The organism is Rufibacter sp. XAAS-G3-1 (assembly GCF_013623775.1).
Taxonomy (GTDB): domain Bacteria; phylum Bacteroidota; class Bacteroidia; order Cytophagales; family Hymenobacteraceae; genus Nibribacter.
In genome coordinates, this window is record NZ_JABFAM010000017.1 from 1 (window position 1) to 115343 (window position 115343).

At 51.2% G+C, this 115343-nt stretch carries 89 protein-coding genes and 1 tRNA gene (1 of these 90 running past the window's edge); 38 read left to right on the plus strand and 52 right to left on the minus strand.

Annotated elements, in window-relative coordinates; all coding sequences use genetic code 11:
* Positions 1-306: 306 nt before the first annotated feature.
* The 5 genes from HHO50_RS17075 to rpmH all read right to left on the minus strand — a co-directional run bounded on the left by HHO50_RS17075 (position 307) and on the right by rpmH (position 3925).
* The gene (locus HHO50_RS17075; RefSeq protein ID WP_181307748.1) at positions 307-831 is read right to left on the minus strand and encodes a DUF2480 family protein; all 525 of its coding nucleotides are present in this window, start codon (positions 829-831) and stop codon (positions 307-309) included.
* Positions 832-833: 2 nt separating this feature from the next.
* The gene (gene tsaB / locus HHO50_RS17080; protein WP_181307750.1) at positions 834-1523 is read right to left on the minus strand and encodes a tRNA (adenosine(37)-N6)-threonylcarbamoyltransferase complex dimerization subunit type 1 TsaB; all 690 of its coding nucleotides are present in this window, start codon (positions 1521-1523) and stop codon (positions 834-836) included.
* A 102-nt stretch (positions 1524-1625) separates the two neighbouring features.
* Positions 1626-3287, minus strand: coding sequence for a S41 family peptidase (locus tag HHO50_RS17085; RefSeq protein WP_181307752.1), 1662 nt, complete (start codon positions 3285-3287; stop codon positions 1626-1628).
* 33 nt (positions 3288-3320) lie between these two features.
* Entirely contained in the window at positions 3321-3731 is a 411-nt protein-coding gene (gene rnpA / locus HHO50_RS17090; RefSeq protein WP_181307754.1) for a ribonuclease P protein component, read from the minus strand.
* 35 nt (positions 3732-3766) lie between these two features.
* Positions 3767-3925, minus strand: coding sequence for a 50S ribosomal protein L34 (gene rpmH / locus HHO50_RS17095; RefSeq protein ID WP_071885432.1), 159 nt, complete (start codon positions 3923-3925; stop codon positions 3767-3769).
* A 397-nt stretch (positions 3926-4322) separates the two neighbouring features.
* Between rpmH and HHO50_RS17100 the strand changes: the two genes are divergently transcribed.
* Together HHO50_RS17100 and HHO50_RS17105 are read left to right on the plus strand one after the other, a co-directional pair.
* Positions 4323-6074, plus strand: coding sequence for a M61 family metallopeptidase (locus tag HHO50_RS17100; RefSeq protein WP_181307756.1), 1752 nt, complete (start codon positions 4323-4325; stop codon positions 6072-6074).
* Between the two features lie 99 nt (positions 6075-6173).
* Entirely contained in the window at positions 6174-7073 is a 900-nt protein-coding gene (locus HHO50_RS17105) for a serine hydrolase (protein ID WP_181307758.1), read from the plus strand.
* A gap of 119 nt (positions 7074-7192) precedes the next feature.
* Here the strand turns inward: HHO50_RS17105 and HHO50_RS17110 are convergent, their stop codons facing one another.
* Together HHO50_RS17110 and HHO50_RS17115 are read right to left on the minus strand one after the other, a co-directional pair.
* The gene (locus HHO50_RS17110) at positions 7193-7474 is read right to left on the minus strand and encodes a hypothetical protein (RefSeq protein WP_181307760.1); all 282 of its coding nucleotides are present in this window, start codon (positions 7472-7474) and stop codon (positions 7193-7195) included.
* 69 nt (positions 7475-7543) lie between these two features.
* Positions 7544-7858 (minus strand): hypothetical protein, encoded by a 315-nt coding sequence (locus HHO50_RS17115; RefSeq protein ID WP_181307762.1) that lies wholly within the window; start codon positions 7856-7858, stop codon positions 7544-7546.
* A 161-nt stretch (positions 7859-8019) separates the two neighbouring features.
* Here HHO50_RS17115 and HHO50_RS17120 point away from each other — a divergent pair, with 161 nt between their 5' ends.
* A complete protein-coding gene (locus tag HHO50_RS17120) occupies positions 8020-8406 on the plus strand; it encodes a hypothetical protein (RefSeq protein ID WP_181307764.1) in 387 nt (128 codons plus the stop codon).
* A 224-nt stretch (positions 8407-8630) separates the two neighbouring features.
* Here the strand turns inward: HHO50_RS17120 and HHO50_RS17125 are convergent, their stop codons facing one another.
* From HHO50_RS17125 to HHO50_RS17140, 4 genes are all read right to left on the minus strand, one after another.
* Entirely contained in the window at positions 8631-9554 is a 924-nt protein-coding gene (locus tag HHO50_RS17125) for a PfkB family carbohydrate kinase (RefSeq protein WP_181307766.1), read from the minus strand.
* Between the two features lie 210 nt (positions 9555-9764).
* Positions 9765-9838 (minus strand) — tRNA-His (locus HHO50_RS17130).
* Positions 9839-9918: 80 nt separating this feature from the next.
* Positions 9919-11256: a dihydroorotase gene (locus HHO50_RS17135; protein WP_181307768.1), complete on the minus strand. Its 1338-nt coding sequence runs from the start codon at positions 11254-11256 to the stop codon at positions 9919-9921.
* Positions 11257-11303: 47 nt separating this feature from the next.
* Positions 11304-12440: a hypothetical protein gene (locus HHO50_RS17140; RefSeq protein WP_181307770.1), complete on the minus strand. Its 1137-nt coding sequence runs from the start codon at positions 12438-12440 to the stop codon at positions 11304-11306.
* 218 nt (positions 12441-12658) lie between these two features.
* Here HHO50_RS17140 and HHO50_RS17145 point away from each other — a divergent pair, with 218 nt between their 5' ends.
* Complete coding sequence (locus tag HHO50_RS17145; protein ID WP_181307772.1) at positions 12659-14098, plus strand: DEAD/DEAH box helicase; 1440 nt, start codon at positions 12659-12661, stop codon at positions 14096-14098.
* Positions 14099-14231: 133 nt separating this feature from the next.
* Here HHO50_RS17145 and HHO50_RS17150 read toward each other — a convergent pair whose 3' ends face one another.
* The 3 genes from HHO50_RS17150 to HHO50_RS17160 form a co-directional block, all read right to left on the minus strand.
* Positions 14232-14690, minus strand: coding sequence for a hypothetical protein (locus tag HHO50_RS17150; protein WP_219921572.1), 459 nt, complete (start codon positions 14688-14690; stop codon positions 14232-14234).
* A 148-nt stretch (positions 14691-14838) separates the two neighbouring features.
* On the minus strand, positions 14839-15504 hold the full coding sequence (gene upp, locus HHO50_RS17155; protein ID WP_181307774.1) for a uracil phosphoribosyltransferase: 666 nt from the start codon (positions 15502-15504) through the stop codon (positions 14839-14841).
* On the minus strand, positions 15459-16421 hold the full coding sequence (locus HHO50_RS17160) for a GNAT family N-acetyltransferase (protein WP_181307776.1): 963 nt from the start codon (positions 16419-16421) through the stop codon (positions 15459-15461). The genes upp and HHO50_RS17160 overlap by 46 nt, the downstream gene beginning before the upstream one ends.
* Positions 16422-16987: 566 nt before the next feature.
* Between HHO50_RS17160 and HHO50_RS17165 the strand changes: the two genes are divergently transcribed.
* The 10 genes from HHO50_RS17165 (at position 16988) to HHO50_RS17210 (ending at position 29133) form a co-directional block, all read left to right on the plus strand.
* Positions 16988-18682 (plus strand): hypothetical protein, encoded by a 1695-nt coding sequence (locus tag HHO50_RS17165; protein ID WP_181307777.1) that lies wholly within the window; start codon positions 16988-16990, stop codon positions 18680-18682.
* 290 nt (positions 18683-18972) lie between these two features.
* Complete coding sequence (locus HHO50_RS17170) at positions 18973-20805, plus strand: ABC transporter ATP-binding protein (RefSeq protein WP_181307780.1); 1833 nt, start codon at positions 18973-18975, stop codon at positions 20803-20805.
* Between the two features lie 398 nt (positions 20806-21203).
* Positions 21204-21713 carry a hypothetical protein gene (locus tag HHO50_RS17175; protein WP_181307782.1) on the plus strand — a complete coding sequence of 170 codons (510 nt, stop codon included), beginning with the start codon at positions 21204-21206 and terminating at the stop codon, positions 21711-21713.
* Positions 21714-21716: 3 nt separating this feature from the next.
* Positions 21717-22301 carry a D-sedoheptulose 7-phosphate isomerase gene (lpcA, locus tag HHO50_RS17180; RefSeq protein ID WP_181307784.1) on the plus strand — a complete coding sequence of 195 codons (585 nt, stop codon included), beginning with the start codon at positions 21717-21719 and terminating at the stop codon, positions 22299-22301.
* A gap of 276 nt (positions 22302-22577) precedes the next feature.
* On the plus strand, positions 22578-24116 hold the full coding sequence (locus HHO50_RS17185) for a YifB family Mg chelatase-like AAA ATPase (protein ID WP_181307786.1): 1539 nt from the start codon (positions 22578-22580) through the stop codon (positions 24114-24116).
* 319 nt (positions 24117-24435) lie between these two features.
* Positions 24436-25050 carry a porin family protein gene (locus HHO50_RS17190; RefSeq protein ID WP_181307788.1) on the plus strand — a complete coding sequence of 205 codons (615 nt, stop codon included), beginning with the start codon at positions 24436-24438 and terminating at the stop codon, positions 25048-25050.
* A gap of 416 nt (positions 25051-25466) precedes the next feature.
* Positions 25467-26168 (plus strand): porin family protein, encoded by a 702-nt coding sequence (locus HHO50_RS17195; RefSeq protein WP_181307790.1) that lies wholly within the window; start codon positions 25467-25469, stop codon positions 26166-26168.
* Between the two features lie 294 nt (positions 26169-26462).
* On the plus strand, positions 26463-27050 hold the full coding sequence (locus HHO50_RS17200; RefSeq protein WP_181307792.1) for a porin family protein: 588 nt from the start codon (positions 26463-26465) through the stop codon (positions 27048-27050).
* A 570-nt stretch (positions 27051-27620) separates the two neighbouring features.
* Positions 27621-28283: a porin family protein gene (locus HHO50_RS17205; RefSeq protein WP_181307794.1), complete on the plus strand. Its 663-nt coding sequence runs from the start codon at positions 27621-27623 to the stop codon at positions 28281-28283.
* Between the two features lie 196 nt (positions 28284-28479).
* Positions 28480-29133 (plus strand): porin family protein, encoded by a 654-nt coding sequence (locus HHO50_RS17210; RefSeq protein ID WP_181307796.1) that lies wholly within the window; start codon positions 28480-28482, stop codon positions 29131-29133.
* Positions 29134-29364: 231 nt separating this feature from the next.
* Here the strand turns inward: HHO50_RS17210 and HHO50_RS17215 are convergent, their stop codons facing one another.
* The 8 genes from HHO50_RS17215 to uvrA form a co-directional block, all read right to left on the minus strand.
* The gene (locus tag HHO50_RS17215; RefSeq protein WP_181307798.1) at positions 29365-30735 is read right to left on the minus strand and encodes a dipeptidase; all 1371 of its coding nucleotides are present in this window, start codon (positions 30733-30735) and stop codon (positions 29365-29367) included.
* 685 nt (positions 30736-31420) lie between these two features.
* Positions 31421-32065: a glycerol-3-phosphate 1-O-acyltransferase PlsY gene (plsY, locus tag HHO50_RS17220; protein WP_181307800.1), complete on the minus strand. Its 645-nt coding sequence runs from the start codon at positions 32063-32065 to the stop codon at positions 31421-31423.
* A 215-nt stretch (positions 32066-32280) separates the two neighbouring features.
* Positions 32281-37359: a hypothetical protein gene (locus HHO50_RS17225; RefSeq protein ID WP_181307802.1), complete on the minus strand. Its 5079-nt coding sequence runs from the start codon at positions 37357-37359 to the stop codon at positions 32281-32283.
* A gap of 19 nt (positions 37360-37378) precedes the next feature.
* The gene (prmA, locus tag HHO50_RS17230; RefSeq protein ID WP_181307804.1) at positions 37379-38215 is read right to left on the minus strand and encodes a 50S ribosomal protein L11 methyltransferase; all 837 of its coding nucleotides are present in this window, start codon (positions 38213-38215) and stop codon (positions 37379-37381) included.
* A 266-nt stretch (positions 38216-38481) separates the two neighbouring features.
* On the minus strand, positions 38482-39246 hold the full coding sequence (gene tpiA, locus HHO50_RS17235; RefSeq protein ID WP_181307806.1) for a triose-phosphate isomerase: 765 nt from the start codon (positions 39244-39246) through the stop codon (positions 38482-38484).
* 186 nt (positions 39247-39432) lie between these two features.
* Positions 39433-40584 carry a lycopene cyclase family protein gene (locus HHO50_RS17240; RefSeq protein ID WP_181307808.1) on the minus strand — a complete coding sequence of 384 codons (1152 nt, stop codon included), beginning with the start codon at positions 40582-40584 and terminating at the stop codon, positions 39433-39435.
* The gene (locus tag HHO50_RS17245; protein WP_181307809.1) at positions 40574-41239 is read right to left on the minus strand and encodes a carotenoid biosynthesis protein; all 666 of its coding nucleotides are present in this window, start codon (positions 41237-41239) and stop codon (positions 40574-40576) included. The genes HHO50_RS17240 and HHO50_RS17245 overlap by 11 nt, the downstream gene beginning before the upstream one ends.
* 323 nt (positions 41240-41562) lie before the next feature.
* Complete coding sequence (uvrA, locus tag HHO50_RS17250; RefSeq protein ID WP_181307810.1) at positions 41563-44379, minus strand: excinuclease ABC subunit UvrA; 2817 nt, start codon at positions 44377-44379, stop codon at positions 41563-41565.
* A 276-nt stretch (positions 44380-44655) separates the two neighbouring features.
* Here uvrA and HHO50_RS17255 point away from each other — a divergent pair, with 276 nt between their 5' ends.
* From HHO50_RS17255 to HHO50_RS17270, 4 genes are all read left to right on the plus strand, one after another.
* On the plus strand, positions 44656-44778 hold the full coding sequence (locus HHO50_RS17255) for a 30S ribosomal protein THX (protein WP_181307812.1): 123 nt from the start codon (positions 44656-44658) through the stop codon (positions 44776-44778).
* Positions 44779-45192: 414 nt separating this feature from the next.
* On the plus strand, positions 45193-45573 hold the full coding sequence (locus HHO50_RS17260; RefSeq protein WP_181307814.1) for a hypothetical protein: 381 nt from the start codon (positions 45193-45195) through the stop codon (positions 45571-45573).
* A 366-nt stretch (positions 45574-45939) separates the two neighbouring features.
* The gene (locus tag HHO50_RS17265) at positions 45940-50316 is read left to right on the plus strand and encodes a CusA/CzcA family heavy metal efflux RND transporter (RefSeq protein WP_181307816.1); all 4377 of its coding nucleotides are present in this window, start codon (positions 45940-45942) and stop codon (positions 50314-50316) included.
* A gap of 2 nt (positions 50317-50318) precedes the next feature.
* The gene (locus HHO50_RS17270) at positions 50319-51479 is read left to right on the plus strand and encodes an efflux RND transporter periplasmic adaptor subunit (RefSeq protein ID WP_181307818.1); all 1161 of its coding nucleotides are present in this window, start codon (positions 50319-50321) and stop codon (positions 51477-51479) included.
* A gap of 481 nt (positions 51480-51960) precedes the next feature.
* Here HHO50_RS17270 and HHO50_RS17275 read toward each other — a convergent pair whose 3' ends face one another.
* A complete protein-coding gene (locus HHO50_RS17275; protein WP_181307820.1) occupies positions 51961-53220 on the minus strand; it encodes an MFS transporter in 1260 nt (419 codons plus the stop codon).
* Between the two features lie 186 nt (positions 53221-53406).
* Between HHO50_RS17275 and HHO50_RS17280 the strand changes: the two genes are divergently transcribed.
* Entirely contained in the window at positions 53407-53835 is a 429-nt protein-coding gene (locus HHO50_RS17280; protein ID WP_181307822.1) for a hypothetical protein, read from the plus strand.
* A 320-nt stretch (positions 53836-54155) separates the two neighbouring features.
* Here HHO50_RS17280 and HHO50_RS17285 read toward each other — a convergent pair whose 3' ends face one another.
* The 14 genes from HHO50_RS17285 to HHO50_RS17350 all read right to left on the minus strand — a co-directional run bounded on the left by HHO50_RS17285 (position 54156) and on the right by HHO50_RS17350 (position 79857).
* On the minus strand, positions 54156-55553 hold the full coding sequence (locus HHO50_RS17285; RefSeq protein WP_181307824.1) for a Gfo/Idh/MocA family protein: 1398 nt from the start codon (positions 55551-55553) through the stop codon (positions 54156-54158).
* A 198-nt stretch (positions 55554-55751) separates the two neighbouring features.
* A complete protein-coding gene (locus HHO50_RS17290; RefSeq protein ID WP_255478793.1) occupies positions 55752-58043 on the minus strand; it encodes an alpha-N-acetylglucosaminidase in 2292 nt (763 codons plus the stop codon).
* A 54-nt stretch (positions 58044-58097) separates the two neighbouring features.
* Positions 58098-60296 (minus strand): alpha-N-acetylglucosaminidase, encoded by a 2199-nt coding sequence (locus HHO50_RS17295; protein ID WP_181307826.1) that lies wholly within the window; start codon positions 60294-60296, stop codon positions 58098-58100.
* Between the two features lie 203 nt (positions 60297-60499).
* The gene (locus tag HHO50_RS17300) at positions 60500-61756 is read right to left on the minus strand and encodes an ROK family protein (RefSeq protein ID WP_181307828.1); all 1257 of its coding nucleotides are present in this window, start codon (positions 61754-61756) and stop codon (positions 60500-60502) included.
* 310 nt (positions 61757-62066) lie between these two features.
* Positions 62067-63425, minus strand: a complete 1359-nt coding sequence (locus HHO50_RS17305; RefSeq protein ID WP_219921573.1) for a GntP family permease — start codon at positions 63423-63425, stop codon at positions 62067-62069.
* 9 nt (positions 63426-63434) lie between these two features.
* Complete coding sequence (locus HHO50_RS17310; protein WP_181307830.1) at positions 63435-64565, minus strand: glycerate kinase; 1131 nt, start codon at positions 64563-64565, stop codon at positions 63435-63437.
* 287 nt (positions 64566-64852) lie between these two features.
* The gene (locus HHO50_RS17315; protein ID WP_181307832.1) at positions 64853-66721 is read right to left on the minus strand and encodes a PQQ-binding-like beta-propeller repeat protein; all 1869 of its coding nucleotides are present in this window, start codon (positions 66719-66721) and stop codon (positions 64853-64855) included.
* Between the two features lie 3 nt (positions 66722-66724).
* Entirely contained in the window at positions 66725-67555 is an 831-nt protein-coding gene (locus HHO50_RS17320; RefSeq protein WP_181307834.1) for an endonuclease/exonuclease/phosphatase family protein, read from the minus strand.
* Between the two features lie 899 nt (positions 67556-68454).
* Entirely contained in the window at positions 68455-69270 is an 816-nt protein-coding gene (locus HHO50_RS17325) for an endonuclease/exonuclease/phosphatase family protein (RefSeq protein ID WP_255478794.1), read from the minus strand.
* Positions 69271-69375: 105 nt separating this feature from the next.
* Positions 69376-70875 (minus strand): PQQ-binding-like beta-propeller repeat protein, encoded by a 1500-nt coding sequence (locus HHO50_RS17330; RefSeq protein ID WP_181307837.1) that lies wholly within the window; start codon positions 70873-70875, stop codon positions 69376-69378.
* A gap of 38 nt (positions 70876-70913) precedes the next feature.
* Positions 70914-71771, minus strand: a complete 858-nt coding sequence (locus tag HHO50_RS17335; RefSeq protein WP_255478795.1) for an endonuclease/exonuclease/phosphatase family protein — start codon at positions 71769-71771, stop codon at positions 70914-70916.
* Positions 71772-71850: 79 nt separating this feature from the next.
* A complete protein-coding gene (locus HHO50_RS17340) occupies positions 71851-73524 on the minus strand; it encodes a RagB/SusD family nutrient uptake outer membrane protein (protein ID WP_181307839.1) in 1674 nt (557 codons plus the stop codon).
* A 4-nt stretch (positions 73525-73528) separates the two neighbouring features.
* Positions 73529-76699: a TonB-dependent receptor gene (locus HHO50_RS17345; protein WP_181307841.1), complete on the minus strand. Its 3171-nt coding sequence runs from the start codon at positions 76697-76699 to the stop codon at positions 73529-73531.
* A gap of 1172 nt (positions 76700-77871) precedes the next feature.
* Positions 77872-79857, minus strand: coding sequence for a glycoside hydrolase family 97 protein (locus HHO50_RS17350; protein ID WP_219921574.1), 1986 nt, complete (start codon positions 79855-79857; stop codon positions 77872-77874).
* Positions 79858-80187: 330 nt separating this feature from the next.
* On the opposite strand from HHO50_RS17350, the gene HHO50_RS17355 reads away from it, so the two are divergent.
* Complete coding sequence (locus HHO50_RS17355; protein WP_181307845.1) at positions 80188-80580, plus strand: group III truncated hemoglobin; 393 nt, start codon at positions 80188-80190, stop codon at positions 80578-80580.
* Positions 80581-80890: 310 nt separating this feature from the next.
* On the opposite strand, the gene HHO50_RS17360 is transcribed toward HHO50_RS17355, so the two are convergent.
* Positions 80891-81283, minus strand: a complete 393-nt coding sequence (locus HHO50_RS17360; RefSeq protein WP_181307847.1) for a YidH family protein — start codon at positions 81281-81283, stop codon at positions 80891-80893.
* 174 nt (positions 81284-81457) lie between these two features.
* Here HHO50_RS17360 and HHO50_RS17365 point away from each other — a divergent pair, with 174 nt between their 5' ends.
* The 7 genes from HHO50_RS17365 to HHO50_RS17395 all read left to right on the plus strand — a co-directional run bounded on the left by HHO50_RS17365 (position 81458) and on the right by HHO50_RS17395 (position 86157).
* A complete protein-coding gene (locus tag HHO50_RS17365; protein WP_181307849.1) occupies positions 81458-82090 on the plus strand; it encodes a DUF6799 domain-containing protein in 633 nt (210 codons plus the stop codon).
* Positions 82091-82774: 684 nt separating this feature from the next.
* Entirely contained in the window at positions 82775-83374 is a 600-nt protein-coding gene (locus tag HHO50_RS17370) for an RNA polymerase sigma factor (protein ID WP_181307851.1), read from the plus strand.
* Positions 83349-83579 carry a hypothetical protein gene (locus HHO50_RS17375; RefSeq protein ID WP_181307853.1) on the plus strand — a complete coding sequence of 77 codons (231 nt, stop codon included), beginning with the start codon at positions 83349-83351 and terminating at the stop codon, positions 83577-83579. The genes HHO50_RS17370 and HHO50_RS17375 overlap by 26 nt, the downstream gene beginning before the upstream one ends.
* 338 nt (positions 83580-83917) lie before the next feature.
* A complete protein-coding gene (nth, locus tag HHO50_RS17380; RefSeq protein WP_181307855.1) occupies positions 83918-84595 on the plus strand; it encodes an endonuclease III in 678 nt (225 codons plus the stop codon).
* A gap of 222 nt (positions 84596-84817) precedes the next feature.
* Positions 84818-85054, plus strand: a complete 237-nt coding sequence (gene vap15 / locus HHO50_RS17385; protein WP_181307857.1) for a type II toxin-antitoxin system VapB15 family antitoxin — start codon at positions 84818-84820, stop codon at positions 85052-85054.
* A 121-nt stretch (positions 85055-85175) separates the two neighbouring features.
* Positions 85176-85451, plus strand: coding sequence for a putative toxin-antitoxin system toxin component, PIN family (locus HHO50_RS17390; RefSeq protein WP_181307921.1), 276 nt, complete (start codon positions 85176-85178; stop codon positions 85449-85451).
* A gap of 88 nt (positions 85452-85539) precedes the next feature.
* Positions 85540-86157 (plus strand): hypothetical protein, encoded by a 618-nt coding sequence (locus HHO50_RS17395; protein WP_181307859.1) that lies wholly within the window; start codon positions 85540-85542, stop codon positions 86155-86157.
* 385 nt (positions 86158-86542) lie between these two features.
* Here the strand turns inward: HHO50_RS17395 and HHO50_RS17400 are convergent, their stop codons facing one another.
* Both HHO50_RS17400 and HHO50_RS17405 read right to left on the minus strand, forming a co-directional pair.
* Positions 86543-87745 (minus strand): glycosyltransferase family 4 protein, encoded by a 1203-nt coding sequence (locus HHO50_RS17400; RefSeq protein WP_181307861.1) that lies wholly within the window; start codon positions 87743-87745, stop codon positions 86543-86545.
* A gap of 445 nt (positions 87746-88190) precedes the next feature.
* Positions 88191-89186, minus strand: coding sequence for a gliding motility lipoprotein GldB (locus tag HHO50_RS17405; RefSeq protein ID WP_255478796.1), 996 nt, complete (start codon positions 89184-89186; stop codon positions 88191-88193).
* Positions 89187-89249: 63 nt separating this feature from the next.
* Between HHO50_RS17405 and HHO50_RS17410 the strand changes: the two genes are divergently transcribed.
* Positions 89250-89936: a porin family protein gene (locus HHO50_RS17410; protein ID WP_181307863.1), complete on the plus strand. Its 687-nt coding sequence runs from the start codon at positions 89250-89252 to the stop codon at positions 89934-89936.
* 475 nt (positions 89937-90411) lie between these two features.
* Here HHO50_RS17410 and HHO50_RS17415 read toward each other — a convergent pair whose 3' ends face one another.
* The 3 genes from HHO50_RS17415 to HHO50_RS17425 form a co-directional block, all read right to left on the minus strand.
* Positions 90412-92016 carry an Rne/Rng family ribonuclease gene (locus HHO50_RS17415; RefSeq protein ID WP_181307864.1) on the minus strand — a complete coding sequence of 535 codons (1605 nt, stop codon included), beginning with the start codon at positions 92014-92016 and terminating at the stop codon, positions 90412-90414.
* Positions 92017-92232: 216 nt separating this feature from the next.
* Positions 92233-93114, minus strand: coding sequence for a M48 family metallopeptidase (locus HHO50_RS17420; RefSeq protein ID WP_255478797.1), 882 nt, complete (start codon positions 93112-93114; stop codon positions 92233-92235).
* Between the two features lie 60 nt (positions 93115-93174).
* Positions 93175-93480, minus strand: a complete 306-nt coding sequence (locus HHO50_RS17425; RefSeq protein ID WP_062543741.1) for an HU family DNA-binding protein — start codon at positions 93478-93480, stop codon at positions 93175-93177.
* A 191-nt stretch (positions 93481-93671) separates the two neighbouring features.
* On the opposite strand from HHO50_RS17425, the gene mutY reads away from it, so the two are divergent.
* The 5 genes from mutY (at position 93672) to recG (ending at position 99709) form a co-directional block, all read left to right on the plus strand.
* A complete protein-coding gene (gene mutY, locus HHO50_RS17430) occupies positions 93672-94748 on the plus strand; it encodes an A/G-specific adenine glycosylase (protein WP_181307866.1) in 1077 nt (358 codons plus the stop codon).
* 45 nt (positions 94749-94793) lie between these two features.
* Positions 94794-95279, plus strand: a complete 486-nt coding sequence (locus HHO50_RS17435; RefSeq protein ID WP_181307868.1) for a single-stranded DNA-binding protein — start codon at positions 94794-94796, stop codon at positions 95277-95279.
* A gap of 26 nt (positions 95280-95305) precedes the next feature.
* A complete protein-coding gene (locus tag HHO50_RS17440) occupies positions 95306-96658 on the plus strand; it encodes a transporter associated domain-containing protein (RefSeq protein ID WP_181307875.1) in 1353 nt (450 codons plus the stop codon).
* Positions 96645-97244, plus strand: coding sequence for a gliding motility lipoprotein GldD (gene gldD / locus HHO50_RS17445; protein ID WP_181307877.1), 600 nt, complete (start codon positions 96645-96647; stop codon positions 97242-97244). Before HHO50_RS17440 ends, gldD begins: the two co-directional genes overlap by 14 nt.
* A 368-nt stretch (positions 97245-97612) precedes the next feature.
* Entirely contained in the window at positions 97613-99709 is a 2097-nt protein-coding gene (gene recG / locus HHO50_RS17450) for an ATP-dependent DNA helicase RecG (protein ID WP_181307879.1), read from the plus strand.
* Positions 99710-99751: 42 nt separating this feature from the next.
* Here the strand turns inward: recG and HHO50_RS17455 are convergent, their stop codons facing one another.
* The gene (locus tag HHO50_RS17455) at positions 99752-99982 is read right to left on the minus strand and encodes a hypothetical protein (protein ID WP_181307881.1); all 231 of its coding nucleotides are present in this window, start codon (positions 99980-99982) and stop codon (positions 99752-99754) included.
* Positions 99983-100420: 438 nt separating this feature from the next.
* Between HHO50_RS17455 and HHO50_RS17460 the strand changes: the two genes are divergently transcribed.
* Positions 100421-101869 (plus strand): hypothetical protein, encoded by a 1449-nt coding sequence (locus tag HHO50_RS17460; RefSeq protein ID WP_181307883.1) that lies wholly within the window; start codon positions 100421-100423, stop codon positions 101867-101869.
* A 191-nt stretch (positions 101870-102060) separates the two neighbouring features.
* On the opposite strand, the gene HHO50_RS17465 is transcribed toward HHO50_RS17460, so the two are convergent.
* The 8 genes from HHO50_RS17465 to HHO50_RS17500 all read right to left on the minus strand — a co-directional run bounded on the left by HHO50_RS17465 (position 102061) and on the right by HHO50_RS17500 (position 112417).
* Entirely contained in the window at positions 102061-103857 is a 1797-nt protein-coding gene (locus HHO50_RS17465) for an acyl-CoA dehydrogenase family protein (protein ID WP_181307885.1), read from the minus strand.
* 60 nt (positions 103858-103917) lie between these two features.
* On the minus strand, positions 103918-104274 hold the full coding sequence (locus HHO50_RS17470) for a four helix bundle protein (RefSeq protein ID WP_181307887.1): 357 nt from the start codon (positions 104272-104274) through the stop codon (positions 103918-103920).
* A 50-nt stretch (positions 104275-104324) separates the two neighbouring features.
* Positions 104325-105503 carry an acetyl-CoA C-acyltransferase gene (locus tag HHO50_RS17475; RefSeq protein ID WP_181307890.1) on the minus strand — a complete coding sequence of 393 codons (1179 nt, stop codon included), beginning with the start codon at positions 105501-105503 and terminating at the stop codon, positions 104325-104327.
* Between the two features lie 327 nt (positions 105504-105830).
* On the minus strand, positions 105831-106157 hold the full coding sequence (locus HHO50_RS21590) for a GIY-YIG nuclease family protein (RefSeq protein WP_370457627.1): 327 nt from the start codon (positions 106155-106157) through the stop codon (positions 105831-105833).
* 35 nt (positions 106158-106192) lie between these two features.
* The gene (locus HHO50_RS17485) at positions 106193-108595 is read right to left on the minus strand and encodes a 3-hydroxyacyl-CoA dehydrogenase/enoyl-CoA hydratase family protein (protein ID WP_181307891.1); all 2403 of its coding nucleotides are present in this window, start codon (positions 108593-108595) and stop codon (positions 106193-106195) included.
* A 298-nt stretch (positions 108596-108893) separates the two neighbouring features.
* A complete protein-coding gene (locus tag HHO50_RS17490; RefSeq protein WP_181307893.1) occupies positions 108894-109352 on the minus strand; it encodes a MarR family winged helix-turn-helix transcriptional regulator in 459 nt (152 codons plus the stop codon).
* A gap of 331 nt (positions 109353-109683) precedes the next feature.
* Entirely contained in the window at positions 109684-110508 is an 825-nt protein-coding gene (locus HHO50_RS17495; protein WP_181307895.1) for a hypothetical protein, read from the minus strand.
* Between the two features lie 142 nt (positions 110509-110650).
* A complete protein-coding gene (locus HHO50_RS17500; protein WP_181307897.1) occupies positions 110651-112417 on the minus strand; it encodes a long-chain fatty acid--CoA ligase in 1767 nt (588 codons plus the stop codon).
* Positions 112418-112572: 155 nt separating this feature from the next.
* Here HHO50_RS17500 and HHO50_RS17505 point away from each other — a divergent pair, with 155 nt between their 5' ends.
* From HHO50_RS17505 to murQ, 4 genes are all read left to right on the plus strand, one after another.
* A complete protein-coding gene (locus HHO50_RS17505; RefSeq protein WP_181307899.1) occupies positions 112573-113721 on the plus strand; it encodes a formimidoylglutamase in 1149 nt (382 codons plus the stop codon).
* Between the two features lie 434 nt (positions 113722-114155).
* Positions 114156-114386, plus strand: a complete 231-nt coding sequence (locus HHO50_RS17510) for a cytochrome b5 domain-containing protein (RefSeq protein WP_181307901.1) — start codon at positions 114156-114158, stop codon at positions 114384-114386.
* A 54-nt stretch (positions 114387-114440) separates the two neighbouring features.
* On the plus strand, positions 114441-115292 hold the full coding sequence (locus HHO50_RS17515; RefSeq protein ID WP_181307903.1) for a BadF/BadG/BcrA/BcrD ATPase family protein: 852 nt from the start codon (positions 114441-114443) through the stop codon (positions 115290-115292).
* Positions 115289-115343, plus strand: the 5' portion of a protein-coding gene (gene murQ, locus HHO50_RS17520) for an N-acetylmuramic acid 6-phosphate etherase (protein ID WP_181307905.1). 752 nt of this gene lie beyond the right edge of the window; the window shows 55 of its 807 coding nt (coding positions 1-55); its start codon is at positions 115289-115291; its stop codon lies beyond the right edge, outside the window. Before HHO50_RS17515 ends, murQ begins: the two co-directional genes overlap by 4 nt.

Sequence of the window (115343 nt, forward strand, 5' to 3'; positions counted from 1 at the left end):
ACCTCGTCTTTGGTAGCCCCCGACCGGAGCCTCAGACGTAACCAATCTCAGGCACTCGGAAGTTCCTTCTTGCGGAGATTTTTCTCTTTGCTTCGTTTTAGCGCCATTTTCTGGAAACAAAGCTGAAATCATCCTTAGATTGAGTAAACCATACTAAAAGAGACAAGATGATGCCACCTTGTCTCTTTTATCTTCATCATTACACGTATGCTGCCTTGGGCCTGCTTTTCTAAAAACAGTTCATTTTCCGCAATCGCATCTTGGCTGTAATTTAAGAATGCAGCCAGTTAAGCTAAAGCCATAGGGTTAGACTGTGGCAACTTTGTCTTTCGGCTTTTTATAGATAGGAACCGTGGAGCATGGCTCGCCATACATGATACTGCTTACTACTGGTAGCAACTTCTGCATGATCTCTACATAGGCGTAGGTTGGCACGGGTATTTGCCCACAACCTTTAATCACCACTTTGGCATCTTGGTATTCCTCGGCATTGATTTCAGCTATGGCATCTTGCAACAAGGCCTGCTCCAATGCATCCAAATCACCAAACACGTAGCGATTCACGAATGGCTGTAGCTTGCTTGCTAGCAACATATAGGCCCAGGTAGGCACAATGGCATCTGTTGAGCAAATAATGGCTACGTTCTTTCCGGTGTATTGTGACCAGTCATGGTCTTTGACAAAGGCTCGGAAATCTTTCTCGCGTAGCATCAGCCCGTGGAACAGATTATCTTTTATATCATAGACTACCCGTTCACCGGAGTGCAAGTACTCTTCTAAGTTCAGTGTAATGAGGCCGCTGTTGGCTACCCGGTTTACAAACTCTTCCATCTTTACTTCCCTGAGGGTTTGGTGATATATACTTCTTTTAAATAGAAGGGCTCATAATAAGCCACATCTTCAAATTCTCCTGCTTGCAGCTTTGGCCATGCTAATACGCCAATGGCTTTGGCTGTAGGATTAACATTGTTTAGGTAAAAAGCGTTCGGGTGAGGAACCAGAAGTTCCTGGGCTTTGGTGGCACCGCTCCCGAAGAAGATTATGGGCTGTTTTTCCAATTCCAGGGCAAAACTGGAAGCTTCCAAAATCATCGGCTCCACGGGTCTTTGTTCCCCCAGGTCATGCGTCAGGAGGCACGTGTACACTTCTGAGCGGCGGGCATCTAACATGGGGCAGAACAAGTAACGTTCTGGAGCAGGCGTAACAGCAATAACTTGTTGTGCCATGGAGGCAAGCGTACTTACCGAAATCAAAGGTTTGTCCAGAGAGAAACACAAACCTTTGGCTGTTCCCGAACCAATGCGAAGACCTGTATAGGATCCGGGACCTCCTGAAACCGCCACGGCATCTAACTGCTCCAACTTCACGCCCGCATATTCCAGCACTTGCCGTACCATCACGGTGATGTGGGAGGAATGGGATTTCTCCATCTGCAGTTCTGCATAAGAAAGCAGCTGTTGGTCTTGGTGCAAGGCCACTGAACAGACCGAGGAGGAAGTTTCTAAAGATAAAATATACGCCATGAACAAAACTAAGCGGTAATGCTGCTGCAAATCTACGCTATTCTAAAAGATAAGGGCAACCGTGTTCCGGTTGCCCTTATTATACTATAGACTAAGTAACCTTTACTTCTTGGTACTGGTGGTAAGTAAGCTTTGGTAGCGCGATGGGTTATTCAATACCTCTACCGCCGCCACAATATTCTTGTCATCATTGAAAGTGGCTTCTACCAAGCCTTTTTGCAGATAATAACGGGAAACGATTTCCTGCTCCAGCAGTTCCGTGATTTCGGCTTTGAACCTTAACAAATCGTTTCCTTTGTTAGCGGCCACTTTCTTCTTAATCTGCTCTATGTCGGCTTTTACCTCGTCATAATGCTTGTCTTCCTTCGCTTTCTTAATCATGGTATCCAAGGCTTTCTCCACGTCGGTGGAGTAGGAAACGTCTTTTCCGTTCAGGAACGTCATGAATTTCTGGTACTCTGCGTCAGACAACCGGAAATCTTTGGCCGATGCGATGGTGGGGTTGGCTGCCCTAAACCGGGTGGCGTAATCAAAGATGTAGTTCTTCACCATCAGTTTGCGGATGATGTCTGGCACGGGCTGGTCTTTCACTTCCACGTCTGGGCTAATGCCACCGCCGTCATACACCACACGGCCATTGGCTGTTTTGAACGCCACGCGCAAAGAATCTGGCGTTTTGTGCAACGTACCGTCTGCGTCTCTATGGGCGTAATCAATGGCCTGAATGCACCGGCCGCTCGGGATATAGTATTTGGCAGTAGTTACTTTCAACTGGGAATTATAGGAAAGCGGACGCGTCATTTGCACCAGGCCTTTCCCGAAGGTTCTTTCACCCACCAGCACGGCCCGGTCATAGTCCTGTAAAGCACCGGCTACAATCTCGGCCGCTGAGGCGCTGTTATTGCTGGTCAGGACTACCAAAGGCATCTGCACATCCAACGGCTCGTCTAAGGCCTTGTACATTTTATTCCAGTCAGAGACTTTGCTTTTGGTGCTCACAATGTCTTTCCCGCGGGCCAGAAACAGGTTAGAGATGTTCACCGACTCATTCAGCAAACCACCGGGATTGTCCCGCAAGTCCAGAATCACTTTCTTAGCCCCTTGCTCTTTCAACTTGGTTACGGCATTGCGCACCTCGCGGCCCGCGTCAACGGTAAACCCAGAGAGTTGCAGATAGCCAATCTCAGGCGTGACCATGCCATAATAAGGAACATTGTTGATTTGGATGTTGGCGCGGGCAACGTCCACCACCATGGGCTTCTCGGCCCCAAACCGCTTGATTTCCAGTTTTACAATGGTACCAGCCTGCCCTTTGAGTAGTTTGCTGACCTCGTTGTCTGATTTCTTGGCAAGGTCTACCCCGTCAATCTTCAGGATTTCATCGCCAATGATTAAGCCAGCCTTCTGAGCCGGAGAGCCTTCATGCGGCAAAGAGATAATGGTACGGCCTTCGCGTTTCCCCACCAAAGCGCCAATCCCCCCGTACTGACCAGTGGTCATGGTACGGAAGTCTTCAATGTCGTCTTCGGGAATGTAGTTGGTGTAGGGGTCTAGTGACTTGAGCATGGCGTCAATGCCGGTGCGCACTAGTTTGGAGGGAGCCACATCGTCTACGTAGTAGGTGTTTACCTCTTTGAAGAGCGTGGCAAAGATGTCCAGGTTTTTGGCGATATCGAAATAGCGCTCAGAGCCATCGTTCGTGAACGAGAAAAGGCCCCACGCGGTGCCCGCCACCAATAGGCCGGCAAAAGTTTTCTTCAACATATCAGCAGCGGTGAAAAACGGGAAAAGGGAAGACTATTTAGTTAGCAAACGCTCTAGCCCTGAATTTAGTTTTTTGCTGATATAATTGAAAGGACTTTTTTCTTTCCCAATGTAAAGAATACCAACGTACCACGTGCCGCCGTCTGGATTGGGTTGGAAAAACGTGGGTTTGTGCAACCGGTACGCTTCGCGCATCTGCCGTTTGATACGGTTGCGGTCTACCGCTTTTTTGAAGTTCCGCTTAGAAACTGATACCATCACCTGAACGGGGAGTTCAGACGGGCCGGGCACGTGCAGCGCCACAAACCGGAGTGGATAGGAATTAAAAGAAGAACCTTCACGGAAAAGCTGTTCAATCAGCTTTTTGCTCCGTAAACGTTCTTCTTTCGGAAATCTATAAGAAATCGAATGCTCTTCTGCAGAATGTTCAGTGAAGGAACCCATTCGCGAGGCGCCTTGCAGCGAGCTACTCAGAAAAATTAGGCTTTGTGTCTTCTTTCGTCAGAAACGGTCAGTTTATGACGGCCTTTAGCTCTTCTGCTAGCTAATACTCTTCTACCATTGGCAGTTTCCATTCTTGAGCGGAAACCATGCTTATTTCTTCTTTTGCGTTGCGAAGGTTGGAATGTTCTTTTCATCTTACACTAAACATTATATTAAGGGCTGCAAAATTAGGAAATCAATTCTGATAAATCAACCCCCAGCCCACATTTTAATTTGATTAGTTGCACGTTACCGCACTCGGCTGAAAGCCTTGCTGCACCATAAGGCCCAAAAGTAAGCGTTTTAAGGCTCTTTTTTGAAAATCAGCCACAATACACCACAGGTACTTAAGACATCCTGAACCAGAGAAATTCACGGTCTTAGTAGCTCAGCTATTTTACCCCGCCAAACTACCGGCCTCGCGTAAAAATTCCATTCACCGTTAAACAGCCAACTGCGTTACACCAATTTTGGCCTGCTTTCCTGAAAAGAGCCTCAAAACGCTTTACCTTCGCTTTTCTGAATTTATCCTCATCCCAACTAAGACATACCGTGCCCCACTACCATCTATCCTTCCAGAATCCGCTCACTGGTTTTCTGCAAGTCCGGACTTCAATCGAAAACATCACTACGCCAGAACTGTACCTGCAACTGCCCGCCTGGCGGCCGGGGCGGTATGAGTTGCAGAACTTCGCGCAGAAGGTGCAGGGTTTTGAGGTAGTGGCCGCAGACGGTTCTCCCCTGCCCTGCCGGAAAGAAACCAAAGACCGTTGGCGCGTGGCAACCCAGGGAAACCAAACTTTGGAGGTGCGCTACAACTTCTACGCCCGCCAAATGGACGCGGGCGGCTCCTGGCTGGCCGAGGATTTTCTGTACGTGAATCCCGTGAACTGCCTGCTAACCGCCCAAGGCTACGAACAGGAACCCTGCACGCTGGCATTGGATCTACCGGAAAACTGGCAAATTGCCTGCGGTCTCCCGGAACCGAAGCGGCACACGCTGCATGCCCGTAACTTTGACCACTTGGTAGACTCGCCGTTCATTGCCAGCGCCACGTTGCAGCACGAGGTGTATGAAGAGCAGGGCATTCCGTTCCACGTGTGGTTTCAGGGCGATGGCGCGCCCGACTGGAAGCAGATTCTGCCGCATTTTAGGGCGTTCACCCAAGAACAGCTGGCTTTGTTCGGGAGCTTTCCGGTGCAGGACTACCATTTTTTGAACATCATCTTGCCGTACACGCATTACCACGGCGTAGAGCACCTGAACTCCACGGTAATCACGTTGGGCCCTTCGGAGCGGTTGATGGAGCCTGCTCTCTATAAAGAGTTGCTGGGCGTGAGCTGCCATGAGCTGTTTCACACGTGGAACATCAAGCAAATTAGGCCGAAGGAGATGCTGCCCTATGATTTCACCCAAGAGAATTACTTTAGAACCGGCTACGTGGCCGAAGGCGTGACCACGTATTATGGCGATTATCTGCTGGCCCGCAGCGGCGTGTTTACCGCAGACCAGTACTTCCAGGAACTGAACACCGTGCTCAGGCGCCACACCGTAGACCAGGGAGAGGCCAATCTTTCCGTCGCAGATTCTTCCTTTGACACCTGGCTGGACGGCTACAAACCCGGCATCCCAGACCGCAAAGTGAGCATTTACCACAAAGGCTGCCTTGCGGCGCTCGTTTTAGACCTGGAAATCAGAAAAGCCACCCAAAACGCCCGTTCCCTGGACAACGTGATGCGCCGCATGTGGGAAGAGTTCGGAAAGACTGGCATTGGCTACGCAGAGGCAGATTACCAGCGGCTGGCCCAGGAAGTGGCGGGAATTTCGCTGGAGACGTATTTCCGGGAAATGATTTTTGGGACGGTCGCTTTTGAGAAGTGGCTGGCGCCGGCGTTGGAATACGTGGGCTGTACGCTGGAAAAAGAACCGGCCGTGCTGCCGCATGAAAGCCTGTACGGGTTCCGGCTGAACGCCGCCTTGCCTACGGCTTCGGTGATTGGGTACGTGGCGCCCAACTCTCCGGCCGCCGCCGTGCTTTCCGTAGACGATGAACTGGTGGCCGTGAACGGCCGAAAACTGGAGAACGCCAATCTGGCCAACCTGCTCAAAGGCCAGACCCAGGCAGAAATCACCTTGTTTCGGCAAAAGACCCTAAAAACGGTGCAGCTGAAAGCCGATGGCCCGGTGTACCTTCCGCAGTACTGCGTGCAAAAGAACCCGAAGGCCAATGCCGCGCAACAGGAGAACTTCAGACTATGGCTGAAACAGGATTTCAACGTACCGGTGAAAACAAGTGGGGGATAGACGCTTTTCGGCCTACTTTCTGAAAAATGGGCTGAAAACGCATTCGTTCTTTTTTGAAGTTGGTGGCTCTTCTTTATCTTGACGCAAAACACAAAAACCATGCGCATTCATCTCCCTTCCCTGGCCTTGGCCTTACCGCTCTTGCTGCTAAGTTGTACCGTTACCAAACAGAAAAAGAACATGGCCCAACTTAAACAGGAGGTTCTGGCCGAACTTGGGAAACAGAAAGGCACCTTCGCGGTGGCCTTCAAAGACCTGCAAACCGGAGAAGAACTGTTATTGAATGAGCATGAAAGCTTCCATGCGGCCAGCACCATGAAGACGCCCGTGCTCATTGAAGCCTACAAGCAAGCCGCCCTAGGCAAATTCGCCATCAGTGATTCTATTCTGGTGAAGAATGAGTTCAAGAGCATTGTAGACGGCAGCCCGTTCTCCATTGGCCCCGAAGATGACAGCGAAAAAGAATTATATACCCAATTAGGGCAGAAACGGCCTTTGTCTGAGTTGCTGTACAAGATGATCATCCAGAGCAGCAACCTGGCCACCAACATAGTCATAGAGAAACTAGACGCGAAAAAGGTCACCCAAACCATGCGAGACCTAGGCGCGAAAGACATGCAGGTGCTGCGCGGGGTGGAAGACACCAAGGCTTACCAGCAAGGAATGAACAACACCACCACCGCCTATGACCTGATGGTGCTTTTCCAGAAAATGGCCGAGGGGAAAACCGTAAGCCCGGCGGCTTCGCAGGCAATGATCAAAGTGCTGCTGGATCAGAAATTCAAAGATGTGATTCCGGCCAAGTTGCCCAAAGAGGTAAAAGTAGCCCACAAAACCGGCTGGATCACCGGCGTTCGGCACGACTCCGGCATCGTGTTCCTGCCCAGTGGCCAGAAGTATGTGCTGGTCTTACTGTCTAAAGGTTTGAAAGATGACAAAGCCGCCACTGCGGCCATGGCCAACGTCTCAGAAATGATTTACCGGCACGTGACAAGGTAGTCTTGCGTTCTGAGTTTAGATAAGGCTCATTGTAGAGATCTTTCAGGTGGATATAAAAAGCGGAGGCTGCTCTTGTAAGAGCAGCCTCCGCTTTTTATTATTGATGAGCGAAATAAATCTTATTTCCCGCGGTCAACCTGGTTGTCGCTGGGGTTACTGCGCGGGCGGTCGCCGCCATCGCCGTAGGAGTTATTGACGCCTTCGCGGTTGTTGTTGCCGGTTCTGGAAACGGCCCGCTCATCCTGAATGGTGGTGCCCCCGCTCTTGGAGCTCATGTAGCTACTTTCTGGGGTCTGAGGCGTTTGGTCATCTGGGGTCAGGTGGTTTTTGTCTGTGTTGTCAATGAAACCGCCTTTTTCGTTATCCTTTTCTCCGCTGTGATTCTTGTTATTGCTGCTCATAAAAATCCTCCTTTTGGGTTAAGTTGATACCTTGTATACGGGCACCTGCGGCAAAAGTATATTCCTTTCTCAACTAAAAGCCAGCACCAATATCACCAGCAGCGTGGGCAGGGAGAGATAGAACCAGAAGAGAACGTGCTTGCGGTAACTTCGGGGCACTTGCGAACTGGCCAGCAGCAGCGCGCCCACCAAAACGGCCATATAGACCAGAATAAAGTACATCACCTTGTTCCAGTTGCGCACAATGGAGCCGCCCTGCTCCTCCACTTCGGGGGCCGTGGGAATAAGCCAGGTCACCAGACTGTAATACACCGCCACCTCTAGCGCCAGGAACACCACTGCCCCTATGAACATGGCCAGTGCCGTTTCATTTTTCTTCTGCATTGTTCTTTAAGTAGAAACCAACTTAGGAAAATCTTGGCAGAACTTTCTGATTTCTCAACTGTTTTTGCCTCCCTTTCACTAAAACTCCCCTAAAACACGTTACGAAAACGGAGCAGGCGGCACGCTACCTGAAAGAGGGTGTATAGCGGCCTTGATGAAGAATGAGGACGAACCAAGTAGACATTAATTTACGGGCCATATTGACCACCTTTGAGGGTTTCCTGAAGTCCCCTGAATTTAAGCAGATTGCCGAGGATAGCCTTGCCTTGGTGCAGAAAACCGGCTATTCCAAGATTCTAGCAGACACCAGCCGGATAAAAATAATCCAGCGGGAAAGCCAGCAATGGATCAATGAAGAATGGTTTCCCAGAGCCGTCAAAGCAGGCGTCACCCACATGGCCTTCCTGATCCCGCAAGATTACTTCGGGAAAGTGAGCGTGGAATCTACAAACAAGCCCATGGCCCAGCGCGGCGACATTGACATTCAGTACTTCACTAACGAAAAATCGGCCCGAAGGTGGTTGGGAGTAAATAGCAAGCACCCATGAAAGTGTTCTAAGAGCTTGTTTAAATTTGAGGTTTGCCAGCGAAAATGATCAGAGAAAAAGGCGAACGCAGGTCCTTTTTATGGTCGTTTGCAGCGCAAAGATGAAATTTAAACATGCTTTAAGCATAAAGGCACGGGGCTATTGATTTGCATCAATAGCCCCGTGCCTTTATATGGATAAGTCTTGTTTTAGGGCAGATTTCAGGAAAACAGCCTTAAAATGGATTATCCGCGCTGCGGTTGAAAATTCACCAGTTTCACAAACTCCAGAACACGGCTCACTACCTCATCAGGCTGCAAATCTACCAGGCGCTCCGTCCCAAACTGCTCTACGCAGAATGACGCCATGGCTGATCCGTGGATCACGGCGCGTTTCATGTTCTCAAAGCTGATGTCATCCGTAGAAGCCAAATACCCAATAAAGCCACCGGCAAACGTGTCACCGGCCCCGGTTGGGTCAAATACTTCTTCTAGCGGTAAAGCAGGCGCAAAGAACACTTCTTCTCCGTGGAACAACAACGCCCCGTGCTCGCCTTTTTTGATGATGAGGTATTTGGGGCCCATGCCCATGATCTTTTTGGCGGCTTTTACCAAAGAGTATTCACCGCTTAACTGGCGGGCTTCCTCGTCATTGATGCTGAGTACGTCTACCATGCCAATGGTCTGGATTAGTTCCTCCAGCGCAATGTCCATCCAGAAGTTCATGGTGTCCATCACAATCAGCTTGGGCCGCTGGTGCAGGCGCTCAATTACCTGACGCTGCACCTGCGGGGCCAGGTTGCCCAGCATGAGGTATTGGCAGTTTTGGTAGCTTTCTGGGATAATCGGGTCAAAATCGCCCAGCACGTTCAGTTCCGTTACCAGCGTCTCGCGGCTGTTCATGTCATTGAAGTACCGGCCCGACCAGAAGAAGGACTTCTCATTTTCCTTGATTTGCAAGCCCTCTACGTTGATGCCTTTGCTCTCCAGCATGGCAATGTCTGACTTCAGGAAATCGCCACCCACCACAGACACCAGGTTCACCGGCTGCACAAAGTTGGCCGCCGACAAGGATATGAAGGTTCCGGCGCCGCCGATGATTTTTTCCCGTTTCCCGAACGGCGTTTCCAGCGCATCAAACGCCACCGACCCAATTACTAATAGACTCATGTGTTTTTCTTTATGCGTTACCCGTATCAAGTAGCAGGTATCACGTAGCAAGATAATTTTTGTTAGCTCTTTTGGAGTTATGCTCCGGCAAATGTATCAATTCTACGGAAGTACCTCTTCTCAGGACATTGGTCTTGCTACATGATACGCACTACCTGGTACTCCAAAGCCCGAAAACAAAAAAGCCCCTGATTTCTCAGGAGCTTTTTGGGTGATCGATGGGGTTCGAACCCACGACTTCCAGAATCACAATCTGGTGCTCTAACCAGCTGAACTACGACCACCGTGTAATTTGAGACAAAAGTAGCAGGGATTATGATTGAACGCAAGTATTAGCCTGCATTTTTCTATAAAATTTTCTGCTTTACCGGCTAAACAGCACGCGCTCACCCCGTTTACTTTCATCAAATTTCCCGTGCTGGTACGCCAAATGCCCAGACACAATAGTATGCGTCACCACGCCCGGCAAGGTCTGCCCTTCCAGCGGCGACCAACCGCATTTGTAGTGGATGTTGTCTTTGGCTACCGTTTGGTTCTGGTTCAAGTCTACCAGCATTAAATCGGCCCAGTAGCCTTCCCTGATGAACCCGCGCTTTTCTACCTGGAAACAGATGGCCGGTGCGTGGCACATTTTCTCTACCACCCGCTCCAGGGAAATCTTGCCTTGTTGATAGAACGCCAGCATCACTTGTAACGAGTGCTGCACCAGCGGCAAGCCAGACGGTGCTCCTTTGTATGTACCCGCCTGCTTTTCTTCCCAGGTATGCGGTGCGTGATCCGTCGCGATGATGTCCAGTCTATTATCCAGCAACCCCTGGAACAGCGCCTCTTTGTGCCGTGCCGCTTTAATAGCCGGATTGCATTTGATTTGGGCGCCCAGCGTCTCATACTGCGCGGCGTCAAACCAAAGATGATGCACACAGACTTCGGCGGTGATGCGTTTCTGCGCCAGCGGCACATCATTCGTGAACAAGGCTAATTCCTCGGCGGTGCTGATGTGCAGGATGTGCAGGCGCGTGTTGTGCTTTTTGGCCAGTTCTACCGCCATGCTGGAGGATGTATAACAAGCCTCTACGCTCCTGATTTCGGGGTGGGCACGCATGGGAATATTCTCACCGTACTGTTCCGTAACCCGCTGCATGTTGGCTCTAATGGTGGCCTCGTCTTCGCAGTGCGTGGCAATGAGCATGGGACTCTGTTTGTAAATGGCTTCCAGCGTTTCGGGATTGTCTACCAGCATATTGCCTGTGCTGGAGCCCATGAACAGTTTAATGCCGCACACGCTGCGGGTATCGGTCTTCAGAATTTCCTCCAGGTTGTCATTGGTACCGCCCATGAAGAACGAGTAATTGGCCAGGGATTTCTGCGCCGCGGTGTCATACTTCTGCTGAAGCAATTGCTGGGTGGTAGCGTTGGGCACGGTGTTGGGCATTTCCATGAATGTAGTCACACCGCCGGCCACGGCCGCTCTGGGCTCGCTGTACAAATCGCCTTTGTGGGTAAGGCCGGGATCCCGGAAGTGGACTTGGTCGTCAATGATGCCGGGCAGCAGGTACTGGCTTTTGGCATCAATAACTGTATCGGCAAGGGCGTTGAGGTTCTGCCCGATGGTGTGGAGGTAGCCGTCTTTCACCAGTACATCGGCGGTTTGGATCTGGCCTTCGTTTACCAGTTGCGCGTTCTTGATCAGGATGCTGTTCATGGTGCTAAGATAAACAGAACTATTTATCATCTTATTTCATGACCAGACTAATAACCACCCATTGTTCGCATATCATCTATATCACCACCAAAATCATCCCAATCTCCATACTGACCATCTGTTAGTGCATCGAATGCATCTCTATCCGAAGTATCTTCTTCTCTATAATTACGCGAATCCCATTCATCCCCGCACCTACTAAGTTTACCCAAGTCATCAGGTTTTATATTAGGGTACAACTTTTCAAGCTCTTTAGACTCTAATTTTTGCAATGGCAATTTTAATATTTCATCAGGATTAATTGCTTCTGAAATATTAAAATATTCCGCATCTTCAAAATGATTTAAAGAGAATTTACAATCAAATTTCTGGTTAAATTCAACTAGAATATCTTCGTCAACATCTTCTGATGTAGCATGACTTATGTAAACAGTAAAGTTCTTCTTGGAATAAAGTTCTTGACCTACTTTTACTAAAAAGTGCTTCAATAAAGCATCTGCGTTAAGGCCTAGTATTAAACAAACATTGGTTAATTTAGAGACATATCTTCCAGGTTTAAGCTCATCATCTTCTAAATATATTGGCGACTTTAAACAATGCTTTAGTGATAGAAGATTTAATGCATAAGTTAACTCTTTAATATAAGGTAAATAAACACTTAAAACAATCAAAGAGTCGCTATAATATTCATCTAAACCTTTTTCCTCTAAGATTTTAGATGTAAATTTTAGTATTTTCAGCTTTGTACCATTCTCTTTACAATCTACCGCTACATTTCGATAATAAAGGCCATCAACTCTATTAGGTTTTTGGCCTTCCCAATAAGCTTCTTCACTTGTTTCAGTTATGACTACACTCCCCTTAAATGTTTTACCAACATAAAAGCTAGTTTGAGTCGCCTTAACGGGAAATCCGCAAGACTCAGGCTCATACTTATAACCTCTTGCTTCAGAAACAGTTTTTTCCAACTCATCTTCTAGATTGGAAACAGTGACAATATGCCACTCTGGATTCCTAGAAGGCTTAATATCTGTAACAATAACCATTTTTAAACTTTTAATCTTAATGTGGTAACGCGACAAACTCGCTGAAGTCGGGGCTGAACATCTTTTCTGAATTGAATGTATTGCTGCCTTAGTACTTCCAAGGCCGCAAGTCGCTCTTGGGGAGTTTTCTGTTTCCAATACTGGAAATCTGACTCCTGCTCCCGAAGCTTTCCTACTTTAACCACTTTTTCCGTACGGCGGCATTTTATTGCATTTAAAGATACGGGGTAATTACTGAAAAGATGAAAAGGTACTTGAACACCTTCTGTTTTCTGCCTCTTTTCCCAAAAACGGCCCAATAACGTATTATGAGAGTGAACGGTAGACACAAGTCTCAATTCCGTACCTTTGCACCAATGATAGAAGAAGAAAACGAAAATCTTGCCCCGGAGCAGGACGAGAACATAGCCCCAGAGGCAACCGAAGAAACCCCTACAGAGGAAGAGCCGCAACCCAGCTTTGGGGATTTCAAGCTGAACAAGCAGTTATTGAACGCCATTGCCGAACTGGGTTTCCAGAAGCCTACGCCAGTACAACTCCAGACCATTCCCTTGGCCATGGCCGGGCATGACGTGATGGGCATCGCGCAGACGGGTACGGGCAAAACGGCCGCCTACGTGTTGCCGTTGCTCATGAAGGTGAAGTACGCCCAAGGCAAACACCCGCGGGCGCTTATCTTAGCCCCAACCCGCGAGTTGGTGATGCAGATTGAAGAAAACATTCAGAAGTTCAGCGCTTACTTAGATTTGCGCACGGTAGGCATTTACGGCGGCGTGGGCCCAAAAACCCAGATTGAGCGCATTCAGGCGGGTATTGACATTCTGGTGGCCACGCCCGGCCGACTCATGGACATTTACCGCAAAGGCGAACTGCACCTGAAAGAGCTAAAGACGTTGGTGCTGGACGAGGCCGACAAGATGATGGACATGGGCTTCATGCCCCAGATTAGGCAGATTTTGGAAATTATCCCCCGGAAACGGCAGAACCTGCTGTTTTCGGCCACCATGCACGAGCGGGTGCACATGCTTTCTGAAGAATTCTTGGAGTTCCCCATGGTGGTGGAAGTCACGCCGCAAGCCACGCCCGTGGAAACCGTTAGCCAGAAGCTGTTCCAGGTACCTAACCTCCGCACCAAGATCGCCCTTCTGGATTACCTGTTTAAAGACCGGGAGACGTTCAACCGCGTCATGATCTTCACCCGCTCCAAAACCAACGCCGACAACGTGAGTTCTTTCCTGGATCGCAAAGGCGAAGGCGGCGTGCGCGTGGTGCACGGCAACAAAGGCCAGAACACCCGCACCAACGCAGTGGAAGCCTTCAGAGCGGGCGAAGTACGGTATTTAGTGGCTACTGATGTGGCAGCCCGCGGCATTGACATCCAGGACGTGAGCCACGTAATCAATTTCGACGTGCCTATTATCTATGAGGACTATGTGCACCGCATAGGCCGCACAGGCCGGGCCGAACAGAAAGGCGCCTCCATTATTTTCGCCAACGAGGCCGAGATGCACCACATTGAGCGCATTGAGAAGCTGATTAAAATGAAGATTCCGGAGGCTCCTTTGCCCGAGGAAGTGAAGGTGTACGAAACTCCGTTTGAAGAACAGCAGCTCATCAATAGAGACCTGGACAACTACAAACGCCAGCAAGACCCTGATTTCAAAGGAGCCTTCCACGAGAAGAAAGCGAAGCCTCAGTACGAGAACAAAGGCAAAGGCGAGAAAGTGAGAGACTTGAAGAAAGCCGGTTGGAAGAAAACCAAAGCCGGTGGCGGCAGCAAGCGCAAGAGCCGGTAGGCTTAGTGATTAGTTTTTAGTTGTCAGTGATTAGTTGGCGGGCCTTTTAGCCTTACTTTTCTAAAAACACCCTTAAAACAGAAGAGCCGCTTAGTTTTCTAAGCGGCTCTTCTGTTTTATAAACAATCAACAATTATCTAAGAAACTGCAGAAAAGGCACGTGACTTAATTTGAAGAGGGTAAGCGTTACCGCGAACCCCCAGAAAACGGCGCTCCAAAGCATGTGCAGCACAATTCGGCTTTTAGATACGCCCAGGACAATGGCCAGAACGGTACCAACAATGGGCGTAAACAGAATAGGAGTCAGGAAAGCGATGCCAGACATGCCAAAACGTTTCCAGACAGACACAATGCGGCGGTTCTTCTTGCTGAACATAGGTTTGTTTTTGGCCCGTTGCCGCTCTACATACCGGTCATGCACCGCAGAGCCAATCAAGGAGAAAAGCAGCACGCTGGTCATCATACCCGCAATGGTGAGGCCTACGGTTGCCCAGAAAGACAAGCCCATGGTTAAACCGGCCAAAGGCCCGCCAAAGAACTTGACCGCACTCAGCAAATAGACAGAAATATATTTCAGAACTGCCGCAATCATACAGCCGTCACCTCAAAAATTTTATCCAACAACATACCTAAACTCATGTACAAGTCCTTTATACCAAACATCTTAAAGACCTCAGCCTGCAAAGATACCTAATAATAACGCACCTTACCTATAGGCTACTAGGCCAAAAGAAAGTATCTTATTGTACTTTCTCATTCTTTTCCCCAAAGGCCAAATCTCCGGCATCGCCCAAGCCCGGCACAATGTAAGACTGCTCGTTCAAGTGCTCATCCAGCGCGCCCAACCAAAGCTCGGCCTCAGGAATCTGCTCCTGCAGGTGGGCTACTCCTTCGGGGCTGGCAATAATGGCCGCAATGATAATCCGTTTGGGGGTTCCAAACCGAAGCATGTCTTTATAGGTGAGCACCAATGATTTTCCGGTGGCCAGCATGGGGTCTACCAGAACCAGGATCTTATCTTCCAGGTGCGGTGTGGCCATATAGTCTAAATGGACAGACAGTTTACGCGCCCCTTCTACCCTATAAGCGCCTACAAAAGCACTGGTAGAATGGTCAAAATAATTGAGAAAGCCCTGGTGGAACGGCAAACCCGCCCGTAGCACGGTAGCCAAGATGGGGAACTCCTGCAACAACGTTTGCTGCGTCTGCGCCAAAGGGGTTTGAATGGTCTGCTCAGCGTAAGGTAGCGTTTCTGAGATTTTGTAGGCCATTACCTCGCCCAGACGCTCCAGATTCCGCCGGAACCGCAAACTGTCTTTCTGCACCGTCACGTCACGTAACTCAGAAATGAAATGATTGGCTAACGAAGGTGTTTGGCTAAGAATGTGAAGACGGTTGGCGGCCATTGCAGGGTGGTGGGTTTAGGTTTACTGCTTAAAGATACGTACATGACCGGCTGCGCACCAAAACCGGCGTAAAAATTCGCCACGCCGGGCACTTCACTGCCTTCAAAGTCAAACGTTTTGCCAGAACCGCCCTCCTGCTGCATGAGCTGGTCTAACAAAAAAGCCATGGCGTTGCGCGTTCTCCCTTCCGCCGCGCTGGCCCCAAACAAAAAAGTAATTCTGTGCGCAGTGCGGAGAATGAACGCCGCCGCGAGCAACTTATTTTGATTTCTCACCTCCCACACTTCCCCCACTCCTTCCTTTTGGGCCTGCCTATAAAGCTTCTCTAATTTCTGGTAATGCCGAGGTCGCAAATAGGGCAGTTCTTTCCCTTTGGTACTTTGGAACAACCCCAAAAGCGGACTGATGGTGGTGGCAGACACTAAAACAAGTTGCGTCGTTTCAGCCTTTTTTAGATTTCTGCGGTGGTTGGTGGTGTAGTGTTGCCGTAGCACCGCGTACTCAGCAGCCAAAGACAATTCGTAATTCGGCCGTAGCCGAAAAACCCAGGGCTCCGGCAATTCCAAGGAAGCACCTTTGGGTAAAGCCATCTGGTACTGCACCTGCGTGTAAAGCTCCGGTAAGAAAGCGAGGTACTCCTCTACTGCTTTATGCCGACTGGCTGGCGTGGTCACCAGCCCCAGTTGCTGCGTGAACAAAGGCTGGTACACTTTTTTACTTCCCAGCAATTTCTTCACCGGCAACGGAAATAAGGAAACGTATTCGTCGTCCTGCACTTCTACCAACGCTTCCCATTGCCCGCCGCAGACCACATCCAGATACCAGGCTTGCAGGTAGACCAAAGGCTCCGGCGCGCTCAGCAGGCAAGCCGCCCAACGGGCGAAGTTGATTTCATGGTGTCGCAATACCTGTATCATGGTCTTGGCAAGATACAGTTTTCCGAATTCTGTCTTGATGGCTACTTCCCGGTCGTCTCCCTTTGAAGCTCATCTTGTAGGGAAAAAAGGAAGTCCTTTCCTTGGCTTGTCCCTTGCTGTTCGGGAGTCCTACTCCCGAACCTGCCTGCTGCGGAGTTCTACTCCGCCCGAAACCAGGGGCAGGTGTTGCAAAAGAAGGGGAGTAGAACTCCCGGCAGTACGCTTCCAGAGTGGAACACCAGAAGAGCGGGTTGATTCACGTTTGCTAATCAGGTATTCCCGAGATTCTTTTTATTGGTGTTCCATAATAATTGGTATTGCATCTTCAACCCGCCTTCTCCTCCTCCTCCCCCCTTTGAAGGGGATGACCGGGAATGCTTGCGTTGAGAGCAGTCAGCGGTCATAAGTCCCCACCACCGCTGTTTTTGCCCTACTTTTTCAAAAGCAGGCAAAAAACAACTCAGGACTCAGAACCCAAGACTCAGAACTCCCCTAAGGCAACCTGTTGGCCTTGGGAAGAGTACACGGTCAAAATTCCGCTATCTTCGCGTTATCAATCCCTTCTTATGAGAAAAACATACCGTCTGCTGTTGGGTCTATTTTTTCTGGCGGGTTCAGCAACGGCGCAGGATGCCACCGTGCCGCTGAACCCAGATGTGTACCGCGTCATTGACCGTTACCATATCAAGCACAACACCGAAGACCTGCATACGTCTTTCCGGCCGTACGGCCGCGCGCGGGTTGCTAGGCTGGCCGAGGAAGCCCGCCAACATACCGCCTCCGGCTCCCCCACTGACGAGTACAACATCAATTACCTGCTCAACGACAACTGGAACTACACCCGTGACTCCCGCAACAATGCGACGCAACGGTCTTTAGGCCCGTTTTTCAAAAACAAGACCGATCTCTACCACTATGAAAGCGAAGACTTCACCCTGCGCGTGAACCCGGTCATAGGGCTGCAGGCGGGCAAAGACACAGAGACCGACGGTTTGCGCTACATTAACACCCGCGGGCTACAGGTGGAAGGCACCATTGACAAAAAACTGGGTTTTTACACTTTTCTAGCTGATAACCAGGCAAAACTGCCGGGGTACGTGAACGAGCGGGTGTCGCGGGACAACATTGTGCCGCATGAAGCTTATTGGAAAACCTTCGGGAATGGGGGCGGTTATGACTTTTTCTCGGCCAGAGGTTACATCAACTACGCGGCTACCAAGCACATCAGCGTGATGCTGGGCCATGACAGAAACTTCATAGGCAACGGGTACCGCTCCATGATTCTGTCTGATTACTCGGCCCCGTACTTCTTCCTGAAACTACAGACGCAAATCTGGAAACTACAGTACACCAACCTGTACGCCGAACTCACCCAAAACTTTCAGCAGGCCGACCAACTCTACGACAAGAAGTACATGACGCTGCACCACCTCAGCGTGAACATTTTGCCTAACCTGAACGTGGGCGTGTTTGAATCGGTCATCTTCGGGCGGGACAGGGGCCGTTTTGAGTTGCAGTACCTGAATCCGGTAATTTTCTACCGAAGTGTGGAGCAAGGCCTGGGCTCTGAAGACAACGCCCTGCTGGGGATGGATTTCAAGTGGAATATCTACAACCGCGTGCAGCTCTACGGGCAAGCCGTACTGGATGAATTCCTGATTAGTGAACTGCGGGCCGGCAACGGTTGGTGGGGAAACAAATTCGGCCTGCAAGGCGGAGCCAAGTACATGGATGCCTTCGGGGTTTCTAACCTTGATTTACAGGGAGAACTGAATGTGGCCCGCCCCTACACGTACCAGCACGAAGACCAGTCCAAGAACTACCAGCACTATTTGCAGCCGCTGGCGCACCCCATGGGCGCGAACTTTGCCGAGGCCGTCGCCATTGTGCGGTACCAGCCTTTGCCTAAGCTAACCCTTACCGCCAAAGCCATTGCCACCCGTTACGGCCAAGACCCGTTCCCTACCGTTGACCCGCTAGACCCAGAAGGCGGCCTCATGGAATACAACTACGGCGGCAATGTCTTGAAGCCCTACACCACCCGCCCCGGCGACTACGGCTTTGAGATTGGAAGCGGCGTCACCACAGACCAGTTCTACGGCGAAGCCACCGCCTCTTTCCAGTTGATGTACAACATGTTCCTGGACGTGACCCAGGTAGTGCGCCGCGCCAACGCGAATGACAGCCGTTTTGACCGAAACACCTCCTTTTCGGCGGTGTCTTTCCGGTGGAACATTCCGCAGCGTACGCACGCGTTTTAGAGACTCCTCCCTCGCTCGCCTCCCTCGCTCGCCTCCCTCGCTCGCCTCCGGCGAGTGTGACTTACTTGCAGCCTCTGGCTGCGTGAGAGATAGGCAGACTTTACCCGACCACAGGCAGCTCACACTCGCCAGAGGCGAGCGAGGATAAACTCATTCACAGGGGCAACCACCAGGGGTTGCCCCTCCAATAAAGGAGGGCGGTTTTAGGCCTATTTTCCAGAAAACAGGCCTAAAACCGCGCCTTCACACCACATGCGGTTTCATTCCTGCAAAGCCGTACCTTTGCAGGAATGAAAACTTATTTCCGCATTTTAAATTTTGCGCGGCCGTTTAGCCAGTTCGTTCCGTGGTACGCCTTCGCCACTCTATTGGCGACCATCTTTGGGGTACTCAACTTCGGGTTACTGGCTCCTTTGCTGAAAGTACTGTTTGGGCAGGCCGAAAGCATGGCTGACATACCGGCGGTGGTGCCGGCGTTTGAATTCAACATTGCCTGGTTCACCAAGTTCTTCTACTACCACGTGGGGCAAATCATCCAGGCCGAAGGCAGCATTGGGGCCTTGCGCTTTATCTGTATCCTGCTGGTGATCTCGGTACTGCTGGCCAACGTGTTCCGTTACATCGGCCTCCGGATTGAAGGCGTGATACGGGCCAGAGTAGTGAAGAACCTGAGAATGCAGGTATTTGAACGCCTTACCCAACTGCAACTAGGCTTTTTCTCCAACCAACGCAAAGGCAACATCATGTCTACGCTCACCAATGACGTGCAGGAAGTAGAAAACTCGGTGGTGAGTACCTTAAACGTGCTGTTTCGCGAGCCTTTTCTGCTGATTGGCTATTTTGTGGTGCTTTTCTACATCTCGCCGCAGCTCACGTTTTTCAGTTTGCTTGTGCTGCCGCTCTCAGGCTTGGTTATTTCCACCATCTCCAAAAAGCTGAAGCGCCAGTCTACCCAGGGGCAAGACGCGCTGGGTTCCATCTTAGGCATTATTGACGAAACGTTGGGTGGTTTGCGCGTGATCAAAGGCTTCAATGCGCAGCCTTATGTCCTGAACAAGTTCAGGGAAAGCAACAGCCTGTACGCCCGCATCATCACGTCCATGAACAACAAACGCAGCCTGGCCTCGCCTTTCTCTGAGTTCATGGGCGTTTCGGCCGTGGCCGGAATTCTGTTCTACGGTGGCTCTCTGGTGTTGCGCGGCGAGTCTGATCTGGGCGGCGAGGATTTGATTGCGTACTTGGCCTTGTTTTCGCAGGTACTGGTGCCGGTAAAAGCCATCTCCAACGCCTTCAGCAACATCCAGCGCGGCCTGGTCTCCGGGGAACGGGTGCTTGCCTTGATAGACACCGAGCCGCTGATCCGGGATCGGCCAGATTCCAAAGCCCTGCCCGAGTTCACCGATGCCATTGAGTTCAGGAACGTGGGCTTCCAGTACGCCAATGATCCCATTCTGCAAGACATCAACCTGCGGATTCCCAAAGGCAAAACCATTGCGCTGGTAGGCCCCTCGGGCGGCGGGAAGTCTACCTTAGCAGATTTGCTTCCGCGGTTCTATGACCCCACCCAAGGCACCATCACCATTGACGGCCAGGATCTGCGGGATTGCTCCCTGTTTTCGGTGCGGGAGCAGATGGGCATTGTCACGCAGGAATCTATCCTGTTCAATGACACCATTTTCAACAACATCGCCTTCAACAAAACCGATGCCACCGAGGCGGAAGTCATGGCCGCGGCCAAAATCGCCAATGCCCACGAGTTCATCCTGCAGTCGCCGGACGGCTACCAGACCTTGATTGGTGACCGGGGCGGCAAACTATCGGGTGGGCAGCGGCAGCGCCTGAGCATTGCCCGCGCCATCCTCAAAAACCCGTCCATCCTGATCATGGATGAGGCCACCTCGGCCTTGGACACGGAGTCTGAGAAGCTGGTGCAGGAAGCGTTGGCCAACCTAATGAAGAACCGCACCTCCATTGTCATCGCCCACCGCCTCAGTACCATCCAGCACGCAGATGAGATCATTGTGCTGCAAAGCGGCCGTATAGTAGAGCGCGGGAACCATGCCCAGTTGGTACAGCAAGGCGGCCTGTACTTCAAACTCACGCAAATGCAGCACACCGTCTAAGAACAGTTGATTCTCTACCTCCCAGAGGCCGTTTTACGCCTGTTTTGACAAAAGCAGGCGTAAAACGGCTTCCTTGTTTTAAATCTGCTGTGCGTAGAGTTAGCGCCAGCGCTCTACGCACCTTAGGACAGCCAATCTCCTGATGGGCGTAACGGAAAAGTTATTGGCACAGACGCTCGCAGGCCTTTGGAGCAAACGACAAAGCGGCGGCAGACAAAACTCCCCTTCTAGTTTAGGAGGGGTGCCCGAAGGGCGGGGTGGTGAAACCTGATTTGAGGCTGTTTTCTGGAAAACAGACCTGAAACGCGGCACTTTCCTTCTCTACCACAGCTATTTCGCGGCGTTTGCGTACAGCCTATAATATTCATTATTCTTAATGTTTAGTAACCCGTACGTCTATGGAGTCTGTGAAGAAGTTCTTAAATATTCTGGTGATGGTGTATCTGCTCATCGCCTTTCTGTTCCTGTTGCGCATTCTAAGTGTGTCTAAGTTTGTGGCCTTGTTTGACTTAGCCCATGACGCGGCGTTTTACAACCGGCTGCTCTGGGTAGGGGCGGTTTTGCTTCTGGCCGAACTCTTGGTAGAAAACATGTATATTGCCACCCTGAAACGAAGCCTGGAACGCGAGCGTAGGCAAGTCTCCCAACTGAAGTCGCAGTACTATGACCAGCAAATGGCCTTTAAGACGCAGCGCTATGACCAGCAGATGAAAACTCCGGCCGCGCCGCCTGTCCCTGATCCGGTACCGGCCAACCCGGCCACAGTTCCGCCTTCGTCCAGCCATTACACGGGATCAGCCAAGGCCCCGGAGCAAGGCCCCATCATCACGCCTGCCCCCATGCCGCCCACGTTGCCCCCCCAGGAAAACCCCAACCTGCCGCCGACAGACCATCGGCCTTTTGCATAATACATGACTACCTCTCCTTCGGCCCTCATTCTGCAGGAACTGCAACAAGCCCAACAAGTGCTTGCCAATTTTATGGCCCAGCCCGCCACCCTCTCTTCCATTGAAGCAGCGGCACAACTCATGGCCACCAGCCTGAAAAACGGAGGCAAGATCCTTTCCTGCGGCAACGGCGGCTCTATGTGCGATGCCATGCACTTCGCAGAGGAACTCACCGGCCGCTACCGCGATGACCGGGCCCCTATGGCGGCTATCTCCATCTCAGATCCCAGCCACATGAGCTGTGTCATCAATGATTACGGCTATGACCACGTGTTCTCCCGCTACGTGCAGGCGCTCATCAAACCCGGCGATGTGTTGCTAGGCATCAGCACCAGCGGCAACTCGGCCAACGTGCTCAGAGCCGCCGAGGCCGCTAAAGCGGGGGGGGCACACGTAGTTACGCTTACCGGCAAAGACGGCGGCCAACTGGCTCCGCTGAGCGATGTGGAAATAAGGGTGCCGCACTTCGGCTACGCCGATAGGATTCAGGAAATCCACATTAAGGTTATCCATATCTTGATTCTGTTGCTGGAAAAGCAGATGGCCTGATTCTTCCTTTCAAAGAAGAAGCTAACCTGAACTGTTTAGAGCTTGCTGGGATTTCACCTTCGCTAGCGAAAACGACTAGAGAAAGGTTCTGCGGAAGCGTTTTTTGAGTTTCATAGCAGCGCTATGGGACAAAAAAAAGGTGAACGCAGGTTCTTTTTAGGGTCGTTTGCAGCGCAAAGATGAAATCCCAGCAAGCTCTTACAGCCAAGGAATTTATTTACGTCAAGCTCTGTTGGCTCACTCAAGATAAGTTCAACTACGTATCTGAATAATTCTATGCTTGTAAAGACCTTCGGGAGCGCGGTACAGGGCGTGAATGCCTTTACCATCACCATTGAAGTAAATGTTTCGCCGGGTACTAAGTATTTTATGGTGGGCCTGCCAGACAATGCCATCAAAGAAAGTGAGCAACGGATTGAGTCGGCGCTGAAACACCACGGCTACCGCATGCCGCGCCAGAAAGTAGTCATCAACATGGCCCCGGCCAACGTCCGGAAAGAAGGCTCGGCCTATGATTTACCCATTGCTTTAGGAATTCTAGCCGCCTCAGACCAACTCCTCACCAGTGAACTGGAAAATTACCTGATCATGGGCGAACTGGCGCTAGACGGCGAGGTGCGACCCGTTAAAGGAGTGCTGCCCATTGCTATTCAGGCCCGCAAAGAAGGTTTTAAAGGATTCATCCTTCCCAAACAAAATGCCCAGGAGGCCGCTATTGTCAACAACCTGGAGGTGATTGGTGTGTCTAACCTGAAAGAGGCCATTAACTTTCTGAGCGGCAACCTTTCCATTGAGCCCTTGAAGGTAGACACCCGCGATCTGTTTCAGGTAACCGTGCACCAATACGCCGCTGACTTTGCCGATGTGCAAGGCCAGGAAAATATTAAGCGGGCGCTGGAGATTGCCGCGGCCGGGGGCCACAACGTGATCATGATCGGGCCACCGGGGGCTGGTAAAACCATGCTGGCCAAACGCCTGCCCTCCATCTTGCCCCCGCTCACGTTGCATGAAGCCCTGGAGACCACCAAGATCCACTCGGTAGCCGGAAAATTAGGTGCCCACGGTTCTTTGATGGCTCAGCGTCCGTTCAGGGCGCCGCACCACACCATCTCAGATGTGGCTTTGGTGGGCGGCGGCGGCAATCCGCAGCCGGGCGAGATTTCTTTGTCGCACAACGGCGTGCTTTTTCTGGATGAGTTGCCTGAGTTCAAGCGCACCGTGCTGGAGGTAATGCGCCAGCCCTTGGAAGAACGGCGGGTGACTATTTCCCGCGCCCGCCTCACCATTGATTTTCCGGCCAATTTTATGTTGGTGGCCAGCATGAACCCGTGCCCCTGCGGCTTTTACAACGACCCCAATAAGGATTGCGTCTGCGGCCCGGGCGTGGTGCAGCGTTACTTAAACAAGGTGAGCGGCCCCTTGCTAGACCGTATTGACCTGCACGTAGAAGTAACGCCCGTTTCTTTTGACCAGATGACCGAGACCCGCAAGTCTGAAACCAGTGCTGATATACGGGAACGGGTGGAACGGGCGCGCCAATGGCAGGCCAAACGGTTTGAAGCCTTCCCAGACATTCACTCTAACGCCATGATGCCGCCACAAATGGTAAAAGACCTTTGCCGCATCAACGAAGCAGGCCGTTTGCTACTGAAAAAAGCCATGGAAAAGCTGGGACTCTCGGCGCGGGCGTATGACCGCATCTTAAAAGTCAGCCGCACCATCGCTGATTTATCGGGCTCAGATGACATCAAGATAGAACACTTGGCCGAGGCCATTCAGTACCGCAGCCTGGATCGCGAAGGTTGGGCCGGGTAATTTTACTGGTTTCCACTTCATTCTTGCTTACTGTGCCCCTGCCTTTACTTTTCCCTGGATGGAAAAAGTAAAGGCAGGATTTTTTCTCAGCATTTCAGCTTTGTGCTTAGGGGTTTAGGCGGCAACGGATGTCTTGCAGTTAGTGAAAGTCCGTACTTTATGGAAGTGCCCTTTCAGGTGCTTTAGTAGGCTTTCTTAGCAGGTTAAACCAGGAACATTTACCTAGTTATAAGTATATACTTAAGCCCCAATTATCCTTAACTAGCAGTCACTTAGAGAAATACCAGTTAAATTATGTAAAACCTCAAAGATCCCAATCATGAAAAAAATTTTACTAGTTGTTGCCGCATTATTTATCACCTACTTTTCCCAAGCCCAAGGCATTAAGCTAGGGTTGAAAGCGGGAGGAAACTACAGCAACGTTACGGGTGATGAAACAGAAGACCTTGAGTCTTTGTTCGGACTTCATGCTGGTGTCATCTTAGACTATGGTATTTCTGAGATGGTCTCCATTCGTCCAGAATTACTTTATTCTATGAAAGGGGCAAAACTAGAAATTAGTGATGCTGACGACGCTATTATAAAAAGCAGGTTTCATTATTTAGATGTTCCAATTCTCGCCCACATCAATGCTGGGGGCCTTTTCTTTGAGCTTGGGCCCACTGTCGGTTTCAAATTATCTTCTTCTACCACTATAGAAGTTGATGGTGAAGAGATAGATGAAGAAGAGTTTGGCATAAGCGATGGAGATGATGGGATGAAGAATTTTGAGATTGGGTACGCGGCAGGCTTAGGGTACCAACTTCCAATGGGAGTTGGCATTGGTTTACGGTACCAAGGCGGGATATCCAGCATAAATGAGAATGACGATGATCCTAAACAACGCAACTCCGTTTTCCAACTATCATTAAGCTATATGTTTGGAGGCAGATAACTCAATTACATAAAAAAGGCCTGCTAGCAGGCCTTTTTTATGCCTTTTCGTGTAGTACCAACTAGTATTTACCTACTTCCCTTGGTTTCCTGGCGCAAACGTCCGCTTGCGCCAGAATTCATGTAGCCAGTAATAAAGCTTTATGTGATTGGGGATAAGTAGCCGCTTAGGGTTCACCGTCTAGGAGAACGGATGAGTAAGTTAATTTCCTGTTTAAAGCCCACTTTCCCTAAAACTGCCCCAAACAACCCTACTTCGGCCGCAGTGCCTACTAATTTCTCAACAAGGGCATAGGGGTAAACGGCAACACATGTGTCTGGAAAAGAACAGCAGCGGTATTAGGCATCTTTAGCTAGCCTCTTCCATGCAGCTTTCAGCCTGTGAAACAATTTAACCTATACTTATCTTTCTTAACCATGAAAAAATTAGTAGTACTGGTAGCAGCAGTGTTCACATCTTACTTCGCGCAAGCACAAACGGGCATCTCCCTCGGCCTGAAAGCCGGGGTCAATTACAGCACCATTATGGCAGACGATGATGAGGGAATCAAGTACAAGCCAGACTTTCACGTTGGGGGCTTCGCCGAGTATTCCATCTCAGACATGGTTTCCATTAAACCAGAACTGCTGTATTCCAGAAAAGGAGCCAAATACAGCTTTAGTGCTTCTGATCAATTCATAGACGGGAATGGCGAAACACAAACCATTACCGGCGAGGTAGACGCCAAAATGACCTTCCAGTACCTGGAATTACCTGTCTTAGCCAAAGTGAAAGCCGGTAACCTGTTTTTTGAGGCCGGGCCCACCTTCGGGTACCTGTTAAAATCAACGGCAGACATAAAATCCAGCTTCTCTGGGGGTGGAATGGATTTCTCCTACGATGGCTCTGATGACGGAACCGACGACATGAAGCGTTTTGAATTTGGCTACGCTGCCGGTATTGGCTACGAACTACCCAGCGGCTTGGGCTTAACCCTTAGATACAACGGGGGGTTAAGTGATTTAAACAAAGAAACCGAGGAAGACCCCGAAGAAGAGGAATTGGCTGGTGTACCTTCAGGTAAAATAAAAAACTCTGTCTTTCAATGCTCGTTGAGCTATAGATTTGCCGGAAGGTAATCATCTTGCTTAACCGCCCAAAAGAAGGTCTCTTAGGGGCCTTCTTTTGGGCGGTTTTAATTCTGGCACATTTCTGTGAGTCGTTAATTTTTCCAACATTTACCTCTTCGCAAAAAGTCTAACGCTATCAGCAAACCATCAAAAATCATAATTTATTTAGAGCCTGAAAATCAATATATTATCATTAAAAACCTATAAACAACAAAATACGAAGTATTTAACTTAAGACAATTCAGAAAAACTCACTAACTAGCATTACATTTATAATTCTATACCACCCTTTATCCCTATTTTATGAAAAAAGTATTACTATTCGCAGCAATGTTGTTTACAACCTACTTTGCCCAGGCCCAGGAAGGCATACAAGTAGGTTTAAAGGCTGGGGCTAACCTCAGCAACATTACAGGCGATGAAACCGAAGATTTGAAAAACAAGTTTGGCTTCCATGTTGGGGCTTTTGCTGATTTTGGTATTTCTGAAATGGTGTCCATCCGCCCAGAGGTGCTATATTCCATGAAAGGTGCTAAAGCAGAGGAAGACGGAATGGAAGGAGGCTTTAATTTACACTACATTGACGTTCCAGTTCTAGCCCGTATCAACGCAGATAGACTATTCTTTGAATTTGGCCCCACTGTTTCTTTTCTGTTGAAATCAGAAATAGAGATGGAAGAGGTTTCTGTAGATTTCAAAGATTATACCAACAAGGTTGATTTCGGTTATGCTGCTGGCCTGGGATATCAGTTAACTGATGGCCTGGGATTAGGATTGAGATACAATGGCGGCATAAGCAAAATCTATAAAGATGACAGCGACGACTTTGAAGCAGGAGAAGTCCGCAATTCTGTTTTCCAACTTTCACTAAGTTATTCCTTTGGGAGATAAGCTATTTTCCATCCACAGAAAGGGGCTGCTAACAGCCCCTTTTTTTATGCCGTTTTCCCAGAACTCAGCTTAAAACATTTCTTCAACAGCTTAGAGCTTGTTTAAGAGCATGTTTAAATTTCATCTTTGCGCTACAAACGACCATAAAAAGAACCTGCGTTCACCTTTTTCTCGCACCGTAGCGCTGCTACGCTGCTCAAAAAACGCTTCCGCAGAACCTTTCTCTGGTCATTTTCGCCAGCAAACCTCAAATTTAAACAAGCTCTAAATTGACCAAGTATTTTAAAGGTCTTTTTCAGAAAACAGGCCCAAAATGCAGACACCCATTTTTATGCTCGGCAAAAAAGGCCCTCTAGCCAGAGGCCGCCGCTTATAGCAGTAAATAATTGAACAGCAATGCTTATCATACTAATTCTTATCTTTTTCCAAGTTGTTTAAATACGGAGTTTCTACTTCTTACAGAAACTTAATCTATAAAGAACCAACATTTTTTAGCAGTACCGTATAATGGGGTGAGTTTTACCAGGGCTCGTCAGACAAACAGCCCCTTACTTTATTTTTAAAATCACTATGAAAAAGATTGTATTATTAGTAGCAGCCGTGCTTTCGTTTGGTGTTGCACAGGCACAGAATGGCCCTAAAATTGGCCTTAGAGCCGGTGCTAACTACTCCAACCTTTCCGGTGACCTGGAAAACCAGGACATCTATGAAAACAAGTTCGGGTTTGTGGGTGGCCTTACGGCTAACTTTGACCTGAGCGGCGACGGCTTCCTTTCTTTACAACCCGAGCTTCTTTACTCGCAACGCGGCTATCAGTACAAAGACGATCAGTACACAATTGGCTCCGGTGCTAATGCCATCAACTATAGAAGCGAAGGTTCTGTTCATTTTAATTATCTTGATTTACCCATCCTGCTAAGAATAAACGCGGGTGGGTTGTTCTTTGAAGGTGGGCCACAGGCTTCTTACCTGTTAAGCATCAAAGACAAAAGCGAAACCTTCATTGGAGATAGTCGCACAGCTACCTCCAATGAAATTGAGAAAGATGACCTTTCTGAGTTCGAGATTGGCTACGTGGCTGGTTTAGGGTATCAGTTAGAGAACGGCCTTAGCTTGGGACTGCGCTACAACGGTAGCATCAATTCACTTGCGAAAGAAGACAGCGATGACTTAACCAATGCCCGTCACTCTACTTTCCAACTTACCTTAGGCTTCCTGTTCCCTAGCCGGTAAAGAAGTACAATCGTTAGAAAAACCATTTAAAAGGAGAGCCTGCCTAAGCGGGTTCTCCTTTTTTGTCATCTCACTTTTAAGCACTTATCTTAAAAAACAGCCTCTAAACCGAATGGATATATTCAACAATATCATTTAGGCACAGTGTTTGATAAAATACCTGCAAACAAGGGAACTAAATCTAATTTCTTAAACCATGAAAAAACTTTTCGTTTTGGTGTTTGCGTTTATAGCTTCTTATGCGACCCAAGCACAGACCACCTTCGGGATTAAAGGTGGGGTAAACTATTCCAACCTTTCCGGCGATCTCAAAGATGAAACAAGGTTCAACAACAAAGTGGGCTTTGCCGGTGGCGTGTACCTGAACGTACCAGTAGTAGGCGACTTCTTTTCTATTCAGCCCGAAGTGCTGTACTCCAACAAAGGCTTCAAATATGACGACCAAACCTTCTCAGACCCTCTGGGATTGAACACCTACCGGAAAGAAGGAACCGCCAACTTCAATTATTTAGACGTACCCGTATTAGCCAGAGTCAAAGCGGGCGCGCTGTTCTTTGAAGCCGGGCCGCAGGTGTCTTATCTGGTAAGCGTCAATGACAAGACCAAAACCTTTAGGAATGATGAGTTGCAGGACGCCACCACCAGTTCTAAAAGCAAAGAAGGGTACTCAGACTTTGAAGTGGGGTACGCCGCCGGTCTTGGTTTCGCGACCCAAGGCGGTATCAGCTTGGGTTTGCGCTACAATGGTGCTTTCTCTGATTTAACTGATGACTCTCCCGCCAGAGGTGACTTCAAAGACGCCCGTCATTCCTTGTTCCAGCTAAGCGTAGGGTTCCCCATCAGTAGATAGGCAACGATACCCGTTGAGGTATTCTACCACACTTCACGCAAAACGGCCGGTGGCTCCCCATCTCAGTCACGAAACGGGAGTCTCGCGCTAGTACTATCTAAACCTGTGAGGTCTTGAAGACCTCACAGGTTTTCTCGTTTTAAGCCTGTTTCCCGTAAAACAGCTTCAAAACGCAACAGCGGGGCTCCCCTCTCCGCGGGAGAGGGGCTGGGGGCGAGGTCTTTTCTCGCTTTACGCCTCTTGTTGGTGTAAGTCAGTAAAATGCTGGTAGAACAATGGAATGGTTTCAATGCCTTTCATGAAGTTGAACACGCCAAAATGCTCGTTGGGGGAATGAATGGCGTCTGAGTCCAGTCCGAAGCCCATGAGAACGGTATCGGTGCCCAGCTCAGATTTGAACATGGCCACAATGGGAATGCTGCCCCCGCTGCGCACCGGCACCGGTTTCTTCCCGAAGGTATCTTCCATGGCTTTGGCCGCCGCCTGATACCCCGCCGAGGTAGTGGGCGTGACCACTGGCTCGCCGCCGTGGTGCGGTTTCACTACTACCTTCACGCTGGGCGGCGCAATGGATTCAAAATGTTTCTGGAACAGCGCGCTGATCTCCTCTGAAGTCTGGTGCGGCACCAACCGCATGGAAATCTTCGCGAAGGCTTTGGACGGTATCACGGTTTTGGCGCCCTCACCGGTATAGCCGCCCCAGATGCCGTTCACGTCCAGCGTGGGCCGGATGGAATTACGTTCCATGGTGCTGTAACCTTCCTCGCCGTGTACATCTGGCAAATCAAGGACTTTTTTGTAGGCTTCTAGGCTGAACGGCGCCCGCGCCATCTCGGCGCGTTCCTCTGGACTCAGTTCCTCCACGTTGTCATAGAACCCAGGAATGGTGATGTGGTTGTTTTCGTCATGCAAAGAAGCAATCATCTTGCACAGGATGTTGATGGGGTTCGCCACCGCACCGCCGTACAAACCCGAGTGCAGGTCACGGTTAGGGCCGGTCACTTCCACCTCGTGGTAGCTGAGACCGCGCAGCCCGGTGGTCACCGAGGGCACATCGTTGGCCAGCATGCCCGTGTCAGAAATCACGATGATATCGGCGGTGAGCTTTTCTTTGTTTTCTTTCACGAAGGTAGCCAGGTTCACCGAGCCTACTTCCTCTTCGCCCTCAATCATGAACTTGACGTTGCAGGGCAAGGTCTGCTGCTGCATCATGGTTTCAAACGCTTTTACGTGCATGTAGGTCTGGCCTTTGTCGTCGCAGGCGCCCCGGGCGTAAATCTTCTCGTCTTTGATGACCGGCTCAAACGGCGGCGAATCCCAGAGTTCATACGGGTCGGCGGGTTGCACATCATAATGCCCGTAGACGAGCACCGTAGGCAAAGCCGGGTCTATGATTTTCTCGGCGTACACAATCGGGTTACCCGCCGTCTGGAACAATTGGGCGTTATCGGCTCCGGCGGCTTCCAACTTCTCTCTCAGAAACTCGGCGGCCCGCAGCACGTCTCCCTTAAAGGAAAGGTCGGCGCTCACCGACGGAATGCGCAACAACTCCAGCAACTCTAGCAGAAACCGGTCTTTGTTCTCTTCAATGTAGGCTTTCATAGGGTAGGTTTGGTGGTGGGTGAAGTTAAAATAAAAAGCGTCTTTCTCCTGAAAATTAGACGTTTTTGTTCTGTTTTGCCCTTGGACTTGTACCAGCGGAGTTGAATCAACAGCGTTTTATCTCCATTATTTCTGTTTTCAATGTGTTTTCCAGAAAACAGCTTTAAAGTAATGATGGGTGCATGCAGTTGGCTTTTCCCTTGGTTTGTCTGCTTGATGCGTGGGTGCAGATGCTGAGTTGTTTCATTTATGGCGATAAGCGCTCACGGCCGCGAGGCCCCGTCTTCCCCTCTCACACTGCCCTTTCGGCCTGAACGTCTTTTCCGCTTAGTTTTGTCCATCTAAGGCCAAAAGCGAGGCGCGCTCGGGAAAGACTGGAAAGGGGCAATGCGTCGGCGGCGTTCATAGACCTCACAGGTTTTGAAAACCTGTGAGGTCTTCTTCTGCAAAGGCACATTTCTCTTCTGCCTACTAAAGCAGATACTCCCCCTTTGAAGGGGGCGAAGGGGGATGTTGACACCGGCCGGTCACACGCGTTCCTTTCTCCTTCAGTTATTCCCCTCCTGGGAGGGGCAGGGGTAGGTTGTGTTTATGGCCTCCTTTTCTGAAAACAAGCGATAATCTGGAGTGCGGCACTTTGCTAGTTTTCCCGCCGCAACCAGATTGTGTACGATCAAAAGTACCGCTACTTGCTGTTAAACGGATTGATGTTGGCTTTGCTTTCTACGCCTTGCAGGAGGCGGGTAATGTTCTTTTTATGCGTGAGCACCACCATCACGGCAATGAATACCCCGAAGATGGGCAGCAGCACGGTATCTGGCTTGAACATGGGCAACAACAGAAGCAACGGAAACGCAATAGCCGCCAGCATGGAACTAAGGGATACGTATTTGGTGAGCAACAGCACCACCACAAAAATGCCTAGGCACAGCAGAGCCACTTGCAGATGCACGGCCAGCACCATGCCCATGAGCGTCGCCACGCCTTTGCCGCCTTTGAAACCCACGTACACCGGAAAAATATGCCCAATGACAGCCACCACACCCAAGATAAGTTTGAATAGGATGAGTTGCTGCGGCTCAATTACATCCCAGTACAGCAAAAAATTGGCCAGTGACGTAGCGGCCCAACCCTTGAGAATGTCAACGGCCATGACAATGGAACCCGGTTTCTTGCCTAACACCCGAAAGGTGTTGGTGGCTCCGGCGTTTCCGCTGCCGTGCTGGCGCACATCAATGCCATAATAGCTTTTCCCCACCCACACGGCCGTGGGAATAGCCCCAATGAGGTAGGCCAACAAAATGATTCCGCCAATAATGACTATCTCCATACGCGTGCTGTGTTTTTGAATCTGTTCCCTTTGATACGGAAACCGCCGTTTTAGTTTATAAATATCCTTCTCCAAATATAGAAAAAGCCCTAGCAATGCCCAATCCCCTCTGGCTCAAAAGCAACATCCCGTTTTAAAGCCGATTTGGTGAAATCTGCCTTAAAACGGGATGCTGGAGAAAAGTCATCTGCGGCACAGAACGTTACCGTCCCGGCTTAATTCTTGACGGGCGGAATGTCTGGCACGGCCTCTTCTTTCTTCTTCTTTTCTTTCTTCTTTTTATCAGTTGTGGGTTCTTCTACCGGCGTTTCAAAACCAGACGGCACTACGTCCACGGCTTCGGCTTTCTTTTTCTTGCTCTTCTTGTCGGTGGCTTCGGGTTGGTCTACCGGGGTGTCAAACCCGGCAGGAACGGCTCCCGTCTCAGTTTCTTCGCCTTTCTTTTTCTTCTTGGCTTTTTTACCGGTCTCTTCCTCAGGGGCGGTGTCAAAGGTGTTGTACACCGGCTGCGGAGCCGCTTTGAGCGGTTCTTTGCCCAGGTATTCCTTCCGGAAGAAATTCACGAAGTCCGTTTTGTCTATGTCTTCCAGCGGATAGAAGGTGTAATCGCCCCCGCCTGTTCCCCGGCCCTTCGACTTGGAGGCAACGGCGGCGTTGAACTTAGGGTCTGACGAGGCAATGCCCAATCCGCCTTCAAAGAAGTTGAAGTGGTACCACACGTAGGGGTTCACCTCCAGGTACAGAGACACCACATCGCCGGCGGCGCCCCGCTTAATTTCTAGGTGGCCGGTGAGTTGGGCGTTCACGTCTGTTTTGCCAATTCCGGCAATACTGATGGGCCCGGTACTGTACCACGCGTTGTTTTTAGGCGACCACTTCAGCTTCACTTCATTCAAGACCAAGGTATGAATGAGCTTAGGCGATATTTTAGAGAACGGCACGTAGCCCTTGGCAGTGGCGGCGGTGAAATCTGCCACGCCTTTGTCACCAATGAAAGCGGCCAGTTTATACGGCAGCGTGGGGTCAGACAGAGAAATTCCCTCGGGCAGGCCGCCTACTTCTTTGGCTACTTTCTGGCCCATGGTTTCCATGGCTTGCTCTGGCACATCAAAGTCAAAGGCCAGGAAGGTGTCCAGTTCATACAAGCTGCTGTCGGTGCGACCGGTGCCGCTCCCCGCCGCCTGTAGTTTGAAACCTTTCACTGAGTTAATGAGGTTGAACTGCCCGCCGTAGGTCACTTTCTTGGTGGCTTCATTGTACTGCAGCACATTACCGGCGTAACTATTACCGTAGGCACGGCCTGCATCCCCTAGTTTGTACTGCTTGTCTTCCTTGTTGAAAGACAACTCGCCCTCTACTACAAACACGTCCAGGTCATCTTCCAACTGCTTCTTAGACACGAAGGTGTTGTAGATTTTGCCCGAGGTAGTGTTGATGTGGATACCGGTTTTCAGCGGCGTGCCGTCGGCCAAGGTAGGGTTCTTGATCTCCAGGCGCACATCTTCGGGGTCTACGCCCTCGCGTTTGTACGGGAACCAGTCTTTGCTTTCACTTCCGCTGAAGAGCAGTTTGGCGTACCCGTCAAAGTTGAAGGCCTTTTTGTTGGACGCTAACGCCAGATTGCCATAGTAGCGCACATTGGGAATAATGAACAAGGTATCTTTTTCGGGCACGGTGGCCTCTGCCAGGAAGTAAGCCGGAGCTTTTTCGTCCCGTTTTCCGCCTTCCTTGTTCCAGGTAAACTTGTTGAACTTGATTTTATAAGCGTCGCCAATGGAGTTGGTGAAAGTATAAATGGCGTTCCCCGTCATGCCAAACCGGTTGTCTATGTGCAGCTCTCCCTGACTCATCTGGTGGAACTTCTGCACGGAATCCATGGCTAAGGCCGCATTCTTGAAGGTTCTCAGCTCGGCGTTTTTCAGGAACTGCACCCGATTGCTGTCTGGTATCACGTAGCTGTCTCCAATGGGAATGTAGGGCACCCCGGCGGCCGCCAAAGATGAATTACTGAAATCATAGATGGCGCTTTGCGCTTTGAACCGGAGCGAATCGTCGCCGGACTTCATGGAGAAGAAGTAAGAATCGCTGTTGTTGGTGTTGCCGTTGGTAAGCGTCAGTTTCTTGGTTTTGAAGTCCCATTTACCCGTAGACAAAGAAGACCGGTACTGCGCGTACGGGAATTCCGTGGTCATTTTCCCCACGGTTTCGGCCCCGTATTCGGCGTAACCGGCATCCATGTAGAAGTCCAGGTAAATGTCATAGGTGGTGAGCGCGGGGATCTTCCGGTCATTAGACGCTACTTCCATACCGGCTTTGTTTCCGTGCACCAGCCCTTTTTTGAACACAAACGACGGCGATTTCATGGCTACCTCTTTGTTCTCTACCACCCCGCTGCCGAACAGCGAAGACGGCGTGAACCCTAGCGTTCCTTTGTAGGTGAACCGGTCATTGAACATGCTCATCAGCTCCCTACCCACCGTACTTATCTGGAGGGTATCTTGGTACGGCTGCCATTTCATGGTGAAGGATTTGAAGGTACCGCTGGGGTAAGAACCCATGGCTACGGTTCCTTCCTTGAAGCTTCCTTTCTTGCCAGACAGCGAAGTAGCCGAATCAAGGTAAAACACGAAACTTGGAGATTGCATGGTAGCGGTCTGGTAACTTAACACGCCTTTGCCACGCAGGCCTTTGGTGTCCATGGTGAGCGTATCATTGAAACGGCCTTTGCCCCCGTACGCCGCAAACCCGGCTTTAGGCACCGGGTAGGTGAAACCCAGCGCCCCGTCTGGCTGCACCTCCAATTTGGTGTCAAACGGCGGGAAAATGCCTCCGGAGTTAAACTGCCCCTTAAACCCGATAACGTTGCGTTTGGTACTGGCCAGGCTGTCAATCCTGAACGGCGGAATATTGAAGTACACCGTGGTGTCATACACGCCGCCCAAGATCTCTGGTTTGTTGAAGTACACGGTAGCGCCAGAGATAGCATCCAACGCCGGATAACCCTGCGATTTCTTGCGCCCCGATTTGTTGTCTGGCCGGTTGAGGTACAGTTTGGCCTGTCCTTTGCCCCCGCGGTTAACCAATGTAAAAGGCGTCTCTTTCTCTTTGCCGTCTTTGCCCTTGGTTTTGGTGGTGAGCACGGTAGAGTCAATTTTGGCCATGTCTATGAAAAAGCCATCATAATCAAACAGGAAGTCTTTGCCCCTGAAAGTAAAATCAGTAGACTTCACTTTGCCGTTGAACAAGATATTGCGGTTTTTCTGGATGCGCACCGTCTGGCTGTCTGGCTCGGCTATGACCAAGGAGTCTGTATGAAAGGCGAAGGATTCTACGCCGCGCAGAATCAGGTCGCCGGAGGTTAGGTCTACCGTGGCATTCTTTCCGGCCGGAGACAAGGCTTTCAGATTGATGTAGTCATAGTCTTTCTTGTCGCGGGAGGCGTCTACGTAGTGATAGGCTTTGTCGCGCAGGTGTATGTACCCGGTCTTGGGGTCATAGTCTAAGTAACTGCTTTGCGCCAGCGTGGTCAGCGCGTTGTGCAGCACCTCGGGCTTCATCTTGGTGTCTGCGGCCATCTCGGCCAGATAAAAAGTTTTGGAGCCTCGTTTCAGGCCGTACCCTACCGCCGTGTACAGCGGATGGAAATTGGAGATGGTCTTGATCTGCTGAAAGCGGGATAGCGTGAAGTACTCCTTAGAGTTCACCTGTACCGGCACCTCGCTTTTAGCCGTTAGGATGGCGAAATCTATCTTCGGCTCTGTCAGGTTCCAAGATGCCATGTCGGTGGAGAGTTCCATCTGATGGTACGAGTGGTAGTACGGCGTTTGCTTGTAAAGGCCTTCGGGGTTGATGAGCACCAGCCGTTTCCCTTCTTTGTTGTACTTGAACTTCACCCCTGGGTGGGTGATGGAATCCTTTCCCTGAAAAAGTGCGATTCCGGCCTCAGGGGCCGTGATCAGACTATCCGTAATGGTGTAGTTCCGGGACGTAGCCCTAAACTTACGTCCCCCGTTCTCAGACACCCAGATAGTAGAAGGACTTCCGTCCAGGGCGGCGCTCATCAACGTACCGCCCGCCAGAGAAAGCCCGCCCAGGTATTTTATATCCGTCCCGAAGCGCTTGATCTGGGCATTGTTGGTGTGGGAAATGAATTTAGGGAAGCCATTGTCGCCGTTCGGTTTGGGGCGGGTGAGCCGGTATTCCAGATTTCCCCGGATGTTGTTTTCCAACACCGCCGGGTAGGTGAGCGTAACGTCTTCGGCCTTGAACGTGGGTTTGGCCACTTCAAAGGCCAAGTTCTTGAACTCAGCGGTAGCCTCGCCGCCCAACCGGTTCCAAACTAATTTACCGCCGTTTCCGGCATACATGCCGTTGGCCAGGGAGACCGCTCCGTTGGCTTGCCTGATGGTAACGGAATCAAAGGCCGAGGTAAACACCAGGTCTGCTTTCTGCACCACCACCACCGGGCCCGCCAATACCGGTAAAGGTGCCGAAAAGTATTCTTGTACCATTACCGGAGCGGGTTCAGCCACGGGAGCTGGTTCCGTTTTTTTAGTCGCAGCCTTGGTTCCCGTAGCTTTTTTGGCTGTCTTGGCGGCTGGCTTGGTTACTTTCTTTGGGGTTTCCCAAGCCGCCCAAGGGTCTTCCTCTTCCTGCTTCACTACTTTTTGGGGAGCCGGTTTTGGAGCCGGAGCGGTAGCCTTGGTCGCTGGTTTTGGTGTAGTGGTGGTCTTTGGAGTAGGGGTTGGTTCTTCGGTACCCCAGCCAGAACTAGCAGCCGGTTCTGCGGTGCCTTCGCGGTATTCAAAGGCAAAGGTGCCGCCCTGGGCTTTTAACCCGTTGGTAGGGCCTTTGTAGAGCGTTTTGTCCGTTAGGAACTTTTGGGTGCTGGCCAGAAACCGCTCATACACTTTCACGTCCTGCTTCTGGAGGGTTTGCTCCATCACCTTCAGCAATTGGTCTAAGTTAGCGCCGCTGTACTGGTGCAGGTTTACGCTGGAGGCTACGGTGCCCAGAAAATTCTCAAAGTGTGGCCTTGACTTCAGCTTTTTCTTCAGCATCTGCTGGGCCAGATCCATGACCTTGGTTTTCTGGGAATTGTTCAGTTTTCCGCTGCTCCAGGCATTTTCAAAATCGGTGCCCACTTGCACGGCCGCTGCGTTTTTGGTACCAGCCATGAGCGCGCGCATGTCCAACGCAAACTGCTCGGGGTTATCTGTGGACAGCTTATAGTTTTGGGCAGAGCCGGCCAACCCGCTCAGTAAAAAAATCAGGAAGAGATAAAGATGCTTCATAAGAGAATTGGCGGGCCGTTTAAAGGCTGTTTTTCCGAAATATGGCAGAAACCCAGTTGTTTTTGTTTCTGGACGATTCAAAGGTCAGGTCTAGTTCAGAGGCCCTCTCCTGCAGAATGGGAAGGTCTTCGGTATAAAAACCGCTTAATACCAGTGGGTTGCCGGGCTGCAACAGTTGGCTGTACACGGGCATGTCTTCCAGCAGCACGTTGCGGTTGATGTTGGCCAGAATCAGATCAAAGGAAGCCTCGCCCTGCAGCACAGCGGCATCGCCCAGGCGCACTTCTAAGGTAGAACAGTGGTTGCGCTCGGCGTTCTCGCGGGCGTTTTCTACCGTCCAGTCTTCAATGTCTACCGCTAACACCTCGCGGGCGCCCAGTTGCTCGGCCATGATGGCCAGGATACCGGTGCCGCAACCCATGTCCAACACCCGCTTTCGGCTGTGGTCTAGGGTGAGCTGGTTCTCAATCATGAGCGTGGTGGTCTCATGGTGCCCCGTCCCGAAGGACATTTTAGGGGTAATCACAATGTCATAGGCAATGCCTTCGGGCTTGGGGTGGAAATCGGCCCGCACCGATACTTTCTCGGCAATGAGCAAGGACTCAAAGTTCTTTTCCCACTCCTCGTTCCAGTTCTGCTTGGCAATGCTGCGGGTCTGGTACGGGAACTCGCCGGCAAACTGGTAACGCTCCAGTACTTCCTGCAGGGCTCCCTCAGAAAATCTATCTTCCTCAATGTATCCCTGAAACCCTTCCTCGGTGTCCTGGAAGGTATCAAAGCCTAATTCCCCCAGTTCTGCGATCAAGATTTCTGAGTACTCTGGCGAGGCGGTAACGGTTACTTCAATAAAACTCATAAAGGTTTCTATAAAAATTCTGCCATAAAGCAGAAGACCAGGTAAATATCTAACGAAAATAAGAGTAATATCTTGCGTTTTAGACTTATTTCTAGAAAAGGAGGCAAAAAACGTAAAATTAAACTACTCCTATATAGCACCTATTCTCCTAAATTACAAGGCCCTAAACATATTTAGGGCCTGTTTTTCACAAAACAGGCCCTAAATATAAGACTATTACTATATAAACATTCTACCTACTGCTACAGTAACGCTGAGGACTAAGGCTAGAAGGATTTAATGATATCGGTGAAATCCCTGGATTTAAGGGAGGCTCCGCCGATGAGGCCGCCGTCTACGTCTGGCTGCGAGAACAATTCTTTGGCATTGCCGGGGTTGGCGCTGCCGCCGTACAGAATGGTTTTGTTGTAAGCGGCCTGGGCGTCAAAGATGCTGGACAGTTCTTCTCTGATGGACGCGTGCATTTCCTGCGCCTGCGCGCTGCTGGCGGTTTTGCCGGTGCCAATGGCCCAGATAGGCTCATAGGCAATCACAACCTGGTCAAACTCCTCGTTGCTCAAGTGCGCCACGGTTTCTCTCAATTGTTGCGCTACGTATTTGAAATGATCTTCGGCCTCGCGTACTTCCAACGGCTCGCCGCAGCAGAAAATAGGTTTAATGCCTTGGGCCAAAGCCGCTTTCATTTTCTTTAAAAGCAAGTCGGCATCTTCGTGGTGGTATTGACGGCGCTCTGAGTGGCCCACCAACACATACTCCACGCCCACTGATTTCAGCATGGCCGCCGACACCTCGCCGGTATAAGCACCACTCTCATGGGCACTTACGTCCTGCGCCGCCAGGTGCATGCGCGAATTTCCCTGGATTAACTTACTGATGGAGTTCAGGAACGGAAACGGCGGCGTCACAATCACTTCCACGTTCTCATGGGTGACTTCGTCTCTGACCATGTTGTCAATTTCACTTACCAGGGCCTGGGCATCTTGGTAGGTTTTGTTCATTTTCCAGTTGCCGGCAACAATGTTCTTTCTCATAGCTTGGGGATTTGATGGAAGCGGTGGCCCGAAGTACAGCCGCGTTTTTAGGTTCTTTTTCTGAAAATAGGTCAATAACGGCCCATGCCCTTGCAGGCGGAAGCCGTAGCTGCGTCGCTAAGTTAGCAATTTGTGGTTTACGTGCATTCGCCGGGGCAGATGTAGGTTCTTGCCCTTGCCGAGAATTTACTTTCCTAGTCCCTGTTTGAGGGCCGCGGGCAGGAAGATGTGTTTATCCACCGCATTCATGATTCTAAGATCTTCCGGCAGAGAAGTTTCTTCGTTCAGGAATTTAAGGATAAGGCTAGCCGGAAGTTTGCTGAACATGGCGTGGAATACCTCCCAAGGCTCCTGCTTCTTCTCGGCTAATACCCGCAAAAACACGCTGTCATAAAAGGCGAACTTGTCTACCAAACTCTTAGAGCCCGTCAACGGCATTTTGCCCCGCACCAGATTTTGGGCAATAGCCGCGCACTGCCGTTGGATAAAACTGAAGGTATAGCCCGTAGAAGCCTTGGTAGCCCCGCCCGCCGTCCCAATGTTAATGACCTGCTCACTCATTCCTTTGGAAAAAGGAGCATCGGTCATGGGGATTATCCCAAACTCTTCGTGGGTGACGGTATAGTCCGTGATGTTCAGGTAATCACGAAGGTACGTCTGCAACTCTCGGTCATACTCTTCCTGCGGCAAAGCTGCTTCTGAGAAACCCGTGTATTCCACCAGCGCCTCATGGGCATTCACCGGCAACACGTACATAAACCGGCAATCCTGGTGCTGGGCCACCCGGAAGTCCATGAGGGTAGGTTCTTCGGGTTTAAAGACGGGCGCGGCAGTTTTGATGAAAATACCCTTGAAATGCTGTACCAGGTAATACTTATCAGGCAGCTTGGGAATTTGGAAGAGCACACTGTTAAACACGTATTGCGCCTGGTACACCGCCTGCTTGCCCTTGATTATCCCATTCGGTTCCAGAGCCACAATCTCGTCCTGCCGAAACTCTACGTTCGGAAACTTCTCCATCAACGTGAAACAGTGTTGGTAAAACGACAGGCTATCCAGCATTTTGTACCGGTACGGGCTGATGTCCAGCAACGCCGAGAACTTGGGGGAGTGGAAATGGAGTTTAGACCATTTACTTCTAAGGCAGCTTTCAAATGGGCTGTCTTCGGTTTGCCAGAAACACCAAGTGCGGTCGTTGGTTTGTTTCAGGTCGCGGTCTAGCAGCAGGATGCGTTTGGACTGCAAGCTTTTATGACCCAGCAGATGGCACACCAAACTCAGGCCCGCCGCTCCGGCTCCGGCAATGATGTAGTCATACGTGAGGGTTTTATCCGGCATAAAAGAATTCTACCAGGTTGAGAAGCAGGAAAAACACGAACTGCACCAAGAGAAAATAAGGCGCAAACAGGTTTCGGGAATTCTTTAGCAATGGAATAAGCACCAGTACAAACAGGAAACTGAAGATGTACCAACTCAGGTAGTTCTGCAACGGCGGCGTGTGGCCGTTCCAATACCAAAAATCGAAGGTCTCGCAGACCTGCTCAATCAGGAAATCTATGCTGACCGGAATAGCCGCCGCCACCGCCGCTTTCACCAAAAAAGGCTTCCCCCATTGATTGACAACTGCCGCCGCGGCAAAGCACAACGCCGCCCAGTTCATGCCAATCACTAACGGCACCTCTTTGAATTTGAACCCAAACGCATCGCCGTAATGATAGGCCCCAAATACCTTTCCCGTTGCCACGCCAATAATTTCCGCCGTTAATCCTACCAGAAACACTGCCACAACTCCTAAGACCATCTTCCAGGTCAATCCTTGGTGATTCCAGAGCAGCAGCCCCGTGGCTAAGACTAAGTTCAAGGGCGTGTTGCTCAGAAACCACTCTCTAAACGGGGTGTAGAACCCAATTAACCCGCACACGTGGAACAGGCACATGATGCCAACGGCAATTTTGAGTTTGTTGACCGGAAGAGGAGCGGTGAGTTCCTTCATTCGTTATTGAACTTAGTGGGTATTGCCGCAAAAGCAGCTTTACGCTGCGGCGGCAATATAGTCAACCGGAATGAGAAGGGAATTGTTGCATCTCTTGAAAGAGCGGCAAAATGCCCGTAGACCTTGCTTCACGGTCTTTATCTTTTTTACCTGACACAGAAAGGACAATCCCTGGTGGTTGCCCTTTCTGTGAAACACCGTTTAGGGCAACCACCAGGGATTGCCCCTACAAATAAAAAGACCTGTGAGGTTTTCAAAACCTCACAGGTCTAAATCATCATCCGTTTAAGAGCTAGTTTCTCAAAATCAGCCACTAAACAGACTTACAACTTTGGTTTCAGGTAATGACCAGTATGGTTGCCTTCCTGCTTTACCAAATCCTCTGGCGTGCCTTCAAAGAGGAGGTGCCCACCATTGGTTCCGCCCTCGGGGCCCAGGTCAATAATCCAGTCGGCGCATTTGATGATGTCCATGTTGTGTTCAATCACCAATACCGTATTGCCGTTTTCTACCAGCGCGTTCAGCGCGGTCAAAAGTTTGTTGATGTCATGGAAGTGCAGACCGGTGCTGGGCTCATCAAAGATGAACAGAATGTTGCCGTTGTGCGGGGTAGAGCCTTTGGTCAGGAAAGACGCTAGTTTTACCCGCTGCGCCTCACCGCCCGATAAGGTGTTACTAGACTGCCCCAGTCTGATGTATCCCAAGCCCACATCTTGCAGGGGCTTCAGCTTCTCCAGGATCTTAGGCTGGTCTTTGAAGAAGATCAGGCTGTCATCAATGGTCATGTCCAGCACCTCAGAGATGTTCTTTTCGTGGTACTGGATGTCCAGGATGTCTTGCTTGAACTTCCGGCCTTCACAGGCCTCGCAGGTGAGGTAGATATCAGCCATGAACTGCATCTCAATCTTTACCTGACCCTCGCCCTGGCACACTTCGCAACGGCCGCCTTCAATGTTGAAGGAGAAGTGCGACGGCTTGAACCCACGGGCTTTGGCCAGCGGCTGGTCGGCGTACATGGTTCTAATGGCGTCATAGGCTTTCACGTACGTCACCGGGTTAGAGCGCGACGATTTCCCGATAGGGTTTTGGTCTACGAACTCCACGTGCGCCACCTTGTTGATGTCGCCGGTAAGCTTGTCGAACTTACCCGTGGCATCGGCGTGGCCGCCTAATGATTTGATAAGCGCCGGAGCCAAAATCTTCTTCACCAGCGTAGACTTGCCCGAGCCGCTGACGCCCGTCACCACGGTCATGATGTTGAGCGGGAATTTAGCCGTTACGTTCTTGAGGTTGTTCTCGCGGGCACCGTGCACTTCCACGCAGTTGCGCCACGGCCGGCGCTGCGCGGGCACCGACACTTCCATGCGGCCACTTAAATAACGCCCGGTATAGGTATCACTCTTAAGCAGTTCCTGGAACGTACCCTGGAACATGAGGTTTCCGCCACCAGAACCAGCTTCTGGGCCGATGTCCAGCACCTGATCGGCGACTTCCATCATGCCTTCCTCGTGCTCCACCACAATCACGGTGTTGCCCATCTGTTGCAAGGAGCGCAACACGCCAATGAGTTGGTCAGCGTCTTTGGGGTGCAGGCCGATGCTGGGCTCATCCAGAATATACATGGAACCCACCAACGCACTTCCCAATGACGTAGCCAGGTTAATGCGTTGGCTCTCGCCGCCCGATAAGGTATTGGAAAGCCGGTTCAAGGTTAAATAACCTAAGCCCACGCGGGTAAGATAGCTGAGGCGGTTGGTGACTTCAGTTACCAACCTATCGGCCACGGCCATGTCATGCGCGCTCAGGTTCAGGGTCTGGAAGAACTCCAGGGTTCTGGTCACGGGCATGAGCACCAGGTCGGTGATGCTTTTGCCGTCTACTTTCACGTAACTAGCATCTTTGCGCAGGCGCGAACCTTTGCAATCTGGGCAAGCCGTACGGCCCCGATAACGCGATAATAGCACGCGGTACTGGATCTTATGCGACTGCGCCGAGATGTGCTTAAAAAAGTCATGGAGGCCGCCGAAGTATTTGTTTCCTTTCCAGAGCAGTTCCTGCTGTTCCTCGGTGAGTTCATTGAACGGCCGGTGGATGGGGAAATCAAAGCGCACGCCGTTCTTGAGCAAGGGCTGTAGCCACTCGTTCTGCTTTTCGGTGCGCCACGGCGCGATGGCTCCTTCGTACACGGTGAGGCTTTTGTCTGGAATGACCAGGTCTGGGTCAATGCCCAGCACACTGCCCCAGCCTTCGCAGGTCTGGCAAGCGCCGTACGGGTTGTTGAAGGAGAAGAAGTTCACGTTGGGCTCCTCAAACACCATTCCGTCCAGCTCAAAGCGGTTAGAGAAAACGCGCGTCTCCTCGCCCAGGTGGATGTGGCATTCATCATGGCCTTCATAGAAAGCGGTCTGTACCGAGTCGGCGAGGCGCATCTGGAGGCTTTCGTCTTCCTCGCCCTGCTTGATCACGGTGCGGTCTATGAGAATGAACACGTTGCCTTTGGGCTCGGGCTTGCCCTCGCCAATGAGTTCCTCAATGAAGAAGGGCTCATTGTTGAGCATCACACGGGAATAGCCTTTCTGCAGCAGCAAGTCCAGTTCTTTGCTCAATTTGCGCTCCGGGGAACGTTGCAGCGGCGCCAGGATCATAATGCGGGTGCCGTCGGGCAAGGTCATCAGAAAATCGACCACGCTGGTGACGGTGTCTTTTTTCACTTCCTGGCCAGAAACGGGGGAAATGGTCTTACCTATGCGGGCGTACAGCAGCTTGAGGTAGTCGTAAATCTCGGTGCTGGTGCCCACGGTGGAGCGGTTGTTCCTGATGCTCACCTTCTGCTCAATGGCGATGGCCGGACTAATACCGCGGATGTAGTCTACATCGGGCTTGTCCATGCGGCCCAGGAACTGGCGGGCGTATGAGCTCAAGCTCTCCACGTACATGCGCTGCCCCTCGGCGTAAAGCGTGTCAAAGGCTAGGGATGATTTCCCGGAACCGGAAAGGCCGGTCACCACAATGAACTGGTTGCGCGGCAGGGCCACGCTCAGGTTCTTTAAGTTATGGACGCGGGCCCGTTTGATGATGATGTGCTCGCGGGCGTCCAGCGCGTCCAGGTCAGTATCTTGTTGAATGAGATCTTCTGTCATATAGAATTATAGCCTCTCTAGAACAACAACCGCGGCAGAATGATTCTGTTTACACGGGTATAAAACAAGCGCGAGGCCAAACCGCAAAGGTAGGCATACGCATTGGTTTTTAGAAGGGTGGCCGGAGGTTCGTTTTAGACCTACTTTCTGAAAAACAGGCCTTAAACGGATAGAGAAACTTGCGCTTATTCCGCAGACTTTGTAACTTTCTTCCCTTACTTCTCGGATGAGAGTATTTGTCATATCATGTTTCACTTACAGTTAATCGGTACCACTATGGGAAAAGGAGATGGTAAAAGCAAAAAAGGCAAAATAAGCAAAGGCTCTTACGGCAACAGCCGCCCTAAAAAGGCGAAAAACGAAGTTACCAAAGCAGCTAAGCTGGTTGTCAAGAAATAACAAAATCGCTCACTAGTTAAGAAGAGGCCCTGCTGACATGCTTCAGCAGGGCCTCTTTGATTAAGTTTAATACCGATTTTCAAAAAACAGCCTGAAAACCCAGCAGGTGATTTTTCAGGCTTGCCAACAAAATTATTGCACTGACCAAGCCGCGACCTGCACCAACAGTTATAATGGTCTAGCACGAGCCCGCCACTCAGAATAAAAAAGCAGGAAGCAAGCCGCGTATGGTCATTTAAGGCCTGTTTTCTTTAAATGGCCCCTAAACCAAAAACATCTTACCTATGCCTACGTTTGGCAAGCCGAAGAAGGGCTTCCGCCAAGGAGGCTATCCAGAAAATGCCTGTTTGCCATAAACAATTACCAAAACCCAGTTGGGCTGCCTATATTTGCTCCGGTTCCACCTCCAGCACCTTGAGACTCAGAGTTATCTTTTTTGCGGCTTACCTGTTCCTGGGCTCTCTGCTGCCCAACTCTGATCTGCATGAGCTTTCCAAAATCTCTTTCCTGCTGCAGCATTACCAGACCCACCAGGCCCTGAACGGCCCCCTGCGGTTTGTGGACTTCCTGGACATGCATTACCAGGGCGAGGAAAATACCCGCTCAGAAAACCATGATCAACTTCCGCTCAAACAACTAGGCAACTCGGCGTACGATTTCTTTGTGGCCATGCCCTTGCTGCAATCCCCGCTGCGGGCGCTAGACCTGCAGGAACCCCAACAATACACCCTCTTCACGCCATCCGTCCCTGATTTCTTCACGGGCAGCATCTGGCAACCGCCCCAACTGGGCTAACCCCTCTTCCTGGATAGTTTTGCTGATTTTCCGGCAAATGCGCTACGCTATTCCTGTCTTGTAAATGGGCAGCTGGCTACGCATCTCTGCTTCTGTCTTTCGGGTGCAACTTGCTTCTGGCGTTAGAAACCCAGTAGGCACGTTTCAAGGCTCTTTTCTCTAAAACAGCCCCTAAACCAGAACGCTTGGCAGCGCAGAAGACTTTGCGGCAAAAGCAGTTCCTGCGCGCGGAAGCGCCAAAATCTATCCAATCCCCATCAGTATTCCATATCCCGGCAGCCAAGGCTTTAGGCTGTGTTAAGGGCTTTTCTTCTGCTGCTTTTTGCCTCTCAAAGGAGGTGGGCAGCTCTGGATTTATTCAAGAACATGTTACAGAAGATTATAGATTTTTCCATCAAGAACAAGCTCATTGTGGGGCTGTTTACGGTGGCCCTGGTGGCCTGGGGGGTGTACAACCTGCAGCGCCTGCCCATTGACGCCGTCCCTGACATCACCAACAACCAGGTACAGGTCATTACCGTATCGCCTTCTCTGGGCGCGCAGGAGGTGGAACGGCTCATCTCCTTCCCCGTGGAACAAGCGGTGGCCAGCGTGCCGGGCGTCACGGAGATCAGGTCGTTCTCACGCTTCGGGCTGTCTCTGGTCACGGTGGTCTTTGACGAGGGCCGCGACATTTACTGGGCCCGCCAGCAAATTACGGAGAAGCTTCGGGAGGCCGGGGAGCAGATCCCCGAGGGCATGGGCACTCCTACCCTGGCTCCTATTTCCAGCGGCCTGGGCGAGATTTACCAGTATGAGTTAAGACCGGCCCCGGGCTATGAAAGCAAGTACAACGCCACCGAGCTGCGTACCATCCAGGATTGGATTGTGCGGCGGCAGTTGCTGGGCACGCCCGGCGTAGCCGAGGTCAGCAGTTTTGGCGGCAAGCTGAAGCAGTACGAGGTGGCTATCCACCCAGAGAAGCTGCGCAGTTTCAACCTTACCATCGGGCAGATTTTCACCGCCCTGGAGCAGAACAACGCCAACGCGGGCGGTGCCTACATTGAGAAAGACCCCAACGCTTACTTCATCCGCACCGAAGGCCTGGTGAAAACGCCCGAAGACATTGGCCGGATCGTGGTCACCAACACCGCCAGCGGCACCCCGGTGCTCATCAGAGACGTGGCCGAGGTGCGCGAGGGATCCGCCATTAGGTACGGTGCCATGGTGAACGAGAAAGGCGAGGTGGCCGGCGGCATTGTGATGATGCTCAAGGGGGAAAATTCCTCAGAGGTCATCAAGCGGGTGAAAGACAAGATCGCGGAGATCAGGAAAACCCTGCCGCCGGGCGTAGAGTTGGAGCCGTTCCTAGACCGCACCAAACTGGTAGACCGCGCCATCAACACCGTGCAGAAAAACCTGGCCGAGGGCGCCTTGATCGTGGTCTTCGTGCTGGTGCTCTTGCTGGGCAACCTGCGGGCGGGTTTGCTGGTAGCCTCTGTCATTCCGCTGGCCATGCTGTTCGCCATTTCGCTCATGAACGTGTTTGGGGTCTCTGGCAACCTGATGAGCTTGGGCGCGCTGGACTTCGGGTTGATCGTGGACGGGGCCGTGATCATTGTGGAAAGCGTGATCCACCGCATCCACGTCAGCAACTATTCGGCGCTGGGCATCCAGAAGCTCTCGCGCCAGCAAATGGACGAAGAGGTGAAGTCCTCGGCGGGCAAGATGATGGGCTTCGCCTCGTTTGGGCAGATCATCATCCTGATTGTGTACCTGCCCATTCTGGCGTTGGTGGGCATTGAGGGCAAGATGTTCAAACCCATGGCCCAAACCGTGTCCTTCGCCATTCTGGGTGCGTTCCTGCTCTCGCTGACCTATGTGCCCATGATGGCCTCGCTGGTGCTGAGCCGCAAGACCGTGCACAAAGAGAACATCTCAGACCGCATCATGAACGCCATCAACCGCGCCTACCAGCCCTTGCTCACCGCGGCGCTTAAGGCCAAAGGGCTGGTACTGGGCGTGTCCCTGTTTCTTTTCGTGGTCTCGGTGTTCCTTTTCACCCGTATGGGCGGCGAGTTTATCCCGTCGCTGGACGAGGGTGATTTTGCCATAGAAACCCGCCTGCTCACCGGCAGCTCGCTTAATGAGACCATCAAGGTCGTGCAGAAAGCGTCTCAGGTGCTGAAGGAAAAATTCCCCGAGGTGGAGAAAGTAGTCACCAAGATCGGCTCTGCCGAAGTACCCACTGAGCCCAACCCCGTGGAGCTGGGCGACATGATTGTGGTGCTCAAGGAGCGCGACGAGTGGACGAGCGCCAGTACCCGCGTAGAATTAGCCGAGAAAATGTCTGCCGTGCTGAAAGCGCATCTTCCGCAGGCCTCTTTTGGGGTGCAGCAGCCCATTCAGATGCGCTTCAACGAGCTTATGACCGGCGCGCGGCAAGACGTGGTGCTTAAAATCTACGGCGATGATGTGGATCAGTTGGCCAAATACGCCCAGAAAATAGGCAAGCTGGTACAGCCCATTGAAGGTGCCCAAGACCTGTACATTGAGGAGATGAGCGGCCTGCCGCAGGTGGTGGTAGCCTATGACCGGGAACAGATAGCCCGCTACGGCCTCACCATCCAGGACGTGAACCGCACCGTGACGGCGGCCTTTGCCGGCGAAATTGCGGGTCAGGTCTATGAGGGCGAGAAACGCTTTGATCTGGTGGTGCGCCTGAACCAGCAGAACCGCCAGGACATCTCAGATGTGCAGCGCCTGTACGTGAGCAACGCCGTCGGGCTGCAGATTCCGCTGGAGCACATTGCCCAGGTGGAGATGAAAGACAGCCCCAACCAGATCCAGCGCGACGGCACCCGCCGCCGCATCACCATCGGGTTTAACGTGCGCAACCGAGACGTACAGAGCATTGTCACCGAGATCCAGCAGAAGATAGACGCCCAGATCAAGTTGCCGCCCGGCTACACCATCACCTACGGCGGCGAGTTCCAGAACCTGCTGGAGGCCAAGGAACGGCTCTCGGTGGCGGTGCCGCTGGCCCTGGCGCTCATCTTCGTGCTCCTGTTTTTCGCCTTTAAATCAGTAAAGCAGTCCATTCTGGTGTTCACGGCCATTCCGCTCTCCGCCATTGGCGGCGTGCTGGCCCTGCTTCTGCGCGACATGCCGTTCAGCATCTCGGCGGGCGTGGGTTTTATTGCGCTTTTCGGGGTGGCGGTGCTCAACGGAATTGTGATGATAGGCTATTTCAACCAACTTAAAGCCGGTGGCATGACCAACCTGGAACAAATCATACGGGAGGGCACGGCCGCGCGCCTGCGCCCCATTATCATGACGGCCACGGTGGCCTCGCTGGGCTTCCTGCCCATGGCCCTCTCCAACTCGGCCGGGGCCGAAGTACAGAAACCCTTGGCCACGGTGGTGATTGGCGGGCTGATCTCCGCCACGCTGCTCACGCTGGTGGTGCTGCCCATTCTGTACTACTTTTCAGAAAAAGGCTTCAAAACGGGCAAGGCGGCGCTATTGTGGCTTCTGCCGCTGGGCTTTCTGCTGCCGCAGGAAGGACGGGCGCAGACCCCTGCTGTTCCGCAGCCCATGTCTTTGGCCCAAGTACTGGACCTGGCCCGGCAGCACAACCAACAGCTCAAAAGCGCCGCCCTGGAAGTGGAGGTGCGCGGAGCCTTGCAGAAAACCGCCGTGGACTTACCCAAGACCGAAGTCCTCTACGAGCACGGCCAACTCAACAGCCCCGTCACCGACAACCGCCTGGGCGTGAGCCAGACCATTCCGTTCCCCTCGGTGTGGAAAGCACAGGGCCAGTTGTTGCAGGAACAGAAGAACCTGAGCCAGGGGCAACTGACCCTGCAGCAGCACGAACTGGTGTTCCAGGTAAAGCAGGCGTACGCGCAACTGGCTTATTTGCACCAAGCCCAAACGCTGTTGCAGCGGCAAGACAGCATCTTCCAGGTACTGGAGAAGGCCGCCGAGGTCAGGTTCAGAACCGGCGAGACGGGTCTGCTGGAAAAAACCACCGCCACCACCCAGCGCCTGGAACTCTCTGACCGGTTGCGGCAGAACCAGGCGGCTCTGGCCGTGGCCCAGGCACAGTTGAACGCGCTGGTGCAGGCCCCGCAGCCTTTGGCGATCCTTCCCCAGCCCCTGCAACTGCAACCGGACAGCCTGTCCGCCCCTCTCCTGGCACAGGAAAACCACCCGCTGTTGCAGGTGTACCAGCAGCAAATCACCGTAGCTGACCGGGAACGGCAGGTGGAGAAAAGTAAACTGGCCCCCGACCTCATGCTGGGTTACTTCAACCAGTCCTTGATTGGCACCTATGAACTCAACGGGCGCACCGAAACGGCGCCAGACCAGAGCCACCGGTTCCAGGGCGTAGAGGCCGGGCTGGCTATTCCGTTGTTCCGGGGGGCGCAGAACAGCCGCGTGAAGGCTGCCCAGTTAGAAATACAGGCGGCGCAGGCCACGCTCCAGAACCAGCAGCACCAGTTGCAGGCCCAATGGCAGGCAGCCCAGGAAAACCACGCGCGCCTGCGCCAAAGCCTGCGCTTCTACCAGGAACAGGTGCTGGCCAACGCCCGCCTGGCCCTCACCCAGGCCGACAAGGCCTACCGTAGCGGGGAAGTCAGCTACCTGAGTTACCTCCAGGCCGCCGACCAACAGCTGCGCACCCAGCAGAATTACCTTCAGCTCCTGCTGGACTATCAAGTAAACCTTTACCAACTCCAATACTTAGGAGGACAATAACCATGAAAGCATCTTTCTATACCTATTCCCTCGCCCTGGCGCTATTCTCTCTGTTTTCAGCGTGTTCTGAGAAAAAAGCCCCTGAAACGGCAGCTGCCCCCACTCCCCAATCGGTGCCCGCCGAGGGCGTGCTCACGCTAACCCCGCAGCAGATACAGAACGCCGGCATTGAACTGGGCGGGGCTTCTCAGCAGCAACTCGGTAGCACCCTTCAGCTTTCCGGCGAAATTGATGTACCACCTACCAGCATGGTGAGCGTATCTGTGCCGTACGGGGGCTTCGTGAAGACCCTGAACCTACTGCCGGGCCAGCACGTGAACAAAGGGCAGGTACTGGCCACCCTTCAGCACCAGGACTACGTGCAACTGCAACAAGATTACCTGGATGCCCGCGCCCGCCTGCAACTGGCCAACCTGGAACTGCAGCGCCAGCAGGAGCTGACCCAGGAGAAAGTGGGCGCCCTCAAGAACCTGCAGCAGATCAGGACGGAGCGCGAAGTCTTGCTGAACAGCCTGGCCGCCCTCAAAGAAAAACTGCTCATGATCAACATCAACCCGGCGCGTTTGCAGAACGGCAAGATCAACCGCACCATCAGCGTGCTCTCGCCTATCAATGGTTTCGTGAAGAACACCATGGCCAACGTAGGCAAGATGGTGAACCCCTCAGATGTGCTTTTTGAGTTGGTGAACACCGATGACCTGCACCTGAAACTGAATGCCTTCGAGAAAGACGTGCCGTACCTGCAGAAGGGCCAATCCCTCACCTACACCCTCGCCAATGACCCCACACCCCGCACCGCCAAGATCCTGCTGGTAGGCCACAGCGTGGAAGGCGACAAGACCATTCCCGTTCACGCCCACCTGGCCCACGCCGATGAGCACGAACTCCTGCCTGGCATGTACGTTACGGCCACCATCCAAACCAAAGCCAGAACGGTCACCTCTTTACCAGAGAGCGCCCTGGTGCAGTTTGAGGGGGCCTCGTATGTTTTTGTAGCCAACGGCAACCGTCAATTCAAACGCGTAGAAGTGCCCACCGGCCTCAAGGGAAATGGCTTTGTGGAAGTAGAACTGCCGGCTGCGCTGCAAACCTCTACTCAGATTGCCGTGAAAGGAGCCCATAACCTATTGGCCATGCAGGAAAATGTCGGCGAAGAAGAATAACGGCACCTCCTCCCCAGCCCTTCTCCCACGGAGAAGGGCCGGGGAGGAAAGGTGTTTGAAGCCTGTTTCCAGAAAAGGAGGCATAAAACGGGGAGGTGATAGGATAGGAACCTCTCCTTCCTTTGCTCTGGCCTCTGTTCTGGCGCGAGACTAAAGTCTCGTGACTGGGGATGATGCGAGTCTCCAGACTCGCCGGGAACCACAGGGCAGAATTGTTGCGCCGAATCGATGTTGATTTACGTTCCGAGCCATGGAACCCAGCAATACTTGGATTCGCCGCTTTGCAGCGAGGGTAGTCTGGAGACTACCCTCATCCGTAGGCACGAGTTACAAACTCGCGCCAGAGAACGTACCAAAGGCAAAGAAGCCTGCCACAAAACCATTACCGCTATAAATAGCCAGCAACTCCCCGTTTTAGGCCTCTTTCTATAAAAAAAGGCCTAAAACAGGGAGTTGCTGGCTATTACCTATTAGAGAGGTTCTACAAACTTAACTTCCGCAGCTTATCAGCTTTCCAGGCCGTAAACGCCACAATGAGAAGAGTCATGGTACCGCCAAACACCACCGAAGGCACCACACCCATCAGCTTAGCGGCCAAGCCCGATTCAAAGGAACCGATCTCATTGCTGGAACCCACAAAGATGTTGTTCACGCTGGAGACGCGGCCTTTCATGTGCTCGGGCGTGAGCGTATGAATCAACGTAGAACGGATAATGACCGAGATGCTGTCCAGCACGCCACTTAACAACAGCAGCCCAAAGGAGAGCCAGAATAGCTGCGAAAGCCCAAACCCGATAATACACGCGCCAAATCCGGCCACGGCCCACAGCATTTTCTTGCCGGCCTGGAAGGTAATCGGCCGGTAGGCCATAAACAACGCCATGCTCACCGACCCAATAGCCGGGGCCGACCGCAGCAAGCCCAGTCCCTGCGGCCCAATCTTGAGGATATCTGAGGCAAAAACCGGCAACAGAATCACGGCTCCGCCGAAGAGCACGGCAAACATATCCAGCGCCAGGGCACTCAGGATAATCTGGTTCCCGAACACGAACCTGAGGCCCGTTTGCAGGCTTTCCTTGATCTTGAGTTTTGGGCCTTCGCTAAGCGGCAACGGCCGTCCGGCAATGGAACTATACAGCAAAAGAGACAGAAACACCAGGGCAGCATCTACCCCAAACGCGGCCGTTACGCCGCCAAAAGCATATACCAGCCCGCCAATGGCCGGGCCCGCCACCGAGCCCGCCTGCCAGGTGGTACTGCTCCAGGTAATGGCGTTGGCGTACAACTTGCGGTCTGGGAGCAGTTGCGGCATGAACGAGAACACGGCGGGGCCCATGAAGCCGCGGGCAATCCCGCTCAGGAAGATAACGGAGTAGATGGGCAGTGTGCCAAAGGTGTGTAGAACTTTACCAACATCTAAGGTATAGAACAGCAGCGCCAACGAACAGAAAAACAGCACGCTGAGCACCGTGACAATGATGCGCTTGCGCGGAACAATATCAGCTACGTGCCCGGCATAGAGGGCTACCGCGATGGAGGGAATGGCCTCAGCTAAACCAATCAGTCCTAGTGAAAAAGGGTCTTTGGTGATGTCATAGATCTGCCACCCCACTACTACGGCCTGTATTTGCATGGCCAATGTGATGCAGAAGCGGGCAGAAATGAAACGTCTGAACTCAGGAATGCGGAGAACGGCGTAGGGGTCGTGCCGTTCCTCGGGAAATGGGGCTGGTGTTGTCACAGGTTATACGTCAAGAGGGCAAAGGTATTGTATTTTTCTACGGAATACGTCTATTCTGCCTTTTGAGCGAACGTTCAGCAGAATATAGATGTTCCATATATTCTGTGCGCCCTTCCGAATAATTCGCTGGTGGGATGGCCTTGATTGTGCATAAAGTCGTAAGTTTACCTTAAATAACTCCCGCGTATGTCCCCATCGTTTTTAGATGCCCTTGCACTTACTTATCGTCCAGACCTGGATGTGTTGTTTATGCGTTGGCCGCAGCCGGTGTACGCCTTAGGCGTGCGGGAAGTGTACCAGCAAGTATTGGAACTGGCCCAGCAAACGCATGCCCGTTACTGGCTGTTTGACCTCCGGAGCCGCGGCCCTCTTTCCAAAGAAGACGTTGCGTGGTTGCGTGAGTCTTACTTTCCGGCTTTACACGGCGAGTTAGGGCAGATTACGCATGTAGCCTATCTGCTTTCACCCGCCCACGCCAATGACCCTAAAACCAGGGGATTGGCCGGGGAAATGAGAACCTTGCCCTGGTACGGAATAGGAGCCGATTTTGAGGGCTTCACTTCAGAAACCGAAGCGCTGCATTGGCTCAAGAAATGCCAGTTAGTAGAGGTATAAAGTAGATTGCATTTCTTAAGATAAATGGGCCCGGCTGGTGCTTTACCAGCCGGGCCTCTCTTTTTTCAGCCTAGTGCCTCGTTTTCAAGCTGTTTTTACCAAATCTACTTGAAAACACAACCCTACCCCTCCTTCTCTTATTACCTCAGTAGCGTTTGCAGGGTTGTGGCGCGTAAGTTCCTGCCACTTCTCACCCAACCTTGGTAGTGGCTACGTTTGCGCGAACCTGTCAATCCTAAGGCTGTTTGGTGGCGGAACAAAGCAGCTGGCATCTCGTTGCCAGCGTCCAATGCGCCTCCTGTCTTGAGGATAACCAGTACTTATACTCTGCTCATTCTGATAGGCATCACCTTGCCTTTTTTGCGGCTCTCTTCGGCCATGAAGCCCATGATGTGGCTTTCAATGGATTCATCAATGGTGGAAGTAAGCACCTTTGCGTTCTGCTGGGCTACGGCCTGCACAAAGTCCTTTACCAGAAGCCAATCGCCGCCGCCGTGGCCGCTGTTCTTGTACCCTTCCACGTCTTCCGCCTTCGGCACGAACGTAGTGGATTTACGCGTCCGGAAATCGGTCACCACTAACTCGGTCATGTCACCTACCATATCGCCCATGGAACCCATGATGCGGGTACGGCGGTCATGGTAAGAGGTGAAGGCTTCCATGGAGAAGTTGGCGGTCACGCTGTCGTCAAACATGATGCTGGTGATGTAGTGGTCTGGCTGGTCATTTTCCATGCGGTACACGCACCGTCCGTAGTTGGTGGTTTTTAGCCGCTCCATGATCACTTCGCTGTGCTTTGATTTATCAGCAGGCAAATCCAGGACTTTGGTCCGGCTACGTCTATCATGGTACTCTTTGATGGCCGAGTAAGGGCACTCCCGCTCCACCTTGCAGCCGTCGGTGCAACGGGCGGTACTACCCGCCGGCGCATTCTCTTTCCGGAACCACTTCAGGTCGCCCATGGCCACTATCTGCTTGCTGGGCTTGTTGATCACCCACTTGATGATGTCCAGGTCATGGCACGATTTTGCCAAAATGATAGGCGTGGTTTCTTTGGAGTTGTGCCAGTTACCGCGCACGTAGGAGTGCGCCATGTGGGTGTGCTCAATGGGCTCGAAGTGCTGCACGCTGATCACCTCACCAATGGCCCCCTGCGCCACCAGTTCCTTCATTTTCACGAAGTAAGGGGCGTACCGTAACACATGACAGACGGCTACAATCCTATTGGTTTTATGGGCCAGTTCTAGAATGTCGCGGCACTCTTTCTCCGTAGGCGCAATGGGTTTTTCCAGGAGGATGTCATAGCCCATGGACAAGGCTTTCATGCAGGGCTCATAGTGCATGTAATCTGGGGTGGAGATCACGATGGCATCGGCAAACTTGGGTCGGTCAAACACCCGTTCCCAGGTATCAAAGCGGTTTTCAGCGGGGATGGAATGGGTGGTGGCGTACAGATCATTCCGGAATTTCACCGGCTCGGCTACCCCTACAATCTTGAACTGATCCGGAAACTTAGCCGCGAAATTTCCATACACCGTCCCCCGGTTACCGGCCCCCAAGGTGATCGCCGTCACGGGCTTCGCCAGCGGAACGTGCAAGGGGTTTGCGGGTATCTTGTACCCATACTTGTTCTCGCCCAGGTTCGCCAGCACATCGGTACTGATGACGGCCGCCCCAATGCTAAGGCCTAATGATTTGATTACGTTTCTCCGGTTCATGGTCACAGATTTTAGGAGTGCTTTAACAAAAATTTTATGTTGCTTCTTCTTGAAGCTGTTTAGAGTTTCAGAATTTCCCTGGCGCAAGCATCCGCTGATACCAGTGTTGGTAGTTCAATTTCCCGTTTCGGGCCTGTTTACCCGCAAACAGGCCCGAAACGCAGCTTCCTTGCCAAGGCGCCGCTTGCCCCCAGCAGATCACTGGGCTTTGTAACTGCTTTTGATGGTTTGGTTGTACTTGCGGTACATCTCCTGGGCAACGGGCACAGAACTGCCCGCTGTTTTGTCTGGGTATGCCTCAGAGCTGTTTACCCATTGCCATTCCCAGTTCTTTATCTTTTCATCAAACACTTTCTGGTTTATTTCCTGGCCTTTCGCCATTTGGGCGGTGACATAGTCAAAGTACTGCTGCCAGCGCTTTTTGTAGTAGCCGTTCAGCAACCCAGACCACTGCCGGTTGGCGTACTCCCGCAGTTTGCTGTCTTTGTCGCCCCAGAGGGTGATGAGGTTGCGGGCATTCATTTCGTAGAGCTTTTTCTCGTCACTGGTGGTGCCCCAGCTTTTAGCAGAGTTCAACCACCGGCCCAGCAGAAAATCTTCTTGGGTAGCCAGCAGTCTGTCCATGTCTTCTATCAACGAGATGAACTCGGCGCTGTGCTTTTTGAAGGCGGCCAGGTCTTTTTTCTGGTAGTCCTGCGCAAACTGCTGTTGTACCTGGGTCGCGTAATTTGCCAGCACCTGACGGGTCAAGTCTACGATATCGAATTGATACCCTTCACTGGCTTGGAGGTCATTAGAAGCGGCCATCAGGTTGTCCCAGGCATTCACCAGTTCCAGCGGCTCGTAGGTGAAATTGGTGGTGACACCCCCGGTGTTTCGGCTGAAGGTTGGCCTACCGGCCACTATGGATTCTGGCCCTCCGGAAGTAACGCTGTCGGCGTAGACGGTGCGCCGCAGAATCTCCAAGGCCTTGTTGGCGGCGGCGTTTTCCTTCCCGTAGCGGCGTCTGGTGTAGCCCTGCAGCCAAGACGTGAGTTCGATGGGCGTGTCGCGCCAGGCGTTCTCCATCATGAGCTCGTACATGACCGGATTCTGCTCAATGGCCTCGGGTGTTAAGCCGATGCCGGTCAGTTTCCCTTTTTGGGCATGATGAAGCGCTTTGGCCGGTTCTGTGGCTACCCTGTCCATGAGGCCATACATGTTCACGTTGCCGCCAAAATTGTGCAGCATGTTCCAGATCCAGGGTTTTCCGTAGTAGGCCTCGGTTTTCTGCCACATGGGGTTTTTCTCGCTCCAGAGATCCAGGATGATCATCTTGTCATCTGGCACGGCGTTGAGCATGGCCTGAATCTGGGGTGTTTTCCAGAAATCACGGCTAAAGTGAAACAGCCAGCCCTGCATGATCCAGGTGGCCTTGGGGTCGGCGGCGGCCATGGACTGGTACACTTTCTGGCTGATGTTGTTGAGGAAAGTAGAGTCGCTGGAAGGAGGCCGGTTCTCGTTGAAGGTATCTGAGGTGTACAAATGATCGGTGCCGAAGGCCTTGATTTCCTCCTCAATGAATTTCTTGCCTATCTCCACAAACATTGGGTCATCGGGGTCCAACAGAAAGACATCGGGGAACATCTCATCCCAATTGGTTTTCTTCAGGTTGGCCTGCGGGAACTTGTCTTTGAAGGCCGGGGGCACGTGGCCGGTGAAAGCGGGCAAGATGGGCGTCATGCCCAGTCCCCGTTCCCTTTCCAGAATCTGTTTTTGCAGGGCCTCGTGGCTGTCCATCCAGGAGACTGGAAGGGGGCCTCCCCAGGCATCCAGGTTCCCCATCCAGAACCACGCGAAATAGGCGGGGCCGCTGAAGAAGCTCTCCAGGTCTTTGTCTGTGAGGCCCATGCTTTTGTAGACCCGCCGGTGGATGGCGTTCTGGCCCGTGAGCGCCAGCGGCATGTTGATCCCGTTCATGGCCATCCAGTCAATCTCCCACTGCCAACGCTCCCAATCCCACCAGCTCATGGTGTAGTTGAAGGTGCAGTAGTTCAGGTAATAGCGGTACTTGTAAGGGCTTACATTCCTTACTTTCTGCGGCACCGCCGGAAGCTGCTGGGGGAGGTTGAGGTTGCTGCCGTTCCAGGTGATGCTGCTGTGGGTGTAGTATTTGAGGTAATGGTTGAGGGCACTGGCAATGGAGACGCCGTTGTTGCCGCGCAAGATGATTTTGCCGTTGCTGCTTTCCACCTCAAACACATCTTTGCCTTCCTCCTGCGGGATGAATTCGGCCACAAAATGAGATGCGTGCGTGGGTACCACCCGTTTGATAAGGTCATACACCGGTTTGGTGCTGGCATCAGTATTGAGCGTCGCGGAGGTTTTGGAAGCGGCTTCAGAAGAGGTGTTACTGCTGGTATTCTTCCGGGCACAGGCCGAGGAGAACAGGATCAATAGCAGTACTATTGATCTTGCCCCCTGCATTTTATAGCTTCGTTTTAACTTCATTTTAAGAAAATTAGGGCAGAAACACCTCTTGGATACACAGAAGAGGTTTTGGCCTTAGTTTTTGCTGTATCTGCGTACCAGTTCTTTCGCTTTGGCCAGAGGATCTTCAAACGGGGTTACTTTGGGTACCCCGGGCTTTTTGATCCAGGCTTCTTCCCAGGCATCAATATTGGGGTTGGCCTCAAATAAATGCTGCCTCATGCGCGGGATGTAGTAATCCTGGATGAGGCCGCTCCAGATTCTGGCGGCGTAATCCTCGTTGACTCCGCCCCAGGTGGTGATCAGGCGTTTGGCGTTGGCTTCATAGTAGTCTTTCTGCTGGGTGGTTTTTCCGTGCGACCGGGCGAAATCTACCCATGGCTGCAGGCGGTTGGTGGGGTGCGATTCCAACAACCGATCCATGTCCTGTAAGATGCGGATGGCCTTCTCTCCCGCGGCTTTGGTGGCGGCGGTGTTCTTGGCCGCTTTCGCATCCAGGGCCTGTTTGTAAGACTCATCCGCCTTGATGCCCAGGTAGTGGATGGCTAATTCGATGGCATCGTTCCGGTACAGTTCACTGCCTTTGAGTTCTTCTGAGACCGCCAGGAAGTTCTCAATGCCCTGCAGGAAAACGGGGTCTGAGTTCACGACGCCTTTCCGGCGGGTATCGGGTACCACCAACTGCCACACAAACCTGGGGTAAGGCGAGAAGCTGTTGTACACCGATTTGCGGAGTTGCTCCCAGGCGGTTTGCATCTTCTCTGGATAGGCACCGTACCGGGCCCGGCTGTATTCCTTCATCCATTGGTCTAGGTTGATTTCTTTGTGCGCCCAACCCATGTCGGCGAGCAGTTCATAGACTACTTCGTTGTTTTCAATCCCCTCAGGCGCAGAGCCAAACCCCACCAGATTTTTGCTGTACGGCGAATTCAAGGCTTCAATGGCCCCCGAAGCGTACATGGAAAGCACACCCGTATAAGGGGTTTTGCCGCCAAAGTTGGGTACGTAGCTGTACACCCATTTCTTGCCGTAAAACCCTTCGTGCTCCTTCCAGACCATGGGAATTTTCCAGACCAGGTCTGGGTACTCATTGGCCAAATCCAGGATCATCATCTTGTCATCGGGCACCCGGGACATCATGGCGCTCAAGGTCTTTTTGTCCCAGAATTCGTGCTGCCACCCGAACGTCCAGCCCTGGGTTACCCAAATGGCGTCTGGGTTCCCGGCTTTAATGGAGTTGTAGATGGATTCCCCGTAACCAGCCAGCAGTTCATACTTCGCCTCCGGATCGTCTTTGGGAACGGGCACGTCCATTTCATTGAAGCTGTCTGAGAGGTACAGCTTGTGCTTCCCGAACTCCTTCTCCCATTCCTCTACAAACAGCTTCCCTATTTTCTCAAAGAAGGGGGAATCCGGTGCCAACACGTAGGCATTGTAGTCTTCTGAGAAACCGCCCCATTTCAGTACATTCACTTTCAGCTCGGGGTGTTTCTTTTTGAAGCCTTCGGGCACAAAGCCCGCAAAGGCCGGGGCGATGGGCTCAAAGCCGAGTTCCCGCATGCGGCCCAGAATCTGGTGCTGCAATTTCAACTGACCTTCGTGCCAGCCTTCGGGGATGGGGCCGTCCCATTTGTTGATGTTGCCCATGCGGTGCCAAGGCAAGTGCGCCGGGCCGGTGAAAAACTCCCCTATCTCCTCGTTGCTCAAGCCCAGCTTTTTCCAGACCCTTTCGGCAATGGCCTCGCTGCCCACCACGGCCAGGGGCATGTTCACCCCGTGCAGGGCCATCCAGTCAATTTCCTTTTGCCAGCGTTCCCAGTCCCAATAAGGCGTGGTGTAGCCGTAAGTAACCACGTTCAGAAAATAGCGGTATTTATAAGGCGTGGTTACCCGCTCTTTGGCGTAATCTGGCCATTGGGTTGGCAGGTTCAGGTGGTTGCCGCTCCAGCTCACCATGCTGTTGGTTCCTTTTTTCAGGTATTGGTAGAAACCGTAGGTGAGCGCCACGGAGCTGTTGCCCCGCACAGTCAGTTTCCCGTTTTTCGCTTCTATCTCATACGTCTCCAGGCTGTCTGCAGAAGCAGGCAACAACTCCAGGTTGATGTCCTGCGCCCTGTCTCCTATGAGGCGCTGCATCACGCCCCGGGCAGCGACGATGGCTTTATCTTTGGTTTTGACCGTGGTTTCCGCCACCCTTGATTTCGTAGAGGAGTTGGTACATGAAAGAATACCGAAGAAGAGCAGAATAAGTAAGTATCTATAATTATTGCGCATGAGCTAGGATTTTCTTAAAACGGGTTATAATCGGGTATCAGGCTTATGTTCACCGGTTGTATGGCAGATGCACCTACCGGCAAATGGCCTGCGGCAATCTTGTTCAGGCTTTTGATTTAGAAGGAATTTTCAACTTCTGTTTTGGCACCATTTTCACAAAAACAGGCGTAAAACAGAAGAATAGCTTATGTAGGGTAGTAGCTCTAATCATTGTTCTCTACATCAAGTACTCCTTCAAAGATGTTTTCCATGACCACCGCCACCGGCCCCATGATATCAGCCTCCAGCCCTAGGGTTGACAGTACAATCTCTGTTCTCTCCCTTAGCTGAGACATGCAGTACTGATTGATGGATTGTTGAATGGGGGTGGTGATGTATTGTTTGGCCTCGGCCATGCGCCCGCCCAGGATGATGAGCTCAGGATTAAGCAACTGAATCAAAATAGAGATGCCTTTTCCCAGACTGATGCCCATTTCAGAGAGAATATTGATCGCGAACTGGTCGCCCAGGTTAGCGGCATCAATCACCAATTGGGGATTTATTTTCTCTATGTTCCCCCCAGAAAGTTCATTTAAGAGGGAGTACTGCCCCGACTGGATGCCCTCTTTGGCCATACGGGTTAAAGCAATTCCAGAGGCTACCGTCTCCAGGCAGCCACATTTGCCGCAATAACAAAGCGCGCCGTCATTCACCAGCGGAATATGCCCTATCTCTCCGGCAAAGCCCGTGAAACCGCTGTTCAATTTGCCATCGGTGAGAATACCCAGACCAATTCCCCAGTCCAGCTTCACTACCAGCACATTTTTCCGGCCTTGGGCCAGGCCGAACCGGTATTCAGCCAAGGCGATGCTTTTGACATCGTTCTGGATGTACACGGGCTTATTGAATTTGTTAGACAAAAGCTTTTGCAACGACTCTGCCCCCGCCGGAGGAAGTAAATAAGAGTGATTACTGCCTTCTTTGGCGTCTACCAACCCCGGCATGCTAAGGCCAATGCCCAGTAGCTTTTCCCTATCTATTCCGGAGGCGGAAATCAGGTCTTCGGCATATTCATACAGTTGCTCCAGAATGTTAATGTCTTTTGAAATCTGCACCGGGAAGACATGGGTACGGGTAATATTGTTGTTGTTGTTGTCAAAGATGGCCATTCTGGTTTTAAACCGGCCCAGGGCAATGCTTAAGACAAAAAGCGAATTGTCACGCAGCCCGTACAAATCTGGCTTTCTTCCGCCCTCAGACTTGCCTTGCCCCTGTTTCTCCACCAGTCCTTCCACTATAAGTTCTTTCAGCAACCCCATAGAGGTGGGGGAACTGATACGAAAGTCACTGCACAGCTCTGAATTGGTTTTAGGCCCCTGCACATACAATTCCCTGATAATCTTTAGTTTCTGATTGTATTTCTTTTTCTCAATAGTATTAAGGGTATCTAAATAGGCATCTACTTGAATTAAGGTACTCATATCTTTTTGTCAATGATTACTACACAAATAACAGTTTTTTTTCGGAATCTTCAAGCACTTATGCTATTTTTTTATAAAAGTACCATTCCGCTCGTTTATCTCTTTCCTCAATCAATAGCTTGTATGCCCATCTGAATCAATTTACCCCCTACATCCTCCTGTGTAGCAGAAGCGCTTTCAGGAGTATTTCCTAAGAGAGGTAATGATAAGTTCTGTTTTTGGCCTGCTTTTACAAAAACAGCCGGTTTTCCACTGCGGCTAGCTCCCATTGTGAATTCCTCCAGAAACAGGTACAACGCCCTAAACACAGCTACACCAGCACCCACCACAAAAGCATAGTAACCAGAATGGCCGTGACGCCCTGTACCAAAGTTGCCATGGTGTGGGCCTTGTAGGCATCTGTTATTTTAATGCCGCTGAACTGCGTGACCACCCAGAAGTAACTATCGTTCACGTGGCTTACCGCCATTGCCCCCGCCCCAATGGCCATTACCACCAGTGACAAAGGAACCGCCCCTTCAATGCCGGCCTGCGGAAGCGTGGGGGCGATAAGGGCCGAGGTAATGACTAAGGCAGCGGTAGACGAGCCCTGCGCGGTTTTTAGGGCAGCCGCAATCAGGAAAGGAATCAGAAGCAGTAAAGGGCCGTGCATGGCTTCACCCTGGGCAAAGCCCTTGATCATGTCTGCGATGGGAGTAGCTTTGATCACCGCACCAAAGGCGCCACCTGCCCCCGTGAGCAAGAGAATGGCGGCGGCATCTTTCAGTCCTTCGCCCACCCACCCGGTCAAGGTTTCTTCGTTCCACTTGGGGAGCAGGGCAAAGGCCGCGAACACGCCTATCAGCAATGCCACTACCGGAGTCCCAACAAAGAGCATAACCTCGGCGGCCGCGCCTGCCCACTGCTGGTAGCTGACCATGGAACCGGCCCCTATCAGTACAATTGGCAAAAAGATGGGGGTAAACGATTTTAAGGTAGAAGGGATTTGCCCAAACTCCTTCACGATCTCGTCATAACTGTATTTCACCTCCTGCTCTCCCTCCACCGGAATGTTCACCGCCACTTTGGTTGCCCACAAGTACCCTGCCAGCGTAGTGGGGATGGACACCAAAAGCCCGATCAGGATGATGGTTCCCAAGTAACTACTGGCGCCTAGGTTACCGGCGGCGGCAATGGGCCCCGGCGTAGGAGGCACCAGCGTATGGGTGGCATACAAGCCCGTAGCCAACGCAACTGACATAGAAGCCAGCGGAACCCGCGCTCTATGGGCCAGCGCTTTTTTCAGACTGCTTAAGATAACGTACCCCGAGTCACAGAAAACAGGGATGCTGACCAAAGCCCCTATCAAGGACATGCAAAGCTGGGGGCTTTTCTCACCCACCACCCGCAAGACCACTTCGGCCATTCTCAAGGCCGCCCCAGATTTCTCCAGAATCTTGCCTATGATGGTTCCAGCCACCACCACTATCCCAATATAGCCCATCAGGCCGCCAAAGCCGTCGTTCACCGCAGTCACTATGTCCAGCAGCGGCATCCGGGCGGCTATCCCCACCCCGAAGGCAGCGATGAGCAGCCCTAGAAATGGATGAAGCTTGAATTTGGCGGTGGCTAAAACAATGAATCCTACTCCCGCAAAAAGGATCAAATAAAGCAACGGGCCTTGTACCATGAAGTGTGTCTATTGAGATTTAAGGGAGATGAGTCTGGCTATGTTTCGGGAGCAGAAATGCAGATTCACCTTGGTCATGGCCATGGCCTCCGCCAGTGTCGCCGGGGCGTTGGCAATGGCATGGCAGCTGAAGAAGTGATCCAGAAGCTGTTCATGGCCTTTTCCCAAGGCACCAGAGACAAGAATGGTTTTTATGTCGTTTTTGCGGGCCAGGGCGGCTATGAAAAAGGGCAGCTTCCCGAACAAGGTTTGGTAATCACTCTGTCCTTCGCCGGTAACTACCCAATCAGCGTTGCTGATACTATTCTCTAGGCCGGTGGCATTGGCTATTATCTGGGCCCCGGGTTCTATGGTGGCACCTAAGGTGAGGAAAGCAAAGCCCAGCCCTCCTGCGGCCCCGGCGCCGGGTACCTGCTGCATCTTCTTTTGCAGATGCTGTTCTACCACATCGGCAAAATTCCTCATTCCTTTATCCAGAAGAAACACCTGCTGCTGCGTGGCTCCTTTCTGGGGGCCGTAAATAAAGGAAGCACCGTTAGAGCCGCACAGCGGATTTTTCACGTCGCTGGCTACCGTAAAATGGCACGCCTTTAGCTTAGGATGAAGGGTGGTGAAATCTACCTGGGCGATCTGCCCAAGCGACGCCCCTACCGGCAGAACCGGCTTGCCTTCCTGGTTATGGAAAGTTGCCCCCAAGGCCTGGAGCATTCCCAAACCGCCATCATTGGTGGCACTTCCGCCTAAGCCAATAATGAATTTTCTAAGCCCCGTGTCCACTGCCTCTCTGATGAGTTCTCCCACCCCGAAGGTGGTAGTCAGGAACGGATTGCGTTTATTTTCGGGCACCATGGGCAAACCCGCAATGAGGGCCATCTCAATCACCGCTGTTTCCCCATCGCCCAGAATCCCATAACTGGTGGCAACAGCATCTCCCAGAGGGCCAGTGGCCGTGGTCGCTACTTTTGTGCCCTTGGTAGAGAACAAAAGCGTTTCCAAAGTCCCTTCGCCGCCGTCGGCCATGGGAATCACTTGAATGCTGGCGTTCGGCATCTCCAGCTGAAAGGCTTCCTGGATGGTTAGCCCCACTTCCTTAGCGGATAAACTACCTTTATAAGAATCTGGGGCAATCACTATCTTCATTGCTCTGGCTTACCTTAGTATTGGGGGAATGTTATCATTATGCTAAAGCAGAAAGGTGCCTTTAAGGCTTTCAAAAGAGAGGCCTTGCCCCCAGCAAACATATGCTCGCTTGTCGTTTTAGGCCTGATTTCTTAAAAACGGGCCTAAAACGAGACGCAGCTTTAGGGATTGTTTGGATTTCAGGAGGGCAACAGCAGTTCTTTTTCTGTTTTAGAGCTACCTTACAGAAAATAGGCCAAAAACAAAGGCGGCCGAGTTGACGCCCTGCGCACCTTTGATCAGCTTGTTTATGGCGTAGGGTTGCCACCTTGCAGCAGTACCATCTTCCCGTCTACACTGGTGGCGATTACTTGACCGGAGGGTAGCGCCCGTACGGTGTTCACCATGTCATTACTCAGTTGGTACGCCCACTTCACTTTTCCTTCCTGGACATCCACGGCGTACACCCGCCCAAAGGTGGTTCCAAAAAAGGCGGTAGTACCGTGGAACACGGGCATGGAGGCAGAGAAATCATTCCCGAAACCACCGTACAGGTTGAGGATGGGTTCTGGCTTACCGCTCTTGGTGCTCCAGGCCACCACTGAGTCTTGCATGGTTTTGGCTACCAGCCAGCCTTTCTCCTTATTTCCGCCCAAAGACTCCCTCACCCTGAACCTTCCGGTCACAAAGGTTTCTTTGCCGGTTTGCAGATCAAACTCGCGCAGTTTCTCGTCTGGGGCCACCATGTACACTTTCTGGTTCTGCACCACGGGCACGCACATGGCCGGTGAGTAATACTGGCTGTATCCATTGTTCTTCCACTGCCAGGCCAGGGTGCCGTTCTTCTTGTGTAGGGCGTACAGGGTTTTCCCCCAGGTTCCAAAAATCACCTTGTCTTCGGCCACGGTAGGCTTGCTGGCCGGAAAACCGTCCATCTCTTTGAAAGCCCAGATTTCTTTTCCGGTTTTCAGATTCAGTGCCCTGAAGGTGGAGTCGCTGGCCCCTATAAACACCACGTTTCTGTCAATCACCGGCGAGGCTAACGCCGGAGCCTGGGTTTTCACCTGCCATAAAAGCTTCCCGGTGCGGGCATTGAGACAATAGATGGTGCTGTCTGCCGAGGCGAATACTACTCGGTTCCCCGCCACCTCCGGAGAAGCGTAGATCGCCTGCCCTGCTTTAAAAACCCAATCAACGTTCTTGTTCCGGCTATCCATTGATTTGAATTCGCCCAGCAGATTGCCAACCAGCAATTGGTTTTTCCAGACGGCCGGGGTAGACACCAGATTCCCTTTGTCTTGGTATTCCCAAACGGCTTTTACCTGCTGGTGATGGGGAGCGATAGGAGTTCTGCCCGGTTTTGCGGCAGCGGTGCTTTTTCTTTCCCTTTTTCCTGACACGGACAAAGAGGCCCAGAAACCCTCGGCGGGTTTGCCTACTTCTTTCAGCTTCACCCGAAGGGAGTCTTGGGTAAGCGAAACGATGTTGTAGCCCAGCGTATTCTGCCGTATCTGGGCCGTTCTGGTCATGATGCCGGTGATGCCTTCGTAATCAAAAAGCTTGTTCACGTGGCCGTGCCCGCAGAATACCGCCAGCGTGTTTACCTGGTGCAGCTTATCAATGAGCTCCTGGTAATTGCTCAATCCTTCGTCCAGCGGATAATGGCTGATGAAAACAACGGGCTGGTTTTTAGGAGTTGCCTGCACCAGACTGTCTAACCACCTCATCTGATCCAGCGGAACATAGCCCCTGGACATTCGGCCGTAAGGCCCGGTGCTGAACCCTATGAAGCGTACGCCCTCAACGTCTGTGACAAATTTCTGCTCTTTCCAGAGGGTGTTGTACACCAGGCCCCCACTCGCCGACCAGCCGGTGTCATGGTTGCCGGGCACAATAAAATACGGCTTGGCCAGACCATCCATGAGCGACTTGGCCTTGCCTAGCTCATCATTGTACCCAAAATCACTTATATCACCCGCGTGCAGGACAAACTCAATCTCTGGGTTCTGGTTGATGTCTTGCACAATGGCTGCTAAACCGGTGTCATTGCCAGACTTCCCAATATGCGTGTCTGTGACTACGGCAAAGGTGAGGGGCTTTTTTTGCTGCGCCTGCAGCGTAAAACCGCAGCAAAGAAGGAGTAGGAAAAGGGCGAACCCGCTAGGTAAGTACTTCATGTTTTACTTTTCAATACCAATCACTGCCACCACCGGCCGGTGGTCAGAGGCATATTGTTCATTTACTACTTTATGGGAGACCACGCTGAACTTATTGGCCGGATGCCGGTACGCGATAAAGTCAATCGCCCGGGTGGGGTTTACCACCGGAATGGTGGGCGCACAGGCAATACAGGTTCTCTTAAAGCTGCGATCCAGGGTGTTGATGACCTCGGAGCCCGGCGTGGCGTTAAAGTCACCGGCAATGATAAAGGGCAGGCTTTCCTTAGAGGCCAAATCTGCAATTTTATCTATCTGCAGTTGGCGGTTGGCCGGGTCTGACTGCGCATCTAAGTGCGTGCTCCCAAAACGTAGCTGGGTACCATCTGTCAAGGTCACCTTGGCCGTCGCCAACACCCGGGGTTCCCCACCGCTTGCGGCTTGCATAGGCAAACTAACGGATGCCGCATCTGAGAGCGGATATTTTGAAAGGATAGCCACCCCGTACTGCCCGCCCTGATAATCTATGGACTTGGCGAAATAGTACTGCATGCCTACTTTGGCGGCTAACTGCTGGGCCTGGTTGCCTATCCCAGACCGTTGGGTATTCACGTCTACTTCCTGCAACGCTACCAGATCTGGTTTCTCGCCATTGATCACGTTGGCGATAGCATTCACATCAATAAGATCTGGCCTGCTGGGTGGGTTGCAGTGATGGATGTTATAAGCCATCACCTTCAAAGAACTCACAATAACTGGGTCTGGCTTGGGCGCGGGGGTAGGATCAGATGAATCACCACAGGAGGTTGCCCAAAAAGCAGTCCCTATGAGAAAGGTTAAAAGAGATTTGTGCATATGCGTTAGGTGATTGACCATGGGTAAGGAAGAAGATGGGCAGAGAGCCCGTTGAAAGCATTCATACCATTTAACCGCTGTTGACTAATGCCGGGAAGTAGTAGCTTTTGCATTGGGTTATGAGTTCTGCGGTGCACGTATTCTTTTTTTGTGGGCGAAGAACAGCCTCTTACGCTGCTCCCTTGGCTTGTCTGCTTATTTCGTTGGTGCAGGTGCTGTATTGTTTCATCTTTGGCGGTATGCGCTCACGGCCGCGGGGCCCCGTCTTCCCCTCTCGCACTGCCCTTTCGGCCTGAGAAGTCTTTCTCTCTTAGCCTCCGCCTGTCCAAGGCCAAAAGCGAGGCGCGCTCGGGGAAGACTGGAACTGGGGAAAGTAGTAAAGGCAGCGGGTAGTTACTCCCATTCTCCTGTAAGAATGCTACCCCTACATTTAAACCAGACGTTCCGCCCTCCGGCTGGTGGTTCCCGGCGATTCTGGAGACCCGCCTCCTCCCATGTCACGAGACTGGAGTCTTGCGCCAGTAGATTCTAAAGCTTGTTTTCGCGATGCCGCCCGCTCCCAAGGCCGCGTAGTGCGCGCAGCTCCTACGAGTGTCTACGCCAATGCCGTTTCAAGCCTGTTTTTACCAAAACGGTTCTAAACCTGTGAAGTCTCCAAAACCTCACAGGTTTCCGCGTTTACAGCCCGTCTTCCCTAAAACAGCCCTAAAACGTAGGGCAGAAGGGAGGATGTCTGCCCCCGCAGGAAAACCAACCGTAGATGGCAGTGCGTGCCCGAGGCAATGCCTGGTCTCTACCAGAATCTAAATAACAGCGACCCTGCCGTTTTAAGCCCGGTTTTCGCAAAACAGGCCCAAAACGCACCCCCACTCTCTGTGGGAGAGGGGCTGGGGTGCGGCCTATTTCTGCGGCTGAATCTGGAGAACGGCAAAAATGGGCAAATGGTCTGAGGCGTACGTTTCCTGAATTACCTTGTGCTCCAGCACCTTGAATCTATCTGTGGGCCTGAAGGCGATATAATCAATGGTGCGGTTAGGGTTGATGACAGGGATGGTAGGCTCACAGGGATCACACGTGCGCTGAAAGAGTGTGTCCAGGCGCTTGATGGTTTCGCTGTCTGGTTTCGCGTTGAAATCGCCGGCTATGATCACGGGCAGAGAGGTAGCGTTGACAATTCTGCTGATCTCCGCCATTTGCATCAACCGGTTTTCTTCTCTGCGTACCTCCAGGTGCGTGACCGCAAACATGAACTCAAATCCGCCGGGCGTTCTCATGCGCGCCGTTGCCAGAACACGGGGTTCAGGCTTGGTGCTTCGGTCGTCTGGCAAGGGATAGGTATGCGTCTCCAGCAGATCATACTTGGACAAGATCGCCACTCCGTAGTCGCCGCCGTCATGGTCTATGGCCTTGCCGAAGTAATAGGCTTTCATGCCCGTTTTCTCCGCCAGGACTTGCGCCTCATGCACTTTCCCGGAGCGGTTGGTATTGACATCCACCTCCTGAAGGGCCACTACATCGGGGTTCTCCTTCTTGATAACATTGGCGATGGCATCCAAGTCAATAAAGGTCTTATCCTTGCTAGGTGGGTTGGCGTAGTGAATGTTATAGCAAAGAACACGCAGTTGCTCCGGCCCCTCCGCTTTGCCCCCTTTAACTGCTCTCCCCTGGGGGCTGGCAGCCGACTGTTGCGCGGAAGGGGAACAGGATGCTGCCAAAATGGCAGCTCCTGTCAATAAACCTATTAAAAAACTCTTCATTGAAACTTGATAAAGGATTTGGGAAGGAGTGATTTAGCTGTCAAGAAAGCGCCTGTTTCAGGGCTATTTTGACTGACCTGTATTCTTCACGTTTCTTCCTTTCATAGGCCAAGGTGAGTTGGCCGGCCCGCTTTCTTGCACCGCTATCTTATACAGCTTGATGTTTGATCCAGACATTCCTTCCACATACACGGTTCCATTGTTAGCGATAGTTGGGGAGTGGACAGCGCCGTCTCCTAATTCAATCGCTTTCAAGAGGATGCCTTCAGAGCTCACCACTACCAACTTTCCATCCGTTGAACCCAGGTAGATTCTTCCTTCTACATCTACTGCCGGTACGCTTTCATTGGTACTCATGGCATGAGTCCATTTAACCGTTCCGTCTGCCGGGTTCAGGCAAACCAATCCGGCGCCTGCACCGGTGTATAGATCACCTTTAGGGCCTATCACCACCCCAGACTGGGCAGCGCCAGCCACTGCGGTAGACCATTTTATGGCTCCAGCAGCACCATTATCAGTAATGGCTACTACATGGACATTGGTAGTATAGTAGATGGTGCCGTCACTTCCCATTGATAGGGAACTGCCATGTATACCACTGCCCGGGCCTACAGATTCAGCCCATTTGCGGGTACCATCTGCGGTATTTATCGCCCACAGTTTGCCTTCGTTTGTATTGAGTACATAAACAGTTGTTTCATCTTTACTGAGTACCGGAGATGTGTAAAACGCACCAACACCCGTAATCTGCCAGCGTTTTACCCCAGCCGGAGTCCAAGAGAAGAAACCTCCATTTGGTGTAGTAAATTTAGAGCCGTGGTAGATGTTACCTTGGGCATCAACGGCAGGTGTAGTGTTAGATGCTCCTAAAACTCCAGATCCACCTCGGCTCCACAGAACGGCCCCATCTGTACCACTTAGTTTATAGACCGCCCTGGTGTTGTCCCAGGTATTCACATAAATATGGCCGTCTGTACCAATAGAGGGTGCATTGGAAATATAACTAGCTAAAGTCGTAGCCCATTTTAATTGAGCCGTAGCTCCATTGTCTGTAACGGCCACCACTTTGCTGTTTGAAGTAGGATTTGCGTAACCTTCTAGATAATATATTGTGCCATCATCACCGATCACAGGTGAACTAGAACCTTCATTTAATCTAGAAACAGTTGTGTTGTTGTTAAACGCCCACACTACAGAAGAGAGGAATTCTTTTGGCGGCTCGGCCACTTCTACAGATTTAGTGACATCAAACGTAGTACCCGCCCCGTTTTTCACCGTTAGCGTGACATTGTAGGTACCGGCACTTGCAAAAGTAAAGTAGGGGTTCCGTTTAGTAGAGGTTGAGTTGGCCGCATCTCCAAAATTCCAGTGCCATTCCACTATTTCACCAGACCCTTCTGTTGGATCAGCATAAAAGAGAACCTGCACCCCTTGCACCAGAGTCCCTGGTGTGTAGCTGAACTCTGCCGCCGGAGGCAGCAGGCCTTCCATATCATCGTCTTTACAGGCGAAGACCAACAAGCTCAGAAAAAGGCCCGTTAGTAATACTTTCACATTTTTCATCTCTTGATTTTTAGTTTAGATGTCTTTCTGTTATAATCTCAATTAAATTTCAAACCCGCTATCACCGGCAGATGGTCTGAGGCATAGGAGTCAAGAACAATAGCATGGGAAGCAACCCGTACTTTATCAGTGGTTCTGTACATAATAAAATCTATGGCGCTCTTTGGGTTGTGGGCAGGAAAGGTGGGCGAACAGTTATGCTGGCAGGTGCGGGTTAAATACCCGTCAAAGAGGTTAAGGGTTAAGCTACTTGGCAGTGCATTGAAATCACCCGCCAATACAACCGGACGCTTTTCTCTTTTTAAAATGTCCAAAATCCTCTTCCCCTGGTAAAGCCTGTTCTCCTCACTTTTATGGTCTAAGTGGGTTCCGGCAAAGACTACTTCCCTCCCATCTGGTAAAGCGATCCTGACTACCGCCAGTTTTCGCATCTCCCCTCCTACTTTTGGGTCGGCCGGTAATTCATAACCGACAGAATCAAGAATGGGAAACCTGGAGAGGATGGCAATACCGTACTCCCCACCATTGAAAACATCCATGGCTTTCACGTAGAAAGAATGCATGTTGGTCAGTTTTCCCAACTCTTTTGCCTGATGCACATTCATGCCTGACCTTTGGGTATACCGGTCTACTTCCTGCAAGGCAACCACGTCTGGATTGGCGGTATTTATGATACGGGCAATAGCGGGCAGGTCTCTTTTGGTCCCCGCGGAAGGAGGGTTGGCCAAATGGATGTTAAAGGTCATCACCCGCAGATCAGGAATTATCACTTCTGGTGTATTACCTGTACCATTGGGTACATCTGGTTCAGGTTGCTGATCCTCTTTGCAGGCAAAAAAGACCAGCAGAACCCCTAGCAGAAATATAACCGGAGATTTCCCCATACGTGTAGTCAAACCCTTATTGCTTTAGTATAATCTAAGCCGCTCCAGTTTAGGGGAGTTTTCGCAAAAACAGCCCCTTTTCAGTTGCAGACTACCACCCAGGGTTTTGACCTAGGTTAGCATTCAGCTGCACCTGCTCCATAGGAACCGGCCATAAATAATGCCTGGGATCTTCAAACCTATTCCCACTAAGGGCGATGATGAATCCTTGGGCATCTTTGTTTAGTCCGGCCGCATCCTGCGGGTTGGAGAGCCAGTTCACATTGGTTCCTTTTACATCGGCGGCCAGCAACTCCCCTTGCTTCCAGCGAATGATATCAAAGTACCGCTGTCCTTCCAAGGCCAGCTCTATGCGGCGCTCCCGGCGTACCTCTTCCCTTACATCCATTCCATTTGCCGCAAGTTCAGTGAGAACCATGGGGGACATACCTACCCGCTCTCTAAGTTTGTTGATAGCCATGTCTACCACATCCTGGGTTAATTGGCCTAGTTCCATCTTAGCCTCGGCGTAAGTTAAGAGCACCTCTGCGTAGCGTAGCAAATGGATATCGTTCACATCTTGGCTGACCTGGCCAACGGTAGATAACTCTACGTATTTGGTAAAGTAATACCCTGTATAAGTAGCGGCTCCGCGTCTGTCAGACGAGAACTTAGGAACCACAAAGGTTTCTGGGTGGTCATTGGTCGTGATATTATCCTTATGCTCTGGACTGGCGTCATAGCGACCACCCCAGGCGGAGCCCGGCTTCAGAATGGTCTGGGTCATACGCGGATCTCTATCCTCAAACACCTCATTGTAGGTGCTTACACTGTACAGCGGGGACTTGTCTATGGGCAAACCATCTTTCATAAGATAATCGTCTACCAGAGACTTGGTTGGGTTCCAGCGCACCCCCTGATCTGGCACCTGTATCTCACGACTCAGGTTATGCTGTGACACCTGAAACAGGTGAAGACGGGACATAATGGTTTCCCGGTTTTTGCCGCCTGAGAGCTTTCCCTCATAAGTAAAAAGCCTGCGGTAGTTTGAAGCGGGATCACCCACATCAAACAATTGATAAACGCCTAAATCCATTACGGCTTTGGCCGCATCTGCGGCCACCTGCCAGCGCTTATTATACAAGGCTATGCGGGCTTTCAATGCCAACGCAGCACCTTTGTTCAGCCTACCTGCCTCTGTCCCGGTGGGGATTGTAGCAGATAAATGCTGCGCCGCTACATCCAAGTCGGCCAGAATGAAATCCACCACCTTTTCTTTAGGGTCACGCGCGCCGTACAGTTCATTTAAGTTAAGAGGGGTAGTGATAAGTGGCACATCTCCGTAAAAGGCCGTAAGATAGCTGTATAGGTAAGCCCTTATGATGCGTACCTCTGCCGCCAGTGCCTCTGCTTTTTGGGAATTGGGCAATTGGGCTTTTTGGTAGTTTTCCAGAAAAGTATTTGCCTGGCGAATACCGGTATACAAACCGCCCCACTCGCTGTTGATGGTACTTAAATCATAACTATAGTTCCCACTCCTGATAGATTTAAAGTTATTGGTGGCGGGCCAGAAGGTATTGTCCCCCATGATCTCCATGTCTACGGTGTTCTTTGCCTTCAAATAGCCATACATGCCATTTACCGCCAAGACCAACTGCTCTTCTGATTGCCAGAAATTCTCATCGGTCACTTTATCTAGGGGCCCTCTCTCTAGAAAATCATCATTACAAGATCCAAACAGGAAAGTGCTTAGAAGGAGGCTGAATAGTATTTTCTTTTTCATCATTTTCTTACTTAAGATTGACGTTTACCCCAAAAACAAAAGTTTTCACCATAGGGTAATACCCTCCGTTGCTTACCGGCGTCTCAGGGTCATAGCCGTAGAAGTAATCGGTTTTGGTGAATAGGTTATCTGCCGAGGCATACACCCGCAGGCGGCTAACTCTAAGCCTTTCGGTAAGCTGCTTTGGAATGGTGTAGCCAATCTGGATATTCTTCAGACGCAGATAAGAGGCATCCTCTAACCAGTAGGTAGACAAACGCTGGTTATAGGTTTGCTGGTACGTTAGCCGCGGATAGGAAGCATCGGTATTCTCAGGCGTCCAGCGATCCAGGTGGATAGCTTGCGGCAAGCTTCCCTCGTTTATTAGCGCATGACGGGCCGCCCCGGTCAACAAGCCTGCGGCTTTGCCTACGCCTTGCAGGAAGAAATTGAAGTCTATGCCTTTCCAGCCTACATTCCCCCGGAAGCCGTAGGTGTATCTTGGAATATGACTCCCAATTACCTGTCTGTCTCCGTCCAGGGTGATTTCGCCGTCCCCGTTCAGGTCTTTATAGATGATATCCCCGGGTTGGGCCATAGGGTCATTATGGAGGTAAGGAAAATCAGGGATGAATTTCCTTTGTTCAGGATCATATCTAAAGTCATTTTCCTGAGCAAGCCGGTCAGCTACAAATCCGTAAAAAGCATCTAGCGGGTCTCCTTCTCTTCTTATCCGGTCACCCAGGAAGTCTGTTCCAGCCAATCTAGTAAGTTTGTTGCGTACATCTGAAAGGTTGAAATCAGCCCCATAGGTAAAGGCACCTATTTCATCGCGCCAGTTCAACTGTACTTCCCAGCCTTTGTTTTCCAGGCTTCCAACATTCTGAAAAGGATCTTCCGTGGCACCCAGTACCGCAGGCACCGCTAGCCGCAACAGTATGTCTTTGGTTTCATTCTTGAAATAGTCGGCGGTTAGCCCTAAGCGGCCGTTCAGGAAAACAAAATCAAGCCCTACGTTTTGTTTAACTTGGGTCTCCCATTTCAGCAATGGATTAGCAATGGTAGTTTGCCGGTAACCAATCGTATTCTGATAACCAATGGGCATGGTTCCAACTGGCCCAAAGATGTTAAGGAAGGCATAGTCTTCCACGCGGTCATTGCCCTGGGTACCATAGGAGTAGCGGATCTTTCCAAACTCCACCACATCACGGATGCCTTCCAGGAAACTTTCCTCTGTGAACACCCAGCCTACTGACGCCGATGCAAAAAGATCCCACCTTAACACATCAGCGAACTTTGAGGAACCGTCATACCTAAAGTTACCTTCTAACAAATACCGCCCATCAAAGGCATAGTTTGCCCTCCCGAACAGTGACCGGAGCCCCCAATGGGAAGCACTAGCGCTATTCAATTGATTTGCTGTTCCCAGCGCCAGGTTACCCGTTCCTTCCTGGGTGGGGACATCGGTTCTGGTGGCTGTGAAGTTGTCTCCTACCTCTTCATCCTGAGTTACCGCTAAGAACAGCTTCACCTCATGTTTGTCAGCAAAGGTTCTCTCGTATTCTGCCGCGCCCAGCATGGTCTGGAACACGTTGGTGTAATCACGGGCATCTACCTTGTTGGGGAAATTAGTGCGGTAGATAATAGAGCCGTCTATGGGGCTGTAGTAGTTGATGGTTTTGGAGAAGATGGTTCTTTTAGAATTGGACCGGACAATACCATACTGCGTCCTTAATTTAAAGCCTTTGAAAAGCTCAATGGAAGCATTTAGGTTTCCGGTGAACTCCTGGGAGGCAAAAGTATCTGTGCCCCCGTCTGTGGTGACCGCCACCGGATTGCGCTGCCCGCCTAGATACCCCCAGCCTCCCGTGGTAAACCGCACCGGGGTTAGGGGAATGATCTGGGTGGCGGCATACAACGGCCCTGAGCCGGAGCCAACCCCTTCAGCGGCGCCAGAATACCCACGGTCAATGTAACCTAAGTTGGCCGATACATTTAAGCGGTCTAAGAAGGTGGTGCTAAGTTTTGCTCTGATGTTGTGTCTTTGCGCCACGTAATTGTCACCGGTGACTAGCCCACCTTCCTTCAAATAGCCATAAGACAGATAGTAGTTTACGTTCTCCGCTCCGCCGTTTACACTTACATTATGGCTTTGTTGGGGAGCATGGTCTTTGTAAATCTCTTTTATCCAGTTGGTGTTGGCGAAATAGTTGGGATCAGAGCCATTGCGGGCTACCTCAATCTGCTCATCTCTGTAGGTGGGGTTGAGGCCTACATTGCGTTGAGCCTCATTCAGGAGCTGCATGTACTCCGGCGAGCCTAGGTATTCTGGCAAAGCAGTAGGAGTTTGCAGGCCGAAGTAGGCATTGTAATCAATGGAAGGCTTGCCGGTTGCTCCTTTCTTAGTGGTTACCACAATGACTCCATTTGCCCCCCGCACCCCATAAATAGAGGAAGAGGCCGCATCTTTCAGCACAGAAACTGACTCAATATCACTGGGATTTAAGATGTTAAGATTGGTGGCTGAGCTGATAATCCCATCAATCACCACCAATGGCTGCGCATCGTGCCAAGTGCCCAGGCCCCTAATTCTTATAGTACCTGCGTTATTCCCTGGCGCGCCACCGCCATTTGGTCGTGTTATAGTTACACCAGGCAAAGTACCCTGCAGGCCTGAGGTCACGTTGGTGATAGGTCTATTTTCCAACACCTCAGAAGTTACCTGGCTCACCGCTCCGGTGAGGTTGGCTTTCTTTTGGGTACCGTACCCCACCACCACTACCTCGTCCATTATTCTGGCGTCTTCCTGAAGCGTGACCTCAATAGAAGCTCTGTTTCCTACGGGTACCTCCAGGTTCTGGTACCCGATGTATGAAACCACTAACACAGGCTGCGTTGCGCCTGCCAGGTTGATGGTAAACCTACCCTCTACGTCTGTGGCAGTTGCCGTGGTAGTGCCTTTTAAGACAATCGAAGCCCCCACGAGCGGCTGCCCCGCTGCATCTCTGACAATACCAGACACCGGCCCGTTTTGCTTTTTAGGAACCAAGGTGTTTATAGCGACCTTTAGCCCCAAGGCCTCCGGTTCTTTCTTGCTGGAAAAGCCCTCAAACGGGGCAAGTCCCAACATCGCCAACAATAGCAGCGAGCATCCTCGGCGCGCACTTCCATTGTTTTTAGATAGTATGGTTTGTTTCATAACAACATGGGGCTAGTGAATATTTCATTCCTGTTTACTGTTGATTTTTAAGTTCTCTGTCAGGCAAATAGTGTGTCCACTTCTAATTTTTACTGCCTGCTTTGGCGTTCAGACGCTTTTTTCCTTCTAGTGCTAGAGCCATTGTGGCTTGGTTCAGACCAGGCCCATATTTCTCCACCCTTACGCTGATTGCGCTGAGCGCTTTCCTGCCCTACATGCAAGAGCAGAAATTCAGACATTGCATTTTTTGCAAGATTCAGGCTCTAAACCCACGGGAAATTAGATATTTTTTCTTTTGCACTAAGGAACTAAGAAATTTACTAAAACAAAAACTTCTATTAAATTTTTATACAAGTTTTTGGTGTTGGGTTAAATAATTGTGAAAAATGCAGGATGATAAAATTATTTTATGGCAATAACCAGAACTTATGAACAGGAATCTGCATAACTGGCTTGAGTGATAGAAATAAGAAGCGGCGGCAAGACCTGCGGAAGAACAGCCCAAAAGACACGTAAAGCAACCATTTTCCTGTTGGTGGGCAAGCATTGCAACAAGGAGGTAGGAGGGACTTGCTTTCTAGGCAGAGGCTTCTAAACTGATACATTACGCAAACCTGCCGGTGGTTCCCGGCGAGTCTGGAGACTCGCTTCATCCCATGGCACGAGACGGGAGTCTCGTGCCAGCTTCTTAATGGCTCACCCAGCAACACCGCCCGCTCCCAAGACCTCGTAGTGCGCGTAGTTCCTACGAGTGTATGCGCCAAGGCCGTTTAAAGCCCGTTTTCCGCAAAACAGGCTCAAAACACATCAGCGGGCTCCCCTCTCCGCGGGAGAGGGGCCGGGGGTGAGGTCTCTTCCGGCAGAAGGTCAGTTCAAAATACCCAAAGATTTCAATGACCGGAAGACCTCCGCACCGGGTGACACCCCCTAACACATCTCTGGAAGAGACCCCTCAGGTAAAAACGGGACATATTTGGGTTTTCTACCACGTTGCTAATCAGGTACCTACACCCCGTTTTAGGGCTGATTTTAGGAAAATGGCCTGAAAACGCAGCAAATATTTAGACACGCATGGAAAAGGAGAAAGGGTTGAGGGCAACTTCTTACCGGTCACTGCACCGGCAAGAAGTTGCCCTCAACCCTTTCTGTGAAGCAAGAAGAAAGCTCTAGACTTACATTTTATAGATTCTGGCCACATAGCCGCCCCCAGGGGCCATAGAGATCTTCAACTTCTTGCTTTGCGGAACATCAATGGTTTCGTGCTTGTAGTCAGATGCTTTGCGGTCTGCGTTTACTCCATCCCTGAAAATCTCTGCTTTGTACTTCCCCTCTCCCAAGAAAGACAAATCCAACTCCATTTCCCGCGCATCCCAGTTGGTAAGCGCGCCCACATACCAAATATCCCCTTTTCTGCGGGCAATGGCCAGGTGCTCTCCTATCTTCCCACTCAAGGCTACGGTATTATCCCATACCACCGGAACCGTAGAGATAAAGGCAGTGCTTTCCTCCTCCTTCAAGTAATTGGAAGGACTATCGGCCAGCATGTTGAAGGGCGATTCAAAAATAACGTATTGGGCTAATTGGCGCACCCGGGTTCCCTGGCTCATAGGCTCAGAGCGCACCGGCCGGTAATTGTCTTTGGCCGCGTTGCGCATGGCTCCCTGGGTATAATCCACGGGGCCGGCCAGCATGCGTATGTAAGGCATTGTCACATCATAGGTTACCTGATCCACATCGGGGTCAGACCACTTCATCTGCTCCAGGCCGTGCACCCCTTCAAAGTTGATGACGTTGGGGTACGTCCTTTGCATGCCGGTTGGCTTGTAAGAACCGTGGAAGTCGATGAGCAGCTTGTATTTCGCCCCAACCTCGGCGGTACGGTAGTAGAAATCAACGGCCTGCTGGTCATCGCGGTCCATGAAATCCACTTTGAAGCCTTTCACCCCCATGTCGGCGTAATGCTTCGCCACATTTTCCATGTCACGGTCAAGGGCATGGTAGCCGGCCCACAAGATGATCCCAACGTTCTTCTGCTTTCCGTAGGCCACCAGCTCTTTCAGGTCAATCTCTGGGATCACTTGCAGCAGGTCGGCTTTCAGGTTCACGGCCCAGCCTTCATCCAGAATCACGTATTCAATCTTGTTGGCCGCCGCGAAATCAATGTAGTATTTATAGGTGGCGTTGTTGATGCCCGACTTGAAATCCACTCCTTCAATGTTCCAGGCGTTCCACCAGTCCCAGGCCACCTTGCCGGGTTTCACCCAGGAGGCATCTTTCACGCGCGACGGCGTAGCCAGTTTATACACCATGTCACTGTCGGCCAGCTCTTTGTCTTCTGACGAGATGACCATCACCCGCCAGGGGAAAGTGCGGGTGCCTTTCGCCTTGGCGATGTAGTTCTCCCGCTCCTTTACCAGCAACTGCAACTGGTTGTGCCCGCCTTGCTCCACCCTTTTGGGGAAAGGGGCAAACAGCCCCGACAAGGAAGGCGTGCCGTTTTTGTTGATCAGGAACATGCCCGGGTAGCTCTCCAGGTCAGCCTCGGTGATCACCACTTTTTTCTGGTTGGTCACCTCCACCGCCAGGGGCAGGAAGGCCAGGTTCTTGGGGTTCAGTTTAGACAACGGGCTGTACGTGTACACATTTTCAAAGGAATTCCAGAACTGCTGCTCAATGGTGGTTTTCTTTTCAGTGGAAGTCTTTTTCTCTAGTTTCACATAAGGCACAATGGCCGTGTGGTCTGCCGGAAAGTTGAAGGACGCCTCCTCATTCTGCACCAGGAAATCCTTCTTTCTGGAAGTGGCAAACCGGTAGGCTACCCCATCATCATAGGCCCGGAAGATAACGCTGTAGTCGCCTTTGAAATACAGGACTAGTTCATTGTACTTGTCCTGTATCTCTGCCCTCTTGTACACCGGTGCCTGAATGGTTTTATTCACCGAGTTCCTTTTGGTGTTCTTCACCTGCGGCTTGGCTCCCAGGGTTTCTCCGTTGGTCAGCTGCATGGAAATGGGGGAAGGAGCAATGACCACATCGGCTTCATGATGTACGGCATACCTGAGTTGGTTCTGCAAATCTATAGTTACCTTGATTTTTCCGTTGGGGGATTCTAGCACGTGGTTCTGTTGCGCAGAGGCGGCATAACCATAAACCATCATAAAGACAAGGAGAAAGAGTCTGTGTATCATAATTAACGTAAGTGGATGCTTATTTGGACACCCAACTTATAGATAATAGGTAAGAAAAAAAATAATGGAAGAACATTTCTTGAGTTGGAGGCTGGCAAACCGGAACTCCGGAAAGAGGCGTTACGCGTTTTTTCCGCACCTACTTGTACCACCGCACTGCTGCCTGGTTTTCGCTCTGCCAACTCCATTTTTAGCCCCTTTTCCCAAAAACAGCGCTAAAATGACCAAGATCATTTCACGCGTGGGCAGCTATCCGTATCCTTGCAGTATTGCTAAGAGGCAAAAGCTTGAAGGAAGAAGATGCAAGAGACAAGAACAGATATAGAGACCGAAGAAGATATCCGCAGGTTGGTAGACACCTTCTATGACCACGTGAACCAAGACGATTTATTGGGCCCGGTGTTCAATGGGTTCGCCAAGGTTGACTGGGAGCACCACCTCCCTAAGATGTATCAATTCTGGAGCACGGTGCTGTTTGGCTCAATGGCGTACAAAGGACAGCCGTTCCCCCGGCACTTGGCATTGCCCGTAGACCGTACGCATTTTACCCGCTGGATTGCCCTCTTCACCCAGACCGTAGACGAATTGTTTGCCGGTGCCATGGCCGATCAGGCGAAACAGAAAGCCACCAGCATTGCCAATATTTTCCAGATGAAGATGGGACTGTGGGCCACCCCGCTGGTGAAGCCTTGAAGCGTTTCAGGCTTGTTTTTCAGAAATTACCCTTAAAACCAGAAGCGACGGAGGGACATGCTTCAATGTAACCTTCTTTAAAAGCAGAACCAGAAGCCTTACAGGGCTTCCGGTTCTGCTTTAGTAGGATGCTATATGGTGTATATTACTAGATGGCAGGTGGTACGGGTAACTTATGCAGGGCCTGCCATTCAGAAAGAGAAATAAAGAGAAAGTGGGCGGTTTTGCATTCCAACAGCACCTTTCAGTATCGCCGCCGCACTTCCTTATTTCTGTTATAATACAATTATGTCTCTTCACACACCAGCCGTCACCGGCTGACATGTAGTTGGTTCGCTTTCTCAGCTTTCAACAACGCCAGCATCTGTTTTGCCGGTACGTAGGCATCGCGCTTGCGCCGGATGAAAGCGCGCTTCTGGGTAAACTTGCGGTAGCCAATCGCCCCTATCACTACACCCAGCGGAATAAGAAATACGGCTACCCACATAGAGAGAGCGGTATTGAAAAACTGGTGTAAGGAAATACCCACAATAACAAGCGAAAGCGAGGTTCTCAAATACGCCAGGAACGTCCGCTCATTGGCAAAGGTGGTTCGCTCAATGGCCAGGGCGTCTTTGATTTCGGCATTGGCTTTCTCCTTTACCTTCAGCTCTTTCCTGACCTCTTCCCTCAACTCCGGTGCCATGTTAAATTCATATTCCATACACTGGGTTATACGCCCTTCCACCCCAGAAGGATGTATCTGTAATTTCACTTTTTAAAGAACCTTTCTGCATCTTACTACTAAATTTTAAACCGAACCTGTTTTCTGCAGACGGTGCGGCCATCACCCAGATAGCAAACCGCGTATAAAGCAGCAGATTCAAGACGCATGACTATGAAAAGATTGGTTCTATACAGTTTCTTAGGGGCGGCGGCGTTTATGGGCACACCGCAGGCAACCTTCGCGCAGCAGCGTGCCGACGCTCTTATTACGCAGGCCAACATCAAAGACAACACTATTTTCTGGCATAAGGGCAAACTGGTGCAGCACCGGGGCGGCCAACTGTATGAACTACAGGAACCGGTTCAGTACAACAGCGGCACAGTTGTTTCGCCCAACGGGCAGGTGCGCCTGCCAGACGGCAAGAACTATACCCTTAAGCAGAAAAACGCCGTGAACCCGCAGGGAAGGGTGGTGCTGGTAGCCGATGATATCTTCACCCATACCACCATAGTAGAGCACGAGAAGAAAGTGGTTGGCGACACCGAAGTTAGGATACAGACGGTAGACGGCAAGATGGTGTCGGCGGGGAACAGCCAGCAGAAAGTCACCTATACGCTGCCCGAGGAGAAAAGAATCCACTTGCTGGAGCAGATCATAAGACTACAGGAACAGCGCACGGCCCTTTTAGAGGCCAACCTCACCGCCCATGAGCGCAAAAAAATAGAAGCCTACTATAATGGACTGAATAAGCAACTGACCGCAGTAAACCAGCAACTGCAGGCCCTGTCACCTCCGGTTAAATAAACGCCAATCATCCAGTTCCTTAAACCAGGATTTTGACTCTGTTCATCAATGCGCCGTTCCTTTTCCTGGGGACGGCCTTTCTTCTGGGCACCCAACCAACCCGGTGCTCACGCACCTGACCGCCTCCCATTCCGTTGACTTTATTATCAACGGAATGGCGGAATACCCGGGCGTTACCCTCTTATAGGTGCACAGCATCAATAACACATGGGGCGGCATGATCCAGGAGCGGCCCCTCTCCCATTAATCTGCCACGCATCTGTTTCCCTTTGAGGGCTATTTTAGGAAAAGTAGCCCCTAAACGCCACCCCGGGTTTCCTGGTTCTGCTACTGCTCAAAGCGTTAGGAGAGGAATTATTTTTCAGTTGAAAATAATTTTCCCATTGCTTCGCACAAAAAAGAGACAACCGCTTTCATTTCTCGGCAAGAAAGTAGTAATTTCAAGATCTGATCAGGTGCACTGGTGTGGTTTTTGAGGCGAATTGATTTTCTTCTTCCTGCTTGTTTCTAAGCAGATTTTTTGGAAAGGGCCCACAAACGAAAAAAAATATTTTTAGTTTTATTTCACCCATTGTATTTAGACACCTTATTTTCTATATTTGGTAATCAGATAAAACCAGTCTTATAATCATCTTACCTCACAATATGGCATAAACCTCTACGTTACTTTAATTGTAGATTTAGATGAATACAGTACAGCTAAATGATTCGGCGTTAGTGACGTCGTATATCGCTGGTAACGAGAGTGCGTTTGAGGAATTGGTGACCCGTCATAAAAGTAAGGTCTACACCACTATTCTACTGATAGTAAAAGACACCTACACGGCCGAAGACCTGTTACAGGAAACGTTTGTGAAGGCGATCCATACCATGAAAAGCGGTCGTTACAACGAAGAAGGTAAATTTTCATCCTGGATCTGCCGTATCGCCCATAACTTGGCTATTGATTACTTCCGTAGGGAGAAGCGGAGCCCAATGATTACGTTGGAAGACGGCAGCAATGTGTTTAACACGTTAAGCTTCTCTGAGGAATCAGTGGAATCCATCCGGATCAAAGAGGAAACCCATGCCCGCCTGCGGGAACTGATTCAACAGTTACCGGCCGCGCAGAAAGAGGTGCTCATCATGCGCCACTACGCTGACATGAGTTTTCAGGAGATTGCGGAGGCTACCGGGGTGAGCATCAACACGGCTTTGGGCAGAATGAGATACGCATTGATCAACTTGCGGAAAAAAATGTCCAATGATAAATCAGCCTATGACCAAAACCTTTACCCATCATGATCTGGTACAGTACCTTTACAACGAACTGCCTAAAAAGCAACGCCTTGCCCTGGAAGAAGCCTTAATGGTAGACCAGGATCTAGCCGAATGCTGTGCTGATCTGCTCCTCACCCAGCTAAGCTTGGAGGAAGCCCTCACCCAACCAAGCGAACGGGTCACCGACGCGATCATTAGTTACTCTAAAACCGTACCCCTGCATCCGTAAAGGAGGCGAGCCATCTAACAGAAAGCGCTGATTGTCTATAGGCATCAGCGCTTTCTGTTTTGGTAGTGGTGTAGAAGGCATGATGATTAGAAAAAGGCCTTTTGTAGAGACGCAATACTTTGCGCTGGCGTACACGAGCGTTCCATAAAGCCAAGGCGCAAGGTATTGCGTCTTGGCTTTGCTTTAGTCTACAGGCTACACCACTGCCCTGTTTTTACATTGAGGCTGGTTCTTTACCCACATCTTCAGGCTCATGAAGCCAAAGTTCCTGCTTTCAAGGGTTAGCCATACTAAGGCTAAAACCGTAAATTTGGGTCTATAAAAGATGTTAGCTTCCCATGCGCAAACCAGAGCGGTACCGCCACTTAATCTCCTATTTTACCCAGAACTTCCCCGAGGCCGAAACCGAACTGGATTACCGCAACCCGTATGAACTGCTGGTAGCCGTAGTCCTGAGCGCCCAATGCACCGACAAACGGGTGAACTTGGTCACGCCGCCCTTGTTTGAGGCTTTTCCTACGGCAGAGGTTTTGGCTACGGCTAGCCCCGAAGATATTTTCCCGTACATCAAAAGCATCTCGTACCCCAACAACAAAGCCAAGCACCTGGCGGGTCTGGGCAAAATGCTGACCGAACGGTTCGGCGGAGAGGTGCCGTCTTCCATTGAAGAACTGCAACTGCTGCCCGGCGTGGGCCGCAAAACCGCCAACGTCATTGCCTCGGTTATTTTCAACATGCCCGCCATGGCCGTAGACACGCACGTGTTCCGGGTTTCTAAACGGCTGGGGCTGGTGAGCAGCAAAGCGAAAACGCCGCTGGAAGTAGAAAAAGAATTATTGAAGCATATCCCGGTAGACTTGGTGCCCAAAGCCCACCACTGGCTCATTCTGCACGGCCGCTACATTTGCCAAGCCCGCACCCCGCAATGCGAACGCTGTCCGCTCACCCATTTCTGCGCCTACTACCAGAAGAACTGGCCTAATAAGCCAGATGATCCGCAGAATAAACTGGGGTGATGGTCTGTTTAAAGGCTGTTTTGATGAAAACGGGCTAAATTCGCCTACTGGCTATTATTTAGTTACTATATAGTATATTAGGTAGTTCAGTTACGGTTGTCTGTTGATTTCGACAGATACCGTAGATGTCTGTCCCGTTTATACAGGGGGTTATTGGCAAGCTAAAGAACGGAAAATCTGGAAGCGAAAATTTTTGTAAATTGGGTTAAATGTCAGAAACAGATGAAAACAGAATCATATAATATATCATTAAGCTTTGATCAAATTCTTGATTTAGTGCGAAAGCTACCAAAGAGCCAGAAAATCAAGTTGTCAAAAGAACTGGAAAAAGAAGCTATTGACACCAAGCTTTCTAAGCTACTAACTTCTTTTCGGACAGAAGAACTGTCTTTAGATAGTATTGACCAAGAAGTAGAGTTGGTAAGACAGGAACTTTATGCCAAATTCAAGAAGGATTAAAGTAATATTTGACACCAATATCTGGATTAGCTTTCTTATCGGCCAGAGGTTAGCTTCAATTAAAGAATTCATATCTAATGGCAAAATCCAGATAGTTCTTACAGAACAGTTGATTACCTAAATAAGATTAGTAACACAAAGGCCAAAACGGAAGAAGTACTTCAACCAAGAGCCTGTTGAAGAGCTATTATTGTTAATAGGAACAATTGGCAAAGTTTACCAAATAAAGCCTAAGCACCACTTAAGCAGAGATGCAAAAGACACTTTCCTGCTGGACTTAATTGACAAATCAAAGGCAGGCTACTTGGTAACTGGCGACAATGATTTACTTGAATTAAGTAAATTCCAAACAGCATCTATTCTAACGCTGAAAGAATTTGAAGAAGTACTTAAATAAGCTTACCCCGTTGGCTAGTATATACAAAACCCTTGCGACACTTTGACCTTTGCATATACTAGCCGCTGGGGTAATGTTAATTAAAAAGATGATGCAATCTCCAGAAGAAGCAAGGCAAGCAATATCACAATGCTACGATGCAATCATCAAAGAATGCCGACTGATATTAGCCTCTGAACTTCATTACCAAGCAATGATTTATTATCACCTTAGACAAACAGGACAGATATCTTTCAACCAGCTTGGCATGAACGTGAAAACAACGATAACAGAAGTTCAGAACGACTTCTTTCATCAACGGATTCTATTGAAGAATGAAAATTACCAGAGCAGCGGACTTGAAATCATCCCAGACATTACTTTTTTCTCTGAGAGAATCAACCACGACTGGAGAAGAAGAAACTTCGAGAATACCCTAAAGGAAACAATTTATTCTCTTGAGGTAAAAGCATCTGAGAGGCACAAAAGCCGATTGAGGCAACTGGAAATTCAAACCGACATTCAGAAGTTAATAGCCCAGAGACAAGAAACCCAACGATTATACCATAAAAGAATAGGAGTAGGAATGTTCATCATAGATGTAGCCCCAGATCCAATCGAAAGAATGAAGGAATCGGCATTAGCCTACATCGTTGAATTCGCTAAACTAAATGAAGTAGATATATGGTATTTTAATCAGGATAGCAGAATTGAAGCATTGGCGTAAGAAACACTACACACCCAAGGCATAAACGCCAGCCTCGCCCGACGGTCTCACACGTTGTTTCTACTATTTGTTTATACTATTTGCTAATTGATGAAACATGGGAACAATAAGGTCACGAGGTAAAATCAACATTATTGATACTCTACCTCGTGGAAAAGGCGCACTAGCTGAAAAGGATCTTCCCTTACTGAAGTCTCAAAGGAATCTACCAAGGAGAAATTCCTCTTTAGAGCATGTTTAAATTTCATCTTTGCGCTGCAAACGACCATAAAAAGAACCTGCATTCGCCTTTTCTCGCACCGTAGCGCTGCTCCAAAAACGCTTCTGCAGAACCTTTCTCTGATCATTTTCGCTGGCAAACCTCAAATTTAAACAAGCTCTAAGATCAGTTCCCCCCTCCCACCACCTCCTCAAAAACCTGTTCCAGAACAGGTACCATCTGCAAGCGGTCAAACCGCTCCCGCGCCACTTGGGTAGCGTTCTCCCGCATCACCGCCATCTCTTGCGTATGCGCAAGACGCTGCACCAAAGACGTTGCCAGCGCTTCTGCGTCACCGGCGGGCACGTACCAACCACAGCTATGATTCTCTACCAGTTTCTTCGTCCAGCCGGGATTAGTGACCACTACGGGGGTGCCTACCGCCAGGCTGTCAAATAATTTGCCGGGGGAGTTGACTTCCAGTACGGGCAGATCAATAAAAGACACCAAAGAAACAGCCGCAATGGAGAAAAGGGCGAAAACCTCATGCCGGGGAAGCGGGGGCAACAATACAATGTTGCGCTGCTGTTTTGCGGCTTCTTCCAGCAAAGGAGCCTCAAAACCCTGCCCGGTGAACACAAAGCAGATATTGGGATGATCTTGCAGCAGTTGCGCCGCGTGCACCAGCATAGGAATATCATTGGCCCGGCCGTACGTACCCGCGTACAGCACCACCTGTTTTCCTTGCAGATTCAGTTTTTCCCGTAAGGCAGTCTGTTCTGTCAGAGAGATGGGTCGCGGTGGAATATCGGTGCCGTTTACCAGCGTCGTAATCTTTTGAGGAGAAATACCTTGCCCCACAATATACTGCTCCATTCCTGAGGAAAGCGGAATAAGGTGCGCCGCATTCCGGTACAAAGAAGCTTCCATCTTGTATAACTGCCGTTGCACCAATACAGAAGGCACCGCCCCCATCTGAATAGGGAAAGCCGGCCAGAGATCCTGCACCTCGAACACCCAGGGTACTTTCCTGAACCTAGCCACCTGAGCCGCCGCCCACGCGGTAGTCAAAGGTGTAGAAACGCCCCAAATCACATCTGGTTTGGGCATCTTAAGTCCTTTTACCAGCGCATGGGCCGCGAAGGAGCCGAAGGCCTGCAGGCGTTGCACCACTCCCATCTTATTAGAGTAAGGCGCATCAATAGACACCAATTCTACTCCCGGCGGCACCCAGTCATACAGGTTGGTAAGGCGTTTACTTTCCCAGGCATTTGAGGTGATCAACGTAATGCGGTGCCGTTTCACCAATTCTGCCATAAACGTGTAATGTCGGCACGTGGCCGGGCAGTCTGGGTTATGGTGGTACTGGTGGAACAGCGCAATGTGCATGGTGGTAGGAGGAAGAAGTACGTTTCAGAGCCGTTTTTTTGAAAACAGGCGCAAAACAAAAAGCAAGTTACATGCTGTAAGGAACCACGGTTCGGACATTTGGGTTGCTGAATTTCTTCGCTCCCCTCGCAGACGCATGTACGGCTCCTTCGGCCTCTGCCCGAGAGAAAAACCGTTCAGGAATCTAAACAAGCGGGATGCTACTACGTAAGCAGACAGTTTAAACGATGTATTTTGCCATCCTGGAAGGATCTTGCGGGCAAACTAGAAATACTCTTCTGAACCGCCATTACCGTTCGCTACCAAGATCCTTCCAGGATGACAAAGAAAAAACGTGTGGTTATCTGATCTTTGTACTTAATTGCCCACATTCCTCAGAGTCAAGCTAAGAACTACTCAGCGTTTAAGGGCTATTCTTGCTAAAACAACCCAAAAACGCTGGCCTTTACTTTTTCTGAGGCTTGTATTTAGAGCCATCCAGAATTTTGCGGGCGTCTTTTTCCTCCATCAGTTGCTGTAGCGTGACTTGGGGGTTGTTCTCCATGTAGGCGCGCACAATCTGCCAACCTACCCACGTGGCTACCCGGCCCGGGCAGCGTTCGCTGATCTCGGGTACGTTGGGGCGCTCGCCCACGTATTTCCGGATGGTGAACTGGCTGGTTTCATAGAGCAGCCCTTTCTCAATGAAGTGGGCCCATATCTTACCCTCATTGTATTTCACATCGGCCAGCTCCTGGCCAGAGTACCAGATAATGAGTGAGTCTGGGGTGCAGGGCAGCACTTTCTGGGTGAAGTAATACGACTTGCCGTAGTCTATCATCTCATCCAGCATCTCTTTGTTCACAAAATCTGTTTTGTTGAATTTGTTGGAGACCAGCAGCATCACAGACGGCACCAGGTTCTCTTTTTCGTAGCGCTTGAGAATATACTCAGGGGCCTGCGGCCGATAGGCGGCTTCTTTGCCTATGAAGAAATCCAACCCTAACACAAGCAGGCTGTCGCTCACCAGCAGATCACGGCTGAGGCCCGAGATGAACGTCTGCACTTTGGGTAGATTGAAAGACGGATAGAAATGCTTCACGTGCTTAAAGCCATTCTCCAGGCCCTGCTCTATGTCCTGCAGGTTTCCAAACCGCTCCTCGCTTTGCCTTGCCAGCTTGTGGATGCTGGTATCAGTGGCTAGGCGGAGCAGGTTTTGGGCCATGAGTTCCTCTGAGGGGTAGCGGTCGCGCAGCAGGAATTTATCTCTCAGGAGCGGCTCCTGCTGTAGAAAAGCCTGCATCTCTGGCACAGTTTTTATCTGAAAGAAGCGTTGCTCCAACCGGTCTATTTTCAGGTCAACCGGCAGGCGGGATATCTCTTCGGGGATTTCGCACGTTTCCTTCTTGGAACAACCCACACTCAACAATACAGTAAACAGCAGCAATAAATAGCCTCGCATCCTTTTTCTATCCTTTATCTTTAAGCAAATTTAACGTACTAATTCTTAATACCCTCTTACCCTATGAAGATGATTCGCTTTACTCCCCTGGTTTTCATTCTGGCCGCTCTTTTCTTCTGCTCGCAGGAAGCATCTGCCCAAGTAGAGATTGGGGTGAAAGTATCACCCTCGGTGACCTCTACCCGCACCATTGCCAGAGACCAATACAATTTCAAGAACGACGGGGCCAGCGCGGCGTTTGGCATGGGCATTATTGCCGACTACTTTTTTGGCGCGAACTACGCCTTCGGTTCGGGTTTACTTTACAGCACGAAGGGCGGCGAAGTATCATACGACTACTCACCAGTAGCCGGCACTTTTTTGAGAGCAAGCGATGACATCAACCTGCAGTACCTGGAGATTCCGCTTACACTCAAGCTTTTCACCAATGAAATTTCCAGCGGCACCCGGCTTTATTTCCAGGCGGGCGGCTCTTTGAACACCATGCTGGCCGCCAAGGTCAACGACCGGAAAGTGGACAATAACTCTGGTGACCGCTACACCAAACGTTTTAACACCTTTGAGATTGCGGCTTTGTTAGCTGCGGGGGCAGAATGGCAGCTAGGCCAAAGCACCAAGCTTTTTGGGGGCATCTCTTACCACCGCGGCCTTACCGACATTGACAACAATTACTACTCAGACCTTTTCAGTGACAAAAAGGTAGAACTCAAGAACAGCTCCTTCGCCCTTGACTTCGGGATTAAGTTCTAAGGCTGTTTTAGCCTTCTTTTAGGGAAAAAAGGCTAAAAACGAAAGGTACTGGAAAGTCTTCTCGACGTTGTTAGCGTTCCCCGATGTTGATGTTATCACTAACAATTTGTTTGCCGTTGTTGGTGTTGTCACCATAGCCGTCAGGCTAAGAAGGAATGTGTACGACGTTACTGGGTAACGTCGCTACGGAATACCCTGTAGCCTCGTTACCCTGTAACGAGGTTTGTGCCCTTAGCCAGACGGCTGTGTGTGATCACCAACAACCTCTAATCAGTTCAGTTTGAGGGCAGTTTTGCGTAAGGAACCGATAAAGGATTGTTGGTGAGAACACCAACAATGGCACGGAAATGGCCGAAGTTTAGATTCGTTTCAGGCTTCTTTTTGAGAAAAGAGGCTTGAAACAGAATGCACCGGCATGAAAAAGCCCCCGTTTCACAACGGGGGCTTTTCTTTTATATCGCAGGCAGTAGAAGCGTTATTCTGTTTCTACGGCGCGGTCTTGTAACCCATTTACTTCTGTGTAAGCCGATTTCAGCTCAATCTCGTCGCCGTGTTCATCCATCACCTTGAAGTCTGTGAGGGCGAGCGCCGTATCTTTCATCACGTTCACCCGCTTAAAGTGCTTCAGGAACCATCTCGTTTGTTTGGACAGGATTCCCTTGGTGTAATACGCATGCAAGAACGGATGCACGAACAGCGTAATGTTTTTCTGATTCTGGCGCGTGAGCAGATCTTCAATGGTCTGATCTATCTCATCGGTTACCAGAATACTGGCAGATATTTTGCCGCTGCCTCCACAGGTAGGGCATACCTCGCCGGTTACAATGTTCTGCTCAGGCCGTACGCGCTGGCGGGTAATCTGCATGAGGCCGAACTTGGAGATGGGCAACACCGTGTACTTAGACCGGTCTTTCTTCATTTCCTCCTTCACCACATCCTGCACTTTCTGCCGGTTATCGGCTGATTTCATGTCAATGAAATCCACTACAATGATTCCGCCCAGGTCCCGGAGGCGCATCTGACGCGCTACCTCTTTTGCCGCAGTAAGATTCACATTCAGCGCGGTGGCTTCCTGATCCGTCTCGGAGTTGGATTTGTTTCCGCTGTTCACATCTACCACGTGCAGGGCCTCTGTGTGTTCAATCACCAGGTACCCCCCGCCGGGAATGCTCACTGTCTTCCCGAACAGGGATTTCAGCTGCTTTTCAATGTTATAGTGTTCAAAGGTCTTCACCTTGCCCGTGTAATGCTTTAGAATACTAAGCTTATCTGGGGCTATGGTTTCAATGTAGGTTCTGATTTCATCGTGCAACTTAGCGTCGTCTACCACAATGCTGTCAAAACTCTCATTCAATATGTCTCTCAACATGGAGGAGGAGCGTCCTAGCTCCCCAATTACTTTGTCGCGTTCCTTGGCGGTGCGCAACTTAGCAATGCCTTCTTCCCAGGTGGCGACCATGGTACGGAGGTCTTTGTCTAACTCCGCCACCTCGCGGCCTTCGGCCACGGTACGGATGATCACGCCAAAATTATCCGGTTTAATGGAAGTTATCAGGCGTTTTAGACGCGTACGCTCCTCTTTGCTCACAATCTTCTTAGACACGCTTACCGTGTTAGAGAAGGGCACAAGCACCAGGTACCGGCCGGCCAGGGAAATCTCACAAGAGAGCCGGGGCCCCTTGGTAGATATTGGCTCTTTTACAATCTGAACCAAGATTTGCTGTCCTTTTTTCAGGACGTCGGCCATCTTGCCCAGTTTGTCTATTTCGGGCTCAAACTTCACAGAGGTAAGCTTGGCAGGCGTGTTCTTCTGGGTCTGCACCATTTTCACGTATTTGTTGAGAGTCTTGATGTTCTCTCCCAAATCATGGTAGTGCAGGAAGGCGTCTTTGGTGTACCCAATGTCTATGAACGCAGCGTTCAGACCGGGCATCACCTTTTTCACGGTTCCCAGGAAAATATCTCCTACAGAGTAGTTGGTATCATTCCGGTCGAAGTGATACTCTACTAATCGCTTGTCCTGAAGAAGGGCTATTCGTTCTCCATCTTGAGTAGAATTAATAATTAATTCGTTACTCAATGTATTAGATGCTTAGGTGGAAGAATATACCAAAGCCCAGCATCACCTAAAAGGCAATGTGGGCTTTCAGAATCAAAGGCCGGGCCTTATTTTTTCTTATGTCTATTCTTACGAAGACGCTTCTTTCTTTTGTGCGTAGAGATCTTATGTCTTTTTCTTTTTTTACCGCAAGGCATAGTGTTGATGTTTTATGTGTGAAAAATATTTTAACTCGTTTTATTGAGCGCTGTTCAGGCGCTGCAGGTAACTGTCTACTGAGGCCTGCACCTCAGGGTTTTTGCTGATCTGCTTTACCTTCTGGAAAGATTTCTGGGCCTCGGCCTTCTTCCCTGTCTCGGCTAACGCAACGCCCATGTAAAAGGTGCCCTCTACGTGGTTAGGGTTCACCACCAACAACTCCTGGAAACGCTCCACCGCCTTTTCATACTGGTTAGACTGGATAGACAGAACGCCCAGGTTAAACAAGGCTTTCTCGTTTTTAGGATCTGCCGAGATCACTTCCCGCAGCAGGGTAATGCCCCGCATGGGTGTGCTGCTGGAGATGTAGGTCATGGCCAGGTTGTTCTTGGCATCCAGATTGGTGGGGTTGTTTTTCAGCACCTGCTCATACAACCCCTGCACTTTGGCACTCAGCTCCTGCGAGCGTTCCTGCGTAGCGGCAAAGGTGAATGCCTCAAAATACTGGTCGGCCGCCTTCTGGAAGCTTTTCTCGCCTGGTCTTACCTGCGCTACCTGCTCGTAGAAATAACCGGCGCTGTCATGCTTGGCAATGGCCACGTACTTCTGCGCCAGTTCATCTGCCAGTTTGCCTTTGTCCTGCGGGCTGTTGGCCTGGTTGAACTTGGCGCGTAACTCCGCAATCTCCTTCACTTGGGCAGGGGTAGCTACCACATGCGCCGCGGTAGGAGCTGCTGCTTCATCGGCGTGGTCTTCATGCCCCTCATGGTTAGGGTCATGGGTAGACTGATCTGCGGCGGCGGCTCCGTTAGCAGCGAACTCGCCTTTCTTATCTTTGTTGATAATGACTTTCGGCAACAACGCCATCAAAACAGCCAGCACCACGGCAGAAAGAATAAGGGCTATCCGACCTTTTGACATAGTTTCGTTATCCAAAAATTATTATGACACAAACAGTTAGGGCTGCAAAGGTACAAAAAACTAAGAAACTACCGTTTCTTTGATTTTTTTGCTGTTTTTGATCTTAGAGACAAAGGTCTTAGACGGCTTAAAGGAAGGGATAAAGTGCTCGTCAATGATGATGGACGTGTTTTTAGAGATATTGCGGGCTACCTTCTTCGCGCGCTTCTTATTCACAAAGCTTCCAAAGCCACGCACGTAAATGTTATTACCATCGGCCATGGAGTCCTTCACCACTTTGAAGAACGCTTCTACTGTGGCCGCAACATCAGATTTTTCAATCCCTGTCTTATCCGCAATTTCTGATATAACTTCTGCTTTAGTCACTGGTTTAATCTTTTAAAGGTAATTGAGTAAAGATGAATATGTTTGTACAAACCTTATGCCGCACTTCTACAGCACCCTGAAATCGGGGCACAAAGGTAGCCGGGCTTTTCACAAAATAAAACTATTTGTTTAAAAATCTGTTGGCCTTTGCGCTGCCTACCACCAGCATACCAATATGTTAAAGCCTTTTCATGGCCACTTCTACCCCCACATTCTTCAGTAATGCCCTTCTTGCCTGGTATCCCCGGCACCGCCGTCCGCTGCCCTGGCGCGAGACCACAGACCCGTACGCCATCTGGCTTTCCGAGATTATTCTGCAGCAGACCCGCGTGCGGCAGGGGCTGCCGTACTATCTAAAGTTCATAGAAAGGTTCCCTACCGTCCTTGATCTAGCAAACGCCCCCGAAGATGAAGTATTGCGTCTCTGGCAAGGCCTGGGCTACTATTCACGGGCCAGAAACCTGCATTACACGGCCAAACAGGTGGTTTCTGAGTTTGGCGGCGAGTTTCCTGGAAGTTACCAGGGCTTGCTCCAATTGAAGGGCGTGGGTTCTTACACGGCCGCCGCCATTGCCTCTTTTGCGTACCAGGAGCCGGTGGCCGTGCTGGACGGAAACGTGTACCGCGTGCTGGCCCGCGTGTTTGGCCGCCACGAGAACATTGCCGCCCCCGCCAGCAAGAAAATCTTTGAGGAAATTGCCAACGCCCAGATTCCGGCAGATAATCCAGACACCTACAACCAGGCCATAATGGAGTTCGGGGCTATCCAGTGCACGCCCGTGGCACCAGACTGCCTGTTCTGCCCTTTGCAGCAGGAGTGCTTCGCCTTTCAGCATGGGTTAGTCAATGTGTTGCCGGTAAAAGAGAAAGCCAAAAGCAGCCGCCAGCGCTTCTTCCATTACCTGGTCTTGCAGTACGAAAACAAGCTCTATTTGAAAAAACGGCCCGGAAACGACATCTGGCAAGGCCTCTATGATTTTTTCTCCCTGGAAACCGACACCCTGCACCCAGACCCCAACCTATTCCAGGCCCAGGCCACCGAAACTTTAGCTATTCCGCCTACGCCTTTCAGGAGCACGGGCAAGGTGTACAAACATATCTTAAGCCACCAAAAAATCGCGGCCCAATTCTATCTCATTCCGCTTCGTTTCCGTTTAAGGGAGGAAACAGAGGAAAGTATTGGCATCCAGCTATATTCTATTGAAGAAATAGAGGCCCTTCCTAAACCAATTTTGATCCATTCATTTTTGAATGAGCATTTCTTTTAGTATTTTTATAAGCTAAATCAACTTCAACCCACCAGATTCTACTCTATGGCAAGCATTAATAAAGTTATCTTAATCGGCAACCTTGGCAAAGATCCGGAAGTGCGCCACTTAGAAGGCGGTGTGGCCGTGGCCCGCTTCCCGTTGGCTACTTCTGAAACGTTCAAAGACAAGAACGGCGAACGCCAGGAGCGCACTGAGTGGCATAACATTGTGGTCTGGCGCGGGCTGGCAGAGATAGCGGAGAAATACGTGAAGAAAGGCCAGTCTGTGTACATTGAAGGCAGAATCAGAACCAACAGCTACCAGGACAAAGACGGGGTGCAACGCTATAGCACAGAGATCGTAGCTGATAACATGACCATGCTGGGCAGCAGGCCCGAAGGCAGCGCAGCGCAGGGCGGCGGAAGCTACAGCAACGAGGCGTCTTCGGCTAGCGTAAATACTACTGGTGGCAGCACCGGCGGCCAAAACAGAGGCGGAAACGCTAAGTCAGCGGCCTATGACGAGGAGCCGGACGATCTGCCTTTCTAAACTATTGTTGAACCAAAATTTGACTTTTGGAAAGTATACCTCCATTAGGAGAGCCCTCCAGTTGGGGCTCTCTCTTACTTTTATCCCTTCCGGCTTCCAGCCAACTGGAGTGGGTTTTTCCTTTTGCCCTCTTTGTGCTGCTCTTAGGCGGCAACATAGCCATTACGGCCGCGTTGGCGGCTTATCAGCAGTTTCTTAGCAATACCACCTCTGGTTCAAAAACGGTTTTCCCAACAGCAGCGCTGTATCAGGAGCCGGAGAAAGTTGTTCTGGCGGGTGTCTTTCTGGCATCTACGCTTCACTTATTGGCAGGCCTGTGTGGCTACTGGCTTTTAACCCTCCTTTTCGCTTTTTACCCCCTAAACCCGTGGGGGCTTACCATAGGCGCCCTGGCGGCGGCGGCAACTGTCCTGCTGGTGCTTCGGGGGTATTTTTCCCGCTGGGGCAGACGCAGGCAGGAAGCAGCTTCCAGCCCGGTGCTGGTTTCTGTTCTGGAAGTTATCCAAACCCTGGGATCACCGTTTGTTTCCTTGCTTTTGCCTTTACGGGGCTTAGTGGGGCAGACCAGAACCGCGTTCGGAACGCCCTCGCCCTCAGAAGAGCTGTCGCATTCTTTAGACCAGACTCCCACAGAACCCGCCTCGCCAGAGGAAAAGGGGTTACTCAAAGCCATCGTGAATTTCAGTGCTATCACGGTCAAACAGATCATGCGGTCTAGGGTAGATGTGATTGCCCTGCACCGCCGGTTGCCTTTTCCGGCGCTTCTCAAGCAAATTCACCAGTGCGGTTATTCGCGCATTCCGGTCTATACCCACGGGCTGGACAAGCTGGACGGCATTCTGTACGTGAAAGACTTATTGCCTTACCTCAACGCCCCGGCAAACTTCGTGTGGCAAAACCTCATCAGAACGCCGTACTTTGTGCCCGAAACCAAGAAAATAGACGAGTTGCTGCGCGAGTTCCAGGAACGCCGCGTGCACATGGCCATCGTGGTGAATGAATACGGCGAAACCACGGGCCTCATTACGTTAGAAGATGTGATTGAGGAAATTGTGGGCGAGATCCACGACGAGCTGGACGAGGAAGAAGACCATTACTACACGCAATTGGACGAACACACGTTCCTGTTTGAGGGGCGCACCTCGCTGCACGACTTCTGCAAAGTAGTAGACGCTCCCGCTGAGCTCCTGAAAGACATTAAAGGCGATGTAGAGTCTGTGGCCGGCTTGATGCTGCGCCTTTTCTCCCGCATACCACATACCGGCGATGAAACCCAATTGGGGCCATACGTTTTCCGGATTGAAGCCGCCGACAGTAAAAGAGTAAAGAAAGTACGGGTACACGAAGCGGTACCCCACCCTCATAATGAAAAAGAATAATCCCTTCTGTCTTGCCGCCCTCTTGGGTAGCCTTTTGTTTTTAGCCGGCTGCGCCGAAGAGTACACGCCCAAACCAAAGGGCTTTAACCGCATTGACCTGCCTGAGCCTAAGTACGTAACGTTGCAGGAGTGGCATCCCTACGTGTTTGAGCATTCTGTGTACGCCAAAATCCTGAAAGACTCTTCCCTCATTGCCGAGCCGCACTGGATTGATATCTATTACCCGCGTTTCAAGGCCAACATTCAGCTCACGTACAAGAACTTCAACCAAGACCCCAAGATGTTCAATGACTTGGTAGAAGATGCCCGTAAGCTTACCTCCCGCCACCAAATCAAGGCCTACGCCATTGAGGAAAGCCAGATCAAAACGCCCACCGGCATTACGGCCAGCGTGTTTGAACTAGAAGGCGAAGTACCCAGCCAGTTCCAGTTCTACCTCACTGACAGCAGCAAGCATTTCTTCCGGGGTGCCCTTTACTTCAGAACCTCCACGTCTAATGACTCTCTGGCCCCGGTCATTGAATACCTGAAGAAAGACGCCGTGCACCTGCTAAATACCCTGCACTGGACGGAGCAAGTGAAATAGCGTTTGTGTTTCTGGGCTGTTTTCAGGAAAACAGGCCCAAAACGGCAGGCGTAGACACTCGTAAGGAGCTGCGCGCGCACTAGGAGGTCTTTGGAGCGGGCGGCATCGCGGAAACAGGCGGGTAGAAAGTACTGGCGCGAGACTTTAGCCTCGTGACTAAGGATGAAGCGAATCTCCAGACTCGCCGGGAACCACCAGCAGGCGCACGTAACAGCAGGGAGCAAAAGAGGGCATAAGTTTTGGCTATCTACCTCCTCTTCCCATTGGTCTCCCTCCCATCTTTTCCCTAACTTTACAAATCAGCTTTGCTGGCGTTTTCGGGCTCTTTTCCGGAAAACAGGCTTAAAACAGGGCTGTTTCTGCCATAGGTGTCTTCCGGCTTCTTCCATACCAAAATAGAGTTTCTCAAAGGCGTTGGGCCGCAGCGGGCTACCTTGCTGCAGACCGAGCTGGGCATTTTCACCTATGGTGATCTGATCCAGCACTACCCATTCCGGTACATGGACCGCACGCAGTTCCACGCCATCTCAGACCTCACCGAAGACATGCCCTACGTGCAGATCAAAGGGCGTATTCTGGAAAAAAACCTGCTGGGCGAAGGCCGGAAACAACGCTTATCGGCCATTATCAGAGATGCGTCCGGTGAGTTGGAGTTGGTTTGGTTTAAAGGCGTAAAGTGGCTGAACGTCCAACTGAAGGTCAATCAGGAGTACATCGTCTTCGGGAAGCCCAGTCTGTTCAACGGGCGTTTTAACATGCCGCACCCCGAACTGGAGGAAGCCACTGAGGTAAAGCAGGGCCAAAGTTTTCTGCAACCGGTGTACCACACCACCGAGAAACTGAAGAACCACCGGGTAGACAGCAAGGCCATCAGCAAGATGATGTTTGATTTGCTCAAGCAAGCGCCCACTCACCTGTCAGAGACCCTTACGCCCGAACTGGTAGACCACTACCGCATGCTTTCCAAGCGCGAGGCCATGCTGCAGGTGCACTTCCCCAGCAACTGGGACACCTTACAGGCCGCGCGGTTCCGCCTGAAATTTGAGGAGTTGTTTTACACCCAGCTCAAGCTGCTGCGCACCCGCACCAAACGCAAAGCCGAACTGGCCGGTCAGGTCTTCAGCAAAACACCCACGCTCACCGAGTTCTATAAAAACCACCTGCCTTTTGACTTAACCAACGCCCAGAAACGGGTGGTGCGCGAGATTTACCAGGATGTGACCAGCGGCCGTCAGATGAACCGTCTCTTGCAGGGCGATGTGGGCAGCGGGAAAACCATTGTGGCCTTCGTGACCATGCTTCTGGCTACTGACAACGGTGCCCAAGCCTGCCTCATGGCCCCCACCGAAATCCTGGCCGACCAACACTACCAGGGCCTGAAACTCTACGCCGACAAACTGGGCATTTTGCTGGGCAAACTCACCGGCTCCACCAAAAAAGCCGACCGCCGGGTCTTGCATGAACAACTTCGCTCCGGCGAAATGAAAATGATTGTGGGTACTCATGCGCTTTTAGAGGATGAAGTGCAGTTCCAGAACCTGGGCCTCTGCATAGTGGACGAACAGCACCGTTTTGGCGTGGCTCAGCGCTCTAAGCTCTGGCAGAAGAACCCACGTGTCATTCCGCACGTGCTGGTCATGACGGCCACGCCAATACCCCGCACGCTGGCCATGACCCTGTACGGTGATCTGGAAGTGTCGGTGATTGATGAACTTCCGGCGGGCCGCAAGGAGATTATCACCGTGCACCGCTATGACAGCAACCGCCTGCGGGTGTTCGGGTTTATCAAAGAGCAGATAAAGCTGGGCCGGCAGATCTACATTGTGTACCCGCTCATTGAAGAGTCTGAGGGGCTGGATTACAAAGACCTCATGGACGGCTACGAGAGCGTGACCCGCGCCTTCCCCGAGTACCGCGTGAGCATGGTGCACGGCAAGATGAAACCCAAAGACAAAGACTTTGAGATGCAGCGGTTCGTGAAGCACGAAACCCACATCATGGTAGCCACTACTGTGATTGAGGTGGGCGTGAACGTGCCCAACGCCAGCGTGATGGTGATTGAGAATGCCGAGCGGTTCGGGCTGGCGCAGCTGCACCAGTTACGCGGGCGCGTAGGCCGGGGGGCCGACCAAAGCTACTGTATCTTGATGACGGGCTACAAAATCAGCAAAGAAGGCAAAACGCGCATAGAAACCATGGTGCGCACCAACAACGGTTTTGAGATTGCCGACATTGATTTGAAGTTGCGCGGGCCGGGAGATTTGATGGGAACCCAACAGAGCGGCGTGCTGGATCTTTTGATAGCCGATTTAGCCAAAGACGCCAAAATCCTGAAGGAGAGCCGCCACGCAGCCCTGGGCATCATAGAAAAAGACCCGGACTTAAGCCTTCCGGAACATGCCAATTTGTTGCGGCACATCCGGTCGCTGAGTGCCAACGCCGTTAACTGGAGCCGGATCAGCTAGGCCTGAGTCTGGGTCTTTTAGCAGGAATGCTATTGAAAACGATTAGTTGAAAGAGTAAGTAAATGTTTCTTCCGTAATTTCTTTTTTAACAGTTGGTACTACTAGATTCTTAGTCTGCTGGGTTGCCGGGAAATCCTGCGGCTTGTTCAGTGAATAGCTATCTTCTGTGGGCACCTTGGCGTTGGTCACGACATCACTGGTAGCCTCTTCTTTTAAAAACTTCCCTACCAGAATCATTCCCACCAAGACTAACATCTTAAAAGTAAATTTCATAAGCGTACTAGATTAAATGTGTTTCAATACTCTAAAGCAAAATACGTGGGTTCACCAGAAACAATAATTACCAAACCAATAGGTTATTGTTACTTATTTGTAAACTGGTTACTGCACTAGTCTCAGAATAGCTTATCATTATTTTAATAAGCCTAAGAGTGTACGCACTTACTAACGTTGGGTTAATTTTCCAGCAAAAAAATTCCCCCCAGATGAAAGCAGCACGCATTCTTATATTTTAATAGTAAATAATAAGTTTTATGTCTGTCTGTCTTGCTCTTTTACAAGCGGTTGCAAAGGTAAGGATTATATTCACAATTACATTATTCCATTACACATTTCACAATTTCTTAAAAATACGCTGTTTGCGCTAGTATATAATTAATGCAATACCGTGCGTTAAGGGGTATATTTGCCTAAAACCTAAATATTACATTTATGCGTTACAGCGCTCTGCTCACATCTCTCTTTCTTCTGGTAGTCTGGGCCGGAATAAGCCAGGCGCAGGCTCAAAAAATTAAATCATCGGCTTTCACCTACGCCCCTGAGGCCACCGGAGACCAGTACAGCCAACGCATTCCCCAAAAAGCCTTCGCGGTGAGTTCCACAGACTTTGTGACCCTCAGCCGGAAAGCAGACAAGACGTATGCCCTCATCCGCTACGGCGAAGATCTGAAGGAGACCTGGGCCACCCCGGTGTCATTGATAGGCCAGGAAACGGTAGAAGCTTTCTCCCACAACAAACAAACGGTATTGCTGATTACCCACCGCGTCATGGCCGACCAAGGCAGCCAGGCCCTTTACGGCCGGTTGTTTGACGTGGCCACCGGCAAAGAACTAAAGCAAACCAAGCTCCTGGACGCCCCCAGCAAGAGCCGTCGTTTAGCCGTGGCTACCTCGGCAGACGGTTCTAAGTTGGTAGCCTACCACGCCATTACCCGCAATGATGAACTGCGCTCATTGCAAGCCGCCGTGTATGACGCTTCCCTCACCAAGATCAAAGACCGAACCTATGATCTGGCCGGAGTAGGCAGCCAGGTAAGTGCCCAGGTGCAGATAGACAACCACGGAAATCAATTCGTGAGCATTCTCACCAACAACTCCATGCGCCTGAGCGTGCGCCGCTACAACAACCGCGACAACGAGATCAAAGTCATGGAAGTAATGCTGGGCGGCGTGTTTGGCGGCGAAAAGGTGTACGTCATGGACACGCATTTCCAGCTGCACCAAGACAGCAGCCTGTACGCCGCCGTGTTGGTAGCCGAGGAAAAGAAGGGCGAATACCACAGCCTGAAAATGGTTCGGTTTGACTACGCCGCCGGCAACATGCGCTTCGCCGATGAATTCCGGTTTACGCCCCAGTTTACAGAAAAGCTCACCAAAGCCACCGGTGCCCAACGCCTGGAAGACATCTATCTCTCAGACATCCTCATCAGTTCTGAAGGCCAGACCTTGGTAATGGCCGAGAAAAAGTACACTGAAGGCGGCGAGAACAGCGACTACCACGCCAAGGAACTCCTGCTGTTTGCCTATGATGAGTACCTGCACCCCACCTGGAATTCGGTCATTCTCAAAGACCAGGTAGCGCCTGCCACCGAAGGCTTTGCCGGCATCTCCTACCGCGCGCACCTCACGGGCAACCGCCTGCAACTGCTCACCCTGGAAACCATCAAAGGCAAAACCGACCTCTACACCCGCTCCATCCACCTGCTGACCGGCGCGGCAGAACCACCCAAGGCCGTAGGCTTGAACGTCGCCAATGACAAACAAGTCGCTTTTGTCAAAGACTTCACCACCTGGCTGGATGAACGCACCATCACCGCCGTGAACCGGCCCAACAAAGCCTCGGCCGGACTACGGTTAAGCCGAATCACTTTTAAAGATTAGGTTGTTTCGGGGCTATTTATAGAAAAACGGCCCCAAAACGGAATATCATGTAGGGGCAACCACAAGGGATTGCCCCTACAGAACCTAATATCGCCTCTTTTTCATAATTCACTCATAAACGGAAAGCCCCACCAATTGGTGGGGCTTTCCGTTTTGGGCCTGTTTTGGCCAATTCAGGCCTAAAACGCACATTAGTACACGTACTCGTTCGCTTTAATCATTTGGGCAGCAACCCGGCGACGGGCTTCTTTGGTGTTGAACGGCTCCAGTTTGGTGAAGCGTTTCAACCCGATCAGCAGTAGTTTCTGCTCATCACCGGGCTCACTCATGGCAGCGATGGCTTCTTTCCCGGCTTTGTTGATGCGGTCTGCGGCGTCATTGATCACCACGCGGGCCATGTCCAGTTGCACGGCATGGGCTTCTTCGCCGTTGCGGCTTACCAGTTTCTCCACGCGCAGCAAGGTAGACTCGGCAATGTAGGTCTGGATGGCCATATCGGCGATGTACATCAAGACTTCCTGCTCTTTGTCCAGGGTCATCATGAACTTCTGCACGGCGGTACCGGCGGTCAGCAACACGGCCTTCTTGAACTTCTGCACGGCTTTCTTCTCGTAGGCGAACAGCGTGGTGTCTTCATCGCCGAAGTCTGGGATCTCCATCAACTCTTGTTGCACAGCGGCGGCGGGGCCCATCAAATCCAGTTCGCCTTTCATGGCTTTCTTCAAGATCATGTCTACAATGAGCATGCGGTTGATCTCGTTGGTACCCTCAAAGATGCGGTTGATGCGGGCATCGCGGTACGCGCGGTCCATGGGGTAATCTGCGGAATAGCCGTAGCCCCCGTAAATCTGCACGCCCTCGTCTACCACGTAATCCAGCACCTCAGAACCGTCCACTTTCAGGATGGCGGCCTCTACGGCGAATTCGCGGGCAGCTTCCAACACGGCTTCGTTGTAGCTTTTGCCGGCGGCCAGCAGTTCCTGCTCTTTGTTGTGGATGTCGTGCCCGGCCCGGTACAGGGCAGATTCTACCGCGAAAATGCGGATAGCCTGCTCGGCCAGTTTGTGGCGGATGGCCCCGAACTTAGAGATCGGAATCTTGAACTGGATGCGCTCGTTGGCATATTTGACCGACAAATCAGCGACCATTTTACAGGCGCCTAAACAAGCGGCGGCCAATTTAATACGCCCGATGTTGAGGATGTTGAACGCAATCAGGTGGCCTTTGCCCACCTGGCCTAACACGTTTTCCTTCGGCACTTTGCAGTCGGTGAAGAACACTTGGCGGGTAGAAGAACCTCTGATTCCCATTTTATGCTCTTCGTTGCCCAGGCTCAGGCCTTCGTAGCCTTTCTCCACAATGAAGCCGGTGAACTTGTCGCCGTCTACCTGCGCGAACACAATGAACACATCGGCGAAGCCGGCGTTGGTGATCCACATTTTCTGGCCGTTGAGAAGGTAGTTCTCGCCCTCCACGTCCAGCACGGCTTTGGTCTTGGCGGCCAACGCATCTGACCCGGAACCCGGCTCGGTTAAGCAGTAAGAAGACGCCCACTCACCAGATGCCAGCTTGGGAATGTACTTGGCTTTCTGCTCCTCGGTTCCGAAGTACAAAATAGGCAACGTCCCGATACCGGTGTGCGCCGCAAAGGCCACCGGGAACGAGTGCCCGGAACCTACTGACTCCGTTACCAACAAAGACGAGTTGAAATCCATGTTCAGCCCGCCGTACTCCTCCGGAATGGCCACGCCGAACAAGCCTAAATCACCGGCTTTCTGCATGAGGCTCTCCATGAGGCCTTCCTCATGGTTGTCCAGGCGCTCCACCAACGGGTGCACCTCCGTTTTCACGAACTGCTGGGCCATCTCGGCCATCATGCGCTGCTCCTCAGAGAAATCCTCTGGGATGAAAATATCGGCGGCGTTGGTTTCCTTGATGATGAACTCACCGCCTTTTAGCGTTCTAGAAGCTGATTCTGTATTTGCCATTTGATTTACTATTTTATCCGTTTAGACGTAAGACACAGGACATAAGACTCAAGACTTTTCTCAGTCGTAGAGTAATTTGTCTTTAAATCCATTAATCATGCGTTGCACCATGCTGACTTGCTGGAGCAACGGTTGTAAACCCACCTCACTCACGAACCCAAAACTTTGAGCCAAGAGCAATTGCGTTTCTACTTCAAAGGCTGAGCCTCTTGCTATATTAAGGAACTGAATAAATTCCTTGTTACCGCCTCTTCCTGCTCCTTCTGAGATATTGGACGGAACAGAAACGGCAGACCGGTTGATTTGTGATGTAAGACCGTATCTCTCATTAGGTGGGAAAGTGGCTGATAGTTCATACACTTGTTTGGCCAGTTTCATAGACTCCTGCCAAATCTTAAGTTCCTTGAAATTATGCATGAAGAATCCTGTGTCTTATGTCTTACATCTTGTGTCTGCCGCGAAAGCGCCTACCTCAAAAACTCGTAAATCCCTGCCACGCCTTGGCCGCCGCCCACGCAGGCCGTCACCATCCCGTATTTCTTGTTCTCGCGACGAAGGTCACTGAACAACTGCACGCTTAGTTTGGCCCCGGTACAGCCCAGCGGGTGACCTAACGCAATCGCGCCACCGTTGGGGTTCAGTTTGTCTGGGTCAATGCCCAGTTCCCGCATCACGGCAATGGACTGTGAGGCGAAGGCTTCGTTCATTTCAATGAAGTCGATGTCTTGCAGGTTCATGCCGGCGTTTTTAAGGGCTTTTGGAATAGCCTTTACCGGCCCCATGCCCATGATGCGCGGGTCTACGCCTTCGGCGGCGTAAGAAACCAGCCGGGCAATCGGCTCAATGTTCAGCTCTTTGACCATGCGCTCGCTCATGACAATGACAAACGCAGCCCCGTCTGACGTCTGCGACGAGTTACCGGCCGTCACGCTCCCGTTGGCCGCAAATACCGGACGGAGCTTGGCCAGCTTTTCAACGGACGTATCGGCGCGCGGGCCTTCATCGGTGTCAACCACGTAGGAGCGGGTTTTCTTTTTGCCGTTCTCGTCCAGGTAGGTTTCTTCCACATTAATGGGCACGATCTGGTCTTTGAACCGGCCTTCCTCAATGGCTCTGATGGCTTTCTGGTGCGAGGCGTAAGCAAAGGCATCCTGGTCTTCGCGGCTTACTTTATAGTCGTTGGCTACGGCCTCGGCGGTCAAGCCCATGCTCAGGTAGTACTCTGGGTGTTCCTTCGCAATTTTGTAGTTAGGTGAGGTTTTCCAACCCACCACCGGCACCAGACTCATCGACTCTGCGCCCCCGGCAATGATACAATCAGCCATGCCCGCCTGGATTTTGAAAGACGCCGTGGCAATGGTTTCAATGCCGGAGCCGCAGTAGCGGTTCATAATGGCACCAGGCACGTTGATAGGCAGGGAAAGCAAGGAAATCATTCGTCCCATCTGCAGGCCTTGCTCGGCCTCGGGCACCGCGTTCCCTACCAACAGGTCGTCTACGCGGGCAGGGTCTAATTGCGGCACGGAGGCCAGCAAATGTTTGATGACATCGGCCGCGAGGTCATCGGGCCGGGTGAACCGGAATACCCCGCGGGGCGCTTTCCCCACGGCGGTTCTGAATCCGGCAACTATATAGGCAGTTTGCATTTTCTTTTCTGTTTTTAAGTTAATGTGCTACTTGTTTAATGTGCTGATGCTAACCAAATTTCTGTTTTTGACCTGTTTTCGGAAAAACAGCTTAAAAACAGCCCATCACATTTTCATTTACTTTCTCTAAGTGCTTCTACCTCTTTTGTCATCTACCCACTTTTGTCATCCTGAAAAGACCTTGTGGGCGAACTGTATTTCAGCTTACTATGTACAAGAACCCCATCTTCGGGTTGTAGACTTTATCAACGCTTCCTTGGCTTCCCGGCCCAACAGCTTTATTTCCTTCTCTCTCTCAATGGCCTGCTCCACATTGGTGTAACGTTCCTAATACAGCAACTTGTAGCAGCAGTACTTTCCGGCAAATGTCTCTGGCTTCCCTCTATTGTCTTTGTGTTGTTGCAAACGCACTTCCAAATTATTTGTCACGCCTGTGTAAAGAACAGTTTTAGCAGGGTTACTGATGATGTAGACAAAGTAGTTATGGTCTTTCATAGCTCCTGCCTGTCTAGTTCGCCCACAAGATCCTTTCAGGATGACAAAAAGGGAGAGGCGTTGTTTAGGTGAAATCAAACTTCTTCCAGAATGACAAAGTGAGAGGAGCGGGCCGGTTGCCAAGGCTCCTGCAAGCGAGTTTTCCGTTTTGGCCTGCATTCTGAAAACTAAGCCCAAAACGAAAAATTCAACTCTTAATTCCGCAGCGGTTTACCCGTAGTCAAAATGCTCTTGATGCGCTCCAAGGTCTTGCGTTCGCCGCAGAGGCTTAGGAAGGCTTCGCGCTCCAGGTCCAGCAGGTATTGCTCAGACACTTCAGACGGCATAGACAAGTCGCCGCCGCACATCACGTAGGCCAGTTTCTCTGAGATTTTGCGGTCGTGCTCCGTGATAAACCCGGCGGCGTGCATGGCGTGGGCTCCGGTGATGAACATTCCCAGACCGCCTTTGCCTTGCACTTTGATGTTGGTTTTAGGCGTGGGTCTGGTGTACCCGGCTTCGGCTAAGAGAATGGCTTCGGCTTTGGCCTCGGCGAGCTGGCGGTTGGTGTTCAGGGTGATGCCATCGCCGTGGCGCATAAAGCCCAGGTCATACGCTTCGGCCGCCGAGGTAGAGACTTTGGCGGTTCCTATGGTCATGAACACGTTGCGCAGGGCGTTGTATTCGGTATCGCCTTCTTCGTAAGCCGCCGAGGTGCGCAGGGTCATTTCCTTGGTTCCGCCCCCGCCGGGGATCAGGCCTACCCCAAATTCCACCAGACCAATGTACGTTTCAGCGGCCGCCTGTACTCTGTCGGCGTGGAGGCAAAGTTCGCAGCCGCCGCCCAGTGTTAGGCCGTGCGGTGCGGCCACTACCGGCACCGCCGAGTAGCGCATGCGCATCATGGTGTTCTGGAACTGCCGGATCATGAGGTTCAGCTCATCGTACTCCTGGTCCAGGGCGTACATGAACACGAGACCAAGGTTGGCGCCCGCCGAGAAGTTCGCGGCTTCGTTGCCTACCACTACGCCTCTGAAGTTTTGCTCCGCCAGGTCAATGCCTTTGTTCAGCCCTTGGATGATTTCGCTCCCCATGGCGTTCATTTTGGAATGGAATTCCACATTGAGGATACCGTCACCCAAGTCAATGATGGAACAGCCCGCGTTTTTCCAGACTACGTTGGTTCCGCGCAGCACATCCAGGAGCACGAAGTTCTCAGTGCCCGGAATCTGCTTGTACTCTTTGGTGGGAATGTCATAGTACTGGCGCTGGTTGTTCTGGCTGCGGTAGAACGTCTCATGGCCGGCCTCCAGCATCTCGTAAATCCACTGCGCAGGTTTGTAACCGGCGGCTTCCATGGCGACTACGGTTTCGCGCACGCCAAAAGCATCCCAGGTTTCAAACGGCCCCAGTTCCCAGCCAAAGCCAGCGCGCATGGCATCGTCAATGCGGTACAGCTCATCAGAGATTTCGGGGATGCGGTTGGTCACGTACTGGAACAGGCCAAAGGATGTTTCTCTAAAGAACTCACCGGCTTTGTCCTGGGCCTGGCTGAAGGCTTTGAGGCGCTTGCGCAGGTCATCAATGGGCTTGAGCGTTTCCATGCTCTGGAACCGGACTTTCTGCTTAGGCCCGTATTCCATGGTTTTCAAATCCAGCGTCAGGATTTCAGTGGCACCCTCTGCGGTTTTGGTTTTCTGGTAGAAGCCTTGTCTGGTTTTATCGCCTAGCCAGTTTTTCTCCAGCATCTGCTGAATGTAGCCGGGCAGTTGGAACAGGTCACGTTTTTCATCGGCTTCGCCGGTTTGGTACAGGCCTTGCGCCACTTTGGCCAGCGTGTCCAGACCTACCACGTCAGAAGTTCTAAACGTCGCAGATTTTGGCCTGCCCACTACCGGGCCCGTCAAACGGTCTACCTCGTCTACGTTCAGGCCGAGTTTCTCCATGACGTGCAGCACCTGCATGATGCCGTAAATACCCACGCGGTTCGCGATGAAGGCGGGCGTGTCTTTGGCCAGCACCGTGGTTTTGCCCAGGTACAGATCGCCGTAGTTCAAGAGGAACTGCGTGATCTCCGGGTCGGTCTCCGGGGTGGGGATGATCTCCAGCAGTTTCAGATAACGTGGCGGGTTGAAGAAGTGCGTGCCGCAGAAGTGCTTCCGGAAGTCCTCGGAACGGCCGTCCAGCATCAAGTGAATGGGAATGCCCGAGGTATTAGAAGTAATCAAGGTGCCCGGCTTTCTATATTGCTCCACGCGTTCAAACACGCTCTGTTTGATTTTCAGGTTCTCCACCACCACCTCAATCGTCCAGTCGCACTCGGCAATGCGGGGGAGGTCATCCTCAAAGTTCCCGGTCTGGATGAGGCGAGCCTCGGTTTTCTTGTAGAGCGGCGCGGGGTTGGAGGCAATGGCCGTTTGCAGCGCGGTGTTCACGATGCGGTTGCGCACCTGCTTGTTTTCCAGGGTGAGGCCTTTGGCTTGTTCCTCAGGGAGCAGTTCACGCGGCACCATGTCCAGGAGCAGCACCTGCACGCCAATGTTGGCGAAGTGGCAGGCAATGCGCGCGCCCATAATGCCTGAGCCCAACACCGCCACTTTCTTAATGATTCTCTTCATAGTTACTCGTATAATGTGCTAATTTTTCAATTTGCTGATGTGCTATTCTTCGTGGCACGATGTACGTATCAGGTGGCATGTATTTTTCTTTTCTTTAACTCGTTCGTCCTCCTTTGAAGGGGGTAGGGGGATGATTACTCGTGCTGATATCTTCATTCCCGAGAATAATCTTTATCTGTTCTATCTCTGCTGTTACTTATTCATCAAACGGCTTTGTCATCCCCCTCCCCCCTTCAAAGGGGGACGAACGAGAACCTGTTTTGGGTTTGTTTTTTGGAAAACAGACCCAAAACAGGTTTTACTTTCCAGATTTTCCTCCTTCACTAAAAACTTCCTTAGTCTCAATCAAGCTGTTTATTTGCCCAATGACCTGGAAGAAGACCTGCAACTGACTTTCGGGGATTACCTCCCGCACTTTCTTGTTGAACTGCTTCACGGTCACGCGGCTCACCTCCCGTTTCTCTAAACCCAGCTCCGTCAGTAGAATACGTACCGAGCGCTTGTCCTGCTCATCGGCCACCTTGTGAATCAGGCCTTTTTCCTCCATGCTTTTCAGAATACGGGTGAGGCTTCTGGCTTCCAGGCCCAGCAGCGGGGCAATCTTGGTGGCCGGTGTCCCTTTTTCGGGGTCAATGTTCAGCAGGACGAACCCAATAGACGTGGTGATGTCATTTTTCACGGCTTGGGCATTGTACATGCGCGCGATGGCGTGCCAACATACCTTTATGTTATAGTCAACCGTCTCTTCTGCTTTCATTTCGTCTCTTAGTCTCTTACCAAATTTAGAAAAATTTGGTATGCTTGCATACTATACTTCAAAATTTTTTACGGACTAGCAATGAAAAGGATGTGTTGTACTGATTTCCTTATCTAAGTGCTGTTATTTGAAGGCTAGATTACCACATTGTTAACCGTCTGGTTTCGCTGTTTCTCTAAAGAACTGTGTTTAGGGGCTACTTTCAGGAAACAAGGGCAAAAACGGTTTTCAAATTCTATGCGGTGTCGCCTTGATCTCAGCCCCTCTGAAACCCATTTGAGCTACTAGAGAAGTTATCAACTCGTTCTTGCCAGAGGATGGTCGCTTTTTTTCACTCCTTTCCTTTTGACCTGAAATTGAAATTATACTGCAAGCTGACACTCCCCACAAAACCATCTAAGTCAGGATTGTGGCTCTTATTTTCGCTCAGGCGCTCACTTTGGGTTAGGTAATCTATGAGGTACACCTGCGGCTTACCTTTTATCACCGGCAAGGATAAACCTGCTTGTATGTTCAGCTTGACATTTCTGTACTTAACCGTATAGCTTCCTACTGGTTCTATATTGATGCTCCAAATGTTTTCATACCTTCTGTTTCCATCTGGGGCATAAAATACCTCGTCGTAATAGAAGTTTTTATATTGATTGTAAGGTACCCTTACAGCGCCTCCAAATTCTGCTTGCTCCTTTACCCTTATAAGGTTTAGCTGTCCAAATACTTTCCAGTATTCTGCATAGGTTATTGCATCCAAGTCATCCATTGAATACTTGTCATTCTTCACTTTGAAGGTTCCTCCTCCGGCAAGCACCTCCACCTTAAAGTTTGGGTTTGTGGGGTTCACCAAAAAGCCCACTCCGCCGGTCATAGAGTAATTGTCTCTTTTAGTTTTTGCCCCTTTCCCTATAATGGAAAAACTTCTGGACGACTTTTGGTTTATCGCAGCATAACTAAAGAAAGCTATTCTACTGGTGAGGGCATAGGAAGCGGCAAGACCGTAACCGCCCCCGTACCCGGCAGAAAGATGCAATTGGTTATTTTGGGTATGCACCGGAATAACCATTGGTTCACGGGTGTAGAATCCCTCTTGCGCATATAAAAAGACAGGGTAAATTAATAACACCAACGTTCCTAAGAACCTATGCTTTCTCTTTTTCATACCCTATAAGAGTTTGGATTAATGCTTACTTGCTTTGCAGAGGTGTTTTAGGCCTGTTTTCAGGAAAACAGGCCTAAAACACCTCTGCGTAAAATAGAAGAGGAGACGCAGGTTGCGTCTCCTCTTCTATTTTAGGTTTTTCTTATACGGTGCGGTACAGGCCTTCAATCAAAGCGCGGTTGTTATTGGTGATAACCTTGCGCTTGATGCTGAGCTTAGGGGTCATCTCGCCGGTTTCCACGCTCCAGAGCTTAGGCAGCAGCACAAACTTTTTAATTCTTTCATACTGCGCCAGATGCTCGTTGGCTTTGTCTATTTCCTTCTGGAACTTGTCCAGCACCTCGGGTTTCCTGATCATTTCCTCGTTGGTGGTGTACGGAATGCTGTGGATTCTGCACCACTCCTGCAGTCCCTCAAAGGCGGGCACGATCAAGGCCCCCGGAAACTTCTCGCCTTCGCCCACCACCATCACCTGCTCAATCACCAGTGACTCCTTGAGTTTGTTCTCAATCAGCTGCGGCGCAATGTATTTTCCGCCCGAGGTCTTGAACATCTCCTTTTTGCGGTCGGTGATTTTGAGGAACTTGCCTTCCACCAGTTCGCCAATGTCGCCGGTATGGAACCAGCCGTCTGAGTCAATCACTTCGGCGGTGAGGTCAGGGCGTTTGTAGTAGCCCACCATCACACTTTCAGAACGGGTGAGAATTTCACCGTCTGGGGCAATCTTTACTTCCACATTGTGGATAGCTGGGCCTACGGTGCCAATCACGTTATTCTCAGATTCATAGCGGTTCACGGCAATAACCGGCGAGGTCTCTGTGAGACCGTAGCCTTCCATGATACGGATATTGGCTCCCCAGAACACGCGGGCCAACCGGGGTTGCAAGGCGGCTCCGCCAGACACAATTACTTTCACGTTTCCGCCCAGGGCTTCCTGCCATTTAGAGAAGATGAGTTTACGGGCCAGTTTGAGTTGCGTGTCATACAAAAAGCCCGGCGAGGTGCGGGTGTCATACTTCTGCCCCAGGCCCAGCGCCCAAAAGAACAAACCTTTCTTGATGCCCGTCAACTCGCCGCCTTTGGCGACAATCTTGTCATAGACTTTTTCCAGCAGGCGCGGCACGGTCACGAAAATGTGCGGCCCCACTTCTTTCAGATTATCGCCTACTTTTTCAATACTCTCGGCAAAGTAGATAGACACGCCCACCGAGAAGTAGATACAAGACACCATGCGCTCATAGATGTGGCAGAGCGGCAAAAAGCTCAACGCCCGGTGCTCCTGGTTTACCGGCACAAACGGCTTCACGTTAGTAAAATTGCTTACCAAATTGTTGTGCGACAGCATCACCCCTTTTGGTGCGCCGGTAGTGCCCGAAGTATAAATAATGGAAAGCAGGTCTGAGGGTTGCACGGCTGCTTTGTAGGGTTCCAGCGTGGCGGGGTCTTCGCCTTCGGCCAGTTTCAGTAGCTCAGACCAATGTTTGGCGCCGGGTACGTGGTCAAAGGTATAGATCTCCTGGATGCCGGGCAGATCTGTGGCGGCCTCCTTTACTTTGCTATACAAGTCTTGGGTTGACACCAGAATCAGCTTGGCCTCAGAGTCTTTGAGAATGTAGCGGTAATCTTCTACCGTGATGGTAGGGTACATGGGCACGCTCACCGCACCGGTCTGCTGAATCCCGTAATCGGCGAAAGTCCACTCCGGGCGGTTCATGGAAATGAGGGCCACCTTGTCGTCCTTCCTGATCCCCGACTTGAGCAAGGCCAGGCTTAACGTATTGGCCGTTTCCAACACTTGCTGGGTACTGTATTTCACCCATGCACCATTGATTTTTGCGGCCAGGCAGTCTGGTTGCGGAAACTGCTGTAACTGGTTGGTTAGCAAATCAAAAACCCGGGTTACTTTCATAGATTCGTCCTTGTATGTTGTTTGGCTCGTTAATATAACGCATTATCTATTTAAAAAAAACAAAACCCTCTTGCCCTTCCCCAACTGAATTGTTAAAAATGCTTCGGCCTGGTGGCCGATAATTGTTTATTTTTGATTTTTGCTCCACACGCCCCATGAACCTTTCCATCTTTTTTGAACCACTTCCGGAAGAACAATTCGGGCAGGCAGATACCCCTAAAACCGTGGGGGGCTACGTTGCGCCGTTTCTCCACTCTTTCCCAGATTGGCGCTCTTCTGAGGTCGTGCTCCTGGGTTTACCAGAATACCGGGGCACCACCGGGGCCACAGATGTCACTTACCAGGGGCCCAACAGAATCAGGCAGGAACTGTACCGCCTCATGAAAGGAACAGGTTCTTGGCTGGTCATGGATTTGGGCAATCTGCTGCCGGGCATCCAGTTAGAAGACACGTACCTGCGCCTGAAAGAAGTGGTAGAGATATTGGTAGATGCCGGCAAATTCCCCATTCTGCTGGGCGGTTCCCATGACCTCACCTACGGGCAGTTTCTGGGGTACGAGCACTTGTCTAAAACGGTGAACCTGACCGTCATAGACAGCCAACTGGACATGGCCGAGATAGAAGACACCTCGCCCGACCAACACCACCTGCACCGTATTCTGCTCCATGACCCCAACTACCTTTTCGGGTTCAGCCATATCGCGCACCAGGCCTACCTGACAGATTCCAGTACGTTGGCTGCGTTTGAAAAGCTGCATTTTGAGTTATTCAGAGTGGGGCAAGTGCGCCAGCAGATGCAGGAAATAGAACCCATCCTTCGGCAAGCCGATCTCATCAGTTTTGACGTGTCGGCGATCAGGCACCAGGATGCGCCCGGCCAGCAACACGCTAACCCCTTCGGGCTCACCGGCGAGGAGGCGTGTCAGTTATGCTGGTACGCCGGGCAAAGTGACCAACTCAGTTCGCTGGGCTTCTACGGCTACCGCCCCGAGCTGGATCACCGCTCTTTAACCGCCACCACTCTGGCCACCATGGTCTGGTACAGCATTGAAGGCTTCTACCAGCGCCAGGGCACCTTAGATTTCAACAGCAATCAGTTCCTCAAGTTCTCAGTGGGGTTCCATGACAACCCCAACAAGATGCTGTTCTACAAGAACCGCCACACCGAGAAATGGTGGATGCAGATAGACGATCTTTCCGGCTCACGCCCTCCCCTCATTGTGCCTTGCAGCTACCAGGACTACCTCACCGCCGCCGATGGCGAGGTGCCTAACCGGTGGGTTTTGATGCAAGCACGTATGTAATGTGCTAATTTTTGAGTGTGCTCATGTGCTATTTTGTGGGTGCGTAATTTTGCGCTTAGAAGACCTTACTGCTTGCCAATGCCCTTACCGCTTACGCTCCTGACCAATATTCTCCTTTCTTGTCATTCTGGCAGAATCTTGTGGGCGAACGGTAGGGTAGCCAGCTACACACATAGTGCTTGTTTGCGGTGAAGGCAAGTGAGCTATGCTGTTTCATCGTTTCTGTCCATCTAGTTCGCCCACAAGATCCTTCCAAGATGACAAAAGAGAAGAGTGTTAAATAGGAAATGAGTGGAAATAGAAGGAGAACAGATGTAGAAAGTAGAGCGAGAACAAACAGGAAAGATGCAAAGAGGCTAAAAACGCCTCTTTTTCAGAAAACACCCTTAAAAAGAATAGCACATTAGCACATTCAAAAATTAGCACATCAAACTATGCAAGAATACACCCGCGCCCAGTTGGCCCTCCGGAACGGACAAGACCGCGACGAGATTTGGGTGGCGTACAAGGGCGAGATCTACGACGTGACCAAGTCCAGGCTGTGGCGGCGCGGAAACCATTATGAGCACTGGGCCGGGCAGGATCTGACGGAGGAATTAGCCCTTGCGCCCCACACTGAATATGTGTTCGACAAGTTCTCTGTGATAGGAATTCTGAAAAAATAGTTTTTGTTTGGGCAAGTTTTCAGAGATTTGGCCCAGATTCTTCAATAACTTCATATGATTCTAATAGCTGATAGCGGCTCCACCAAGACCGCCTGGCGTTTACTAGAGACCGAGGGTGTTACTGCCCAGGCGCATACCATCGGGATCAACCCCTATTACCAGAACACAGATGAAATTGCCCAGTCGCTGAAAGACAGCCTTTTGTCGCAGTTGCCGGGCTGCGCTCCCCAGGAGATTTACTTCTACGGGGCGGGTTGCAGCGCCAAAGACAAACAGGAAATTGTAAAAGCGGCCTTGGCCGAAATCTTTCCGGAGGCCGAGATTCACGTGCACCATGACCTGGAGGCCGCGGCCCGCGCCCTGTGCGGAAACAAAGAAGGCATTGCCTGCATTCTGGGAACCGGCTCCAATACCTGCCTGTATGACGGCGAAAAGATTGTGCAGAACATGCCTAACCTGGGCTTTATTCTGGGCGATGAAGGCAGCGGCGGCTACATGGGCAAACTATTAGTACAGGCCTTCCTGAACCAGGAACTGCCCGAAGACATTCACCATGCCTTCATGGCCCGCTACAACACAGACCGCGACGAAATTGTAGACCACGTGTACCGCCAACCGTACCCCAACCGCTACATGGCCAGTTATGCCAGGTTCCTCTTTGACCACCAGCAGCACCCGTACATCTACCAGCTGATTTGCCAGGGTTTCACCGATTTCTTCCTGAAAACCGTAGTGAAATACCCAGCCTATGAGAAGAAGGAAACGCATTTTGTAGGTTCCATCGCCTTTTATTTTGCAGACATCCTCCGTACGGTAGCCCAACAGCACGGCATTACCGTAGGTCAGATTTTAGAAAGTCCTATTACAGGTCTGAGCCTGTACCACCAACAGAAAATCACTGTATGAGCACCACAGAAACCGCATCGCACTACAACCACCTTGAAAAGATGAGCGTGC

Bases quoted from the DNA above. Each gene is read 5' to 3' on its own strand.
- HHO50_RS17075 (WP_181307748.1), bottom strand. From the start codon at position 831: ATGGAAGAGTTTGTAAACCGGGTAGCCAACAGCGGCCTCATTACACTG.
- tsaB (WP_181307750.1), bottom strand. From the start codon at position 1,523: ATGGCGTATATTTTATCTTTAGAAACTTCCTCCTCGGTCTGTTCAGTG.
- HHO50_RS17085 (WP_181307752.1), bottom strand. From the start codon at position 3,287: ATGTTGAAGAAAACTTTTGCCGGCCTATTGGTGGCGGGCACCGCGTGG.
- rnpA (WP_181307754.1), bottom strand. From the start codon at position 3,731: ATGGGTTCCTTCACTGAACATTCTGCAGAAGAGCATTCGATTTCTTAT.
- rpmH (WP_071885432.1), bottom strand. From the start codon at position 3,925: ATGAAAAGAACATTCCAACCTTCGCAACGCAAAAGAAGAAATAAGCAT.
- HHO50_RS17105 (WP_181307758.1), top strand. From the start codon at position 6,174: ATGCGCATTCATCTCCCTTCCCTGGCCTTGGCCTTACCGCTCTTGCTG.
- HHO50_RS17110 (WP_181307760.1), bottom strand. From the start codon at position 7,474: ATGAGCAGCAATAACAAGAATCACAGCGGAGAAAAGGATAACGAAAAA.
- HHO50_RS17115 (WP_181307762.1), bottom strand. From the start codon at position 7,858: ATGCAGAAGAAAAATGAAACGGCACTGGCCATGTTCATAGGGGCAGTG.
- HHO50_RS17120 (WP_181307764.1), top strand. From the start codon at position 8,020: ATGAGGACGAACCAAGTAGACATTAATTTACGGGCCATATTGACCACC.
- HHO50_RS17125 (WP_181307766.1), bottom strand. From the start codon at position 9,554: ATGAGTCTATTAGTAATTGGGTCGGTGGCGTTTGATGCGCTGGAAACG.
- HHO50_RS17135 (WP_181307768.1), bottom strand. From the start codon at position 11,256: ATGAACAGCATCCTGATCAAGAACGCGCAACTGGTAAACGAAGGCCAG.
- HHO50_RS17145 (WP_181307772.1), top strand. From the start codon at position 12,659: ATGATAGAAGAAGAAAACGAAAATCTTGCCCCGGAGCAGGACGAGAAC.
- HHO50_RS17150 (WP_219921572.1), bottom strand. From the start codon at position 14,690: ATGATTGCGGCAGTTCTGAAATATATTTCTGTCTATTTGCTGAGTGCG.
- upp (WP_181307774.1), bottom strand. From the start codon at position 15,504: ATGGCCGCCAACCGTCTTCACATTCTTAGCCAAACACCTTCGTTAGCC.
- HHO50_RS17160 (WP_181307776.1), bottom strand. From the start codon at position 16,421: ATGATACAGGTATTGCGACACCATGAAATCAACTTCGCCCGTTGGGCG.
- HHO50_RS17165 (WP_181307777.1), top strand. From the start codon at position 16,988: ATGAGAAAAACATACCGTCTGCTGTTGGGTCTATTTTTTCTGGCGGGT.
- HHO50_RS17170 (WP_181307780.1), top strand. From the start codon at position 18,973: ATGAAAACTTATTTCCGCATTTTAAATTTTGCGCGGCCGTTTAGCCAG.
- HHO50_RS17175 (WP_181307782.1), top strand. From the start codon at position 21,204: ATGGAGTCTGTGAAGAAGTTCTTAAATATTCTGGTGATGGTGTATCTG.
- lpcA (WP_181307784.1), top strand. From the start codon at position 21,717: ATGACTACCTCTCCTTCGGCCCTCATTCTGCAGGAACTGCAACAAGCC.
- HHO50_RS17185 (WP_181307786.1), top strand. From the start codon at position 22,578: ATGCTTGTAAAGACCTTCGGGAGCGCGGTACAGGGCGTGAATGCCTTT.
- HHO50_RS17190 (WP_181307788.1), top strand. From the start codon at position 24,436: ATGAAAAAAATTTTACTAGTTGTTGCCGCATTATTTATCACCTACTTT.
- HHO50_RS17195 (WP_181307790.1), top strand. From the start codon at position 25,467: ATGAAAAAATTAGTAGTACTGGTAGCAGCAGTGTTCACATCTTACTTC.
- HHO50_RS17200 (WP_181307792.1), top strand. From the start codon at position 26,463: ATGAAAAAAGTATTACTATTCGCAGCAATGTTGTTTACAACCTACTTT.
- HHO50_RS17205 (WP_181307794.1), top strand. From the start codon at position 27,621: ATGAAAAAGATTGTATTATTAGTAGCAGCCGTGCTTTCGTTTGGTGTT.
- HHO50_RS17210 (WP_181307796.1), top strand. From the start codon at position 28,480: ATGAAAAAACTTTTCGTTTTGGTGTTTGCGTTTATAGCTTCTTATGCG.
- HHO50_RS17215 (WP_181307798.1), bottom strand. From the start codon at position 30,735: ATGAAAGCCTACATTGAAGAGAACAAAGACCGGTTTCTGCTAGAGTTG.
- plsY (WP_181307800.1), bottom strand. From the start codon at position 32,065: ATGGAGATAGTCATTATTGGCGGAATCATTTTGTTGGCCTACCTCATT.
- HHO50_RS17225 (WP_181307802.1), bottom strand. From the start codon at position 37,359: ATGAAGCATCTTTATCTCTTCCTGATTTTTTTACTGAGCGGGTTGGCC.
- prmA (WP_181307804.1), bottom strand. From the start codon at position 38,215: ATGAGTTTTATTGAAGTAACCGTTACCGCCTCGCCAGAGTACTCAGAA.
- tpiA (WP_181307806.1), bottom strand. From the start codon at position 39,246: ATGAGAAAGAACATTGTTGCCGGCAACTGGAAAATGAACAAAACCTAC.
- HHO50_RS17240 (WP_181307808.1), bottom strand. From the start codon at position 40,584: ATGCCGGATAAAACCCTCACGTATGACTACATCATTGCCGGAGCCGGA.
- HHO50_RS17245 (WP_181307809.1), bottom strand. From the start codon at position 41,239: ATGAAGGAACTCACCGCTCCTCTTCCGGTCAACAAACTCAAAATTGCC.
- uvrA (WP_181307810.1), bottom strand. From the start codon at position 44,379: ATGACAGAAGATCTCATTCAACAAGATACTGACCTGGACGCGCTGGAC.
- HHO50_RS17255 (WP_181307812.1), top strand. From the start codon at position 44,656: ATGGGAAAAGGAGATGGTAAAAGCAAAAAAGGCAAAATAAGCAAAGGC.
- HHO50_RS17265 (WP_181307816.1), top strand. From the start codon at position 45,940: ATGTTACAGAAGATTATAGATTTTTCCATCAAGAACAAGCTCATTGTG.
- HHO50_RS17270 (WP_181307818.1), top strand. From the start codon at position 50,319: ATGAAAGCATCTTTCTATACCTATTCCCTCGCCCTGGCGCTATTCTCT.
- HHO50_RS17280 (WP_181307822.1), top strand. From the start codon at position 53,407: ATGTCCCCATCGTTTTTAGATGCCCTTGCACTTACTTATCGTCCAGAC.
- HHO50_RS17285 (WP_181307824.1), bottom strand. From the start codon at position 55,553: ATGAACCGGAGAAACGTAATCAAATCATTAGGCCTTAGCATTGGGGCG.
- HHO50_RS17290 (WP_255478793.1), bottom strand. From the start codon at position 58,043: ATGAAGTTAAAACGAAGCTATAAAATGCAGGGGGCAAGATCAATAGTA.
- HHO50_RS17295 (WP_181307826.1), bottom strand. From the start codon at position 60,296: ATGCGCAATAATTATAGATACTTACTTATTCTGCTCTTCTTCGGTATT.
- HHO50_RS17300 (WP_181307828.1), bottom strand. From the start codon at position 61,756: ATGAGTACCTTAATTCAAGTAGATGCCTATTTAGATACCCTTAATACT.
- HHO50_RS17305 (WP_219921573.1), bottom strand. From the start codon at position 63,425: ATGGTACAAGGCCCGTTGCTTTATTTGATCCTTTTTGCGGGAGTAGGA.
- HHO50_RS17310 (WP_181307830.1), bottom strand. From the start codon at position 64,565: ATGAAGATAGTGATTGCCCCAGATTCTTATAAAGGTAGTTTATCCGCT.
- HHO50_RS17315 (WP_181307832.1), bottom strand. From the start codon at position 66,721: ATGAAGTACTTACCTAGCGGGTTCGCCCTTTTCCTACTCCTTCTTTGC.
- HHO50_RS17320 (WP_181307834.1), bottom strand. From the start codon at position 67,555: ATGCACAAATCTCTTTTAACCTTTCTCATAGGGACTGCTTTTTGGGCA.
- HHO50_RS17330 (WP_181307837.1), bottom strand. From the start codon at position 70,875: ATGAAAAATGTGAAAGTATTACTAACGGGCCTTTTTCTGAGCTTGTTG.
- HHO50_RS17340 (WP_181307839.1), bottom strand. From the start codon at position 73,524: ATGATGAAAAAGAAAATACTATTCAGCCTCCTTCTAAGCACTTTCCTG.
- HHO50_RS17345 (WP_181307841.1), bottom strand. From the start codon at position 76,699: ATGAAACAAACCATACTATCTAAAAACAATGGAAGTGCGCGCCGAGGA.
- HHO50_RS17350 (WP_219921574.1), bottom strand. From the start codon at position 79,857: ATGATGGTTTATGGTTATGCCGCCTCTGCGCAACAGAACCACGTGCTA.
- HHO50_RS17355 (WP_181307845.1), top strand. From the start codon at position 80,188: ATGCAAGAGACAAGAACAGATATAGAGACCGAAGAAGATATCCGCAGG.
- HHO50_RS17360 (WP_181307847.1), bottom strand. From the start codon at position 81,283: ATGGAATATGAATTTAACATGGCACCGGAGTTGAGGGAAGAGGTCAGG.
- HHO50_RS17365 (WP_181307849.1), top strand. From the start codon at position 81,458: ATGAAAAGATTGGTTCTATACAGTTTCTTAGGGGCGGCGGCGTTTATG.
- HHO50_RS17370 (WP_181307851.1), top strand. From the start codon at position 82,775: ATGAATACAGTACAGCTAAATGATTCGGCGTTAGTGACGTCGTATATC.
- HHO50_RS17375 (WP_181307853.1), top strand. From the start codon at position 83,349: ATGACCAAAACCTTTACCCATCATGATCTGGTACAGTACCTTTACAAC.
- nth (WP_181307855.1), top strand. From the start codon at position 83,918: ATGCGCAAACCAGAGCGGTACCGCCACTTAATCTCCTATTTTACCCAG.
- vap15 (WP_181307857.1), top strand. From the start codon at position 84,818: ATGAAAACAGAATCATATAATATATCATTAAGCTTTGATCAAATTCTT.
- HHO50_RS17395 (WP_181307859.1), top strand. From the start codon at position 85,540: ATGATGCAATCTCCAGAAGAAGCAAGGCAAGCAATATCACAATGCTAC.
- HHO50_RS17400 (WP_181307861.1), bottom strand. From the start codon at position 87,745: ATGCACATTGCGCTGTTCCACCAGTACCACCATAACCCAGACTGCCCG.
- HHO50_RS17405 (WP_255478796.1), bottom strand. From the start codon at position 89,186: ATGCGAGGCTATTTATTGCTGCTGTTTACTGTATTGTTGAGTGTGGGT.
- HHO50_RS17410 (WP_181307863.1), top strand. From the start codon at position 89,250: ATGAAGATGATTCGCTTTACTCCCCTGGTTTTCATTCTGGCCGCTCTT.
- HHO50_RS17420 (WP_255478797.1), bottom strand. From the start codon at position 93,114: ATGTCAAAAGGTCGGATAGCCCTTATTCTTTCTGCCGTGGTGCTGGCT.
- mutY (WP_181307866.1), top strand. From the start codon at position 93,672: ATGGCCACTTCTACCCCCACATTCTTCAGTAATGCCCTTCTTGCCTGG.
- HHO50_RS17435 (WP_181307868.1), top strand. From the start codon at position 94,794: ATGGCAAGCATTAATAAAGTTATCTTAATCGGCAACCTTGGCAAAGAT.
- gldD (WP_181307877.1), top strand. From the start codon at position 96,645: ATGAAAAAGAATAATCCCTTCTGTCTTGCCGCCCTCTTGGGTAGCCTT.
- HHO50_RS17455 (WP_181307881.1), bottom strand. From the start codon at position 99,982: ATGAAATTTACTTTTAAGATGTTAGTCTTGGTGGGAATGATTCTGGTA.
- HHO50_RS17460 (WP_181307883.1), top strand. From the start codon at position 100,421: ATGCGTTACAGCGCTCTGCTCACATCTCTCTTTCTTCTGGTAGTCTGG.
- HHO50_RS17465 (WP_181307885.1), bottom strand. From the start codon at position 103,857: ATGGCAAATACAGAATCAGCTTCTAGAACGCTAAAAGGCGGTGAGTTC.
- HHO50_RS17470 (WP_181307887.1), bottom strand. From the start codon at position 104,274: ATGCATAATTTCAAGGAACTTAAGATTTGGCAGGAGTCTATGAAACTG.
- HHO50_RS17475 (WP_181307890.1), bottom strand. From the start codon at position 105,503: ATGCAAACTGCCTATATAGTTGCCGGATTCAGAACCGCCGTGGGGAAA.
- HHO50_RS21590 (WP_370457627.1), bottom strand. From the start codon at position 106,157: ATGCAGGCCAAAACGGAAAACTCGCTTGCAGGAGCCTTGGCAACCGGC.
- HHO50_RS17485 (WP_181307891.1), bottom strand. From the start codon at position 108,595: ATGAAGAGAATCATTAAGAAAGTGGCGGTGTTGGGCTCAGGCATTATG.
- HHO50_RS17490 (WP_181307893.1), bottom strand. From the start codon at position 109,352: ATGAAAGCAGAAGAGACGGTTGACTATAACATAAAGGTATGTTGGCAC.
- HHO50_RS17495 (WP_181307895.1), bottom strand. From the start codon at position 110,508: ATGAAAAAGAGAAAGCATAGGTTCTTAGGAACGTTGGTGTTATTAATT.
- HHO50_RS17500 (WP_181307897.1), bottom strand. From the start codon at position 112,417: ATGAAAGTAACCCGGGTTTTTGATTTGCTAACCAACCAGTTACAGCAG.
- HHO50_RS17505 (WP_181307899.1), top strand. From the start codon at position 112,573: ATGAACCTTTCCATCTTTTTTGAACCACTTCCGGAAGAACAATTCGGG.
- HHO50_RS17510 (WP_181307901.1), top strand. From the start codon at position 114,156: ATGCAAGAATACACCCGCGCCCAGTTGGCCCTCCGGAACGGACAAGAC.
- HHO50_RS17515 (WP_181307903.1), top strand. From the start codon at position 114,441: ATGATTCTAATAGCTGATAGCGGCTCCACCAAGACCGCCTGGCGTTTA.